This is a genomic window from Paraburkholderia metrosideri, assembly GCF_904848625.1.
GTDB classification, from domain to species: domain Bacteria; phylum Pseudomonadota; class Gammaproteobacteria; order Burkholderiales; family Burkholderiaceae; genus Paraburkholderia; species Paraburkholderia metrosideri.
This window is the reverse complement of sequence record NZ_CAJHCP010000006.1, coordinates 57,672-173,014: the sequence shown is the minus strand read 5'-3', so window position 1 is coordinate 173,014 and position 115,343 is coordinate 57,672. Positions and strand designations below refer to the sequence as shown.

The 115,343-nt window shown below is 61.8% G+C and carries 102 protein-coding genes, 2 pseudogenes and 1 riboswitch (2 of these 105 cut by a window edge); of the genes and pseudogenes, 69 read left to right on the top strand and 35 right to left on the bottom strand.

Annotation, left to right across the window (positions count from 1 at the left end):
* The 8 genes from bamA to LMG28727_RS14470 form a co-directional block, all read left to right on the top strand.
* Positions 1–2,299 carry the 3' portion of an outer membrane protein assembly factor BamA gene (gene bamA, locus LMG28727_RS14505; protein ID WP_201643036.1) on the top strand. It extends 14 nt beyond the left edge of the window, so the window shows 2,299 of its 2,313 coding nt (coding positions 15–2,313); its start codon lies off the left edge, out of view; the stop codon is at positions 2,297–2,299.
* 53 nt (positions 2,300–2,352) lie between these two features.
* Positions 2,353–2,874, top strand: coding sequence for an OmpH family outer membrane protein (locus tag LMG28727_RS14500; protein ID WP_201643309.1), 522 nt, complete (start codon positions 2,353–2,355; stop codon positions 2,872–2,874).
* Between the two features lie 84 nt (positions 2,875–2,958).
* On the top strand, positions 2,959–4,071 hold the full coding sequence (gene lpxD, locus LMG28727_RS14495; protein WP_201643035.1) for a UDP-3-O-(3-hydroxymyristoyl)glucosamine N-acyltransferase: 1,113 nt from the start codon (positions 2,959–2,961) through the stop codon (positions 4,069–4,071).
* Between the two features lie 259 nt (positions 4,072–4,330).
* Complete coding sequence (gene fabZ / locus LMG28727_RS14490; RefSeq protein WP_006048683.1) at positions 4,331–4,795, top strand: 3-hydroxyacyl-ACP dehydratase FabZ; 465 nt, start codon at positions 4,331–4,333, stop codon at positions 4,793–4,795.
* 115 nt (positions 4,796–4,910) lie between these two features.
* A complete protein-coding gene (gene lpxA, locus LMG28727_RS14485) occupies positions 4,911–5,699 on the top strand; it encodes an acyl-ACP--UDP-N-acetylglucosamine O-acyltransferase (RefSeq protein ID WP_201643034.1) in 789 nt (262 codons plus the stop codon).
* Between the two features lie 3 nt (positions 5,700–5,702).
* Complete coding sequence (gene lpxB / locus LMG28727_RS14480; protein WP_201643033.1) at positions 5,703–6,872, top strand: lipid-A-disaccharide synthase; 1,170 nt, start codon at positions 5,703–5,705, stop codon at positions 6,870–6,872.
* The gene (rnhB, locus tag LMG28727_RS14475) at positions 6,869–7,618 is read left to right on the top strand and encodes a ribonuclease HII (protein WP_201643032.1); all 750 of its coding nucleotides are present in this window, start codon (positions 6,869–6,871) and stop codon (positions 7,616–7,618) included. Before lpxB ends, rnhB begins: the two co-directional genes overlap by 4 nt.
* Positions 7,619–7,695: 77 nt before the next feature.
* Entirely contained in the window at positions 7,696–8,481 is a 786-nt protein-coding gene (locus LMG28727_RS14470; protein WP_201643031.1) for a TrmH family RNA methyltransferase, read from the top strand.
* A 145-nt stretch (positions 8,482–8,626) separates the two neighbouring features.
* Here the strand turns inward: LMG28727_RS14470 and ppsR are convergent, their stop codons facing one another.
* Positions 8,627–9,442, bottom strand: coding sequence for a posphoenolpyruvate synthetase regulatory kinase/phosphorylase PpsR (gene ppsR, locus LMG28727_RS14465; protein ID WP_201643030.1), 816 nt, complete (start codon positions 9,440–9,442; stop codon positions 8,627–8,629).
* Between the two features lie 537 nt (positions 9,443–9,979).
* Between ppsR and ppsA the strand changes: the two genes are divergently transcribed.
* From ppsA to LMG28727_RS14450, 3 genes are all read left to right on the top strand, one after another.
* Entirely contained in the window at positions 9,980–12,385 is a 2,406-nt protein-coding gene (gene ppsA, locus LMG28727_RS14460; protein WP_201643029.1) for a phosphoenolpyruvate synthase, read from the top strand.
* Between the two features lie 161 nt (positions 12,386–12,546).
* On the top strand, positions 12,547–13,002 hold the full coding sequence (locus tag LMG28727_RS14455; protein ID WP_201643028.1) for an NfeD family protein: 456 nt from the start codon (positions 12,547–12,549) through the stop codon (positions 13,000–13,002).
* A gap of 59 nt (positions 13,003–13,061) precedes the next feature.
* Positions 13,062–13,994, top strand: coding sequence for an SPFH domain-containing protein (locus LMG28727_RS14450; RefSeq protein ID WP_201643027.1), 933 nt, complete (start codon positions 13,062–13,064; stop codon positions 13,992–13,994).
* Between the two features lie 241 nt (positions 13,995–14,235).
* On the opposite strand, the gene smpB is transcribed toward LMG28727_RS14450, so the two are convergent.
* Positions 14,236–14,682, bottom strand: a complete 447-nt coding sequence (smpB, locus tag LMG28727_RS14445; RefSeq protein WP_074764227.1) for an SsrA-binding protein SmpB — start codon at positions 14,680–14,682, stop codon at positions 14,236–14,238.
* Positions 14,683–14,794: 112 nt separating this feature from the next.
* Here smpB and LMG28727_RS14440 point away from each other — a divergent pair, with 112 nt between their 5' ends.
* Together LMG28727_RS14440 and LMG28727_RS14435 are read left to right on the top strand one after the other, a co-directional pair.
* Positions 14,795–15,232 carry a type II toxin-antitoxin system RatA family toxin gene (locus tag LMG28727_RS14440; protein ID WP_201643026.1) on the top strand — a complete coding sequence of 146 codons (438 nt, stop codon included), beginning with the start codon at positions 14,795–14,797 and terminating at the stop codon, positions 15,230–15,232.
* Positions 15,229–15,561 carry an RnfH family protein gene (locus LMG28727_RS14435; RefSeq protein WP_201643025.1) on the top strand — a complete coding sequence of 111 codons (333 nt, stop codon included), beginning with the start codon at positions 15,229–15,231 and terminating at the stop codon, positions 15,559–15,561. Before LMG28727_RS14440 ends, LMG28727_RS14435 begins: the two co-directional genes overlap by 4 nt.
* A 126-nt stretch (positions 15,562–15,687) precedes the next feature.
* Here the strand turns inward: LMG28727_RS14435 and LMG28727_RS14430 are convergent, their stop codons facing one another.
* Positions 15,688–16,665, bottom strand: a complete 978-nt coding sequence (locus LMG28727_RS14430; RefSeq protein WP_201643024.1) for a DMT family transporter — start codon at positions 16,663–16,665, stop codon at positions 15,688–15,690.
* Positions 16,666–17,090: 425 nt separating this feature from the next.
* Between LMG28727_RS14430 and guaB the strand changes: the two genes are divergently transcribed.
* From guaB to LMG28727_RS14405, 5 genes are all read left to right on the top strand, one after another.
* Positions 17,091–18,551, top strand: a complete 1,461-nt coding sequence (gene guaB / locus LMG28727_RS14425; protein WP_201643023.1) for an IMP dehydrogenase — start codon at positions 17,091–17,093, stop codon at positions 18,549–18,551.
* A 6-nt stretch (positions 18,552–18,557) separates the two neighbouring features.
* Positions 18,558–19,316, top strand: a complete 759-nt coding sequence (locus tag LMG28727_RS14420; protein WP_201643022.1) for a hypothetical protein — start codon at positions 18,558–18,560, stop codon at positions 19,314–19,316.
* Positions 19,317–19,522: 206 nt separating this feature from the next.
* Positions 19,523–21,106 carry a glutamine-hydrolyzing GMP synthase gene (guaA, locus tag LMG28727_RS14415; RefSeq protein WP_201643021.1) on the top strand — a complete coding sequence of 528 codons (1,584 nt, stop codon included), beginning with the start codon at positions 19,523–19,525 and terminating at the stop codon, positions 21,104–21,106.
* 679 nt (positions 21,107–21,785) lie between these two features.
* On the top strand, positions 21,786–22,175 hold the full coding sequence (locus LMG28727_RS14410) for a hypothetical protein (protein ID WP_201643020.1): 390 nt from the start codon (positions 21,786–21,788) through the stop codon (positions 22,173–22,175).
* Positions 22,172–22,579, top strand: coding sequence for a restriction endonuclease (locus LMG28727_RS14405; RefSeq protein WP_201643308.1), 408 nt, complete (start codon positions 22,172–22,174; stop codon positions 22,577–22,579). The genes LMG28727_RS14410 and LMG28727_RS14405 overlap by 4 nt, the downstream gene beginning before the upstream one ends.
* A gap of 385 nt (positions 22,580–22,964) precedes the next feature.
* Here the strand turns inward: LMG28727_RS14405 and LMG28727_RS14400 are convergent.
* A pseudogene (locus LMG28727_RS14400) lies at positions 22,965–23,297 on the bottom strand (addiction module antidote protein); the annotation flags it as partial.
* A gap of 1 nt (position 23,298) precedes the next feature.
* Complete coding sequence (locus LMG28727_RS14395; protein ID WP_201643018.1) at positions 23,299–23,595, bottom strand: type II toxin-antitoxin system RelE/ParE family toxin; 297 nt, start codon at positions 23,593–23,595, stop codon at positions 23,299–23,301.
* 122 nt (positions 23,596–23,717) lie between these two features.
* Between LMG28727_RS14395 and LMG28727_RS14390 the strand changes: the two genes are divergently transcribed.
* The 8 genes and pseudogenes from LMG28727_RS14390 to atzF form a co-directional block, all read left to right on the top strand.
* The gene (locus LMG28727_RS14390; protein ID WP_201643017.1) at positions 23,718–23,873 is read left to right on the top strand and encodes a hypothetical protein; all 156 of its coding nucleotides are present in this window, start codon (positions 23,718–23,720) and stop codon (positions 23,871–23,873) included.
* Positions 23,874–24,199: 326 nt separating this feature from the next.
* Positions 24,200–24,299, top strand: a riboswitch (guanidine-I (ykkC/yxkD leader).
* 59 nt (positions 24,300–24,358) lie between these two features.
* Positions 24,359–25,429: a putative urea ABC transporter substrate-binding protein gene (locus tag LMG28727_RS14385; protein WP_201643016.1), complete on the top strand. Its 1,071-nt coding sequence runs from the start codon at positions 24,359–24,361 to the stop codon at positions 25,427–25,429.
* A gap of 40 nt (positions 25,430–25,469) precedes the next feature.
* Complete coding sequence (locus tag LMG28727_RS14380; RefSeq protein WP_201643015.1) at positions 25,470–26,285, top strand: ABC transporter permease; 816 nt, start codon at positions 25,470–25,472, stop codon at positions 26,283–26,285.
* Positions 26,282–27,073, top strand: coding sequence for an ABC transporter ATP-binding protein (locus tag LMG28727_RS14375; RefSeq protein ID WP_201643014.1), 792 nt, complete (start codon positions 26,282–26,284; stop codon positions 27,071–27,073). The genes LMG28727_RS14380 and LMG28727_RS14375 overlap by 4 nt, the downstream gene beginning before the upstream one ends.
* A 33-nt stretch (positions 27,074–27,106) precedes the next feature.
* Entirely contained in the window at positions 27,107–27,811 is a 705-nt protein-coding gene (locus tag LMG28727_RS14370) for an urea amidolyase associated protein UAAP1 (RefSeq protein ID WP_201643013.1), read from the top strand.
* A 15-nt stretch (positions 27,812–27,826) separates the two neighbouring features.
* Positions 27,827–28,468 (top strand): urea amidolyase associated protein UAAP2, encoded by a 642-nt coding sequence (locus LMG28727_RS14365; protein ID WP_201643012.1) that lies wholly within the window; start codon positions 27,827–27,829, stop codon positions 28,466–28,468.
* A 188-nt stretch (positions 28,469–28,656) separates the two neighbouring features.
* Positions 28,657–32,265, top strand: a complete 3,609-nt coding sequence (gene uca, locus LMG28727_RS14360; protein ID WP_201643011.1) for an urea carboxylase — start codon at positions 28,657–28,659, stop codon at positions 32,263–32,265.
* 25 nt (positions 32,266–32,290) lie between these two features.
* Positions 32,291–33,658: pseudogene (atzF, locus tag LMG28727_RS14355) on the top strand (allophanate hydrolase); the annotation flags it as partial.
* Between the two features lie 107 nt (positions 33,659–33,765).
* Here the strand turns inward: atzF and LMG28727_RS14350 are convergent.
* Together LMG28727_RS14350 and LMG28727_RS14345 are read right to left on the bottom strand one after the other, a co-directional pair.
* Complete coding sequence (locus tag LMG28727_RS14350; RefSeq protein ID WP_201643009.1) at positions 33,766–33,975, bottom strand: hypothetical protein; 210 nt, start codon at positions 33,973–33,975, stop codon at positions 33,766–33,768.
* A 14-nt stretch (positions 33,976–33,989) separates the two neighbouring features.
* The gene (locus tag LMG28727_RS14345; protein ID WP_201643008.1) at positions 33,990–34,337 is read right to left on the bottom strand and encodes a hypothetical protein; all 348 of its coding nucleotides are present in this window, start codon (positions 34,335–34,337) and stop codon (positions 33,990–33,992) included.
* Here LMG28727_RS14345 and LMG28727_RS14340 point away from each other — a divergent pair.
* Together LMG28727_RS14340 and LMG28727_RS14335 are read left to right on the top strand one after the other, a co-directional pair.
* Positions 34,330–34,641, top strand: coding sequence for a hypothetical protein (locus LMG28727_RS14340; RefSeq protein ID WP_201643007.1), 312 nt, complete (start codon positions 34,330–34,332; stop codon positions 34,639–34,641). The genes LMG28727_RS14345 and LMG28727_RS14340 overlap by 8 nt on opposite strands.
* A gap of 125 nt (positions 34,642–34,766) precedes the next feature.
* Entirely contained in the window at positions 34,767–35,021 is a 255-nt protein-coding gene (locus tag LMG28727_RS14335) for a DUF4148 domain-containing protein (protein WP_201643006.1), read from the top strand.
* 403 nt (positions 35,022–35,424) lie between these two features.
* Here LMG28727_RS14335 and LMG28727_RS14330 read toward each other — a convergent pair whose 3' ends face one another.
* Positions 35,425–36,420 carry a porin gene (locus tag LMG28727_RS14330; RefSeq protein WP_201643005.1) on the bottom strand — a complete coding sequence of 332 codons (996 nt, stop codon included), beginning with the start codon at positions 36,418–36,420 and terminating at the stop codon, positions 35,425–35,427.
* Between the two features lie 292 nt (positions 36,421–36,712).
* Entirely contained in the window at positions 36,713–38,479 is a 1,767-nt protein-coding gene (locus LMG28727_RS14325) for an SMP-30/gluconolactonase/LRE family protein (protein WP_236591894.1), read from the bottom strand.
* A gap of 277 nt (positions 38,480–38,756) precedes the next feature.
* Between LMG28727_RS14325 and LMG28727_RS14320 the strand changes: the two genes are divergently transcribed.
* From LMG28727_RS14320 to LMG28727_RS14285, 8 genes are all read left to right on the top strand, one after another.
* Positions 38,757–39,932, top strand: a complete 1,176-nt coding sequence (locus LMG28727_RS14320) for an extracellular solute-binding protein (protein ID WP_201643004.1) — start codon at positions 38,757–38,759, stop codon at positions 39,930–39,932.
* 87 nt (positions 39,933–40,019) lie between these two features.
* The gene (locus LMG28727_RS14315) at positions 40,020–40,955 is read left to right on the top strand and encodes a carbohydrate ABC transporter permease (RefSeq protein ID WP_201643003.1); all 936 of its coding nucleotides are present in this window, start codon (positions 40,020–40,022) and stop codon (positions 40,953–40,955) included.
* A 2-nt stretch (positions 40,956–40,957) separates the two neighbouring features.
* On the top strand, positions 40,958–41,797 hold the full coding sequence (locus LMG28727_RS14310; protein ID WP_201643002.1) for a carbohydrate ABC transporter permease: 840 nt from the start codon (positions 40,958–40,960) through the stop codon (positions 41,795–41,797).
* The gene (locus tag LMG28727_RS14305; RefSeq protein ID WP_201643001.1) at positions 41,794–42,612 is read left to right on the top strand and encodes an SDR family NAD(P)-dependent oxidoreductase; all 819 of its coding nucleotides are present in this window, start codon (positions 41,794–41,796) and stop codon (positions 42,610–42,612) included. The genes LMG28727_RS14310 and LMG28727_RS14305 overlap by 4 nt, the downstream gene beginning before the upstream one ends.
* Positions 42,609–43,568 (top strand): dihydrodipicolinate synthase family protein, encoded by a 960-nt coding sequence (locus LMG28727_RS14300; protein ID WP_201643000.1) that lies wholly within the window; start codon positions 42,609–42,611, stop codon positions 43,566–43,568. Before LMG28727_RS14305 ends, LMG28727_RS14300 begins: the two co-directional genes overlap by 4 nt.
* Complete coding sequence (locus tag LMG28727_RS14295; RefSeq protein ID WP_201642999.1) at positions 43,555–44,631, top strand: ABC transporter ATP-binding protein; 1,077 nt, start codon at positions 43,555–43,557, stop codon at positions 44,629–44,631. The genes LMG28727_RS14300 and LMG28727_RS14295 overlap by 14 nt, the downstream gene beginning before the upstream one ends.
* Positions 44,632–44,651: 20 nt before the next feature.
* Complete coding sequence (locus tag LMG28727_RS14290) at positions 44,652–45,836, top strand: mandelate racemase/muconate lactonizing enzyme family protein (protein WP_201642998.1); 1,185 nt, start codon at positions 44,652–44,654, stop codon at positions 45,834–45,836.
* Positions 45,837–45,927: 91 nt separating this feature from the next.
* Positions 45,928–46,851, top strand: a complete 924-nt coding sequence (locus tag LMG28727_RS14285) for a 2-dehydro-3-deoxygalactonokinase (protein ID WP_201642997.1) — start codon at positions 45,928–45,930, stop codon at positions 46,849–46,851.
* Positions 46,852–46,864: 13 nt separating this feature from the next.
* Here LMG28727_RS14285 and LMG28727_RS14280 read toward each other — a convergent pair whose 3' ends face one another.
* The 3 genes from LMG28727_RS14280 to LMG28727_RS14270 form a co-directional block, all read right to left on the bottom strand.
* Complete coding sequence (locus tag LMG28727_RS14280; protein WP_201642996.1) at positions 46,865–47,626, bottom strand: helix-turn-helix transcriptional regulator; 762 nt, start codon at positions 47,624–47,626, stop codon at positions 46,865–46,867.
* 695 nt (positions 47,627–48,321) lie between these two features.
* Positions 48,322–49,821 carry a UdgX family uracil-DNA binding protein gene (locus LMG28727_RS14275; RefSeq protein WP_201642995.1) on the bottom strand — a complete coding sequence of 500 codons (1,500 nt, stop codon included), beginning with the start codon at positions 49,819–49,821 and terminating at the stop codon, positions 48,322–48,324.
* Between the two features lie 10 nt (positions 49,822–49,831).
* Positions 49,832–51,043: a putative DNA modification/repair radical SAM protein gene (locus LMG28727_RS14270; RefSeq protein WP_201642994.1), complete on the bottom strand. Its 1,212-nt coding sequence runs from the start codon at positions 51,041–51,043 to the stop codon at positions 49,832–49,834.
* 161 nt (positions 51,044–51,204) lie between these two features.
* On the opposite strand from LMG28727_RS14270, the gene LMG28727_RS14265 reads away from it, so the two are divergent.
* The 11 genes from LMG28727_RS14265 to LMG28727_RS14215 all read left to right on the top strand — a co-directional run bounded on the left by LMG28727_RS14265 (position 51,205) and on the right by LMG28727_RS14215 (position 61,769).
* Positions 51,205–51,807, top strand: a complete 603-nt coding sequence (locus tag LMG28727_RS14265; RefSeq protein ID WP_201642993.1) for a 2'-5' RNA ligase family protein — start codon at positions 51,205–51,207, stop codon at positions 51,805–51,807.
* Positions 51,808–52,391: 584 nt separating this feature from the next.
* A complete protein-coding gene (locus tag LMG28727_RS14260) occupies positions 52,392–52,796 on the top strand; it encodes a DnaJ family domain-containing protein (protein WP_201642992.1) in 405 nt (134 codons plus the stop codon).
* An 85-nt stretch (positions 52,797–52,881) separates the two neighbouring features.
* Positions 52,882–53,514 carry a tRNA adenosine(34) deaminase TadA gene (gene tadA, locus LMG28727_RS14255; RefSeq protein ID WP_236591892.1) on the top strand — a complete coding sequence of 211 codons (633 nt, stop codon included), beginning with the start codon at positions 52,882–52,884 and terminating at the stop codon, positions 53,512–53,514.
* 51 nt (positions 53,515–53,565) lie between these two features.
* Positions 53,566–54,492: a muramoyltetrapeptide carboxypeptidase gene (gene ldcA / locus LMG28727_RS14250; RefSeq protein WP_201642990.1), complete on the top strand. Its 927-nt coding sequence runs from the start codon at positions 53,566–53,568 to the stop codon at positions 54,490–54,492.
* A 322-nt stretch (positions 54,493–54,814) separates the two neighbouring features.
* The gene (locus LMG28727_RS14245; protein WP_201642989.1) at positions 54,815–55,555 is read left to right on the top strand and encodes a GntR family transcriptional regulator; all 741 of its coding nucleotides are present in this window, start codon (positions 54,815–54,817) and stop codon (positions 55,553–55,555) included.
* Between the two features lie 367 nt (positions 55,556–55,922).
* Positions 55,923–57,416 carry an NCS1 family nucleobase:cation symporter-1 gene (locus tag LMG28727_RS14240; protein ID WP_201642988.1) on the top strand — a complete coding sequence of 498 codons (1,494 nt, stop codon included), beginning with the start codon at positions 55,923–55,925 and terminating at the stop codon, positions 57,414–57,416.
* Between the two features lie 70 nt (positions 57,417–57,486).
* Complete coding sequence (locus LMG28727_RS14235; protein ID WP_201642987.1) at positions 57,487–58,413, top strand: aspartate/glutamate racemase family protein; 927 nt, start codon at positions 57,487–57,489, stop codon at positions 58,411–58,413.
* Between the two features lie 255 nt (positions 58,414–58,668).
* The gene (gene puuE, locus LMG28727_RS14230) at positions 58,669–59,619 is read left to right on the top strand and encodes an allantoinase PuuE (RefSeq protein ID WP_201642986.1); all 951 of its coding nucleotides are present in this window, start codon (positions 58,669–58,671) and stop codon (positions 59,617–59,619) included.
* Complete coding sequence (gene uraD / locus LMG28727_RS14225; protein WP_201642985.1) at positions 59,616–60,137, top strand: 2-oxo-4-hydroxy-4-carboxy-5-ureidoimidazoline decarboxylase; 522 nt, start codon at positions 59,616–59,618, stop codon at positions 60,135–60,137. The genes puuE and uraD overlap by 4 nt, the downstream gene beginning before the upstream one ends.
* A gap of 109 nt (positions 60,138–60,246) precedes the next feature.
* A complete protein-coding gene (alc, locus tag LMG28727_RS14220; RefSeq protein WP_201642984.1) occupies positions 60,247–61,260 on the top strand; it encodes an allantoicase in 1,014 nt (337 codons plus the stop codon).
* Complete coding sequence (locus LMG28727_RS14215; protein WP_201642983.1) at positions 61,257–61,769, top strand: ureidoglycolate lyase; 513 nt, start codon at positions 61,257–61,259, stop codon at positions 61,767–61,769. Before alc ends, LMG28727_RS14215 begins: the two co-directional genes overlap by 4 nt.
* A 113-nt stretch (positions 61,770–61,882) precedes the next feature.
* Here LMG28727_RS14215 and LMG28727_RS14210 read toward each other — a convergent pair whose 3' ends face one another.
* The 4 genes from LMG28727_RS14210 to uraH all read right to left on the bottom strand — a co-directional run bounded on the left by LMG28727_RS14210 (position 61,883) and on the right by uraH (position 65,678).
* Entirely contained in the window at positions 61,883–63,229 is a 1,347-nt protein-coding gene (locus tag LMG28727_RS14210; RefSeq protein ID WP_201642982.1) for a type II toxin-antitoxin system HipA family toxin, read from the bottom strand.
* Complete coding sequence (locus LMG28727_RS14205; protein ID WP_201643306.1) at positions 63,226–63,492, bottom strand: helix-turn-helix domain-containing protein; 267 nt, start codon at positions 63,490–63,492, stop codon at positions 63,226–63,228. Before LMG28727_RS14205 ends, LMG28727_RS14210 begins: the two co-directional genes overlap by 4 nt.
* A 310-nt stretch (positions 63,493–63,802) precedes the next feature.
* Entirely contained in the window at positions 63,803–64,996 is a 1,194-nt protein-coding gene (locus LMG28727_RS14200; protein WP_201642981.1) for a urate hydroxylase PuuD, read from the bottom strand.
* Positions 64,997–65,324: 328 nt separating this feature from the next.
* The gene (gene uraH, locus LMG28727_RS14195) at positions 65,325–65,678 is read right to left on the bottom strand and encodes a hydroxyisourate hydrolase (RefSeq protein WP_201642980.1); all 354 of its coding nucleotides are present in this window, start codon (positions 65,676–65,678) and stop codon (positions 65,325–65,327) included.
* Between the two features lie 538 nt (positions 65,679–66,216).
* On the opposite strand from uraH, the gene LMG28727_RS14190 reads away from it, so the two are divergent.
* Positions 66,217–67,605 (top strand): 8-oxoguanine deaminase, encoded by a 1,389-nt coding sequence (locus tag LMG28727_RS14190; RefSeq protein ID WP_201642979.1) that lies wholly within the window; start codon positions 66,217–66,219, stop codon positions 67,603–67,605.
* A gap of 175 nt (positions 67,606–67,780) precedes the next feature.
* Here the strand turns inward: LMG28727_RS14190 and LMG28727_RS14185 are convergent, their stop codons facing one another.
* A complete protein-coding gene (locus LMG28727_RS14185; RefSeq protein ID WP_035545966.1) occupies positions 67,781–68,713 on the bottom strand; it encodes a LysR substrate-binding domain-containing protein in 933 nt (310 codons plus the stop codon).
* Positions 68,714–68,963: 250 nt separating this feature from the next.
* On the opposite strand from LMG28727_RS14185, the gene LMG28727_RS14180 reads away from it, so the two are divergent.
* The 4 genes from LMG28727_RS14180 to LMG28727_RS14165 all read left to right on the top strand — a co-directional run bounded on the left by LMG28727_RS14180 (position 68,964) and on the right by LMG28727_RS14165 (position 73,889).
* Positions 68,964–70,565: an ABC transporter ATP-binding protein gene (locus tag LMG28727_RS14180; RefSeq protein ID WP_201642978.1), complete on the top strand. Its 1,602-nt coding sequence runs from the start codon at positions 68,964–68,966 to the stop codon at positions 70,563–70,565.
* Between the two features lie 87 nt (positions 70,566–70,652).
* Complete coding sequence (locus LMG28727_RS14175) at positions 70,653–71,759, top strand: ABC transporter permease (RefSeq protein ID WP_201643305.1); 1,107 nt, start codon at positions 70,653–70,655, stop codon at positions 71,757–71,759.
* Positions 71,760–71,789: 30 nt separating this feature from the next.
* Positions 71,790–72,719, top strand: coding sequence for an ABC transporter permease (locus LMG28727_RS14170; protein ID WP_201642977.1), 930 nt, complete (start codon positions 71,790–71,792; stop codon positions 72,717–72,719).
* Positions 72,720–72,794: 75 nt separating this feature from the next.
* Complete coding sequence (locus LMG28727_RS14165) at positions 72,795–73,889, top strand: BMP family ABC transporter substrate-binding protein (protein WP_201642976.1); 1,095 nt, start codon at positions 72,795–72,797, stop codon at positions 73,887–73,889.
* Between the two features lie 128 nt (positions 73,890–74,017).
* On the opposite strand, the gene LMG28727_RS14160 is transcribed toward LMG28727_RS14165, so the two are convergent.
* The gene (locus LMG28727_RS14160) at positions 74,018–74,224 is read right to left on the bottom strand and encodes a dodecin (protein WP_201642975.1); all 207 of its coding nucleotides are present in this window, start codon (positions 74,222–74,224) and stop codon (positions 74,018–74,020) included.
* Between the two features lie 260 nt (positions 74,225–74,484).
* Between LMG28727_RS14160 and LMG28727_RS14155 the strand changes: the two genes are divergently transcribed.
* The 3 genes from LMG28727_RS14155 to LMG28727_RS14145 all read left to right on the top strand — a co-directional run bounded on the left by LMG28727_RS14155 (position 74,485) and on the right by LMG28727_RS14145 (position 78,279).
* Positions 74,485–76,077 carry an ABC-F family ATPase gene (locus LMG28727_RS14155; RefSeq protein WP_201642974.1) on the top strand — a complete coding sequence of 531 codons (1,593 nt, stop codon included), beginning with the start codon at positions 74,485–74,487 and terminating at the stop codon, positions 76,075–76,077.
* Positions 76,078–76,351: 274 nt separating this feature from the next.
* The gene (locus LMG28727_RS14150) at positions 76,352–77,542 is read left to right on the top strand and encodes an NAD(P)H-dependent flavin oxidoreductase (protein ID WP_201642973.1); all 1,191 of its coding nucleotides are present in this window, start codon (positions 76,352–76,354) and stop codon (positions 77,540–77,542) included.
* 74 nt (positions 77,543–77,616) lie between these two features.
* The gene (locus LMG28727_RS14145) at positions 77,617–78,279 is read left to right on the top strand and encodes an OmpW/AlkL family protein (protein WP_201642972.1); all 663 of its coding nucleotides are present in this window, start codon (positions 77,617–77,619) and stop codon (positions 78,277–78,279) included.
* A gap of 114 nt (positions 78,280–78,393) precedes the next feature.
* On the opposite strand, the gene LMG28727_RS14140 is transcribed toward LMG28727_RS14145, so the two are convergent.
* Both LMG28727_RS14140 and LMG28727_RS14135 read right to left on the bottom strand, forming a co-directional pair.
* A complete protein-coding gene (locus LMG28727_RS14140) occupies positions 78,394–78,597 on the bottom strand; it encodes a DUF1289 domain-containing protein (RefSeq protein ID WP_201642971.1) in 204 nt (67 codons plus the stop codon).
* Between the two features lie 144 nt (positions 78,598–78,741).
* A complete protein-coding gene (locus LMG28727_RS14135) occupies positions 78,742–80,046 on the bottom strand; it encodes an Nramp family divalent metal transporter (RefSeq protein ID WP_201642970.1) in 1,305 nt (434 codons plus the stop codon).
* A gap of 547 nt (positions 80,047–80,593) precedes the next feature.
* Here LMG28727_RS14135 and LMG28727_RS14130 point away from each other — a divergent pair.
* The 5 genes from LMG28727_RS14130 to LMG28727_RS34545 all read left to right on the top strand — a co-directional run bounded on the left by LMG28727_RS14130 (position 80,594) and on the right by LMG28727_RS34545 (position 84,950).
* A complete protein-coding gene (locus tag LMG28727_RS14130; protein ID WP_201642969.1) occupies positions 80,594–81,694 on the top strand; it encodes a polyamine ABC transporter substrate-binding protein in 1,101 nt (366 codons plus the stop codon).
* Positions 81,695–81,785: 91 nt separating this feature from the next.
* Positions 81,786–82,976 (top strand): ABC transporter ATP-binding protein, encoded by a 1,191-nt coding sequence (locus tag LMG28727_RS14125; RefSeq protein ID WP_201642968.1) that lies wholly within the window; start codon positions 81,786–81,788, stop codon positions 82,974–82,976.
* The gene (locus LMG28727_RS14120; RefSeq protein WP_201642967.1) at positions 82,973–83,902 is read left to right on the top strand and encodes an ABC transporter permease subunit; all 930 of its coding nucleotides are present in this window, start codon (positions 82,973–82,975) and stop codon (positions 83,900–83,902) included. The genes LMG28727_RS14125 and LMG28727_RS14120 overlap by 4 nt, the downstream gene beginning before the upstream one ends.
* The gene (locus tag LMG28727_RS14115) at positions 83,902–84,720 is read left to right on the top strand and encodes an ABC transporter permease subunit (RefSeq protein ID WP_201642966.1); all 819 of its coding nucleotides are present in this window, start codon (positions 83,902–83,904) and stop codon (positions 84,718–84,720) included. The genes LMG28727_RS14120 and LMG28727_RS14115 overlap by 1 nt, the downstream gene beginning before the upstream one ends.
* A 101-nt stretch (positions 84,721–84,821) precedes the next feature.
* The gene (locus LMG28727_RS34545) at positions 84,822–84,950 is read left to right on the top strand and encodes a hypothetical protein (protein ID WP_268960481.1); all 129 of its coding nucleotides are present in this window, start codon (positions 84,822–84,824) and stop codon (positions 84,948–84,950) included.
* 3 nt (positions 84,951–84,953) lie between these two features.
* Here the strand turns inward: LMG28727_RS34545 and LMG28727_RS14110 are convergent, their stop codons facing one another.
* The gene (locus tag LMG28727_RS14110) at positions 84,954–85,961 is read right to left on the bottom strand and encodes an alpha/beta fold hydrolase (protein ID WP_201642965.1); all 1,008 of its coding nucleotides are present in this window, start codon (positions 85,959–85,961) and stop codon (positions 84,954–84,956) included.
* A 131-nt stretch (positions 85,962–86,092) separates the two neighbouring features.
* Positions 86,093–87,595 (bottom strand): flavin-containing monooxygenase, encoded by a 1,503-nt coding sequence (locus LMG28727_RS14105; protein ID WP_201642964.1) that lies wholly within the window; start codon positions 87,593–87,595, stop codon positions 86,093–86,095.
* Between the two features lie 147 nt (positions 87,596–87,742).
* Between LMG28727_RS14105 and LMG28727_RS14100 the strand changes: the two genes are divergently transcribed.
* The gene (locus LMG28727_RS14100; protein WP_201642963.1) at positions 87,743–88,426 is read left to right on the top strand and encodes a TetR family transcriptional regulator; all 684 of its coding nucleotides are present in this window, start codon (positions 87,743–87,745) and stop codon (positions 88,424–88,426) included.
* Positions 88,427–88,549: 123 nt separating this feature from the next.
* Here the strand turns inward: LMG28727_RS14100 and LMG28727_RS14095 are convergent, their stop codons facing one another.
* The 3 genes from LMG28727_RS14095 to LMG28727_RS14085 all read right to left on the bottom strand — a co-directional run bounded on the left by LMG28727_RS14095 (position 88,550) and on the right by LMG28727_RS14085 (position 91,805).
* On the bottom strand, positions 88,550–89,749 hold the full coding sequence (locus LMG28727_RS14095) for a tetratricopeptide repeat protein (protein WP_201642962.1): 1,200 nt from the start codon (positions 89,747–89,749) through the stop codon (positions 88,550–88,552).
* 113 nt (positions 89,750–89,862) lie between these two features.
* On the bottom strand, positions 89,863–90,543 hold the full coding sequence (locus LMG28727_RS14090; RefSeq protein WP_201642961.1) for a PspA/IM30 family protein: 681 nt from the start codon (positions 90,541–90,543) through the stop codon (positions 89,863–89,865).
* Positions 90,544–91,097: 554 nt separating this feature from the next.
* Positions 91,098–91,805 carry a hypothetical protein gene (locus LMG28727_RS14085; protein WP_201642960.1) on the bottom strand — a complete coding sequence of 236 codons (708 nt, stop codon included), beginning with the start codon at positions 91,803–91,805 and terminating at the stop codon, positions 91,098–91,100.
* A gap of 493 nt (positions 91,806–92,298) precedes the next feature.
* Here LMG28727_RS14085 and LMG28727_RS14080 point away from each other — a divergent pair, with 493 nt between their 5' ends.
* Positions 92,299–94,800, top strand: a complete 2,502-nt coding sequence (locus LMG28727_RS14080; protein WP_201643304.1) for a penicillin-binding protein 1A — start codon at positions 92,299–92,301, stop codon at positions 94,798–94,800.
* Positions 94,801–95,184: 384 nt separating this feature from the next.
* A complete protein-coding gene (locus tag LMG28727_RS14075; protein ID WP_201642959.1) occupies positions 95,185–96,063 on the top strand; it encodes a lipid A biosynthesis lauroyl acyltransferase in 879 nt (292 codons plus the stop codon).
* 459 nt (positions 96,064–96,522) lie between these two features.
* On the opposite strand, the gene LMG28727_RS14070 is transcribed toward LMG28727_RS14075, so the two are convergent.
* The 3 genes from LMG28727_RS14070 to LMG28727_RS14060 are packed head-to-tail and all read right to left on the bottom strand — an operon-like array spanning position 96,523 to position 102,310.
* Positions 96,523–98,040 carry an efflux transporter outer membrane subunit gene (locus LMG28727_RS14070; protein WP_201642958.1) on the bottom strand — a complete coding sequence of 506 codons (1,518 nt, stop codon included), beginning with the start codon at positions 98,038–98,040 and terminating at the stop codon, positions 96,523–96,525.
* 2 nt (positions 98,041–98,042) lie between these two features.
* Positions 98,043–101,174 (bottom strand): efflux RND transporter permease subunit, encoded by a 3,132-nt coding sequence (locus LMG28727_RS14065; RefSeq protein WP_201642957.1) that lies wholly within the window; start codon positions 101,172–101,174, stop codon positions 98,043–98,045.
* Positions 101,171–102,310, bottom strand: coding sequence for an efflux RND transporter periplasmic adaptor subunit (locus LMG28727_RS14060; protein WP_201642956.1), 1,140 nt, complete (start codon positions 102,308–102,310; stop codon positions 101,171–101,173). The genes LMG28727_RS14065 and LMG28727_RS14060 overlap by 4 nt, the downstream gene beginning before the upstream one ends.
* Before the next feature lie 218 nt (positions 102,311–102,528).
* On the opposite strand from LMG28727_RS14060, the gene LMG28727_RS14055 reads away from it, so the two are divergent.
* Positions 102,529–103,146 (top strand): TetR/AcrR family transcriptional regulator, encoded by a 618-nt coding sequence (locus LMG28727_RS14055; protein ID WP_201642955.1) that lies wholly within the window; start codon positions 102,529–102,531, stop codon positions 103,144–103,146.
* 40 nt (positions 103,147–103,186) lie between these two features.
* Here LMG28727_RS14055 and LMG28727_RS14050 read toward each other — a convergent pair whose 3' ends face one another.
* Complete coding sequence (locus LMG28727_RS14050) at positions 103,187–103,399, bottom strand: hypothetical protein (RefSeq protein WP_201642954.1); 213 nt, start codon at positions 103,397–103,399, stop codon at positions 103,187–103,189.
* 263 nt (positions 103,400–103,662) lie between these two features.
* Here LMG28727_RS14050 and LMG28727_RS14045 point away from each other — a divergent pair, with 263 nt between their 5' ends.
* Positions 103,663–104,730, top strand: a complete 1,068-nt coding sequence (locus tag LMG28727_RS14045; protein ID WP_201642953.1) for a LysR family transcriptional regulator — start codon at positions 103,663–103,665, stop codon at positions 104,728–104,730.
* A gap of 80 nt (positions 104,731–104,810) precedes the next feature.
* Here LMG28727_RS14045 and LMG28727_RS14040 read toward each other — a convergent pair whose 3' ends face one another.
* The 6 genes from LMG28727_RS14040 to LMG28727_RS14015 all read right to left on the bottom strand — a co-directional run bounded on the left by LMG28727_RS14040 (position 104,811) and on the right by LMG28727_RS14015 (position 111,402).
* Positions 104,811–105,041 carry a DUF2795 domain-containing protein gene (locus LMG28727_RS14040; RefSeq protein WP_201642952.1) on the bottom strand — a complete coding sequence of 77 codons (231 nt, stop codon included), beginning with the start codon at positions 105,039–105,041 and terminating at the stop codon, positions 104,811–104,813.
* A 299-nt stretch (positions 105,042–105,340) separates the two neighbouring features.
* The gene (locus LMG28727_RS14035; protein WP_201642951.1) at positions 105,341–105,595 is read right to left on the bottom strand and encodes a hypothetical protein; all 255 of its coding nucleotides are present in this window, start codon (positions 105,593–105,595) and stop codon (positions 105,341–105,343) included.
* A 297-nt stretch (positions 105,596–105,892) separates the two neighbouring features.
* On the bottom strand, positions 105,893–107,230 hold the full coding sequence (locus LMG28727_RS14030; protein WP_201642950.1) for a C45 family autoproteolytic acyltransferase/hydolase: 1,338 nt from the start codon (positions 107,228–107,230) through the stop codon (positions 105,893–105,895).
* Between the two features lie 355 nt (positions 107,231–107,585).
* Positions 107,586–109,319: a ClcB-like voltage-gated chloride channel protein gene (locus LMG28727_RS14025; protein WP_201642949.1), complete on the bottom strand. Its 1,734-nt coding sequence runs from the start codon at positions 109,317–109,319 to the stop codon at positions 107,586–107,588.
* A gap of 43 nt (positions 109,320–109,362) precedes the next feature.
* On the bottom strand, positions 109,363–110,100 hold the full coding sequence (locus LMG28727_RS14020; protein ID WP_201642948.1) for a glutathione S-transferase: 738 nt from the start codon (positions 110,098–110,100) through the stop codon (positions 109,363–109,365).
* Positions 110,101–110,310: 210 nt separating this feature from the next.
* A complete protein-coding gene (locus LMG28727_RS14015; RefSeq protein ID WP_201642947.1) occupies positions 110,311–111,402 on the bottom strand; it encodes a YeiH family protein in 1,092 nt (363 codons plus the stop codon).
* A 117-nt stretch (positions 111,403–111,519) separates the two neighbouring features.
* On the opposite strand from LMG28727_RS14015, the gene LMG28727_RS14010 reads away from it, so the two are divergent.
* From LMG28727_RS14010 to LMG28727_RS13995, 4 genes are all read left to right on the top strand, one after another.
* Complete coding sequence (locus tag LMG28727_RS14010) at positions 111,520–112,419, top strand: LysR substrate-binding domain-containing protein (protein ID WP_201642946.1); 900 nt, start codon at positions 111,520–111,522, stop codon at positions 112,417–112,419.
* Positions 112,420–112,584: 165 nt separating this feature from the next.
* On the top strand, positions 112,585–113,367 hold the full coding sequence (locus tag LMG28727_RS14005) for a TIM barrel protein (RefSeq protein ID WP_201642945.1): 783 nt from the start codon (positions 112,585–112,587) through the stop codon (positions 113,365–113,367).
* A gap of 161 nt (positions 113,368–113,528) precedes the next feature.
* Positions 113,529–114,521, top strand: coding sequence for a sugar kinase (locus LMG28727_RS14000; RefSeq protein ID WP_201642944.1), 993 nt, complete (start codon positions 113,529–113,531; stop codon positions 114,519–114,521).
* Between the two features lie 128 nt (positions 114,522–114,649).
* On the top strand, positions 114,650–115,343 hold the 5' portion of the coding sequence (locus LMG28727_RS13995) for an MFS transporter (protein ID WP_201642943.1). The gene runs 602 nt beyond the window's last position; 694 of the gene's 1,296 nt are visible here — the first part of the coding sequence; the start codon lies at positions 114,650–114,652; its stop codon lies off the right edge, out of view.

Here is a 115,343-nt window from a genome sequence, read left to right as displayed (position 1 = left end):
TCGCTTTGTTCCAAAGACGGTTATAGCCGCGGCATTCGCCGCGCATGGGCTGGTTGCTCACGCAACGACGCCCTTCGTGGTGCAAGACATCCGCATTGAGGGATTGCAACGCGTCGAACCCGGTACCGTGTTCGCGTACCTGCCTATCAAGCAGGGCGACACGTTTAGCGACGACAAGGCATCCGAAGCGATTCGCGCGCTGTATGCGACGGGCTTCTTCAACGACGTCAAGATCGCAACTGAAGGCAATGTCGTCATCGTGCAGGTGCAGGAGCGTCCGGCCATCGGCGCAATCGACTTCGCCGGCATTCATGAATTCGACAAGGACAACCTGACCAAGGCGCTGCGCGCCGTGGGTCTGTCGCAAGGCCGTTACTACGACAAGGCGCTGGTCGACAAGGCCGAGCAGGAATTGAAGCGTCAATACCTGACGCGCGGTTACTACGCCGCTGAAGTCACGACCACGATCACGCCGATCGACCGCAATCGCGTGTCGGTGCTGTTCTCGGTGGAAGAAGGTCCGAGCGCGAAGATTCGCCAGATCAACTTCATCGGCAATAAGGCGTTCAGCACGGGTACGCTGCGCGACGAAATGCAGCTGTCCACGCCGAACTGGTTCTCGTGGTACACGAAGAACGACCTGTACGCGAAAGACAAGCTCACCGGCGACCTCGAAAACGTCCGCTCGTATTACCTGAATCGCGGTTACCTCGAGTTCAACATCGAGTCGACCCAGGTGTCGATCACGCCGGACAAGAAGGACATGTACCTGACGGTCACGCTGCATGAAGGCGAGCCGTACACGATCTCGAACATCAAGCTGGCCGGCAATCTGCTCGATCGCGAAGCCGAGCTGACCAAGCTCATCAAGATCAAACCGGGTGACCGCTTCTCGGCTGAAAAGCTGCAAGCCACCACCAAGGCAATCGTCGACAAGCTGGGCGAATACGGTTACGCATTCGCGACCGTCAACGCGCAGCCGCAAATCGATCAGCAACACCATACGGTGGACCTGACGCTGCAAGTCGACCCGAGCCGCCGCGTCTATGTGCGCCGGATCAACGTGGTCGGCAACACACGTACCCGCGACGAAGTAGTGCGCCGCGAAATGCGTCAGCTCGAAAGCTCGTGGTTCGATTCGAACCGGCTCGCGCTGTCGAAAGACCGGATCAACCGCCTTGGCTACTTCACTGACGTGGATGTGACCACGGTGCCGGTCGAAGGCACGCCGGACCAGGTGGACGTCGACGTCAAGGTCGCTGAAAAGCCGACCGGCGCGATTACGCTGGGCGCGGGCTTCTCGTCGACCGACAAGGTGGTGCTGTCGGCAGGCGTGTCGCAAGATAACGTGTTCGGTTCGGGCACGAGTCTGTCGGTGAACGTGAACACCGCGAAGACGTACCGTACGTTGACGGTGACGCAGGTCGATCCGTACTTCACGGTCGACGGCATCAAGCGTATTACCGACGTCTACTATCGTACGTACCAGCCGCTGTATTACTCGACAGATTCGAGCTTCAAGATCGTTACGATCGGTGGCGACCTGAAGTTCGGCATCCCGTTCTCGGAAGTCGACACGGTCTACTTCGGCGCGGGTCTCGAGCAGAACCAGCTGGACGTCGACTCCACCACACCGGCTTCGTACAGGCAGTATGTGGACGATTTCGGTCGCGTGTCGAACAACGTGCCGATCACGGTGGGCTGGTCGCGCGACGCGCGAGACAGCGCGCTGGTGCCGAGTCGCGGTTACTTCGCGCAGGCCAATGCCGAATACGGTACGCCGATCGGCAGCACGCAGTACTACAAGGCCGACATCAACGCGCAGTACTATTACTCGTTCTCGCGTGGCTTCGTGCTGGGCTTCAACTTCCAGGGCGGCTACGGTAACGGTTTGGACGGCAAGCCTTACCCGATTTTCAAGAACTACTACGCTGGCGGTATCGGGTCGGTGCGAGGCTACGAGCCGAGCTCGCTGGGTCCGCGCGACAGGACCACGGGCGACCCGATTGGCGGCTCGAAGCTGCTGGTCGGCAATATCGAATTGACGTTCCCGTTGCCAGGCACGGGTTATGACCGCACGCTGCGCGTGTTCACGTTCCTTGACGCTGGTAACGTCTGGGCTGACGCAAGCAGTGCCGCAACCTCGACCGGCGCAAACGGTCTGCGTTACGGTTACGGTGTGGGTCTGGCGTGGATTTCGCCGATCGGTCCGCTCAAGCTCAGCCTGGGCTTCCCGCTCGTGAAGCACACTGGCGACCAGTATCAGAAATTCCAGTTCCAGATCGGGACGGCGTTCTGATCGGGCGGTCGGCTGCGGCGGGCCAGCCAAACTACAGTATCGAGAGGATGACTTTGCTAACCGGTATGTTTTCGAAACGTGTAGCGTGCGCATTGGCGCTGGCAATGACCTTGGGCGTCGGCGTGGCGCATGGGCAGGAGGCGCGTATCGCCGCGGTGAATTCCGACCGTATCCTGCGCGAATCGGCGGCGGCGAAGGCCGCCCAGGTCAAGCTCGAAGCCGAGTTCGCCAAGCGTGACAAAGATCTTGCCGACATGGCGCAGAAGCTGAAGTCGATGTCCGATTCGCTCGACAAAAGCGGCGCGTCGATGTCGCCGGCTGATCGCGCACAGAAGCAGCGTGACCTGTCGCAAATGGACACGGACTTCCAGCGCAAACAACGCGAGTTTCGTGAAGATCTGAATCAGCGCCGCAACGAGGAACTCGCGGCGGTGCTCGATCGCGCGAACAAAGTCATCAAGCAGATTGCCGAGCAGCAGCACTACGATCTGATCGTGCAGGAAGCGGTGTATGTAAGTCCGCGTATCGACATCACCGACCAGGTGCTGAAGGCGCTTGCGGCGTCGGGTAACTAATCGAGGCGCCGGGTCGTTCACCGGCGCGCCGCACGGCGTTTTTGCACCAGCAGGTTGGACTGAATTGCAGGAGACAGGATAGGCATGGCATTTACGCTCGAGGACATCGTCCAGCGGTTTGGCGGTGAAGTAGTCGGAGACGGTTCGCAGCGCGTTGGCAGTCTCGCGCCGCTTGACCAGGCAGGCCCGGACCAGCTGGCGTTCCTCGCCAATCCGAAGTATCTGTCGCAGGTCGAGACGACCCGTGCGGGTGCGGTGCTGATCAGCGCTAACGACCTTACCAGGCTGGCTACGCGTGAAGGCCGTAACTTCATCGTCACGCCGAACCCTTACGCTTACTTCGCGCGCGTCGCGCAAACCTTCATCGATCTCGCCATGCCCAAGGCGGCGCCCGGAGTGCATCCGAGCGCCACGATCGACCCGTCGGCGCAAATCGCCGCGACTGCGGTCATTGGTCCGCATGTCACGGTGGAAGCGGGCGCGGTGATCGGCGAGAACGTCCGGCTCGACGCTAACGTGGTGATTGGCCGCGGTACGCGCATCGGCGCCGGTTCGCACCTTTATCCGAATGTCGCGGTGTACTACGGCTGCAAGCTCGGCGAGCGCGTGATCGTGCATGCCGGTGCGGTGATCGGCTCGGACGGTTTCGGCTTCGCGCCGGATTTCGTCGGCGAGGGTGACGCGCGGACCGGCAGCTGGGTCAAAATTCCGCAGGTCGGCGGCGTGTCGATTGCGGCGGACGTTGAGATCGGCGCGAACACCACGATCGATCGCGGCGCAATGGCCGACACGATCATCGAAGAGTGCGTGAAGATCGACAACCTCGTGCAGATCGGCCATAACTGCAAGGTTGGCGCATATACGGTGATCGCCGGTTGCGCGGGCATTGCAGGCAGCACGACGATTGGTCGTCATTGCATGATTGGCGGGGCAGTCGGCATTGCCGGGCACGTGACGCTGGCCGATTATGTGATCGTCACGGCAAAGTCGGGCGTGTCGAAGTCGTTGCTGAAGCCTGGCATGTACACCAGTGCGTTCCCTGCTGTGAATCATGCGGACTGGAACAAGAGTGCGGCGCTGCTGCGCAATATCGACAAACTCCGCGATCGTATCAAGGCTCTCGAAAGCGCCGCAGGCGGCACGTCTGCCAACGCCTCGGCTAACGCGGCAAGCCATTCCGCCAGCGACAAAGTCTGAAACCAGTCTGAAACCAGTCTGAATTGAGGCTGAAAAAAGCTTGAAACAGGCGTGAAGCGAGCGTGAATCCGGCCTGAGATATCAGGACCGTTTGCCGGCACGCGTAAAATGGCGGCCGGGCTTCACGAAACAAAGTCGGCGATTGTGTCGCGTGGCACGCTCGCCGGATCATGGCGGGCGCTGGCGGCACACGTTTTCAACCTACCTGCACCAGCATCCGCAGTCATCATCGCGCAGTCAGTGCGTGAGCAGAAACACCATGAGCACCGAAAAAATCAATCTCGACATTCATAAGATTCTCACGCTGCTGCCGCATCGTTACCCGATCCTGCTGGTCGACCGGGTGCTCGAACTCGAGCCGCACAAGAGCATCAAAGCGTTGAAGAACGTGTCGATCAATGAGCCGTATTTTCAGGGGCACTTCCCGACACGCCCGGTCATGCCTGGCGTGCTCATTCTCGAGGCGCTCGCGCAAACCGCGGCTTTGCTGACGTTTTCGGAAGAGCCGAGTGATCCGTCGAACACGCTGTATCTGTTCGTCGGCATCGACAATGCGCGCTTCAAGCGGGTGGTGGAACCGGGCGATCAGCTGATCCTGAATTGCACGTTCGAGCGTCACATGCGCGGCATCTGGAAGTTCAAGGCGCGTGCCGAAGTGGATGGCGTCGTGGCGGCGGAAGCCGATCTGATGTGCGCAGTGCGGCACACGGACAAAGACGCCTAAGTCAGCGGCCCGGCGGTCAGCGCGCTGATCGCAGCGTCACCGCGGTTAGCGATAGCGCTGACAGGCCGGGCAGCGACCCATCCAGACAACGCAACAGAATCAGAAGCGAGGACGCATGAGCAGGATTCATCCCACTGCGATCATCGAAGCGGGCGCACAACTCGACGAAACCGTCGAAGTGGGGCCGTATGCGGTGATCGGCGCGAACGTCACGATCGGTGCGCGAAGCACGGTCGGTTCGCACAGCGTGATCGAAGGCCACACCACGATCGGCGAAGACAACAAGATCGGCCACTATGCGTCGGTTGGCGGTCGTCCGCAGGACATGAAGTACAAGGAAGAGCCGACCCGTCTCGTGATCGGCGATCGCAACACGATCCGTGAGTTCACCACGATCCACACCGGCACGGTGCAGGACGCGGGCGTCACCACGCTGGGCGACGACAACTGGATCATGGCGTACGTGCACATCGGGCACGACTGTCACCTCGGTAATAACATCATTCTGTCGAGCAACGCGCAGATGGCTGGCCACGTCACGATCGGCGACCATGCGATCGTCGGCGGCATGTCGGGCGTGCATCAGTTCGTGCGCATCGGCGCGCACTCGATGCTCGGCGGTGCGTCGGCGCTGGTGCAGGACATTCCGCCGTTTGTGATCGCGGCCGGTAACAAGGCCGAACCGCATGGCATCAACGTCGAAGGCTTGCGTCGCCGGGGCTTCTCGCCGGATGCGATTTCGGCGCTGCGCGCGGCTTATCGCGTTCTGTACAAGAACGGTTTGTCGCTCGAAGAGGCCAAGGTGCAATTGCGCGAACTCGCGACGGCCGGTGGCGACGGCGATGCGCCGGTACAGACGCTGCTCGCGTTCGTCGAAGCGTCGCAACGCGGCATCATCCGCTAAGCGATGGCATTGAATCCCAGTCCGCTACGCGTCGCCATGGTGGCCGGTGAGCCGTCCGGCGACCTGCTGGCGGCGTCGCTGCTCGACGGTCTCGCAAGCCGTTTGCCCGCCGGCACCCAGTACTACGGAATCGGCGGCCCACGCATGATCGCCACGGGCTTCGACGCCCACTGGCCGATGGAAAAGCTGACGGTGCGCGGCTATGTCGAGGCACTGCGGCACATTCCCGAAATTCTCAGTATCCGCAACGAGCTGAAGCGGCAATTGCTGGCCGAGCCGCCGTCGGTGTTCGTCGGCGTGGACGCGCCCGATTTCAACTTCGGGCTGGAGCATGCGCTGCGCGACGCGGGCATTCCGACCGTTCACTTCGTGTGCCCGTCCATCTGGGCATGGCGCGGCGGACGCATCAAGAAGATCGCGAAAGCGGTTGACCACATGCTGTGCGTGTTTCCATTCGAAACGGCGCTACTGGAAAAGGCGGGCGTGGCGGCGACGTACGTGGGCCATCCGCTGGCCGACGAGATTCCTCTCGAACCCGACACGCTTGGCGCGCGCCGTGCATTGGGCCTAGCGGAAGACGGCCCGATCATTGCGGTGCTGCCGGGCAGCCGGCGCTCGGAGATCGATCTGATCGGCCCAACGTTCTTCGCTGCAATGGAAATGATGCAGCACCAGGAGCCGGGCTTGCGCTTCGTCATGCCGGCAGCAACGCCAACCTTGCGCGAAATGCTGCGGCCACTGGTTGATTCGCATCCGGGCCTTGCGCTCACGATCACCGACGGCCAGTCGCAACTCGCGATGACCGCGGCCGACGCGATCCTCGTCAAAAGCGGCACGGTAACGCTCGAAGCCGCGCTGCTGAAAAAGCCCATGGTGATCTCGTACAAGGTGCCCTGGCTGACTGGCCAGATCATGCGCCGTCAAGGCTATCTGCCGTACGTGGGTCTGCCGAACATTCTGGCTGGCCGTTTCGTCGTGCCGGAAATCCTGCAGCATTTTGCGACGCCTCAGGCGCTGGCCGAAGCCACGCTGAAACAGTTGCGCGACGAAGCCAACCGGCGCACGCTGACGGAAATCTTCACGGAGATGCATCACGTGCTGAAGCAGAATACCGCGCAGCGTGCAGCGGAAGTCGTGGCGAGCGTCGTCGAGAAGCGCAGGGCGCAGCCGTGACCGCTGCACGTACATCTCGCAGCAAGGCTGTCGGCGCGGCGTCGCAGACCGGCCTGAACTTCGAGACGCCGGACGACATCGTCTGCGGCGTCGACGAAGCAGGGCGTGGCCCGCTGGCTGGGCCGGTGGTCGCGGCCGCCGTTATCTTCGATCCGTCGAAACCGATGATTCGCGGCCTCGACGATTCGAAAGTGCTCACCGCCAAAAAGCGCGACGAGCTATACGACAAAATCGTCGAGCGGGCGCTGGCTTATTGCATCGCGTCAGCCACTGTCGAAGAAATCGATTCGCTGAATATCCTTCACGCCACGATGCTGGCGATGAAACGCGCGGTGGAAGGTCTGTCGGTCGTGCCGACGCTGGTGAAAATCGACGGTAATCGCTGTCCGACGCTGAGCATTCGCAGCGAAGCGGTGATTGGCGGCGATGCGCTGGTGAAGAGCATTTCGGCGGCGTCGATTCTGGCAAAGGTCACGCGCGACCGGATGCTGCTCGAATTGCATCAGACTTATCCGGTGTACGGCTTCAACGCGCATGCCGGCTACGGTACGCCGCAGCATCTCGCCGCGTTGCGTGAGCATGGGCCTTGTGAGCATCATCGGCGCTCGTTTGCGCCGGTGCGCGAAGCGCATGTGCGGTTCGGCACGGGCGTGTCTCTGCCGGCCGCCGGGCTTATCGTTGCACCTGCTGCGCTGACCGACGCGATGCTTGACGACGACGCGTTCGGCGAGCGCGGTAACGCCTGACATCTATTCAAGCGCTACGGGCGGCAATACGCCGTTCGTAGCTGTTTCTTTTCCCATTCTCACTGTCTTCGCTGCCTGTGAAAGCCATCACCTCGCGGGACAATCCGCTCTACAAACGCCTGAAGGCATTGGCCGGTTCGACGCATCAACAGCGTCGCAGCGGTCACGCGTTGCTCGAAGGGTTTCATCTCGCGAGTACCTATCTCGACGTCGCCGGGCAGCCGGAAATGTGCATCGTCACCGACGGTGCGCTCCGTCACGACGAAGCACAGGCGATCGTTTCGCGCATTGAAGATCATCGCATCGTGACGCTGCCGGACGCGCTGTTCGGGCAATTGTCGAATGTCGTGCATGGTGTCGGCATCTTGCTGCTGGTCGAGAAACTCGATACGCCGCTTCCTGAGAAGGTGGCGCAAACCTGTCTCGTGCTCGACGGGGTTCAGGACGCGGGCAACGTCGGTTCGATTCTCCGCAGCGCGGCCGCTGCCGGAATTCAGCAGGTTTTTTGCGCACCGGGTACGGCGTACGCGTGGTCGTCGAAGGTGTTGCGCTCGGGCATGGGCGCCCACTTTCTGTTGCAGATTCACGAAGATGTCGACGCTCACGCGTTGATCGAACGCATGGCGGTGCCGATCGTCATTACGGATTCGCACGGTGCCGAAGCGATTTACGATTGCGATCTCGGCAGGCCGCTCGCGTGGGTGTTCGGCAACGAAGGGGCGGGCGTTTCGCAGACGTGGCGCGACGCGGTGTCATTGCGTGTGACGATTCCACAGCCAGGCGGAATGGAGTCGCTGAATGTAGCGGCGGCTGCGGCGGTTTGCGTGTTCGAGCAGTGCCGGCAGCAACGCGGGCGGGGCTGAGCGGATCACGTCGTGGCGCGCGCTGCGTAGCGAGTGGCCGAAAAGCCGCTTGATCCGTTACCACGCTGCGCCAACGTCATAGGGCCATCACTGACGAGGGCCGCGTACCACACGCGGCCCTCGTCTATCCAACCTCAGGCCAGCCTCAATAAGCCGGCCGATCCAGTTTGATCTCCTGCAGAATCGTCGTTGCGATCTCCTCGATCGACTTATGCGTCGACGACAACCACTTGATCCCCTCACGCCGCATCATCGCTTCGGCTTCGTTGATTTCATAACGGCAATTCTCCGGCGCGGCATATTTGCTGCCCGGCCGACGCTCGTTACGGATTTCCGACAGGCGCTGCGGATCGATCGACAACCCAAACATTTTCTGACGATGCGCCAGCAGCGGCGTAGGCAGCTTGCCGCGCTCGAAGTCTTCCGGAATCAGCGGATAGTTTGCTGCTTTCACGCCGTACTGCATCGCCAGATAAAGGCTGGTCGGCGTCTTGCCGCTACGGGACACGCCGACCAGAATCACATCGGCGTCCGCGAGATTGCGGTTTGACTGACCGTCGTCATGAGCGAGCGAAAAATTGATCGCCTCGATCCGGTTCTTGTACTCCTCGGTGTCCGCGTTCTGATGGCCGCGGCCCATTGCGTGGCTCGACTTCAGCTCCAGTTCCTGTTCCAGCGGCTCGACGAAGGTCTGGAACATGTCCAGCACGAGTGCGTTCGAGCCCTTGACGATCTGGTTTGATGCGCTGTCGACCAGCGTGGTGAAAACGATCGGTCGTCGGCCGTCCTGCTGGATCGCCTCGTTGATTTTTTCGAGCGTGGCGTACGCCTTTTCCGTCGAGTCGACGAAGGGCACACGAACCAGGCGGAATTTCTGGTCGAACTGGGAAAGGATCGAATGCGCGAAGGTTTCGGCAGTGATCCCGGTACCGTCGGAGACGATGAATACGGTGGGCGGCATCAGTGGGGCTGGGAACGTGAGCGGCAAAAAACGCTCGAATAAAACATCGCTGCGTTGAGCTCGCTGCCCGGTGGCTAACCGAAGACGGCAGCGGCGTCGGTACAGCGCGCCGTGGGCACCGCAATTGCGCCCGGAGGGCGGTTAGGCCTCGCAAAAGCCCGTCTGCCGGTCCGGGGCGCGATTCGAGGCGCAATTCTCGTCCGACTGCCACATTTTAGGAGTCGGCACGGTAGAATAGCGGCAACCTGTTGGATAAGCAATTGCAGGCGATTGGCGTCTAACTTACCGGGAACGGTCGTTCAACGCCTCGCTATCAGCCGGTAACTTGCGGTGAACGTGGTGAATCGATCGGTAAATTCGTCCATTCGCATCCTTCATCGCACATCCCGTTTGTTGCCCGGCGTCGCGCGCGTCGGTCGTGCGTCGCGATTGCTTCTCCAACAGGTTGTGCAAGACACGGGGTCACGCTTCCAACGGGCGTCCCGTGTTCAAGCCCACTTGCACAACCGTGAATTTCTTTCACACTTAGGGGCTTGTATGACTAACGCAGTTACCGTCGCAAAGGACAAGGCTTATGTAGTTCCGTTTGAGCAGTTGCGGATGACCGACGTGGAAATCGTCGGTGGCAAGAACGCGTCGTTGGGCGAGATGATCAGTCAGCTCGCCGAAGCCGGCGTGCGCGTGCCGACCGGTTTCGCCACTACGGCGCTGGCTTTCCGCGACTTCCTGCATCACAACAATCTGACCGAACGCATCGCCAAACGTCTCGAGACGCTCGACGTCGACGACGTGAAGGCGCTCGCCGAAGCGGGCAAGGAGATCCGTCAATGGATCGTCGACGCTCCTATGCAGCCGCAACTCGAAGCCGATATTCGCGCAGGCTTCGACACGCTTCAAAACAGCTCGCCTGAAGAACTGTCGTTTGCCGTTCGTTCGTCGGCCACGGCGGAAGACTTGCCGGACGCATCGTTCGCAGGTCAGCAGGAAAGCTATCTCAACGTGGTCGGTGTTGAAGACGTGCTCGATCGCATGAAGCACGTGTTCGCGTCGCTGTATAACGACCGCGCTATCTCCTATCGTGTCCACAAGGGCTTCACTCACGCTGAAGTCGCGTTGTCGGCGGGCGTGCAGCGCATGGTGCGCTCGGACGTCGGCGCAGCGGGCGTGATGTTCACGCTGGACACCGAATCGGGCTTCAAGGACGCCGTGTTCATCACGTCGAGCTATGGTCTGGGCGAAACCGTCGTGCAAGGCGCGGTGAATCCGGACGAGTTCTACGTCTTCAAGACCACGCTGGCGCAAGGCAAGTATCCGATCATCCGCCGCTCGATCGGCTCGAAGCTGATCAAGATGGAATTCACGAAGGCCGGCGAGCAGGGCCGTGTGAAGACCGTCGACGTGTCGCACGAGCAGCGCAACCGCTTCTCGATTACCGACGAAGACGTGATCGAACTGGCGAAGTACGCGGTCATCATCGAAAAGCACTACGAGCGTCCGATGGACATCGAGTGGGGCAAGGACGGCCGCGACGGCAAGATCTTCATCTTGCAGGCGCGCCCGGAAACGGTGAAGAGCCAGGCTGCGGGCAAAGCCGAGCAGCGCTTCAAGCTGAAGGGTCAATCGAACGTGCTGGCTACGGGCCGCGCAATCGGTCAGAAGATCGGCGCAGGTCCGGTTCGCGTGATTAACGACCCGTCGGAAATGGACCGTGTGCAGCCGGGCGACGTGCTGGTCGCCGACATGACCGACCCGAACTGGGAGCCGGTCATGAAGCGCGCGTCGGCAATCGTCACGAACCGTGGCGGCCGCACCTGCCACGCGGCGATTATCGCGCGTGAGCTGGGCGTGCCGGCGGTGGTCGGCTGCGGCGACGCAACCGACATGCTGAAAGAAGGCGCACTCGTCACCGTGTCGTGCGCGGAAGGCGACGAAGGCAAGATTTACGACGGCCTCCTTGAAACCGAAATCACCGAAGTCCAGCGTGGCGAACTGCCGCCGATTCCGGTGAAGATCATGATGAACGTCGGCAACCCGCAACTCGCGTTCGACTTCTCGCAACTGCCGAACGGCGGCGTGGGTCTGGCGCGGCTCGAGTTCATCATCAACAACAACATCGGCGTTCACCCGAAGGCGATTCTCGAGTACCCGAACATCGATCAGGACCTGAAGAAGGCGGTGGAAAGCGTCGCTCGCGGGCACGCATCGCCGCGCGCGTTCTACGTCGACAAGCTAACCGAAGGTATCGCGACGATCGCTGCGGCGTTCTATCCGAAGCCCGTGATCGTGCGTCTGTCGGACTTCAAGTCGAACGAGTACAAGAAGCTGATCGGCGGTTCGCGTTACGAGCCGGACGAAGAAAACCCGATGCTGGGCTTCCGTGGCGCATCGCGTTACATCGCCGACGACTTCGCGGAAGCATTCCAGATGGAATGCGTCGCGCTGAAGAAGGTGCGTGAAGAGATGGGCCTCGACAACGTCGAGATCATGGTGCCGTTCGTGCGTACGCTGAAGCAGGCGGAGCGCGTGGTCGGGCTGCTGGAGAAGTTCGGCCTGAAGCGCGGCGAAAAGGGCCTGCGCCTGATCATGATGTGCGAAGTGCCGTCGAACGCGATTCTCGCTGAAGAGTTCCTGCAATTCTTCGACGGTTTCTCGATCGGTTCGAACGATCTGACGCAGCTCACGCTGGGTCTGGACCGTGACTCAGGCATGGAACTGCTGGCTGTCGATTTCGACGAACGCGATCCGGCCGTCAAGTTCCTGCTGCAGCGCGCGATCGGAACTTGCCTGCGTCTGAACAAGTACGTGGGTATCTGCGGGCAAGGTCCGTCGGACCATCCGGACTTCGCGCAATGGCTGACCGATGAAGGTATCGCTTCGATTTCGCTGAACCCGGACTCGATCATCGAGACGTGGCAACAGTTGGCAAAGTCGTCGAAGAAGTAATGCAATACGTGCCGTTCTAATGCGGCACGCATAACGTGCGGTGCGATATGTCAAAAGCGGTCAAAAGCGGTTGAGACATCACGCACCGCCCGTTAAATGCACCAGCTTCGTGCTATAAACACCCCGGTAGATCCGGGGTGTTTTGCTTTGTGGAGGTCAACGTGGCGCCAGGTGGATTGTTCTGGTGGATCGGGGCGGGTGTGCTGGTCGCGCTGGAGTTGATCAGCGGCACCTTCTATCTGCTAATGATCGCATTGGGTTGCGTCGCGGCCGCCATCGCGCGCATCGCGGGCGCGGGTGCCGACGTGCAATTCGCGGTGGCGGCCGGCGTAGCGCTGGCGGCGGTCGTGGCACTCAGACGTTCACGGTTCGGACGGCGCAAGCGCAAAGAGGCGTCACGTAATCCGGACGTCAATCTCGACATCGGCCAGACGCTGAATGTACCGGTGTGGAGCGAGCGGCGAGCACGCGTCAATTATCGGGGTGCTGCGTGGGATGTCGAACTCGCTACGGGCGAGCCTGAAGATGCACAGGTCTACGAAATCACAGAGTTGCGCGGAAGTTGCCTCATCGTTGTCGCGAGCCGGCATGCGTCGGCGAAAGCGGGCGCGCTGTAAGCGTTTGCGCCCGGGCAATACCCGCACAACTATTCGAACTAACGGACCGGAGGGCAGTTATGGATTCGACCATCGTCGGGGTGGTGCTCCTGATCATCGTGATCGTGCTGGCGGCGCAGACCATCAAGATCGTGCCGCAGCAACACGCGTGGGTGCTGGAGCGGCTGGGCCGCTATCACAGCACGCTGACGCCTGGATTGAGCTTCGCGTTTCCGTTTGTCGACCGGATTGCGTACAAGCACATTCTTAAGGAAATTCCGCTCGAGGTGCCAAGCCAGGTCTGTATCACGCGTGACAACACGCAGTTGCAGGTCGACGGCGTGCTGTATTTTCAGGTTACCGATCCGATGAAAGCGTCGTACGGGTCGAGCAATTTCGTGTTCGCGATCACGCAGTTGTCGCAGACCACGCTGCGTTCGGTGATCGGCAAGCTTGAACTCGACAAGACCTTCGAAGAGCGCGATTTCATCAATCACAGCATTGTGTCGTCGCTCGACGAGGCCGCTGCGAACTGGGGCGTGAAGGTACTGCGCTATGAGATCAAGGACCTGACGCCGCCCAAGGAAATCCTCCACGCAATGCAGGCGCAGATCACCGCCGAGCGCGAGAAGCGCGCGCTGATCGCGGCGTCGGAAGGGCGTAAGCAGGAACAGATCAATATTGCGTCCGGCGGCCGCGAAGCGGCGATCCAGAAGTCTGAGGGTGAACGTCAGGCGGCGATCAATCAGGCGCAGGGGCAGGCGTCAGCGATTCTGGCGGTGGCTGAAGCCAATTCGCAGGCGATTCAGAAGATTGCGGCGGCCATCCAGTCGAATGGTGGAATGGAAGCGGTGAATCTCAAGGTGGCCGAACAATATGTGACTGCGTTCGGCAATCTGGCGAAGCAGGGCACCACGCTGATCGTGCCGGGAAATCTGGCGGATATGAGTTCGATGATTGCGTCGGCGTTGACGATTGTGAACAAAGGCAAGGGCGTGCCGGAAGTGAAGTAAGCGTGCGTGTTTGCCGGTTGCAAAAAAATGGCCCGCAGACGAATTGCGGGCCATTTTGTATGGAGCGGCTGTCACGAACGCGTTGCTGCTAGCTCGGAGCGGTGTGGCGGCCTGTCAGGCGCATAACGCGCGGTGTGGGGGCGCTCGGCGCATCGACCGGCAATCAGCGTGCGAACGGATCAACGCCAGATAGCCCCAATCTTCCGGCTGCGACCAGGGTCACCCAACCAGATGCTTCCGGTCAACCCCGTGAGCGCATCAACTGCGCCTTCTCCCGCTCCCAATCCCGCTTCTTCTCGCTCTCGCGCTTGTCGTGCAGTTTCTTACCCTTGGCCAGACCGATTTCGCATTTGACACGGCCGCCCTTGTAATGGAAATTCAGCGGAACAAGCGTGTAACCGCGCTGCTCGACCTTGCCGATCAGTTTGCTGATCTGTTCGGCATGCAGCAGCAGCTTGCGCGTGCGGACCGGGTCGGGATTGATGTGGGTCGAGGCTTCGGGCAGCGGGCTGATGTGCGTGCCGATCAGGAACAGTTCGTTGTTTTTGATCACAACGTAACCTTCCTTGATCTGGCCGCGCCCGGCGCGCAGCGCCTTGACCTCCCATCCTTCGAGCACGAGCCCTGCTTCATAGCGTTCTTCGACCGAGTAGTCGTAGAAGGCTTTTCTGTTGTCGATGATGCTCATGAATGGAAAGTGCCCAACTCGTTTAAAATCACGATTTTAGCAAAGCGGGGCAAGGAAAGCCCGCGGCGCTTTTTAACCCGCTTGTCCACCCGTGCCACGCGCTGTTCAATTTATGGCAGATGTCCAGAAAACCGTGTTGATCCGCCATTCGGCGGAACAGATGTTCGACCTCGTCACCGACGTCGCCGACTACCCCAATTTCCTGCCCTGGTGTGGCGGAGTCGAAATCCGCCGCCAGGATGAAAGCGGCATGGAGGCGAAGATCGATATCAACTTCAAGGGCATCAAGCAGCATTTCGCCACGCGTAACAGCATGGAGCGGCCCACGCGCATCGACATGGAATTCGCCGATGGACCGTTTCGCAAATTCACCGGCTTCTGGCGTTTTACGCCATTGCGCGCGGATGCGTGCAAGATCGAATTTGCGTTGCACTACGAATTCACCAACATCATTCTCGAGAAAATCATTGGGCCGGTGTTCAACCACATCGCCAATACTTTCGTCGAATCATTCGTGAAGCGCGCCGATCAGCGCTACGGTAAGGCATGAGCGCGCGTCTGTCGATTGAAGTCTGCTACGCAGCAGCCGATGGGCAAACGCTGATCGCGGTGGATTTGCCTGATGGCGCGACGCTGCAGCAGGCGCTCGACGCGAGCGGCATCCTGCAGCGCTATCCGGCCATCGATCTGAATACGCAGAAGGTCGGTGTGTTTGGCAAGCTCAAGCCGCTTGACGCGGTGCTGGCCGATCATGATCGCGTCGAAATTTATCGGCCTCTGCTGGTGGATCCCAAGCTGTCGCGTCAACGTCGAGTGGAGAAGACGCGCAAGGCGGGGTCGATCGAAGGACGTCGCTGGCAGAACCGGGATACGCGATAGGCGCAGTGGGCGCGAACTTGTGAAGCGGGGGTTCCACAAGAATTGCTGGCTTGCACGAACCGTTGCAAGTCGTTGCGGCCGGTTCGTTGTCCGCCTGGGCTCTCTGAAGTCCGCCTGAAGTCCGCTTCAGGGCACCGAAATTTGTGCCTTCTCCTTGATCCGTGTCACTCCCGACGAATCGTCGTCCGCATGCTGGCGGACTGACCAGCACACTCCGGCCACCAGCAGCAGAATCGCCGCCAACTCGAGCGGCCGCGGCAGGCGCTGGTCGTAAATGAACGCATAAAGCAGCGCGAAAAGCGTCTCGAATACGATCATCTGGCCGGAAAGCGTCAACGGCAGCCGTTTCGACGCGGCGTTCCACAGGCCGTTGCCGAGCCACGATGCGCCAATCGCGAGGCCGAGATTCAGCATCCAGAAGGTTTGCCAGCGTGCGTCCGCCAGTTCGCCTTGCGGACCGCCTGACGGCAACGCCGCGATCACCAGCCACAGCGCCGCGCCCAGCGCGCCCGTCACGACACCCCACAGCACGGACCATTCATTGCCGCTGAAATGCGTCTGACGCTGCAGATAGCGGGCGTTCTCGACTGCAAACCACGTCCAGCAGCCCAATGCGCCGACTGCACACGCGATGCCCAACAGCTTGGTGGCGACGCTGACTGGCGTGCTGTCCGCTACCGTGAACACGTCGATATTGATGCAGACAATGCCCGCCATCACCACCGTCAGCGGCCACGCGAGACGGGCAAGCGGCACCGCGCCGTGATCGCGCCGGCCCAGCAGCGTCACCGTGACCGGCAGCACGCCGACGATCAGCGATGCCGGGGCAATGCCGATCAGATGAACGGCCGCCGTCAGCAAAAGGTAATAGATGAGATTGCCGGCCAGCGCCAGCTTCACCAATGCGCCGAGATCCTCGCGGGTCAGGCGCTTGATGAGCGAGCGCGCCATAGGCAGCGCGGCGGCCAGCGAGACGATCCCGTACATCGAGTAGCGGCCTGCGCTCAGCAGCAGCGGCGAAAAATCGGGCAGCACGCGCGGCACCAGAAAAACCATGCCCCACAAGGCCCCGGCCATTACTCCATATGCCACACCGCGCTGCATCGACTGCCCCTGCAAGAAAACTGGAATGGTCGGCAGGATAGCGGTTTGACGGCCCCGGCGTCTTGTTCGATTCTGCATTCGGGTGGAAGTCATGTGGATTGCGAGCGGTTTTTGTCCGGTGTTTTTCCCGGCCAGGCGGCATTCGGCACCAACGACAGGCGCCCTCGGCCCTTAGGCGACGCCGCGTATCACACGCCAGCCTTTCGCACGAGCGCAGGTAAATGGCCGCCGATCACAGCGCTCGACCCACCGTTGCGCCCGAACGCGCAAACGAAACCCGATCGAACCCGAGCCGAACCGATAAGCGAAATCGAAGCGCCCAAAGTCGCGAAAAAAATCGCCCGAAATTCGCTAAGCTGCTGTTAGTGCAGTGAAAACCGGGGAGGTATCGCGTATAATTCGCTTTTGCGCCTATAGGATTTGCCATGCGTCTGATCCAAACAGCACTCACGTTCGATGACGTGCTCCTCGTCCCGGCTTTCTCCGATGTTTTGCCGCGCGACACCAGCCTCAAGACCCGGCTGACCCGCAACATCTCCCTGAATATGCCGCTCGTGTCCGCCGCCATGGACACCGTCACCGAAGCACGCCTTGCAATTGCAATGGCGCAAATGGGTGGCGTGGGCATCATCCACAAAAACCTCACGCCGGCCGAACAGGCGCGTGAAGTCGCGAAGGTCAAGCGTTTCGAGTCAGGCGTCGTGCGTGATCCGATCACGGTTCCGCCGCAAATGAAGGTGCGCGACGTCATCGCGCTGTCGCAGCAGCATGGCATTTCGGGTTTCCCGGTTGTCGAAGGCGCGCAACTGATCGGTATCGTCACGAATCGCGATCTGCGTTTCGAAGAGCGTCTGGACGAACCGGTGCGCAGCATCATGACGCCGCGCGAACGCCTCGTCACGGTCAAGGAAGGCACGCCGCTCGCCGAAGCGAAAGCGCTGATGCACAGCCACCGCCTTGAGCGCGTGCTGGTGATCAACGACTCGTTCGAACTGCGCGGCCTGATGACCGTCAAGGACATCACCAAGCAAACCGAACACCCGGACGCGTGTAAAGACGAACACGGCAAGCTGCGTGCAGGCGCGGCGGTCGGTGTCGGCGAAGACAATGAAGAGCGCGTCGAACTGCTGGTGCAGGCAGGCGTCGACGTGATCGTCGTCGATACTGCCCACGGTCACAGCAAGGGCGTGCTCGAGCGCGTCAAGTGGGTCAAGCAGCGCTTCCCGCACGTCGAAGTGATCGGCGGCAATATCGCTACCGCGGCGGCCGCCAAGGCGCTCGTCGAATACGGTGCAGATGGCGTGAAGGTCGGTATCGGCCCGGGCTCGATCTGCACGACACGTATCGTCGCAGGGGTCGGCGTTCCGCAAGTTACCGCGATCTCCAACGTTTCTGAAGCGCTGAAGGGCACAGGCGTGCCGGTCATCGCCGACGGCGGCGTGCGTTTCTCGGGCGACGTCAGCAAGGCGCTGGCAGCCGGCGCGAACGCCGTGATGATGGGCAGCATGTTCGCCGGCACCGAAGAAGCGCCGGGCGACGTGTTCCTGTATCAGGGCCGTCAGTACAAGTCGTACCGTGGCATGGGTTCGGTCGGCGCGATGAAGGACGGCGCAGCAGACCGCTACTTCCAGGACAACTCCGCGAACATCGACAAGCTGGTGCCGGAAGGTATCGAAGGCCGTGTCGCCTACAAGGGTTCGGTCAACGCGATCCTGTTCCAGTTGATCGGCGGCGTGCGCGCGAGCATGGGTTACTGCGGCTGCCGTACCATCACCGAAATGAACGACAAGGCCGAGTTCGTCCAGATCACCGGCGCGGGCCTGCGCGAGTCGCATGTGCATGATGTGCAAATCACGAAGGAAGCCCCCAACTACCACGTGGACTAAACGCCAATGAAGCCACTGCTGCGTTTTGTACTTATCGTCGATGCCTTGTTGTTGCTTGCGTTCGGTCTGCTGTTTCTGCTGACGCCCTGGACTTCGCTGTACAACGCGCTGCAGTTGGTGCAAACCGAGCCGGCTCTGGTCGGCCAGGGGTTTGGCGTGGCGCTGATCGGACTCGCGTGGCTGGCATTGCACGCGTCGTTCGATGGAGCGCTGACGTCCACGGTCGCGAAGGTTGTGGGCCATGTGAACTGGCTGACCGGTGTGCTGATGCTGGTTTGGCTGCTCGGTCTGCGGACCCCGTCGCTGACTGGTTTTGGGCAGGTGGCCGCGGTGCTGGCCGGTGTGGTGCTGGTGGTCATCGGTCTTGGCGGCGTGCGGCTGTCGGGCGCGGTGCGACGGCGCGAGAAGGGCATTGTGGTCAAAGGCTCTTCCACTCGTGCTGAAAAGCGCGCTGCGAAAGAAGCTGGGATTCAGGCTGAAAAAGATGCCGCGAGGCGGCGCGAGCTGGAGCGTGAAGCTGCTCGTGAGCCGGCTCGTGTCACCGCCGGGTTCCCCGTGTATCACGCGGAGCCAGTGGTCGAGCCGGTCATTCCCGTGACGCGGCCCATCAGTCCAGTTTCAGCCTCACCGCTTCATCCGGTGGTCGATGAAGCCAGCCTTACCGAGTCGGAACGTGCTGCGCGCGCAGCAGCAGCCTCTCGCGACGAAACCCGCAACGCGACCGCCGACGCATCTGGCGCACCCCGGCCTCCGCTTCATGGCTGACGCGTTACGCGCCAGGCCGTCCGCCGAAGCTACCGGATTCCGTTCGTGCATGCCGCAGGCAGGTGGCTGCGGCGCCGAACGCATCAGCAGGCTTCATCGTGACGTTTCATGCCTGATTGTCCCCACGTGGACTGTTTTGAATTCAACGCCGCGCGCTTCGGTGCGCGGTATTCCGTATCCGCTCACTATTGACTCCGTCCGCTGCCATGCATGACAAGATCCTGATCCTCGACTTCGGTTCGCAAGTCACCCAACTGATTGCACGTCGCGTCCGCGAAGCCAACGTGTATTCGGAAATCCATCCGTACGACGTCGATGCGTCGTTCATTCGCGATTTCGCGCCGAAGGGCGTGATCCTCTCCGGCGGCCCGAGCTCCGTCACCGAAACGGACACGCCGCGCGTGCCGCAAGCGGTGTTCGAACTCGGCGTGCCCGTCCTCGGCATCTGCTACGGCATGCAGGCGATGGCCGAGCAGCTCGGCGGCAAGGTCGACAACGGCCATCTGCGCGAATTCGGTTATGCCGAAGTGCGCGCGCGCAATCATACGAGCCTGCTCGACGGCATTAGCGACTTCACCACGCCGGAAGGTCACGGCATGTTGAAAGTGTGGATGAGCCACGGCGACAAGGTGCTGGAAATGCCGCCGGGCTTTGCGCTGATGGCATCGACGGAATCGTGCCCGATCGCGGCGATGGCCGACGAAAAGCGCCATTTCTACGGTCTGCAATGGCACCCGGAAGTCACGCACACCGTGCAGGGCCGTGCGATGCTCGAACGCTTCGTGCTGAAGATTTGCGGCGCGCAGCCCGACTGGGAAATGGGCAACTATATCGACGAAGCCGTCGCGAAGATTCGCGAGCAGGTGGGTAACGAGCATGTGATTCTCGGGCTGTCGGGCGGCGTGGATTCGTCGGTGGCGGCCGCGCTGCTGCATCGCGCGATTGGCGACCAGTTGACCTGCGTGTTCGTCGACCACGGCCTGTTGCGCCTGAACGAAGCCGAGCAGGTGATGGCGCTGTTCGCCGATAACCTCGGCGTGAAGGTGATTCACGTCGACGCAAGCGAAGCGTTCCTGAGCAAGCTGGCCGGCGTGACCGATCCGGAAGCGAAGCGCAAGATCATCGGCGCGGAATTCGTTGAAGTGTTCCAGACTGAAGCCGGCAAGCTGACCGACGCCAGGTGGCTCGCTCAGGGCACGATCTACCCGGACGTGATCGAATCGGCGGGCAAGGGCAAGAAGGGCGCGCAGACCATCAAGAGCCATCACAACGTGGGCGGCCTGCCCGAAACGCTGAATCTGAAGCTGCTCGAGCCGTTGCGCGAACTGTTCAAGGACGAAGTGCGCGAACTCGGCGTGAAGCTCGGTTTGCCGCCGTCGATGGTATATCGCCACCCGTTCCCGGGCCCGGGTCTGGGCGTGCGGATTCTCGGCGAAGTGAAGCGCGATTTCGCGGACCTGCTGCGCCGCGCCGACGCGATTTTCATCGAGACGCTGCGTACGTTCATCGACAAGGAAACGGGCAAGTCGTGGTACGACTTGACGAGCCAGGCGTTTGCGGTATTTCTGCCGGTGAAGAGCGTGGGCGTGATGGGCGATGGACGGACGTACGAGTACGTCGTCGCGTTGCGTGCTGTGCAGACGCTGGACTTCATGACCGCGCATTGGGCGCACCTGCCGCATGAATTGCTGGGGCATGTGTCGAACCGGATCATCAATGAAGTGCGCGGGATTAATCGGGTTGTTTATGACATCTCGGGTAAGCCGCCGGCGACGATTGAGTGGGAGTGAGGAAGTAGAGTCTCCCAATCCGCTACTTACATGTCGCACGGATATTGCCCGATATGCCGCGATCTGTAAGCCTTAATTCAAATGCGGCGTTTAGCCATTTGAATTAGCCCGCCGAGGTTTGCCTAACGAAAGGTTGGTTAAACCGGTGTTGTGTCGCCCCCTTATCCGCGGGGGCTCGATACTGCGCCGGCAACACGATTTTCGTGCGACTTGGTATTTCGTTCGGGGACGCTATCTTGCGGCCGGATATTGGGCACCTGGAGATCTCGTGGTTGGTGACGGTGCATGATCGTCCTAACCACGGGAATTCGATAGGTTGTGCACCAAGCGTGCACTTCCAACTTCCAGCTAGAAACAATTCAATCCAACGTTGCCGACCGTGATGGAGTTATGTCACGCCTACCTTCTAGGCGCTATCCCCTTTCTTCTTAGTTATCGCAATCAACGGGCGGTGAGCGGCGATCGCGATCGCCCGCTACATCTATACAGACCTTGTTAGCTTGGCGCGGACAAGTAGCTGATTGCGTGAGTGTGCACTTATGAGCAAATTTCTATGGGCACGGCAAGACAGCATGTTCAATCAAGTATTCCGCCCTCGCTGATACGTTGCGATCTTCCAACGTGGAGGTGGCGCATCGAGGACGAGGATGAGGTCCTTTGTGTTTATTGCGGCCAAGCAATGGACGATCACTATGACCTTGACCATTGGAGCGTACCGTTCGAGGACTTTGCATCTATTCATGAAGAGGCCATAAGAGATCCAGAATTTCCTGGTCCGCCCCCTGAGCATCCTCATGCAGTGCTACGCGGTGACATTGTTGAGAGAAAAGTGTGTCTGCACATTTGCCCGTGCTGCGGTTGGTGGATCGCCGAAGATCGAGCAGTCCGACCCGCGATGCAGTGGCAGCATTGGGTGGTGGCCTTGGCCTCGATGCCGGTTTTGCAGGACATGGCGCTCAATGACATCAACTTGCCTCTTCAAGAAGTGCGGCGTTATTTGATGCGCAAATTCGAAGCCAGAACGTCTATCCATCCGCGACTCTTTGAGTTGACCGTCGCAAGTGTCTGAGCGATTTTGGTTACAAGGCGGCTGCAACGGCTTATTCAAACGACGGAGGAGTTGACGTGGTGTTAGATGATGGTTCTGGGGGAAGGATAGGTGTCCAAGTAAAAAGACAAAGAAGATCAGTTGAAGTTGAGCAAATCAGGGCATTCCTGGGGGCGTTGATATTGGGAAATTTCACGAGCGGTATATTTGTATCGTCTTCTCGCTTTCGTAGGGGTGCAATTCGTGCAGCACAAAAAAGTTCTGAAGGCATTAAGCCGATCGAACTTGTTGATGCAAATCGCTTCCTTGATATGCTTGGCTCAGTCCAGTTGAAACATGCGCCAATGCCGGAAGACTGCGGTATCACTCGGGCCGAGCCTTTGAAATTTCATTGCGTCAACTACAGTCATTTAAACGCGCTCTGACAATTGACAACCGCGGTGGGTCCACTTAAAGCCGACGGCATTTTACGGCTAAGCGTAACCGTGGGCGCCAGCCTACTTCTATGAGTTGACGGCGTTGCTCCAGCGATTGCAGGAGCAGTCACAGGCGACAGATGGCCCGTAAGTTGAGGATGGCCATGGCCGTATGTGAACTAGCCTTTGAGGCCTTGGTGTTTGTGAAGAAGGGTAAGGAATATAGATTCTGCGCGGTCTATCTGTAGCAACGCCGGCCCGTGAGATCCGTTCCTCGGTTCATGAGTTGCTAACGGATTGGGCGTCAGGCGTGTGCCGCACTGCCAGGACGAGTACGCCCCCTTGAGGCGCTTCCTGCGCGCTTCGCGACTGGCCGCGCTTTCTTTGCCACCGCCGCTTTCGGCGCAGTTTTGGCTTTTGCTGCCGCCTTTGGCGCTGCTTCGGGCTTTACCAACGTGAGATGCAGTCCCATCGCGACGATCACCTTCATGATCGTTGCGAATTCGGCATTGCCTTTGTTGGAGAGGGCGCGGTACAACGCTTCACGCGCGATACCAGACTCGCGTGCGAGTGCCGTCATACCACGTGCCTTGGCAACGTCACCAAGTGCTGCCTGAATCTCAACCGGATCCCCGCCTTCAAACGCTTGGGCGAGATACAGCCGGTAGTCGTTTTCATCTTTCAGGTACTTCGACCCATCGAACTCCATCAACTCGCTGACTTTCATGTCAAAACTCCAAATCTTTTGCGATGACCTTGGCGCGCTTGATATCTGCGGACTGCGTGGACTTGTCGCCACCGCATAAGATGATCACCAGAACGTCGCCACGCTGCGTGAAATAGACACGGTAGCCCTTGCCTACATCGATCTTCATCTCCGAGATGCCGCCGCCTACGGCACGCCAAAGTCCGAGGTTGCCTAACCGTGCCCGGCTGAGCCGACCGATGATCGCCGTCGCCGCCTGGCGGTCCCGAATGCGGGATAGCCAAGTGTCAAATTCGGGCGTAATGATCAGCTTCGTCATGTTCGGATTGTAATCCATGGGTTACGGATTATCAAACGCTCGCGCCGACAGGTAAAACGCTGTTAATCGTTAGGTAAGGGGGCGATCGTCCAAACGAGAATCGCATTGGACGGAGCCTGACGGTGTCGACACTGCTGCTCAGCCGCGGCTGCGGTGCAAACGGCGATCCACGAAAGGAATTGGCCAGCTTATCGGCCTATTCCATCAAAAACCCGCCCGAGCAGCCGGGAGGGTCTGGACGGGGCAGTGCACCGCCCGCCATTCTGACCATCAAGTGATCATCCTCGTGCGAGCTGGCCTCTGCGCAACACCCTGCATCTGAGCGAAGGCTATCGCTTGATCGCAAGAAAAGCCCGCGCCGCGTGCAGCGCAAGCCGCCCAAGTGGCCCCCGCCTGAACTAGCAACGACGCACCGGCAAATACCCCACCTCGCCACTCCCCACGCACGAAATTGGTGCCACCCAGCCACAACCCGGTGCGCGCCAACACCGCGGCAGCACGAAAACCGCCCCCCACACGTCCCAACACGGCCAATTCCGTTTGGCACGCTTCTCGCTTAGATAACGTTGCAAGGAGCCGGTGCATCATCTGGCTACACAATCTGGAAATGGACGGCTAGGGTTCCGGTCTGCATCACGCAGGCGCTGGTCCGAGAGCTGTCGACCTCAGGCGAGGTTACACGGCGGGATAAAAGCCCGGGAGAGAACGCGATGTTTGCGCTGCTCCCTGCCCGTCGCTAACCGTCCCTTCCGAGGTCAACCTCATGCGCAAGCTTGTCCGCTTTCTCGGCGTCGCCGCCATCTCTCTCGCCGCTTTCGCCTCGACTCCCTCGTTCGCTGCCGGACGCACCGACTTCAAGGTGTGCTGGACCATTTACGCGGGCTGGATGCCGTGGGGGCAGGCAAAAACTCAAGGCATCGTTTCCAAATGGGCCAAAAAGTACGGCATCGACATCGATGTCGTGCAACTGAACGACTACGTTGAATCCATCAACCAGTACACCGCAGGCAAGTTCGACGGCTGCGCGATGACCAACATGGATGCGCTGACCATTCCCGCTGCGGGCGGCGTGGACTCGACGGCGCTGATCGTCAGTGATTATTCCAACGGCAACGACGGTGTGCTCATCAAGGGCAAGGGCAAGCAGATCGCCGACCTGAAAGGCCAGCAGATCAATCTGGTCCAGTTTTCGGTGTCGCATTACCTGCTGGCCCGCGCGCTGGAAAGCGCCCATATGAGCGAGCGCGACCTCAAGGTCGTGAATACTTCGGATGCCGATATTTCCGGCGCGTTCGCCACGCCCGCCGTTCACAACGCCGTGACGTGGAACCCGATGCTGTCCGACCTGAAGGCGCAGCCGAACGTCAGCGAAGTATTCGATTCGAGCAAAATCCCCGGCGAAATCATGGACATGATGGTCGTCAACACCAGGACCTTGCACGACAACCCGGCGCTCGGCAAGGCACTGACCGGCGCATGGTTCGAAATGGTCGCCTTGATGAAGGCCAATAGCGCCGACAGCACGACGGCGCTCACCGCCATGGCGAAGGCCTCGGGCACCGATCTCGCGGGCTTCAGGGGGCAACTGTCGACCACCGCGCTGTTCTACACGCCGAAGGCCGCGCTCGATTTCGTCACCGCCGCCGACATGCCGAAGATCATGACGCGGGTCGCGCAATTCTCGTTCGATCACGGCCTGCTCGGACAGGACGCGAAGAGCGCGGACGTGGTAGGGATGGCTTTCGACAAGGGTGTCGTGGTGGGCAACAAGAACAACGTCAAGCTGCGCTTCGATCCGACCTACGTGGAAATGGCTGCCGACGGCAAGCTCTGAGCCGGCCCGACTATCCGTATTTTTCAAAAGGCCAGCGTCCATGCGACTCATCAACCGACATCCCAGCCGTACCACCGGCTTGATGCTGCTCCTGCTGCCGTTCATCGTGCTGATGGCGGTTTACTTCACCGCTTCGTCGATGCGGCTCGCGGCGAATCCGGATGACAAATTGCTGCCGGGCGCCACGCAAATGAGCGATGCGATCAGGGAGGTCGCCTTCACCGAGGACAAGCGCACAGGCGAATATCTGCTGTGGGCCGACACGGTCTCGAGCTTGCGGCGGCTCGGCATCGGCCTCGTGGTGAGCGCGGTCATCGCGCTGGTGGCGGCGATCGCAACGGGTTCCTTGCCGTTCGTCAGCGCGACCTTGTCGCCGTTCATCACCGTGGTTTCGATGATTCCGCCGCTGGCCGTGCTGCCGATCCTGTTCATCGTGTTCGGGCTCGACGAGTTGTCGAAGGTGGTGCTGATCGTGGTGGGCATCACGCCGATGATCATTCGCGATCTGCACGCGAGGGCTCGCGAGATTCCGGCTGAGTTGTGGGTCAAGGCGCAGACATTGGGCGCAACCAGCTGGACCCTGATTCTGCGTCTGGTGCTGCCGCAACTGCTGCCGCGTCTGCTGGTGGCGATGCGGCTGTCGCTCGGTGCGGCGTGGCTGTTCCTGATCGCCGCCGAAGCGATCGCGTCGACCGACGGTCTCGGCTATCGCATCTTTCTCGTGCGCCGCTATCTGTCGATGGACGTCATCCTGCCCTACGTCGCGTGGATCACGCTGCTTGCGTGGCTCACCGACGAACTGTTGCGCCGTCTCACGCAATGGGCATTCCCCTGGTACGGCGGAGGCGCCCGATGATCGAAGTTCGCAACGTCTGGAAAGAATACGGCGACCAGGTCGTGCTGGAACGCGTGAACCTGCGCATCGAAGAGGGCGAGTTCTGTTCGATGATCGGCGCATCGGGCTGTGGCAAGTCGACATTTCTGCGTCTGTTGCTAGGCCAGGAAGCCGCGACGCGCGGCGAGATCCTGCTCGACGGCAAGCCGTTGCCCCGTGAACCGGACGCGCATCGCGGCGTGGTGTTCCAGCGCTACTCGGTGTTCGAGCATCTGAGCGTGGTCCGCAACGTGATGCTGGGGCTCGAACTGCCGCACGCGAAGTTCACTGGCCGCCTGTTCGGTGCGCGGCGGCGTGCGGCGCGTGACGAGGCCGTCGCGATGCTCGAGCGCGTGGGCCTCGGCGCGGCCCTCGACAAGTATCCGCAGCAGTTGTCGGGCGGCATGCAGCAACGTCTTGCGATTGCCCAGGCGCTGATGATGAAGCCGCGCGTATTGCTGCTCGACGAACCGTTCGGCGCGCTGGACCCCGGCATTCGCAAGGATATGCACGAGCTGCTGCTCGGCCTGTGGCGCGAGTCGAATCTGACCATCTTCATGGTCACGCATGACCTGAAGGAAGGCTTCACGCTAGGCAGCCGCGTGCTGGTGTTCGACAAGGTCCGCGTCGATCCGCAAGCGCCGGGCGCTTATGGCGCGCGCATTACGTACAACATTCCGCTCGACCGGAGCCGCGCTTCGGCATCGTCGCTTCACCTGGCTCAGGCCGTGGTGGAACATGCGTCGCGTAGCGCAGCGGCTCTGATCTGAACGATCGAGCCGATCTAACAGGAATCCGACAAGATGGATCTGCTACTTAAAGAAACCATTCCCGGCGGCGGCCATGCGTCGCTGATCGTCAAGCGTGGCCAGTCGTTGCGGATCACCGATCTGCATGGCGGCGCGAACGTCAGCGTGATGCTCGTCAATGCCGCTGAAAAAAGCGAGCGGCTCAACCTGCCCGATTCGCTCAAGTGTCAGCACACCGCGAAACTCACGGCCGGTCATTGCCTGTATTCCGACATGGGCCGCGTATTGGCCGCGATCGTCGCGGACACCTGTGGCTGGCATGACAGCATCGGCGGTGTATCGAATGCGCAAGAAGTCTACGAGCGCTATGGCGCAGGCCGCTATCAGGAATTGCGTAACGCGTTCTATCGCAACGGTACGGACAATCTGCTCGTCGAAATGAGCAAGTGGGGGCTCGATATCTCCGACCTGCTGATGACGCTCAACCTCTTCAGCCGCGTCGACGTGAGCGATGCCGGCGCGCTGACCTACGTGCCCGGCAATTCGACGGCAGGCGACTACGTCGAACTGTATGCGCCGATGAACACGCTCGTGGTGCTGACCGCGATCCAGCATCCGCTCGACCCGCATCCGGAATACGCGCCCAGGCCGGTGACGCTCGCGTTGAGCGAGGCAGAGCGCGAGATCGCCGAATTGTGCCGGACCTCATGCGAGGAAAACGTACGCGGCTTTATCAACACCGATCGTTTCTTTCTCTGAACGGAGCCGGACATCATGACAACAACGCTGACGATCAGCGAAAAACGCCCGGAAAACGCAGTGTTTCGCGAGACGCTCGCAGCCGGTGAGCCTTGGCTGCACGAACTGAAAGCAGGGCAGACCTTGCGCATTCTCGACCTGGAGGGCAACCAGGCGATCGATACGCTGTTCTACAGTCTGGCCAATCCGCGTGAACGTTTCGATCCGCAACGCACGCTGCGTCGGCAGAAAAGCCTCTATCTGACCACGGGCTCGGTGTTGTATTCGAATCTCGGCAATCCGCTGCTGACGATCGTCGCCGACACGTGCGGCCGGCACGATACGTTAGGCGGCGCGTGCGCGCAGGAGAGCAATACGGTGCGATACGCGCTGGAAAAGCGCTATATGCATAGCTGCCGCGATAATTATCTGCGCGCCTGTGCGCATGACGGACGTTTGTCGAAGCGCGATATCGGCGCAAACATCAACTTTTTCATGAACGTGCCCGTGACCCCGGAAGGTGGCCTGACGTTCGAAGACGGCATTTCGGCGCCAGGCAAATACGTCGAATTGCGCGCGGAAATGGATGTCATCGTGCTGATCTCCAACTGTCCGCAGTTGAACAATCCGTGCAACGCCTATAACCCGACGCCAGCGGAGTTGATGATATGGAACTGAAGCGGATTCGCCACTGGCTCTACTACGTCATGCTGGTTCGCGCGGGCCGCTGTTGCACCTGCACGCGCGCACAACTGGCTCACGCACAGCGCTGACGCCAGATTGCTGACACGGCCCTCTGCCGCGGACGACCGCGGCATGCAATTCCTACGTGCGGGACGGCCCGCCGATGATTTCAGTCCCCACTCATGTTCAAGAAAATCCTGATCGCCAATCGCGGCGCTATCGCGTGCCGTATTCTTCGAACGCTGCGTGAACTCCAGATAAACGGTGTCGCCGTCTATGCCGAAGCCGATCGCGCCAGTCTGCATGTGAGTCAGGCGTCCATCGCGCATTGCCTGGGCGATGGTCCTGCGTCCGCTACGTATCTCGACACGAACAAGATTCTCGACATCGCCCGCCGTGAAAACGTGCACGCAATCCATCCGGGCTACGGTTTCCTGTCGGAGAACGCGGCTTTCGGTGAAGCGTGCGAGGCGGCGGGTATCGCGTTCATCGGACCCACACCCGAACAGTTGCGCGCGTTTGGTCTGAAGCACACGGCGCGCGCCATCGCCGCGGAACAGAACGTGCCGATGCTCGAAGGCACGGGGCTGCTCGACGATCTGCCGGCTGCGTTAGGTGCTGCTGCGTCGATCGGCTATCCGGTGATGCTGAAAAGCACGGCGGGCGGCGGCGGAATCGGCATGCGGGTGTGCTGGAATGCGGATGAACTGGGCGCGCATTTCGACGTGGTCAAGCGGCTCGGCCAGAACAACTTCAGCGATGCGGGCGTGTTTCTGGAGAAGTACATCGAGCGCGCCCGGCATCTGGAAGTACAGGTGTTCGGCGACGGCCGGGGAGACGCCATTGCGCTCGGCGTGCGCGATTGTTCGGTGCAACGGCGTAATCAGAAAGTACTGGAAGAAACGCCCGCGCCGAATTTGCCCGACGGGATGGCGCAAGCGTTGTGCGACGCCGCGGTGAAACTGGCGAAAGCGGTGAATTACCGTTCTGCGGGCACGGTGGAATTCGTCTACGACAGCGCCGCGCAGCAATTCTATTTCCTCGAAGTGAATACGCGTTTGCAGGTCGAGCACGGCGTCACTGAACAGGTTTGGGGTGTGGACCTGGTGCGCTGGATGATCGAGCTGGCAGCGGGCACGCTCGCGCCGTTACACGAACTCGCGGCGCGTTTGAAGCCGCAGGGTCACGCGATTCAGGCGCGCCTCTATGCCGAAGATCCAGGCCGCGATTTCAAGCCGAGCCCGGGCCTTCTGACCGATGTCGCGTTTCCGCAGGCCGATGGCCGCGCACTGCGCATCGACACGTGGATCGAAGCAGGTTGCGAAGTCCCGCCTTATTTCGACCCGATGCTGGCGAAGCTGATCGCCTGGTCGCCCACGCGCGATGAAGCGCGTCACGCGCTCACGAAGGCGCTGCAAAGCACGCGCATTTACGGCGTGGAAACGAACCGCGACTATCTACGCCAGATTCTCGACGATCAGCCGTTTGCGTCTGGCGAGCCCTGGACGCGTTGCCTCGAACGACTCAGCTATCGGGCGAACACGCTCGAAGTCGTGAGCGGCGGCACGCAGACGACCGTGCAGGATCATCCGGGCCGCCTCGGTTATTGGGCCGTGGGGATTCCCCCTTCGGGTCCGATGGACGACCGCGCGCTGCGCGTCGCCAATCGCCTGCTCGGCAACGACACGAATGCCGCCGGGCTCGAAATCACGATGAGCGGGCCGACCTTGCGCTTTAACACCGACGCGGTGATCGCCGTGACTGGCGCAAATCTGCCCGTGCTGCTTGACGATGTCGAACAGCCAATGAACACCACGCTGTTCGTCGCCGCGGGATCGATACTCGCGCTCGGCACGATTCGCGGTGCGGGTGCGCGCGCTTATCTGTGCGTGCGCGGCGGTTTCGACGTGGCGATGTATCTCGGCAGTCGCAGCACATTCACGCTCGGCCAGTTCGGGGGACATGGCGGACGCGCGCTGCGTGCGGGCGATGTGCTGCATCTTCAGCCGCTGCATGACGGGCAGGCGGGGGCGAAGCTCGCCAAGGTGCCTGAGTTGGAAGCCGTGCGCACGGTGCGCGTGATCTACGGTCCGCACGGTGCGCCGGAGTATTTCAGTGCGCGTTATGTCGAGCAGTTTTTCGACACCGAGTGGGAGATTCATTTCAATTCGAGCCGCACCGGGGTGCGCCTGATCGGACCGAAGCCCGAGTGGTCGCGCGAGGATGGCGGCGAGGCAGGGCTGCATCCCTCGAACATTCACGACAATCCCTATGCAGTGGGGGCCGTCGATTTCACTGGCGACATGCCGGTGATTCTCGGCCCCGACGGTCCGAGCCTGGGTGGCTTTGTCTGCCCGGTGACGATCATCGAGGCGGACCTGTGGCAGATCGGCCAGCTCAAGGCGGGCGACAAGCTGCGCTTCGTGCCGGTGACTATCGATACAGCGCGCGAAGCGGCGGCTCGACGTCGGCGAGAACTCGAGACGCTCGAGTTCTACGACGACGCAGAACCGTCGCTCGCTGCCAGAGCGGCGCTGCTTCAATCGCCGGTCGTACTCGATACCGGAGCGGATCGTGAAAGGCTCGTCGCGCGCGTATCTGGCGATACGCACCTGCTGCTCGAAATCGGCCCGACGGAGCTCGATCTCGTGCTGCGTTTCAGAGGCCATGCGCTGATGCAGTCGCTCGAAGCGATGGCGCTGCCGGGCGTGATCGATCTCACACCCGGCATCCGTTCGCTGCAGATTCACTATCGGCCTGAAAGCCTGCCGCTCGCACACCTGCTTGAGATCGTCGAGCACGCGTGGCGAGACGTGCTGTTGCAAAAGGACTTGCGCGCGCCATCGCGTATCGTGCATCTGCCGTTGTCCTGGGACGACCCGGCGTGCCAGCTCGCGATCGACAAGTACATGACCACGGTGCGCAAAGATGCCCCCTGGTGTCCGAGCAATCTGGAGTTTATCCGCCGCATCAACGACCTCGATTCGATCGACGCCGTCAAACGGATTGTCTTCGATGCGAGCTATCTCGTGATGGGTCTCGGCGATGTCTATCTCGGCGCCCCGGTGGCAACGCCGCTCGATCCGCGCCATCGGCTCGTGACCACCAAATACAACCCGGCGCGCACGTGGACAGCGGAGAACTCGGTCGGTATCGGCGGCGCGTATCTGTGCGTGTATGGGATGGAAGGGCCGGGCGGCTATCAATTCGTCGGCCGCACTTTGCAGATGTGGAACCGCTATCGCGAAGTCGCTGATTTCGCAGGAAAGCCATACCTGTTGCGCTTTTTCGATCAGATCCGTTTCTACGAAGTGGAGGCCGACGAACTGCTGCGCATTCGGGCGGACTTTCCGCTCGGACGCTATCCGTTGAAGATAGAAGAGACCGAGTTGTCGCTGGCGGACTACCAGGCGTTCCTGACGCGCGAAGCCGATGGCATCCAGCAGTTCAGGACGCAACAGCAAGCCGCGTTTCAGGCCGAACGCGAGCGTTGGCGCGAAGCCTGCACAACGGAAGAAAGTTTCGACGCACCGGTTGCGGAGGATGCCGGGCTATTGCCGCTGAACGATGACGAGGTCGCCGTGGACAGCGAGATCGCCGGCAGTTTGTGGCAGGTGCGAGCGACGCGCGGCGATCAGGTCGCGGCCGGCGACGTGCTGCTCGTCATCGAGTCGATGAAGATGGAAATCTCCGTGTGCGCACCGTGTGCGGGGATCGTCAGCGAGATTCACGTCGCGCCGGGCTCGCCGGTTCGTGCGGGGCAGCGGATTGCCGTTATCGAACGTCATTGAATCTAACTGGACCGGAACCACACTCATGTCTTCATTCGATCTGCGTCTCTCCGTCCTGCGCGCCGCGTATCGTGCGGGAACCCTCACACCGCGCAAGCTGATCGGCGATTTGCTGGCGAAGGCCGCTGCGCTGAACCCCGAGTTTCATCTGTTCATCCACCTGCTTAGCGACGCGGAAATCGCGCCTTACCTCGAGCGGCTGGAAAGGCAGGATGTCGAAGCATTGCCGCTCTACGGCATTCCATTCGCGATCAAGGACAACATCGACCTGGAGGGTATTCCCACCACCGCGGCATGCCCGGCCTACGCTTATACGCCGGAGCAATCGGCCACGCTCGTCGCGCGTCTGATCGCGTTGGGCGCGGTGCCGATCGGCAAGACCAATCTGGATCAGTTTGCCACCGGTCTGAACGGCACGCGGTCGCCGTACGGCAAGTGCCGCAACAGCGTGCATCCTGACTTTCCGTCGGGTGGTTCGAGCGCCGGTTCGTCGCTCGCGGTGGCGCTGGGTGTCGCGAGCTTTTCGCTTGGCACCGACACGGCAGGGTCCGGCCGCGTGCCCGCTGGCTTGAATAACCTCGTCGGGTTGAAGCCGAGCAAAGGTCTGCTGTCGACGGCGGGTGTCGTGCCTGCGTGCCGTACGCTCGATTGCGTCACCTACTTCACGTCAACCGCGTCCGAAGCCAGCGAACTGCTCGCGTTGACCGCGCACGCTGATCCGCTCGACGCGTATAGCCGCAGGAACCCGCCGTCGAATGATAGAAGCGCGTTCGGCACGCTCGCGTCGTTCCGCTTTGGCGTGCCGTCGCAACTCGAATTCGCGGGCTGTGCCGAAAGTCCCGCGTTGTTCGCCAAGGCGCGCGCGTTGCTCGAAGCAGCGGGCGGCGAGGCCGTCGAGATCGACTTCGCGCCGTTCGTCGAAGCGGCCCGGCTGCTCTACGAAGGACCGTGGGTGGCGGAGCGGTATAGCGTGGTCGGCGAACTCGTCGAGACTCACCCGCAGGCCGTGTTGCCGGTGATTCGCGACGTGCTGGCGAAAGCGCCGGCAGCGACGGCAGTCGAACTATTTCGCGCGCAATACCGGTTGCAGGCGTTGAAGGTCATCTGCGATGCGCAGGTCGACGCGCTCGACTTCATTCTCACGCCGACCTATCCGCGTCCCGTCACGCTGGCAGAACTGGAGCGGGATCCGATTGGCCCGAACTCGCTGCTGGGCTACTACACCAACTTCATGAATCTGCTCGACTATGCAGCGGTCGCCACGCCGACTGGGTTCATGGCGAATGGTCTGCCGTGGGGGGTGACTGTATTTGGCCGCGCGTTCACGGATCAGTCGTTGTTGGGCGTCGCCGCTACGTTGCAGCGACTGAGCGGTGTCGAACGGGTCGGGGAGCGGCAGTCCCAGCTTGAGCAGGCGACCTGAGGCAGCCGGTGAACGCGGGGGACTGCCGGCGACTGCGGGTGACTGCGGGTGACTGCGGGTGATCGGGCCGCGCTTCGTCAGGAGCGCACCCGTCGCGAGCGCGTCAAATGATATCCCGCGATCAGACCCATGTCGTACGCGTTTTCCAGTGCACGGACGATATCGGCCGGCCGCACTGGAACGCGCAGATCGGGCAATTCAGGGTTCAACGCGTACGTATCGACATCGAAACAATCGGTCGCGATCTGGCTCAGGGTGCTCAGGCGTTCGTCGGTTATCACACTCATGGTGTTCTCCTCCGCTACTCAAATGCGCCGACGAAAGCCTTGGCGGTGGTCCAGTCGGGCCAGGTCAATTCCCACAGGCGATGGATCTTCTCATCGACATACGTGGCGATCAGCACGACCTCGTATTCCACCGGATTTTCGTTGGGCCGTTGTGTCCTGATCCATACGCGCGCGGCAACGCGCGTCGCGCTTTCAATCCATGTCGCTTCGTCGTATCGGACTTCGTAGGTAATCGGCGTTGCGTAGACTTTTTCGTGGCCTCTCGCGAACGACTCGTAGCTCTGCGTCTGGCCATTGGTTTCGAGCAGGAAATCGGCATGGTAGTAGTGCGGAATCAGCGAAGCGTCCTTCTTGATGACCATTTCGCTGAACATGCTCTGCAAAAGTTTTCTGGTTGAAGCAATCGATGTCATGGCGCACCTGCGGCAAAAAGACGAAGTAGGCGAATCGTCGATTCGCATGACCATGTTCTGCGAAGAGAATGAGCTGAGAATTAGCGCAAGGGATGCGCGGGCTGTCAGAGCGACTCGCCCGTCGCCGGCGTGGGTCTTGCCGCTCCCTGGCGGATTGCCCGAACTTGAGCTTGAGACTGGCGTCATCAATGAGTTGCGTGCGCCCAGTCGCGGCGTCAACGACGTGTGGTCGAATGCGATCCATCGGCCATAGCTGTTCCTGACCTGAAGGCGCATCCGGCAAGTCAGGGCCAGCTTGACTACAATCGATTGACCGGCCGTCGGTGCTTCGCCGATGTGGCCGGGGGCGACGTCTCCTATCCTCGGAGGATAGTCATCGTGAAACTCCTTCTCTATGCGTTAGCGACACTCTCTGTATCAGCCATTCCGGCTATTTCTATCGCGCAGTCAAGCCAACCTTTGACCCGCGCTCAAGTCATTGCCGAACTCATCGAACTCGAGCATGCGGGCTTCCATCCCGGATCGATCGATTACGTTGAGTACCCCGGCAATCTTCAGGCAGCAGAAGCACGTATCGCAGCAAAGCAGGCCAAAAACACCCCGACGCCGACAGCCAACGGGTCATCGCAGTAGGGTTGACATCAGGACGACGGTGCCGGAAAGCGAATCCATGGAAGGCGATGCAACGATTGGCAATCTGCTGTAGAGAGCAGATTCCCGGTCAGCCTGCCATCTCTCCCGAGGTGAACTGCGTTGAGGCCAACGCCCATGCAAACACGCTTCGCAAAACAGGCACACGATAAAGTCCAAAGCAGTACGTAGGTCAAGTCTCGCCCAACCGGCGAAAAAGACCGGCCCGCTCCCCCGGGCCGGCAAAACGGGCAGCAAACGAAGCTCTCCAACCAGGCGCTCGCAGGGTGAAAGCGGCTGGGCCGGAAGCTTGCCTGTTGACCTCTCTCCTCTCAGCACTCGTTAGCCCACCTCCTTTTTGTCCGCCTCATGTTGTGTGCGTGACCGGCCATCGCGCCGGTGTGTTTCAGAACAGATGCCGCAGACCCACCGTATAGCCTGTGCCGCTAGTCGACGTGCCCGTCATCTGCCATCCGGTACTTCCGTACGCGAATCGGCCTGACTGGGGGTCGTAGACGACATCCGCATAGACGCTCGTCGCTTTGGACAGGAAGTAGAAATAGCCCAATACGCTGCGGCATTGAATCGTTTGTCCGTTGGAGGTCGTGTGACTGAAGGTCGTCATCACCGCCTGGGCTGGGCCAATGGGGATGTTGAGGCCGATCATCTGGTTGTGAATCGACTGACTAAACGTGTTCTGGCCAAAGCCATAGCCGGCATATAGCCGCGCAAAACCGAAGTCGTATTGACCAGCCGTATAGGCCCAGTGAGCGTGGTCCCCCTGCGGACGGATGAATGACGCGGCGAGCTTGAGATTCGGATCCTGATAAACGACCGACGCGGAATAGGGAATGTTGTCGCCCTTAACCGCTGAGTCGCGTGAGGCGACCTGCGCGCGAACAGTCACCGGACCCAGCGTGTACGCATAATTTGCCGAATTGTTCGTGCGCACGGTGTCGATCTGCCCCGGGCCGCCGTTGGCCTGCGAAATGCCGCCGCGCGCCGCGTATCCCGCCACCAGACCGTTCTGACCAAATGGGTCGGCCGACACTTCGGCGTAGTGGCTCGCATTGACATCCCGGCCTAACGCGAGGTGACCGAACCAGCCCTCGAGCCCGACGGTCGAGCGACCACTGAAGAACGAACTCGAGTTATAGAACGTGCCGTTGTTCGGATTGAACTGCTGTTCCAACTGGAAGATTGCCTTGTATCCGCCGCCCAGGTCCTCGACTCCTTTCAGCCCCCAGAAGCTGGTCGCCCCGGTATTCATCCGAATCGCACGACTGCCGTCGTATTTGCCGACCTCGAGGTCGACCAGCCCATATAGCGTCACCGACGACTGCGCCATCGCAGCATTTGCACCCAGTGCGGTCAAGGCGGCGACGAACAACTTCCTTTTCATATTTTTAGTCTCCTCGTTTAGTTCCGTTAGTTGGAACTGATGAGACGAGTTTAGCATTCAGTGGAACTGATGCAAGTTGTTTTAGAGACTCTTCGGGATAGCCCTAGGGTTCGCGTTGTTACGACGCGTCAAGGTCGGTGGGTGAATGGCCAGGCGCGCGGAAAAGGCGGGGCGTGCGCAGGCTCCCGCGCGCACTTGGCGGGAGCGCGAAGGAGGAGGGGCGGCAGGGAGGGTTGGGCGACATCGCCGGGCGCGATGCCGGCGATGTCAGGCGCGAACGCGCAGAGGAGGCTTATCCGGCGAAGGTCGTCTCTGGGAGACCGCGCACGCCAGGAATGTTGACCGCGAAAAGCGATCCGGAAAGCGGGGCGCTGTTGAGCATGTCTTCGGTCAGCCTGACCCGCGCGCTCGTCACATAGAGCACGTCGAGGTTCTGGCCGCCGAAGCAGCAACTGGTGGGGCGCGGCACGGGCATGCGGATGCGCGTCATTTCGCGGCCCTCCGGATCGAAGCGCACGACGCACCAGTCGTCCCACATCGAGACCCACAGGCAGCCGTCCGCGTCGACGGTCAGGCCGTCGGGCGAACCCGCTGACGAGTCGAGCGTGATCAGCGGCCGGCGGTTGGCGAGCGTGCCGTTGAACAGGTCGAAATCATACTGATAGATGGTCTTGCGATGCGAATCCGTGAAATACATCCGCGTATTGTCCGGGCTCCAGCCGAGGCCGTTCGCGACCGTGAAGCCCGTATCCATCTTCTTCCACGAGCCGTCGGCGTCGACCCGGAACAGATTGCCGCGATTGGCCGCCGCGCCCATATCCATCGTGCCGACCCACAGGCGACCCATGCGGTCGCATTTGCCGTCGTTGTAGCGGTTGCTCGGCCGGTCGAACTCCGGGTGAGAGAAGCGCGTCAGATTGCCGACGTCGTCGACGGTCATCAGGCCGCCTGGCGTCGCGATGAGCAGGCCGCCAGTGGCTTTGGGAATCACCAGACTCAGCATCGAGCCGAGTTTGGTTTCCGTGCTGGAGCGGCTCGTTGCGTCGAAACGGTGGATGGTTGGCGTGAGGATGTCGACCCAGTAGAGCGCGTCGTCGCGCGGCGACCACATCGGCGCCTCGCCCAGCAGCGCGGGCACCTGGCTCACGCAGTGAACGTCCGCGTTCGCGAGGGCGGGCGGCTGACTCTTGGCCGCCAGCGACATCGATTGGCCGCCCGAGTTGTGTGAGATCTTGCGCGCAGCGCCCATCACCGCCGCGGACAGGTTGTGCGCGCGCGCCATGTCGAGCCGGTTGGCATTGCCGGAGATGGCCACCGCGCCGATCGGCCGCCCCTCGAAGTCGAACACCGGGGCCGCCAGCGCGACCGTGTCGTCGGAGCTTTCCTGATTGGCGAGCGCATAGCCGCGCGAGCGTGTCAGGTCGAGCTCGCTGCGCAGCGCGTCGATCGAGGTGATGGTGCGCGGACCGAGCGGCTGCAACGTGATCGTGTTCAGCAAGTCCTGCTGCTGGAGCGGGTCGAGATAGGCTGCGATGGCTTTGCCGACCGCGCTCGCATGAAGCGGCAGGCGCATGCCGACGCCGAGCGAAATGCGCCCGGCCTGGCGCGCGTCTTCGCTGGCGATAACCACCGCGCTGCTGCCGTCCAGAATCGCCAGATGCACCGATTCGCCGACGAGATCGCGCAGCAGGACCAGTTCGTCCTGCGCGGCGACCCGCAAGTCGAAGTCGCTCCACACCTCGTGTGCGAGTTCGAGAAAGCGCAGCCCGAGGCGGAAGGTCTTGCTGTACGCATCGTGGCGCAGCAGGCCTTCGCGCTGCAGCGTGGTCAGAATCCGGTGCAGCGTGCCCTTGGGCAGCCCGCAAGCCCTCAGCAGCTGGGTGAACGTCATGGGCGCGGGTGCCTGCGAAACGATATTCAACAGGTACATCGCCTTTTCGAGCACGCCGACGCCGGCTGGGCCTTTGTCTTCCGTCACGGCGAGCGTTGCCGTCCCCTCACTCTCCAGTTCCGGATTCAGCGGATTCGCGGAGGTGGTTTCTACTATTTTTCGTTTCACTTTGGTCAAGTCTTTCGCCCTGGATGGAAATGGCGGGTCGGCGTCGCTGTGGAACGCGTCTCTTGGGCCGCATTGTACGCCCAAAACCGTGACAGCCCGATTGTTGTTCTATTGAATGGAACTTTGCAAAAAACCGTGTTAGGATGGCATCACAAGTTCCAATTATAGAAACAAGGAGACAAGTGTGCTCACACGACGCAAATTCATTTCTGTTGTGGCTGCCTCATCCGTTTTGGCGCCGTCACTGTTAAGAGCGGCTACGAACGGTTTTACGTACGTGGGTTGGTCGCAGGACGAAGCGGCCAGCAAGGCCACCCTCGGCAAGATTTTCGACCAGTTTCAGCAAAGCGATCCTGGTGCGGCGGTCAAGGTGGTGGGATTCCCTTATGCGCAGATGCAGCAAAATCTTTTTCTGCGGCTGCGTGCACATCAGCCAGTCGACGCCGCCCAGCTCAACCTGCAATGGCTGCCGCAGTTCGGCGCGACCGGCAAGATGGTCGACTTCAACGATATTTACGGCAAAGCCGCGCTCGCCAAGGTCATCGATCCGTCCATCCTGCGGCTTGGCGAATTCAGGGGCAAGCAACTGGGCATGCCGTGGACCGCGGGCTCGATCGGCATGGTCGCCAACGCGGCGGTCCTGAAGGAAGCCGGGGTTCGCGAGGCGCCCGTCACGATTGACGCATTCATCGAATCGCTCAAGGCAATCAAGGCCAAATTCCCTGAAACCGTGCCGTATGGGATGTCGACTAAAGACAATGCGTCGATGGCGGCGGACTTTCAGACCTGGCTGTGGACTTTCGGCGGCCGCATTTTCAACGAGCAGGGACAGGTGGTGGTCAACAGCCCCGCCGGCGTGCGTGCTCTCGGGTTGATGAGCGACCTCGTGAAAGACCGTCTGGCCGCAAAAGACACGGACCGCTACGACGCCCGCCGCCTGTTCGCGCAGAACCGCTGTGCCTTCTATCAGGATGCACCGCTGGCGCGCGGTTTCGCCCGCGACAATTCGGGTAAAGGCACCGCCTTCGACGTGAACGTTGTATCTATCGCGACACCGGTCGTGAAGAAAGGCGATGTGCCGCGCTCGTTTGCGTGGGGGCACCTGCTCGGCAGTTTCGCGCAAGACAAGCAAAGTTTCGATGTGAAGTCGGCGCCGGGCCGCTTCGTTTCGTATCTCAGCATGACTGACGAGCCGCAACTCGAGTATTTCCAGAAGATCGGTCTGTTCCCCGTCACCCGTAGCGCGCTCGCCAAACTGTCCGGCGACCCGTATGTGGCGAACTGGACCAGCAACGCAAAGAACGCCACCCGTGACGAACTGGCGTTCTACCCGAACGTCGCGGACCTGACGGTGATTGTCGGCGAGCAGGTGCAGGCTGCCGTGCTGGGGCAAAAGACGGTTGCCGAAGCCATCGACAACATGAGCAAACGGCTGAGTGCCGCCATCGTATAAGCGGGTGGCGATGCCTGAGCAGCCCGTCAGGCGTCGCCGCGAATCAACGCGTGCCCGCGCGTTAATCCTTTACTCGAACCGGTTCCTATGAACAAGGCTAGCCTACTCTCGACGCAGTCCGATCTACGGGAAGCAAAGCAGCGTGGATCACTGAAGTCGCACGAAAGAAGAATTGGATTTGCTTTCGCGCTGCCTTCGCTGATTGCATTCTTCATCGTCATTCTGATTCCGTTTCTTCAGTCGTTGAAACTCTCCTTCTATCGCTACACGATAGACATGGATACGCCCCGCTTTGTCGGTCTGAGTAACTTCAGGAAACTGCTCAGCAACCCCGACACGCTGTCGATCTGGTTAAACACACTGACGTTCGTGGTGTTGACCACCAGCATCACACTCGTGCTGGGTCTCGCATGGGCGGTCGTGCTCAATCAGTCGTTCAGGGGCAAGGCATTCTTGCGCGCGCTTTCGCTGTTGCCCTGGGTTCTTCCTTCAACCGTGACCGCATTTCTTGCCGCGTGGATCTTCAATGGTCAGTACGGCATCCTCAACGCGATTCTGCTGCAGCTGGGCGTGATTAGCGAACCTGTGCCGTGGCTGGCCGAAGCGCATTCGGCGATGGCGAGCGTGGTCCTCACACGGGTCTGGGTATCGGTGCCGCTCTTCATGGCGTTTTTTCTGGCAGGTCTGCAGGGCGTGTCGCAGGATCAGATGGACGCCGCGCGAGTCGACGGTTGCGAAAACATCGGCGTGTTCCGATACGTCGTGTTACCCCATCTCGCACCGACCATCATCATCGTGACCATACTCGGCGCCATGAGCAATCTGCAGGCGTTCGACGTGATCTATGCGCTCACTCAGGGCGGCCCGGTCAAGGCCACCACGATGCTGTCCATCGAAGTCTACAAGCAGGCGTTTCAGAACTGGGACGTCGGCAGCGCCTGCACGATCGGCGTGCTGTGGTTTCTGACCATTGCGATCCCGTCGATCTTCTATCTGCGCATTCTGTTCAAGCGGGAGAATTAAAGATGCTGCTTCTCAATAACTGGCGAGCCAGAACCGGGTTCATGACGCTGTTGCTCGTGATTGGCGGCTTTCTGTTTCTGCCGATCGTCTGGATGCTGTTGACCTCGATCAAGCCCGAAGGCGAAGTGTTCGTGCGCATTCCGACAATATTGCCGCACGTCCCGACGCTGGAAAACTATCGCGCGCTGTTCAGTCACAGCGAGACTGCGATGCAGCTGCGCAACAGCCTGATCACGGCGGGCGGTGGCGCGCTTCTCACCGTCATGCTGTCGACCTACGCGGCGTATAGCTTCGCCAAGTTCCGCTACGTCGGCCGCAAGCCGCTGATGTTCCTGATGCTGTCGGCGCAGATGTTCCCGTTTGCGATGCTGCTGGTCAGCGTCTACCCGATGTTGCAGTGGGCCGACCTGCTCAATACCCGCGTCGGGTTGATCGTCGCCTACATCATCCTCGCGCTGCCGAGCGGCACGTACATGCTGTACAGCTACTTCATCAACATTCCGAACGAAATCATCGAGGCGGCTCGTGTGGATGGGGCGAGCGAGGTCTACATCCTGCATCGCATCGTATTGCCGCTCGCGATTCCCGCGATGGTCACCGTCGGCCTGTATTCGTTCATGTGGGCCTGGAATGACCTGCTGTTTTCGCTCACGCTCGTGAGCTCCCCGGAGTTGCGCACGGTCGGTCCTGGCCTGCTGCTGAGCTATCTCGGCGAGGGCCGCGCGAACTGGGGCGGCGCGATGGCCGAATCGATCGTCATCTCGCTGCCGGTCGTGCTGGGGTTTGCTTTCCTGCAGCGCTACTTCATCAAGGGGCTTACCGCCGGAGCGGTCAAATCATGAGACTTGAAAACAAGGTTGCGATCGTCACCGGCGCCGGTCAAGGCATCGGCCGTGCGATTCTCGAGCGGTTCGTCGGCGAGGGCGCGCGGGTGGTCGCGATTGAACTGTCGGAGACGAGCGCTGCGCGCGCGATCGCCGGGCTGCCATCTGGGCGCGTCGAAATGCTATGCCTCGACGCGCACCGGCAAGCGACCGTGGATGAAGCAGTCCGCCTCGCCAGAGTGCGTTTCGGCGGACTCGATGTGCTCGTCAACAACGCCGTTCAGTATGCGGCGGCGAGCCTCACGAACGAGACCGACGAAGGCTGGGCAAGCACGATCGATTCGGCGCTCGGCGCGACGTTTCGTTTCTGCCGCGCCGCGATGCCTGAAATGATCGCCCGTGGCGGCGGATCGATTATCAACGTTGCGTCGATCAACCAGATCGTCGCGAATCCGGGGCTGGCCGCGTACACCGCCGCGAAGGGCGGGGTACGGGCGCTGACGAAGCAGATCGCCGTCGAATTCGGCATGCAGCGGGTGCGCTGCAACTCGGTCTCGCCGGCCTTCATCGCAACCGAGCGCACGGTCCAGGGACTCACGCCGGCGGAGCTTGCGGCTGTCGCGCAAAGCTACCCGATCGGTCGCATCGGCGAGCCGGCCGACGTGGCCAATGCGGCGCTGTTCCTCGCCAGCGATGAGTCGTCGTTCATCACGGGCGTGGATCTGCCGCTCGACGGCGGCTTGACGTCGCTCGCCGCCAGCGCACTGCTGTCGAACCATATTCGTACCTCGTGGGGACTTCCTGCCCTGCACATCGCGGAGAACAACAAATGACGATAACGAACGCCCACAAGCCGCTTGTCGGCGTGTTTCCGGTGCTGCCGACGCCGTTCGAGGAGAACGGCAATCCTGACGTGGCCAGCCTGCGCCATCTGGTGCGCTACCTGATCAAGGCCGGGGTCGACGGCATCACTTATCCGGGCGTCGCCAGCGAGTTCGGGCAATTGAGCGTCGACGAACGGCTCATGCTGACTCACATCGTGCTCGATGAAATCGACGGCCGTGTCCCACTGGTTGCCGGCGTGTCGAGTACGGATGCCGAAGTGACCATCCGGCTCGCGCAGGCGACCTCTCGTGGCGGCGCGGCGGCGCTGATGATTGCGGTCCCGCCGGACCGGTTGACCGCCCAGGCGCAGATCGAATTCTTCAGCCGCGTTGCGGCGGCCGTGCCGGACACCCCCGTCATGCTGCAGAACGTCCCGGCACCGGTGGGTGCGGGTCTCGATCCCGAGGTCCTGCTAGAGATCCTGAATGCGGTGCCGGCCATCCGGTACATCAAGGAGGAAACCCTGCCGAGCGGACAGCGGCTCTCGATCCTCAAGGGCCGGGCCCCGAACACGCTGCTGGGCGTGTTCGGCGGCGCGGGCGGCCGTTACATCACGGACGAACTACGGCGCGGCGCATGCGGAACGATGCCGGCGATCGAACTGGCGGAGATTCACGTTGCGCTGTTCAACGCGCATAGCGCAGGGCACAGCGAACAGGTGCGGGCGCTGTTCACGCGCATGCTGCCGATCCTGAACGTTCAGGCCGTGTTTCGCTGGTCATTGACGAAATACATCCTGCATCGGCGCGGGCTGATCAAATGCCGGTTGCAGCGCGCGTCGGGTCCTTTGCTCGACGCGGCCGATACCTCTGACGTCGACGATTTCCTGCGCGACATCGACGATCTTCTGATTCCTCAGCAAGTCCTGTCCACCATCGGAGGCGAGCGACATGGCACAGCTTGAATTGCGGCAGATCAATAAATCATTCGGCGACGCATCCGTCATTCAGAACATTGACCTGCATGTTGCCGATGGCGAATTTTGCGTGTTCGTCGGACCATCGGGCTGCGGAAAGTCCACGTTGCTCAGATTGATTGCGGGGCTCGAAGAAAGCACGTCGGGCACGATTTCAATCGGCGGCACCGATGTCACGGCGTTGCAGCCGGCCAAGCGCGGCATCGCGATGGTGTTTCAGTCATATGCGCTTTATCCGCATATGAACGTGGCGGAAAATATGGGATTTGGCCTGAAGATGGCGAATCTGCAGAAAGAGCGTATCGAAGCAAAGGTTCAGGAAAGCGCGCGTATTCTGCAAATCGAGCATCTGTTGGCAAGAAAGCCAAAAGATCTCTCCGGTGGTCAACGTCAGCGCGTCGCGATTGGCCGCGCAATTGTGCGCGAGCCGTCACTATTTCTATTCGACGAGCCGCTCTCCAATCTTGACGCCGCGTTGCGCGTCGAAATGCGGCTTGAGCTTGCCCGCATCAAGGAAGAACTTGGCACGACGTTCGTCTATGTGACGCACGACCAGGTCGAAGCGATGACCCTCGCGGACAAGATCGTCGTGCTGCGTGACGGAAAAATCGAACAGGTGGGGCGTCCGCTCGACCTGTACCACCGTCCGGCAAACCGCTTTGTCGCGGGCTTTATCGGCTCGCCGAAAATGAACTTCATCGAGGTGTCGGCAACGCCGGTGGATTCGACCTCGGTCAAACTCGACTTGCCGGCCGGTCACGTCTGCCTTCCGGTGACCAAAAGGATAAGCAGCCAGACCCTGACCCTGGGTGTGCGCCCTGAACATATGCGCATTGTCGATCAGCGTGACGCGGCGCTGATTGGCGAAGTCAACCTCGCCGAACGGCTCGGCAGCGAAACGTTCGTCTACGTGAAGACGGTGATGGGAATGATCATGGTGAAAGTCGACGGCGCTGCGACCTGCGCGAGAGGCGACCTGATCGGGCTCGCCTTCACCGATGACGCACTGCATCTTTTCGCGGACGACGGCTCGCGCATTTCCGTATCCTGATCCATTACGACTCGTTCGATATGACTATCTCACCCAGAATAGCGTCGGTCGAAACCTTCATCGTTTCGATTCCCCGTGATGTGCCTTACCTGGGCGGCCTCGGCCAGGATGAACAGGTCAATAGCCGCGGCTACCTGATTCGCAAGGGCAACAGAACGATCTATCCGGCGACTGACATGTCGGTGCTCATCAAGCTGACCGCGGACGACGGCACGGTCGGCTGGGGCGAAACCTACGGGATCGTCGCGCCCGAGGCCGTGACGGCGATCATCGACGACGTGCTCGGGCCGGCTGTCATCGGGCGCGATCCGCGAGACGCTGTCGTGATTCAGGAAGATCTGTACGACATGATGCGGGTGCGCGGTTTCTTCGGCGGCTTTTATGTCGATTCCATTGCTGGCGTGGACATCGCCATCTGGGATCTGTTCGGGAAGCTGGTCGGACAGCCGGTGGTCAAGCTCATCGGCGGGCAGCGTCGGAGCTCGATTCCGGCCTATGTATCGGGCCTTCCGGGCCGCTCGCTCGACGAGCGTGTCGCGCTGGCGCACTCATTCGTCGCCAGGGGATTCAGCGCGTTCAAGTATCACGCGGCGGTGTCGTTCGACGGCATCATCGACGAAATGCGTGCACTCCGGGAAGGACTCGGGGAGAGCGTACAACTGATGGTCGATCTGCACTGGAAATTCACGGCTCAGGAAGCGATCCAACTCATCGACCAACTCACGCCATACCGTCCCTGCTTCGTCGAAGCGCCGTGTCAACCAGAGGACATTGAAGGGCAGACGCAGGTTGGTGCGCAGATCCGTGTGCCGCTCGCGCTGGGCGAGGAATGGCGCACGGTCTACGAATACCGGCCGCGGCTGGAACGACGCGCAATGTCGATTATTCAGCCTGAAATGGGACATATCGGCATCAGCCAGTTCATGCAGATTGCGCGGATGGCCAACGCGTTTCACATGAAGGTGATTCCGCACGCGAGCATCGGCATCGGCATCTTCCAGGCGGCGAGCCTGCATGCAGCTGCCGCGCTTCCCAACGTACCGATGCACGAATACCAGCACTCGGTTTTCGATCGCAATCTGCAGTACGTGGAAACGACCATGCGTTGCGTCGATGGCGCGTTCCAGCTGCCCGAAGGCCCTGGACTCGGTATCGAGCCCAGCGAGAAAGTGTGGCAGCACATTCGAAAGAAGCCCACCGTGTAGAAGCGGAACACGCGCAGTGCGCGTGGTCGTTTCGCGCTGCGCGGAAAATATCTCCAGGTTTATCCAATTATATTGATAAGGATCACATAGTATGAATCCATCATTCGTCAGTCTCGACTGGGGAACGTCGAGCTTGCGCGCCACACTCGTGTCGACCGAGGGCGGAATCATCGAGGCGAGAAGTGCGGCGGGCGGCGTGATGTCCGTGAAAGACCGCCAGTTCGAAGCGTCATTGAATGCGATCTGTCGCGACTGGATCGATCAGTTCGGTTGTCCGATCGTGGCGAGCGGCATGATCGGCAGTCGTCAGGGCTGGGTGGAGGCGCCTTACCTGGACTGTCCTGCGACGCCAGCCGCCGCGGCTGGCGCATTTACGACGCTATCAATCTCGAACAAGGTCGACATGCATATCATTCCGGGGCTGCGTTGCGGCTCCGGAGCGTCGATGTACGACGTGATGCGTGGAGAAGAAACCCAGATCTGGGGCGCCGACGTGGAACCCGACACGCTGTGCGTTCTGCCCGGTACGCACAGCAAATGGGCGTTCGTCGGTGAGCAGTCGAGGATCACCCGGTTCGCCACCTATATGACGGGGGAGTTGTATGGTTTGCTCACCAGACACGGCATTCTTGGCCGGCTGATGGAGTTTGGCGGCAGCGATAGCGAAGCCTTTGCTCGCGGTGCAACGCTCGGTTTGAATCATTCGTCGCAAGCCACGCACGTGCTCTTTGCCGCGCGCACGGCGGGGCTGATGGGTGAAGAGCAGCCGGCTGCATTGCCCGACTACCTGTCGGGCATCCTGATCGGCCTGGAAGTCGCGAGTGCGATGGCGGGAGAAACCGTGAATGGCAAGCAGCCCATCGTCCTGATCGGCGACGATGATCTGTGCGCTCGTTATGAAGCTGCTCTGCAGCTTGCCGGCTTGCAGTCAGTGCGGGCGCGAGACGGCGCCACCGTTCAGGGCCATGTGCGGGTCGCCAGAGAGGCGGGCATCGTGGTGTGTGAGCCGGTCTGAAACCCCAGCGGCGCTAGCGGAGCAACACGGTCAGCGCAACGAGCTCAGCTTGACGCGTAATGCCGAGCTTGGTGAACGCGCGTTTTTTGTAAGTCGTGACGGTCGTCGGTGACAGTTCGAGGGTGGCGGCGACCGCGTTGACAGTCTCGCCACGCCCCAACAGCATCGCGACCGACCTTTCCCGTCCAGAAAGCGCATGGTGCCACTTGTGTAGAAATTCAGGCGGAGGGGCAGGCGCGCTCAATAGTCGAATATGCATCTCGGCGAGTGTGGCGAGGAACTCGCCCACGGAGGCAATCAGGATCTTATCGTGGCTATTGAACGGCCCGATCCTCGCGGTCCTATACAAGCTGAGGAATGAGATGGTGTCGCCGCCGGGCATCGCGATCGACAGCGTGTCAATGATCGCCGGTCGCGCAAAGAAACGGTTCACGCATTCGACATGGGCGAGCGGGTCGACCACGACGGAACGGGCATCGGCACCGTTTCGCTGCCGTGCGCTCGAGGACGCGAGTTCACGCACGAGAGGCGCGAGGCGGCCGTAGCCGGCGACGTATTCGTCCAGTGGCGCGACGGCAAGATCCTGCGAGTGCCGGCTCGCGGTGCCGACCATGGATGCCCGGCCGCAGCATACGCGGACAAGCGTGCAGTGATCCACTGCGACAGCCGTATTCAGCGCCGCCAGCAAGGCGCCCGCGAATCTGCCTGAGCCGGCCGTCCGAAGACTGTCGGCAAATAGTCCGGCACCAAGGAGATGGCGCGAATCGTTCATCATGCCCTCGAAATTTGCTATCGATCACCGTCTTTCAGAGAGCGGGAGCCTCTCTGCTTTACGGCAAGCTGATTCTGGCAAAGAAGAATGAGTACAGAATGATGACTGAAGCGTGGTTGCAGGGAAGGGAGGGCGGCGAAGCGCTAGATCACTAGACCGGTGCGTCGCTCGCGGCAGTGGGTATTTTCTTGGCAGGGCATCGGGTTGTGCTTGCGGCGCTCAACCCGGAGGGTCGTCAGCGGCTGGCAAGAGACGGATGGGCGGAGTGACCTTTGCCGGTCAGTGATTCAATGTGAGCGCAGACGCCTTGCGAGGCGCCAGAAAATGAGGGCCTCAAAGGAAAGTCGTCGTTGTCGTTGTCGTTGTCGTTGTCGCCGGCAAGACCGAGTGGGGAAACTCAAATGGGTGACCACCGGATGGCGGGGAAAGGACATTTGCCAATGCTGCCGGCCTAGTTTTCACCGCCGCGGAAACCCGGGGGACTACTTATGGCCAGGGCGAAGCTGCAGGTTGACCAGTGTCAACGTCACTCTGCTCGATTGCTTAGTGGTGAGTACGTCCGCGGACAGAGATCGCATTGGCAACGGCTTCGCCATGCTGAGCTTTCACTGCTCGCTGTACTTCGTCATGGGCAACGCTCCAGAATTGGTTCTGGTGTCCAACTTTTGGAGTGCGGTTCGCTGCTGCGCCCTTTTTATTTATTGCCGTTCTTTCTTCGATGTTTTGTTCGGTGTTCCAGAGGTCGCGGCTATTCCAGCCAAGCCGGATTCGGCCAGTTCGCGCGCTTGCGCAAGCGCGTTGCTGATCTCGCCAAGGACCTTATCGCGCGCCGCTTCGTTCGGCTGCCTCAGCGCGAACGAAGGGTGATAAGTCGCGACGCCCCAACCGCCGTTCAACTCAAATGGCGCATCGACATAGTCGCGCAAGCTGGCTTTCTTGTGCAGCAAAGCGTTCAGCGCCGTTGCGCCTAATGTGACGATTACGGCAGGGCGCACCGTGTGTAATTCCCGTTCAAGCCAGTAAGAACACGCTTCGACCTCACGCTGCGCCGGCGTTTTGTGTAGCCGGCGCTTGCCGCGTAACTCCCATTTGAAGTGCTTTACCGCGTTAGTCAGATAGAGACGTTCGCGCGACAATCCAGCATGCCGGATCGCGATGTCCAGTAATTGCCCTGCAGGCCCGACAAACGGTTGCCCGCTCAGATCTTCCAGATCTCCCGGCTGTTCGCCGATCAGCATGATTCGCGCGTCGCGAGGTCCGGCACTGCCGACCGCTTGCGTCGCGTCGCGCCACAAATCGCACCGCCGGCAGGTATCGAGCGATGACGGGCTTTCTCGCGCGGGCTGGGCGAGCGCCGCCTCAACAGCGATCGACTTGCCAGCGAGCGCACCAACTTCACTTGCTTGCGCCACACGACGCGCGCCGCTTTTCGCTTCACTGATCATTGCGGGAATCAGGCGCCCCTCGGGCAGGCCTTTCCAGAAACGTACCGGCATGTGCTGTTCGAGAGCCGCCTCATTCAGACGTGCCGGGTTGAACGTGCTGCGGTAATACGCGAGCCAAAGCGCCTCGGCTTCGTCAGCGGTGTCGACACGACACTCGCCGGGCAGCACGTGCCGGCGTTCGAGGTGCAGTTGCTGACCGTCCCAGAAAGCCGCGCCGCGCGGCGTTGCGATCATCCACGACGAGCGCCCCATTCGTTGAGAAAAATGCTCGGCGGCCCATGCGAGGACATCGTGGTCTGGTTCGTACCACGCGATGTACTCCGGCGGCGAAGCCGTTTGCGCTTGCTGGCGAAATCGCACGTACGCGATCATGTCGTGCTTCGCGCGCCGCACGCTTTTGGCCATGCGATAAAGCTGTGCGCCATCTGCGTCGGCTGGCGAGGCGACCGCGCGATCGCCTTGCTGCCAGCGCCATAGCACTTTGTACAAAAATGCCCAACGTTGTGGCTCGCAGTGAAGGGCGCAGTCGTGCATCAGCGCGGCCAGTTCTTTCGATACATGCACGGCCACGGCGGGCGTTGCCACGACACCTTCCTGCAATTTTCCATAGTCGAATAAAGTTTGACCTTGCTGTAATCCCGCGGGCTGTTCAATGCGCCATTCGATCGCCTCCGGCGCGACGCGCTCGGCTAACGCTCTGAGAGAAGCGGTGCGCCATGCGGCGAAATGGTCATCGATAACGATGGAACGCATGACGGTGCTTTCACAACAGCGCCAGTTGCACTGGCGCTGGCGTCAACACCCGACGCAACTGAACCGACGACGCGTCATGCCCGGCCGCGCGATAGTCCTGGGTGACAACAAACGGTTTGATCTTCTCCAGCGGACAGCGCAACCGAACGAGATCCTCATAACGTACACGACGCGTTCGCCGTAACTCCACCAGCCGTTTGGCGTTGCGCATACCGATGCCTGGCACGCGCGCGATCATTCGCAACGGAGCACGGTTGAGATCGACAGGAAACTGTTCGCGATGATCCAATGCCCAAGCCAGCTTGGGATCAATCTCAAGCGAGAGATTGCCCGGCTTCTCGAACAGTTCCTTGACGCTGAAGCCGTAGCCGCGCAGCAGAAAATCGGCCTGATACAACCGATGTTCGCGCAACAACGGCGGCGCCTGCGCGGGTAACGCCGACGGGCTGTCGGGAATCGGGCTGAAGCCGGAGTAATACACGCGCTTCAGCTTGTAGGCACCGTAGAGCGTCTCGGCGGTTTGCAGGATTGTGCTGTCGTCGGTCTGATCGGCGCCGACGATCATCTGCGTGCTTTGCCCCGCTGGCGTGAACTTCGGCGCTTTCGCGTCGCTCTGCGCTTCTTCCTGCGCGAGACGGATCGAGCCCATCGCCAGCTTGATGGTACGCACGTCCTTCTCCGGCGCGAGGCGCGCGAGACTGCCGCCAGTAGGCAATTCGATATTCACGCTCAAACGGTCGGCGTAACGCCCTGCCAGCGCGATTAACTGCGGGTCGGCGTCGGGGATCGTCTTCAGATGAAGGTAGCCGCGAAACTGGTGCTCTTCACGTAGCGACCGCGCCACTTGCACGAGTTGTTCCATCGTGTAGCTCGACGACTGAATGATTCCGGAACTCAGAAACAGCCCGTCGATATAGTTGCGCCGATAAAAATCCAGCGTGAGATTGACTACCTCCTCAGGCGTGAAGCGCGCACGCGGCACGTTGCTCGAACGCCGGTTGACACAGTATTGGCAGTCGTAAAGACAAAAATTGGTGAGCAGTATTTTTAGTAGCGATACACAGCGCCCGTCGGGTGTGAAGCTATGGCAAATGCCTGCGCCGGTGCTTGCGCCCAGCCCGTCTACGCCGCGCGAGCCCCGCTTGGGCGCGCCACTGCTGGCGCACGACGCGTCGTACTTCGCGGCGTCCGCCAATACCTCAAGTTTTTTGAGCAGTTCCATGTTGCCGCCAATACTGTATGGATGTACAGTATTGTACGTAGGCAGAGCGAAGGTGCAAGCGGTTTCTGAAGTGATTGAAACGACCTGGGCGCAGCCGCGCTCGCACAACACATGGAGGTCCGTTTACATGCAGATGGCAGCTTCCGCTGGTCAGGAGCGACATGCCTGAACAACTCTGGTTGCCTGGGCTCGAGGCGCCACCAACGCTAACAGACGGCCTGTTTTTTGCCGTTTTCCCCGACACCAAAACTGCGGCCGGCATTGCGAAGCTCGCGCAGCAGCTTTGCGGGGAGGCCCGCACCCGTAGCAAGCCGCTTGCGGCTGGCCGTTTGCACACTACGCTGCTTCACCTTGGAAATTTCGCAGGAGGTTTGCCGCAGCATAAGGTCGATGCGGCAAAACGGGCGGCGTCGTCCATCAGCATGGCGCCATTTACTGTCGAATTCGACGCGGTCGCGAACTTTGGAAAGAAGCCTCGGCCGGGGCCGATGGTGTTGACGGGAGACGAAGGCGTCGTTGGACTTCATGCGCTCCACGATGCGCTGGAACGGGCACTGACACACGTCGGGTTTTGGGAGAGTCCTGTTACCGCCAGGAGTTATGAGCCGCACGTTACGCTGGCATATGGGATGCCGCCGGCCGACAAACGTCCTGTTGAACCGGTGTGCTGGAACGTGCGTGAGTTTGGGTTAATACACAGTTTGATAGGGCGTACCCGGCATATCGCATTGGAGCGTTGGCCGCTGTCGGGCGGCGAGTCGTGACATGCATGCGTATGCAGGGGGCAGGAAGCGGATGGGGGAGATGGCAACCGGTAACGATAGCTTCGAGGCTCCGGAGTCGAAGCGTGTCGTACCTAGAACCGCACACCGGCCGCGCAGCCGCCTGCGAAGCCACCACCGCTTCCTCCTGCGCCACCACAGAATACGCCGCAGCCAGATAGCGCGATCGACACAGCGACGACTGCCAAAGTTGTGCTAAAGCCTTGTCCGAATGTGCGTTTGCGTCCACGCGCGGGACGGGAGTGGTGCGCGCCGAGAGTTGGCAAACTGCGGGGAATGGATGGAGCCGAAGCGATACAGGAACGTGGGTTGATCATTACAGATTGCATTACGTCTATGACCTCGAAGAGCAAGAAGCAACGCGCGTGTTGCGTCGAATGATGGGAGGTTGGTGGCGGTTTTGTTGTGCAGAAACCGCGCGGCGGCAGGGCTTTCAACTCTAGTTCACGTCTATGCGTATCGCAAATAAGTAGTATCTGAAAACAAGCGCGGTTTGTTCGTCACACGCGCGAAGCCGCTGTGCGCTCCCTGATAGAATGCTTGGGCCGCAACGTAGTGGATAGCAGATGAAATTGCTTGATGCGCTTGTCGAACAGCGTATTGCCGCCGCAGCCGCGCGCGGCGAGTTCGAAGACTTGCCGGGTACAGGCACGCCGCAGCTCCTGGACGAAGATGCACGGGTTCCGGAAGAAGTGCGTGTCGCTAACCAGATTTTAAAAAATGCCGGCTTCATGCCGCCCGCAATCGAACAGTTGCGCGCATTGTGCGACCTGCAAACGGAGTTGAGCGCCGTGAGCGACAGAACCACGCTTTGCCGTATCCGCGCGCGCATGCTGGCGCTCGACATGGCGCTCGAATCGCTGCGCGGCGGTCCGCTGGTTTTGCCGCGCGAGTACTGCCGGCGTATTGCCGAGCGGCAATCGGAGCGGGTGGGCAAACTCATATGGCAGACGTGGGTTTGCGGTGAGTGACTCGTCTACCTGCTTGGCTCGGTCTGGTTCGATGTCTGTCGAAGGTGGTGAAGCGTTGAATAGGCCTGTTCCCCCCATTGGGACCGTGACAGCTGAAGTCGTCGACACGTCGCTGACCGATTTCGGCGCGGCTGCCGCACCTGAAATCAGCGTGGCGATAACGCCTGCTGATTTGCCTGTTCCTCCTGTCGTTTCCGAACGCGATCGCCGGTTTATGGCACTTGCGCAAGCTGCGGCCGAAGAGGCCCGGGCAGCAGGCGAAGTGCCGGTCGGAGCGGTGCTCGTGCGTGGCGACGAAGTCATTGCCCGAGGCTTCAATCATCCAATCGGAGCGCATGACCCATCGGCCCATGCAGAGATGGTCGCGTTGCGCGCTGCCGCTCAGGCCGTCGAAAATTACCGGCTGCCCGGCTGCGAACTCTATGTAACGCTCGAGCCGTGCCTGATGTGCGCGGGCGCGATCATGCATGCGCGTATTGCGCGAGTGGTGTTTGGCGCCCGCGATCCAAAAACGGGCGCGTGTGGCAGCGTGGTCGATGCATTTGCAAATCCGCAATTGAATCACCACACTACCGTGAGCGGCGGTGTGCTCGAAGCGGAATGCGGCGCGGCGCTCAAAGCGTTTTTTGCCGAACGGCGGCGCGCCAGCCGCGAAGCACGCGCGGCGGCACGTGCCGCTGAAGCGGATGACGATCTGTCGTCGGCCGAGCCGCTGTAAGACCGCTTTGAAGTCGCTGTAACACACAACAACATCTAACAGGTCTTGCCAATGACCGCTCATCGCACCATCGAACTGATTGCGCCGTCCGGATATCCGCATGATCCTGAAGTGCTGCATCGCGCGTTGCATCGTCTGCACGCGCAGGGGCATCGGGTCGACGGCGAGGAAGCGACGAAGCGCCGCTATCAGCGCTTTGCCGGCACTGACGGCGAGCGCGCGGCCGATCTGAACCGGCTTGCCGATCCGTCGCGTCAGTTGCCCGATGTCGTTCTGGCCGTGCGCGGTGGCTATGGTGCGGTGCGTATTCTGCACGGGCTTGACTATGAGGGGTTGCAACGGCGACTGGCCGATCAGCCAGTCGCATTGGTCGGCCATAGCGACTTCACCGCGATCCAGCTCGCGTTGCTGGCGCGTTCTGGCGTGAAGACGTTCGGCGGCCCGATGCTGATGAGCGATTTCGGCGCGGAGGAAGTCAGCGAGTTCACAATGCAGCACTTCTGGTCAGCATTGACGAAGCCGACCATGACTGTGACGGGCAACACGCCGCAGGCGCAATCGGTCGACGTGTCGGGCACGTTGTGGGGCGGCAATCTGGCGGTGTTGACATCGCTGATCGGCACGCCGTACATGCCACCGGTGCAAGGCGGCATCCTGTTCGTCGAGGACGTCAACGAGCAGCCGTTCCGTATCGAGCGGATGCTTTATCAGTTGCATTTGTCGGGCATTCTCGCGCAGCAGCAGGCGCTCGTGCTGGGCGATTTCTCCGGTGGCAAACCGTACGATTACGACAACGGCTACGATCTGCACGCGATGGTCGAGCAGGTGAGGGCGTCGATTGGTATCCCGATCGTCACGGGACTACAGTTCGGCCATATCCACAACATGCTGACATTACCGGTCGGCGCGGACGGCCATCTTGTCGCGAACGCACATGGGTTTAAATTGACTTTGTCAGGCTACCCGGTCCTTGCCTGACATTCCAGTCGATCCAGACGAAACAGAAAGCGGGCGTGAGCCCGTTTTCTTCACGTCAAAATAGCAACTAACGGTCAAATTTTGATGCCGTCTCCCTGCGCAACCGCCCAGAACGACCCGACGATTTTGTTGACAAAATTCATCAGTAATCAGCGTGTCGTGCACCGATTTCCCACGTTCTCACCCTCGCCAAACCTCGGAAGGGCCTGACGCTCCACGCCGTCATCAGTAGTCCGCTCGAAAAATTGTCAAAATCTAACGCAAAAATTGTTGACAATCTTTATGTCCATCCTAAGATGACCAACATACCGAGACAAACATCATGTCCGACACAGACTCCGCCGCCGTGAACAGTTCGAAACCCGAAGCGATTGCCGAGCGCATCCGCGCCGCGATCCTCGAGCATCGGCTGGCTCCTGGCGCCAAGCTGACGGAAGCGCAGTTATGCGAAGTATTCAACGTGAAGCGTGGCCCGATCCGGCAGGCGCTTGCGCAACTCGCGACCGACCACCTCGTCGACCTCGAACCGAATCGGGGGGCATTCGTCGCGAGTCCGTCGCTGCAGGAAGTGCACGAAGTATTTGAAATGCGCCGGATCATCGAACTCGCCGTAGTCGAAAAAATTTGCAGCGGTCACGGCGTGCGCCGGTTAAAGAGTATCGGCAGCATGATCGGCCGTGAACGTAAGGCGTTCGAAACACGTGATTTTCCGGCGTGGATCCGTCTATCGGGCGAGTTCCACACCGAACTGGCAGGACTCACCGGCAACACCGTGTTGTGCGATTGCCTGAATGGGCTGGTCGCGCGCTCCACGCTGATTTCGGCGCTGTACGAGTCGCTCGGTCGCAGCCCTTGCTCGTTCGAAGACCATGAAGCCATTCTCGCCGCGCTCGACGCCGGCGATGCTAAGCAGGCGGCAGCTTTGATGGCGCGCCATCTGCAAAGCGTCGAGTTGAAGATGCTGGACCGCCCCGCACGTGGCGCGGCCGATCTGCATGAGGTGTTCGGCACGCTGGGTGCGTCGTCGAAAGATACCTTGAAGGCCAGTTCCACAGCAGGCTGACGCAAGCAGTCAGTGCGAGCAGGTTTGAGCAAAGGCGCCCGCAAACGGTGCGCGCCGCACTGAATTGAATCGAACTGAATCAGGCGTTGCAAGGCGGCTCGGCGTGAGCGCTGCCGGCTTGCGCACGCGTGTCCGTCGCCGGGCGGCGGACCATGAGCAGCAACGTATCGACGGGAATCCGCGGCAGCCGGCGATGCGATAACCACCAGTACTTCAAGTACGGAGACACCCGCGGCACGGCCCCGACAGACAGCGCCGGCTTCCTTGTCCGAACGCGAAAGCGAAAGCGGGCGGGGAGGGCGCACCTGGCACGGCCGGTGCAACGTCCTTCGATGCGCTATCGACGGTCCCTATCCAAGGAGGAATCATGGCTCAGTTCAGTGCAGCGCCCGGCAGTCCCGACCTTCCCACCGACCTTCCCACTTACGCAGACGGCAAAACGTCGGCCGAATCGTCAATGCCCGCGGGCTACAGCGAGCGGCTCTACAACGAGGATCTTGCGCCATTGCGCGAACAGACCTGGGGCGCGTACAACATCTTCGCGTTCTGGATGTCGGACGTGCACAGCGTCGGCGGCTACGTGTTCGCGGGCAGTCTGTTTGCGCTCGGCCTGACCAGTTGGCAGGTGCTGATCGCGCTGCTGGTCGGCATCACGATCGTCAATCTGCTGTGCAATATGATTGCCAAGCCGAGCCAGATGAACGGCGTGCCGTATCCGGTTGCGTGCCGCGCGACGTTTGGCGTGCTCGGCGCAAATATTCCCGCCGTCATTCGCGGGCTGATCGCGGTGGCCTGGTACGGCATTCAGACTTATCTGGCGTCGAGTGCGCTGGTGATCGTGGTGCTCAAGTTCGTCCCGCAATGGCTGCCTTATGCCGATGTTCACCACCACGGTTTCATGGGCCTCTCGATGCTTGGCTGGGGCGGTTTCATGCTGCTGTGGCTGTTGCAGGCGCTGGTGTTCTGGCACGGTATGGAGACCATCAAGAAGTTCATCGACTTCGCCGGTCCTGCGGTCTATGTCGTGATGTTCATTCTCGCGGGCTACATGGTGTATCGCGCGGGTTGGCGCAACATCGGCATCAACCTGGGCGGCGTCAAATATCACGGCATGGAGGTCGTGCCGGTGATGATTACCGCCACCTCGCTGGTCGTATCGTATTTCTCGGGTCCAATGCTGAATTTCGGCGATTTCTCGCGCTACGGTAAGAGTTTTCGCAGCGTGAAGCGCGGCAATTTCTGGGGACTGCCGGTTAACTTCCTCGCGTTCTCACTGGTCACCGTGGTGACGACGGCGGCTACGCTGCCGGTCTTCGGAGAACTGATCACCGATCCGGTTGAAACGGTGGGCCGCATCGACTATCCGACCGCTGTGATTCTCGGCGCGTTGACTTTCACGATCGCGACGATCGGTATCAATATCGTGGCCAACTTCGTGTCGCCGGCTTTCGACTTCTCGAATGTTGCGCCGCGTCTGATCAGCTGGCGGATGGGCGGCATGCTCGCGGCGGTGGCGTCGATTTTCATCACGCCGTGGAATCTGTTCAATAACCCGGCCGTGATTCACTACACGCTCGACATTCTCGGCAGCTTCATCGGACCTTTGTACGGCGTCCTGATCGTCGACTATTATCTGGTCAAGCGTCAGAAGATTGTGCTCGATGATCTGTACACGGTGGAACCGACCGGCTCGTACTGGTATCGCAACGGCGTCAACTATCGGGCTGTGGCTGCGCTGCTGCCGGCCGCCTTGATTACCGTGGTCTGCGTGATGACCCCGGCGCTCGACACGGTGGCGAATTTCTCGTGGTTCCTCGGCGCAGGGTTGGCGGCGCTGTTTTATCGCGTTCTTGCACGCTGAATTTTGCTCGTCAATTGTCAATTCGCCGCACTGATTGAGCGGCCGCACGTGAGTTGCAACAGGAGTCGAGATGCGCATCAAACTGATCAACCCGAATACGACCCAGCGCATGACGGACGCCATGGGCCGTTGTGCACGCGAGGTCGCCGCGCCCGGCACCGAAGTGATCGCGGTGAATCCGACCATGGGGCCGCCGTCGATCGAGGGCTATTACGACGAGGCGCTTGCCACGCCTGGATTGCTCGCGGAGGTCGCCGCGGGTGAGCGTGAGGGCTGCGACGCTTACGTGATCGCGTGCTTTGGCGACCCCGGTCTATACGCGGCCCGCGAGGTGGCGCGCGGCCCGGTGATCGGCATCGCGGAAGCGGCGATGCATGCAGCGAGCGTGCTGGCGCCAGGCTTCTCAGTCGTGACGACGCTTGCGCGCACCTGCGGCATGGCGTGGCATCTCGCCGAGCGCTATGGAATGAAGCGCTTTTGCCGCAACGTCCGCGCGACCGATGTCGCGGTGCTCGATCTCGACAAGCCCGGCTCGGCGGCGCGCCGTATCATCCTCGACGAATGCCGGCGCGCGTTGGCCGAGGACGGCTCGGACGCGATCGTGCTGGGCTGCGCGGGCATGGCCGAACTGTGCAGGGAGATCGAGGACGCGCTGGGCGCGCCGGTGATCGAAGGCGTGACGGCGGCGGTGAAATGGAGTGAGGCGCTGGTCGCGCTGCGGCTTTCGACAGCCAAACGAGGCGACTACGCGCGGCCGCTGGCCAAGCGCTATGACGGCGCGCTGGAATCGTTCAGCCCGGGTGGCGCCGGCTCGAATCTCCCGCCGTTGCGTCATGCGGCCGGCGTGGGTGGGGCGAACTCGCACACAGACGCGCAATCCGTCACGAATGAAGACTCGCCAGAAAATTCGTCAAAAAACCTTCAAGAATCCGCAAAAGTCCCTGATTCGGCACGGGTAAACACCAGCAATCCGGGGCAGCACATACATTCAGTCTGACACGCACTATCTGCCCGGGTGTATGGGCGCACCCGGGTGTTTTCGCTACACTGGTTCAACTCGGCGCGGGTCGTAAAACGCTGGCTTTGCCGCTGATTCAGCGGTGTTTTCAGCCTCGCGCCGGCGAGACGCTCATACAGGCAGGTAGCACTTTCACGGCACACGCGGGCTCGCGCAAAGCCCACTTGTCCGCCTTGTGACAGCCCCGTGAGCGTCGCGCGACTATTTCATACCGTCACCACGCATTGTCAAACCATGCCACTCGACTCGAACTACCCACGTGATCTGATCGGCTACGGCCGCCACCCGGTACAGGCAAACTGGCCGGGTCGAGCGCGCGTTGCGGTGCAATTCGTCCTGAATTACGAAGAGGGCGGTGAAAACTGCGTGTTGCATGGCGACCCCGGCTCGGAGCAGTTTTTGTCGGAGATCGTCGGCGCTGCGGCGTATCCGTCGCGCCACATGAGCATGGAGTCGATTTACGAATACGGCTCGCGGGCAGGCGTCTGGCGCATCTTGCGCGAGTTCGAAAAGCGTCACTTGCCGCTGACGGTGTTTGGGGTCGGCATGGCAATCGAACGGCATCCGGATCTGGCGCGCGCCTTTGTCGAACTGGGTCATGAGATCGCGTGCCACGGCTATCGGTGGATTCATTACCAGGACGTATCGCCGGAGAAAGAGGCGGAGCACATGCGCCTGGGCATGGAAGCGATCGAGCGCGTGACCGGCGAGCGTCCGCTCGGCTGGTACACCGGCCGCGACAGCCCGAATACGCACCGTCTGGTCGCCGAGTACGGCGGCTTTCTGTACGACTCGGATTACTACGGCGACGATCTGCCGTTCTGGATGGACGTCGAGGTCAAGGGCGGCAAAACGGAGCCGCAACTGATCGTGCCGTACACGCTCGACACCAACGACATGCGCTTCGCGAGCCCGCAAGGTTTCAACACGGCAGACCACTTCTTCACCTATCTGCGCGATGCATTCGACGTGCTCTACGAAGAAGGCGACGAAGCACCGAAGATGCTGTCCATCGGCATGCACTGCCGGTTGCTCGGCCGTCCGGGACGTTTCCGCGCGTTGCAACGTTTTCTCGACCATATCGAACAGCATGATCGTGTGTGGGTGACGCGGCGCGTCGATATCGCGCGTCACTGGCGCGAACATCATCCTTATCAGCAAACCAACCGCGGGGCAGCGGCATGAAGGCGATGCAATACACTCTCGACCAACTCAACAGCGTTCCGGCCGATGCGTTTGTCACCGCGCTTTCGGGCATCTTCGAGCACTCGCCGTGGGTCGCGGAAATCGCCGCGCCACAGCGGCCGTTCGCCAGCATCGACGAGTTGCATCGCAAGATGTCGGGAATCGTCGAAGCCGCTGGTGAAGAGCAACAACTGGCGCTGATCAACGCTCACCCGGAGCTGGCCGGCAAGGCCGCGGTGCGCGGTGAGCTCACCGCCGAATCGACCCGCGAGCAGAGCGGCGCGGGCCTCGCGCAATGCACGCAGCAAGAGTTCGACAAACTGCTCGCGCTGAACAGCGCGTACCGCGAGAAGTTCGGCTTTCCGTTCATTCTGGCGGTGCGCGGCTACGACCGTCACGGCATCATCGCGAACTTCGAGGCGCGCGTGAACAACAGCCGTGCCGACGAATTGCGCGCGAGCCTCGACCAGATCTACCGCATCGCACGTTTGCGGCTCGACGATCTGATCGACGCGTAACGGTTCAGGCGTGGTGTCGGCGCGGTGCCGATCACGCCTTCAACCGCACACGCGTCGCAATCCTCGAATCGAAACGTTTTTTCAGCACCCACAATCAAGGAAGACAAAGATGGCACTCCCGATTCTCGACCCCAACGCACCGGAATTCACGCGCCGCTATGTGAATCTGGCGGACCCGCGTCTGGGCGCGCAGGCGCTCGAGTCCAGCGACGATTTCTTCGCACCGAAGGAACGCATGCTGAATCCGGAACCGGCCGTCTTCATTCCGGGCAAGTACGACGACAACGGCAAGTGGATGGACGGCTGGGAAACACGCCGCAAGCGCGTGTCGGGCTACGACTGGTGCATCGTCAAGCTCGCGCGGCCGGGCGTGATCAAGGGCCTCGACCTCGATACCAGCCACTTCACGGGTAACTTCCCGCCGGCGGCGTCGGTGGAAGCGGCGCGCGTGGTGGACGGCGCGCCGAATCAATCGACGAAGTGGACGGAGATCGTGCCGTCGTCGACCTTGCAGGGCAATAGCCACCACTATCACGAAGTCAGCGACACGAATGCGTACACGCATCTGCGCGTGAACATCTATCCGGACGGCGGCATTGCGCGTCTGCGCGTGTACGGTCAGCCGCAGGTCGACTGGGCTGGGGCGAGCCGCACCGACCAGTTCGATCTGGCCGCGATGGAAAACGGCGCGTATCTGGTCGGCGCGAACAACCAGCACTTCGGCGCAGCGTCCACGTTGCTGATGCCGGGCCGTGGTGTGAACATGGGCGACGGCTGGGAAACGCGCCGTCGTCGTGAGCCCGGCAACGACTGGGCGATCATCGCGCTGGCGCAACCCGGCGTGATCAAAAAGATCGAAGTCGACACGGCCCACTTCAAGGGCAACTATCCGGACCGCTGCTCGATTCAGGCCGCGTACGTGACGGGCGGCACCGACAGCTCGCTGGTCACGCAGGCCATGTTCTGGCCGGTGCTGCTCGGCGAACAGAAGCTGCAAATGGACAAGCAGCATTTCTTCGAAAGTGAGATCGCGGCGCTGGGTCCGGTCACGCACGTTCGCTTTAACATCATTCCGGACGGCGGCGTATCGCGTCTGCGTCTGTGGGGCACGCTCGCATCATGAAAACGCTCGCCATCGAACCGTTGACGAAAGAGGGGTTCGCCGCGTTCGGCGACGTGATCGAACTGGAAGGCGCGAAACAGATTCCGATCAACCTCGGCACGACGATCCGTTTTCACGATCTCGCGAAAGTGGATGTCACCGACGAGAATGGCCGCACGCTGGTGAATCTGTTTCGCGGTCAACCGCGCGTGTTGCCGTTCGAAGTGAAGATGCTCGAGCGTCATCCGCTGGGCAGTCAGGCGTTCGTGCCGCTGAATGACAAGCCGTATCTGGTCGTGGTGGCGCCGGCGGGCGATCTCGACGCGTCGAAGATTCGCGCGTTCGTCACGAGCGGCTGGCAGGGCGTCAATTATGCGAAGGGCGTCTGGCACCATCCGCTGATTGCGCTGGGCGACGTGAGCGACTTTATCGTCGTCGATCGTGGCGGGGATGGGCTCAATCTGAACGAACTGGATCTGGCCGAGTCGCTGTGGCTCACGGAAGATGCGCTGAGCGCAGTGGCGGTTTAGGTTTTCTGTTGCGCCCGCTTCGGGTTGCACGCAGCTTCTAAAAAAGACTCGCGGCATGCAGGTGCCGCGAGTCTTTTTTCATCCGCCACAGACCCGACTGTGCGACCGGTCATTCACCGTTTGCCAAGCAAAGGCGATCGCCCGATCACCTCGCGCGTCTTTTCAGCAGGTTCGGGCGCGGAAAATCCCGCCGCTTCGATCGCAGGTTTAAGCCCTTTGAATTGCAGGCTCTTCTTCGGCGAGCGCAACGACGCCATACCGTCGTCCCACGCGTGCAGCATCTGTTTGGCGACGGTGTGCCACTGCGGTTCATTGCGTGCCGCTTCGATCAGCTCATGACCCACGCTGACCGCCGAATCGCATAACGCTTCGACCATCTGCGCGTAGTGCCGCGGCGCGATTCCCATCCGCGTATTGAAGAATCGCTCCAGCGACTTGCCGGCCGCCCATGTCTTGCGACCGTCGATCGGCAGCCCTGGCGGATTGGCCGCAAAGCGCGGGTAAGCCTGCGTCGTGACGATATCGTAGACAGGCGTGAACGCTACGTCGTCGACCGACGTGTAGAACAGCGCGACGTTCTTCGTATGACAGTCCGCATTGCGCACCACGTAGTTCGACAGCAGATGCCACGCCAGTTGTTCCAGTTCAAGCCGCACGCTGTCGCGATCGAGCAGGTAGGCCCGCGCCGCATTCAGCATTTTCTCGGTAGTCGAGTTGTATTTTTCGTGCGGCGGCAAACCCAGCAGACCACACATGTCTTCGACGCCATAGGCCGGCAGTCCGTCGGCATCGACATCGAAGCGCTCGACAATCAGTGCGCGGCCATCGTCCGACATCTGCGTGCGCGCCACCTTGGCAACGCCGAGCCGTTCCAGCACGCGCATTGAATAGAACTCGTTGAAGCCGAGAAACGGCGTGCTGTCGTCCGAACCTTTGACGATGTGACGGCTCGTGCGGATGGTCGGCTTGCCGAGCGGCATCGCCATCGTTTCACTGTCCGCTTGACGATCCGGCGCGATGAACTTCGGCACCGCGCCCGAGATAGCCGCGCGCGCATATTCGCGCACGAGTTGCGAGAAATGTTCGGCGGTGTTGTCGCCGTGCAGAATGTGCTGCACGTCGAGCGCTTCCAGTTCGGTGCCGGGCGCGACGCCTTCAGGCGTGACGGTGACCCGTCCAATTCCCATCGCGCCGACCACCGCGAGCAGCGACAGGTCGGTGCCGTCGAGCAACGGCCCGAATTGTTCGCGGATCAGATTCAGCAGATAACCCTCCGGCAGGTTCTGCCGGAAAAACGGATGCAGGTCGCGTGGCCAGCGCCATGCCTCGTCGCGCACCGGCATGGTGAGGCTGACGAAATCGGCGGCATTCGCATGGGCGTTGTATTTGAGGACGTAGTCGTCGCGCTCGCGATAAAGCGCGGCGACGTTTTTGCCCAGTACCTGAACGTCGAGCCTCATTGGTTCGGGTCCACACTGCGCTGTTCAGCGAGGATATCTTCGAGCGTGCGCCCGTGCCCATGCTCGACGAATTTGAGGTCGTAGCCGGCAGCTTCGAGCAGGCGCACGAGCACCGACACGCTCATATCGCTTTTGGCGAGCGTTTCCATGCGCGCGACGGTGGTGCGCGCAACGCCTGCGCGGCGCGCCAGTTCTTCCTGCGACAGCTTGCTTTCGCGTCGCACGTTTTTGAGCATGTCGGATACGTCGGCCAGATTGGTCATATGTAGCCCCAAGGCATCAATTTTCGCCATTACCGATCTTATTGTAGCCCATAAGGCACAAAAATTAAACTTTGCTTTGTGTCCCAAGGGCCACAATTTAATGAGAATGTCTTATTTTTGTAGCCCGTGGGCTACATGGCTCAATGAGATGCGCTAATGCTAATGCCTCCACGGGGAGGGGATAAAAAAAGCGGGCTTCCCGCTCACGCGAAAAGCCCGCTTCATGTTACCGACTGTCTACCTGGACGCCTGCCTGGACACCAGCCTGGCTACCGGACCCCAGGCCCGGCATTCAATCCGCGCAGAAAGCTCACTTCACCGCACCACCTTCAAACCACGCGGCGATTTTCATCCGTTCATCGTCGGTCATGTGCGTGACGTTGCCCAGCGGCATGGCCTTCAACGTCACCGCCTGCTGATAGATCCGCTGCGCGTTTTGCGAGATTTCATCCGGCGTATCGAGCAATACGCCAGCAGGTGCGCTGCCCATCATCGTCGGATGCGCGGAGTGGCAAGCCACGCAACGCTGTTGCAACACCGGCGCGATATCGGCCACCTTCACCGACGGCGCGTTTGCCGCTTGCGCCTGCGGCACGATCGGCTTCGGCATGGTCCAGACCAATGCGCAGAACATCAGTGCGATGCCGACCAGCGGCAGATACCACAGCACCTGGCCCCGATGACGCATCACGAAGAACTGACGGATCAGCGCACCGGCCAGCATGATGACCAGCAGCACCGCCCAGTTGTACGGATGCGTGTAGGTCATCGCGTAGTGGTTCGACAGCATCGCGAACACCACCGGCAACGTGAAATACGTGTTGTGCACCGAGCGTTGCTTGCCGCGCTTGCCGTAGATCGGGTTCGGCGTATCGCCCTTGAGCATCGCGGCCACCATCTTGCGCTGGCCCGGAATGATCACGAAGAACACGTTGGCCGACATGATGGTCGCCAGCATCGCGCCCATGATCAGGTAAGCGGCGCGGCCCGCGAAAATGTGGCAAGCGAGCCACGCGGCGATGAACACATACACGCCGACGCAGATGCCGAGCACCTTGTCTTTGGTGCCGAGCAGTCGGCACAGCGAGTCATAGACGATCCAACCCGCGGCGAGAAAGCCGATGGCCGACGCCACCGCGACCACCGGGCCCATATCGAGCACGTTCTTGTCGATCAGGTACGTGGATGGCGAGAACAGATACAGCACGGTGAACAGACCGAAGCCCGACAGCCACGTGGTGTACGACGGCCACTTCGACCAGTGCAGGTCGTCCGGCATTTCCGGCGGCGCGACGGTGTACTTCTGCATGTTGTAGAAGCCGCCGCCGTGCACGTGCCACAGTTCGCCGAACACGCCGCGCCGGCGCTGATTCGGGTCCGTTGGCGGTTTCAGGCTGTTGTCGAGCGCGACGAAATAGAACGATTCGCCGATCCATGCAATCGCGGCGATGACGTGGAACCAGCGGATCGCCAGGTTCAGCCAGTCGGTGATAAAGCCTTCCATGAAACTCCTCCACTTCTGATCTGATTCGTTATATGCGCGCTGACGTTCGGCCTTGGGTGGACCCGCCAGACGGGTCCCGGGCACCTATCACATCATTGCGCCGACTGCGGGGTGAAAGACGCGCTGCGCTCAGTTCGCACCGCGCCATTGTTTAACAGCGCTTCGAGCCGGATCGCCGGTCGCCGGATCGCCGGATCGCCGGATCGCCGGATCGCCGGTCGCCGGCCGCCGGATCGAGCCGCACGCGGTCGATTGCGTTTCGCGGAAAGGTCACCGTGTCGGGCGACCCTCTGCGCAATGCAATCGAGCGAGCGTCCACGTCAGCCTCCTAGCTGCCGCGATACGTGCTGTATGACCACGGCGACACCAGCAGCGGCACGTGATAGTGCGCACCGGCATCGGCGACGCCAAAGCGCAGCACGACACGATCGACGAACCGCGGCTCCGGCACCTTCGTGCCGATCGACGCGAAATAGTCGCCCGCGCCGAACACGAGTTCGTATTCGCCGGCGACTAGCGCGTCGCCTTCGAGCAACGGCTGGTCGCAGCGGCCATCGTCATTGGTGGTGGTGGTTTTGAGCGCGCGGCGGGTGTCACCCGCGAGCGCGAAGAGTTCGACCTTGATGCCCGCGCCGGGACGGCCGTTCGCGGTGTCGAGCACATGGGTTGTGAGCTTTCCCATTCGCAATTTTCCTTGTGTGTTTGCGAGGTTTCGGCGGCGGCCCGATCCAGATACGTTTGCGGCGGATCGAGGCTCCACGTCAGTGGCTACATACCCGTCGGCGAATTGAAGCGAGCGCCGTGGCAGCCATTGTAGAAAGGATGTTCCGTTCAGCGCGCGCGAGATAGGAAAGATAAGCCCCGGCGCATGACAGACAGCCTGTTGAAAGCCTCAGCATACCGATTCGTGCGACTTTTACGTTGCATTGAATCTACCGGCGGATCGTACCGGCGCCAAAAAAGGCCCACTATATCGGCAGCGTGAAGGTGGGTATCTCAGTGGCGTGAGTTGTCAGCGTTTTTTTGGCCGTCGAAGGTTATGGCTGTGTGCCGCAGCAAACAGGAGCCCGAAGCGTTCGGGCGCGGCGCACACCCCGAAGACGGCGGAATACGCTGGGTAACCGGGCCAACGGCGTTCGACGGGACGCGGCGGCACGGTGAGCGTGCGCCACATCGCGTTCGAACGACTTTGCACGGAAGCATTGAAGCGGAGAAAACGAATGACGATGGAGCAGACGGCTAATAAGCCTAAGAAAACGATGCTGGTCAAGCACGCGGACGTGCTGGTCACGATGGACGGCGCCCGGCGCGAATTGCGCGACGGCGGCCTGTATATCGAGGACAACCGGATCGTCGCGGTCGGACCCACGGCGGACTTGCCGCAAACGGCCGACGAAGTGCTGGACATGCGCGGCCACCTGGTGATCCCGGGTCTCGTGAATACGCATCACCATATGTACCAGAGCCTGACGCGTGCGATACCCGCCGCGCAGAACGCCGAGTTGTTCGGCTGGCTCACCAGTCTCTACAAGGTGTGGGCAAACCTCACGCCGGAGATGATCGAAGTCTCGACGCTGACGGCGATGGCCGAGCTGCTGCTGTCCGGCTGCACGACGTCGAGCGATCATCTGTATATCTATCCGAACGGCAGCCGACTCGACGACAGCATCGCCGCCGCGCAGCGGATCGGCATGCGTTTTCACGCGGCGCGCGGCAGTATGAGCGTCGGGCAGAAGGACGGCGGTTTGCCGCCGGATTCAGTGGTCGAACGCGAGCCGGAGATTTTGAAGGACACCCAGCGTCTGATCGAGACGTACCACGACGAAGGCCGTTACGCGATGCTGCGTGTCGTCGTCGCGCCGTGCTCGCCATTCTCCGTGAGCCGCGATCTGATGCGCGAGTCGGCGGTGATGGCGCGGCAGTATGGTGTGTCGCTGCATACGCACCTGGCGGAGAACGTCAACGATATTGCGTACAGCCGCGAGAAGTTCGGCATGACGCCCGCGGAGTATGCGGAAGATCTCGGTTGGGTCGGTCACGATGTCTGGCATGCGCATTGTGTGCAACTCGACGATGCGGGTATCGAATTGTTCGCTCGTACGGGTACTGGTGTTGCGCATTGCCCCTGTTCGAATATGCGGCTTGCGTCGGGTATTGCGCCGGTCAGGCGGATGCGGCTGGCCGGCGTGCCGGTTGGCCTGGGCGTGGACGGATCGGCGTCGAACGATGGCGCGCAGATGGTCGCGGAAGTGCGGCAGGCGTTGCTGCTGCAGCGGGTCGGTTTCGGGCCCGACGCGATGACCGCGCGAGAGGCATTGGAAATCGCGACGCTAGGCGGCGCGAAGGTGCTCAACCGCGACGATATCGGCGCTTTGGCACCGGGCATGGCGGCGGACTTCGTGTCATTCGATCTGCGTCAGCCGCTGTTTGCCGGGGCCTTGCATGACCCGGTTGCGGCGCTGGTGTTTTGCGCGCCGTCGCAGGTGAGCTATAGCGTGATCGGCGGCAAGGTGGTGGTGAAGGACGGACAGTTGGCGACGCTGGAGCTGGGACCGGTCATTGAGCAGCACAACCGGCTGGCGAAGACGCTTTACGAAGCGGCAGCGTAACGGAGGCAGACAGCGGCGCGAACTGCGGAAGCAGCTTGCGGAAAGTAGGCGCAGACGCTGACATAGGCGTTGCCTGGGAATTGCCTAGGCGCAAAGAAAGCGCCGCAGGCCAATCAACGAGTTGGCCGCCGCCACCGGGCCACAAAGGCGGCGGCCAACTCGCAGCAGGAAGGCTTTAAGGCTTGTCGATCAACGTCCTGGTCGCCTCGGCAACCAGACTGCGCAACCAGCGCACTTCGTCGGAGTAATGCACGCGCTCGTGCCACAACTGGTAGTACTGCATCGGCGGGAAATCGAGCGGCGCGGGCACCACGGTGAGCGGCAAAAACTTCGCGTAGTAGTCGGCAAAGAGGCGCGTGGTCGTGAAGATCAGATCGGACTTGATCAGCACGTACGGCGCCAGATTGAAGTACGGCAACGTGACGACCACATGACGCTTCAGGCGCTCGCGCGCGAGGTGCACGTCGATCGCGCCGCGCTGGCCCACCGAATAGGGAGTAGGCGCAAGATGCGGCGCATTCAGGTACTGGTCGAGCGTGAGCCCGCCGCGTTTGGCGAACGGATGCGTGTTGCTCATCAGGCAGACGATCTGGTCGACAAACAGGTTCGACAGATGCAGTTGCTCCGGCGGCTCCGGCCAGTTGCCGACCACGGTGTCGAGCTTGCCGTCCTCGAGCGCGAGTTCGTAGTCGAAGGCGGGTCCGAGCGAGTGAAATTCGAGCGTCGCGTTCGGCGCGGCCTGGCGAAACCGTTCGACCACGGTCGGCACGAACAGCACGTTCAGGTAGTCGGGACAACCGATCCGGTAGCAACGGATCGATGTCGCCGGATCGAAGTTGTGCTGCTGGAACTTGATGCGTTCGATTTCGCGCAGCGCGTTCTGCACCGGTTCGAGCAGGCGCAGGCCGTACTCGGTCGGCACCATGCCGGATTTGCCGCGCACTAGCAGCGGGTCGCCGGTGATGTCGCGCAGGCGGCGCAGCGCCGCGCTGATGGCAGGTTGTGACTGATTCAGTTTGACGGCTGCGCGCGTGACGCTGCGCTCCATCAACAAGGTATGCAAGACGCGTAGAAGGTACGTATCGATCGCCTCGCGTTGCTGACTCATGACTTCTCCGAAATATATGTTCTGGCTGATCGAACGGGCGTTGGGGTATATGCTTTTTAATATGAACGAAAAACCGCGTCAAGAGAGGCATACCCGCAGAGCTTGCTACGACGCGGGTTTGCGGGAATTTTGGCGGCTCGACTGACTGGGTCGAATTAGGTATTGTCACCCGGTTGTGGTGACGGATCGTCTGCCGGCAAGGTGGACGGACACGCTGTAACCGGCAGTCTCTGACGTACTACGGAATCACATGAGCGACTCTTCTTATAGCAACGGCGCCGCCGCGCAGCCGGCAAACAGGCCGGAACAGGCGACGCCCAGGCTGGTGCTCTCGGGCATCACCAAACAATATCCGGCCGTGCGCGCCAACGACGACGTCACGTTGATCGTGCAGCCGGGTGAAATCCATGCGGTGCTCGGCGAAAATGGCGCCGGTAAAAGCACGCTGATGAAGATCATTTACGGCGCGGTGCGGCCCGATGCCGGCGAGATTCGCTGGGAAGGCCAGCCGGTCGAGATCGCGAGTCCGGCGGCGGCGCGCAAGCTCGGCGTCGGCATGGTGTTCCAGCATTTTTCGCTGTTCGAGACGCTCACGGTCGGCGAAAACATTGCGCTCGCACTCGACGAACCGTTCGATCTGAAGACGCTGTCCAAACGGATCCGCGAAGTGTCGGCCGACTACGGCCTCGACATCGACCCGCAGCGTCACGTGCATAGCCTGACGGTGGGTGAGCGGCAACGCGTCGAGATCGTGCGCTGCCTGCTGCAGAACCCGCGTCTGCTGATCATGGACGAACCGACTTCGGTGCTGACGCCCCAAGCGGTGCGCAAGCTGTTCGCGACGCTGCGCCGGCTCGCGGCCGAAGGCTGCAGCATTCTCTACATCAGCCACAAGCTCGACGAAATCCAGGAACTGTGCGACACCGCGACGGTGATGCGCGGCGGCCGCGTGACCGGTCATGTGAAGCCGAAGGGCGAAACGCATGCGTCGCTCGCGCAATTGATGGTCGGCCACTCGCTGCCCGATTACACACGGCGCGAGCACAACCCCGGCGCGGTGCTGCTCGACGTGAAGGAGTTGTCGGTGCAAAGCGACGACCCGTTCGGCACGTCGCTGAACAACGTGTCGTTCGGCGTGCATGCCGGCGAGATCTTTGGCATCGCCGGTGTGTCGGGCAACGGGCAGGCGGAATTGCTGTCGGCGCTGTCGGGCGAGAAACGTGGCGGGCGCGCCGACGCGGTGACGATTTGCGGTAAAGCGGCAGCGCGCATGGGCGCGGGTGGCCGTCGCTCGCTCGGCTTCGGCTTCGTGCCCGAAGAGCGGCTTGGACGCGGTGCGGTGCCGGCGATGTCGCTGTCGGAAAACGCATTGCTGACCGCGCATCGTCAGCAGATGGTGAAGTCGGGCTGGATCAAGGCGGGCGCGATGCGCGCATTCGCGAAGCGCTGCATCGAAGCGTTCGACGTGCGCTGCGGCGGTTCGGAAGCACTCGCGCAAAGTCTGTCGGGCGGCAATCTGCAGAAATACATCATGGGACGCGAGATCCTGCAGGCGCCCAAGGTGCTGGTGGTCGCGCAACCCACGTGGGGTGTCGACGTCGGCGCGGCGGCATTCATTCGCCAGCAGTTGCTCGATCTGTCCGCGCGCGGTGTAGCGATCCTGGTGATCTCGGAAGAACTGGAGGAGTTGTTCGATATCTGCGACCGCATCGCGGTGCTGGCCGGTGGCCGACTGTCGCCGGTGCGTGCCACGGGCGCGACCAATGCCGAGGAGATCGGCCGCTGGATGGCGGGCCTGTTCGGCGGACGCGAAGGCGCGGCGCCGTCGGCGGAGCAGCCGGCGCATGCGTAACGCAACGCCGGCTTGCCGGGCCAACCGGTGCGGCCCGACAACTTCGACCACTTCGACAACAACAACGCGCTCAATCACACGCTACCCATGACCTTTCCTTACCGACTCGAAGCACGCACGACGCCCTCGCGGACGATGCAACTCGCCGTGCCGCTGATCGCCGCGCTGCTCACGCTGGTGATCGGCTTCCTGATTTTCAGCCTGGTGGGCCGCGATCCGCTGGAGGCGATGCACGCTTTCTTTATCGAACCGCTATCCAGCGTGAACGGCTGGTCCGAACTGCTGCTGAAGGCGTCGCCGTTGTGCCTGATCGGCCTCGGTCTGGCAGTCGGCTATCGCGCGAACGTCTGGAATATCGGCGCTGAAGGGCAGATGCTGCTCGGCGGGATTGCCGCGAGCGGTGTCGCGATCTATTTCGATCAGGCTACCGGCTGGTGGATTCTGGTCACCATGATGATCGCCGGGGTGGTCGGCGGCATGGTGTGGGCGGCGATTCCCGCGCTGCTGAAAAGCCGCTTCAACACCAACGAGATTCTCGTCAGCCTGATGCTCACGTACGTGGCCACGCAGTTGCTGATCTATCTGGTCAGCGGCCCGTGGCGCGATCCGCAGGGGATGAATTTCCCGCTGTCGGAGATGTTCAGCGGCGACGCGCTTTACCCAACGCTGTATGGCGACTGGCACTGGAAATGGCTGCGCGGCACGCGGCTGAACGCGTCGGTGTTCGTCACGCTGGTCGCGATTCCGCTGGTGTGGATTTTCATGCGCAAGAGCTTCGCGGGCTACAAGATGAACGTCGGCGGTCTTGCGCCGCTCGCCGCGCGCTACGCGGGTTTCTCCGACAAGAAAACCATCTGGACCTCGCTGCTGATCAGCGGCGGCCTCGCAGGCCTCGCCGGCATGGGCGAGATCGCCGGTCCGATCGGCCAGTTGCAGGCGACCTGGTCGCCGGGTTATGGCTTCACCGCGATCATCGTCGTGTTCGTCGGCCGGCTGCATCCCGTCGGCATCGTGCTCGCGAGTCTGCTGATGGCGCTGTTGTATCTCGGCGGCGAAGCCGTGCAGACCTCGATGCAATTGCCGCAGGCGCTTTCCGGTGTGTTCCAGGGGCTGCTGCTGTTCTGCCTGCTGGGTGCCGACCTGTTCGTGAACTACCGTGTGCGCCGCCGTTCGCTGGCCGCTCCCGCTCACTGATCCGTTCACCGCTTTTTTTCAGCCGATCTCATGGATATCCAACAAGCTAGCGCGCTCACTTCGAGCGCCGTCACCGCCGCGATTCCGCTGATGTTCGCGGGTGCAGGCGAACTCGTCACCGAAAAATCCGGTGTTCTGAACCTCGGCGTCGAAGGAATGATGCTGATGGGCGCCGTGAGCGGTTACGCGGTCACGGCAATTACCGGCAACCCTTGGCTCGGCGTGCTCGCCGCGATTGGCGCCGGTCTCGCGATGTCGCTGCTGTTCGCGTTCCTCACGCTGACCATGCTCGCCAACCAGGTCGCCACCGGTTTGTCGCTGACGATCTTCGGCATTGGGCTGTCCGCCTATGTCGGCAAGCCGTACACGTCGGCAGCGGTGCGCGCGACCATCGACACGTGGACCATTCCCGGGCTCTCGAAGATTCCCGTGCTCGGTCCTGCGTTTTTCAGCCTCACGCCGCTCGATTACCTCGCGTTCCTGATGTTCGCGGTGATCGGCTGGTTCCTGTACCGCACCCGTGCGGGCCTCGTGCTGCGCTCGGTCGGCGAATCGCCGCAAGTGGCGCATTCGGTCGGCTTTCCGGTGGTCGGCGTGCGCTACGGCGCGGTGGCTTTCGGCGGCGGCATGGCAGGACTCGCGGGTGGCTACTACTCGATCGTCAATCTGCACCTGTGGCAGGAAAACCTGACGTCGGGCCGTGGCTGGATCGCGCTCGCGCTGGTCGTATTCGCGACGTGGCGCCCTGGGCGTCTGCTGATCGGCGCGCTGCTGTTCGGCGCGGTAACCGGTCTGCAGTTCTACGCACAGGCAATCGGCGTGCCGGTCCCGACGCAATTCCTCGCGATGCTGCCGTATATCGCGACGGTCGTCGTGCTGGTCGTGATCTCGCGCAATCCGAACACGATCCGTCTGAATGCGCCCGCTTCACTGGGCAAGCCGTTTTTCTCGGCGGGTTGATGGGGCAGCCCGTCCAAATGTTTTGCATCACCTGATAAACACAACCGCACACTATTGAACACGACAGGAGAGAACATGAAGAGAAGAAATCTGCTGACCGCCTTTGCGTGGGGCGCGGCCTCGCTCGCGCTTGCCGCACCGTTCGCGCAAAGCGCGCAAGCTGCCGACGCACCCGGCGTTGCATTCGTCTACCTCGGCAATCCGGGCGATGCTGGCTGGACCTTTGCGCACGACGCGGGCTCGAAGCAGGCCGAAGCGAAGTTCGGCAACAAGATCAAGATCACGCGGGTCGAGAACGTGCCGGAATCGGCCGACTCGGAACGCGTGTTCCGCGATCTCGCGAACAAGGGCAACAAGATCATCATCGGCACGAGCTTCGGCTATCAGGATTTCATGCTGAAGGTCGCGAAGGATTTCCCGGACACCGTGTTCCTGCACGCCACCGGCTATAAAAAGGCGCCGAACTTCGGTACCTACGACGTGCGTATGTATCAGGGCGCGTACCTGGCCGGCGTCGCAGCGGGCAAGGTGACGAAGACGAACACGCTCGGTTTCGTCGCGTCGGTGCCGATTCCGGAAGTGATCCGCAACATCAACGCGTACACACTCGGCGCGCGCTCGGTGAATCCGAACGTGCATACGAAGGTCATCTGGATCAACAGCTGGTTCGATCCGGGCAAGGAAAAGCAGGCGGCTGAAACGCTGATCGGCCAGGGCGCAGACGTGCTGCTGCAGAACACCGATTCGAGCGCGACACTGGCGACCGCATCGGAGAAACACGTACACGCGTTCGGCTGGGATTCGGACATGAAAAAGTTCGGTCCTGACGCGCACCTGGGCTCGGTGGTCGGGAATTGGGGCGTCTACTACAACGCAGCGATCCAGCAGGTGCTCGACGGTAAGTGGAAGAACGATCCGGTGTGGTGGGGCATTCCGCAAAAAGCGGTGTCGCTCGACGACGTGAACACCTCGGCGATCCCGGCTGACGGGCTCAAGCAGGTCGCCGCGAAGCGCGACGAACTGGCGAGCGGCAAGTGGGACGTGTTCACTGGCCCGATCAAGGATCAGTCGGGTGCGGTCAAGGTGCCCGCTGGCAAGACGCTCGGCGACGCCGATCTGCAACGTATCAACTGGTATGTGGAAGGCGTGGACGGTGCGTTGCCGAAGTAAGGGCTCGAGCCGGGCTTGATCCGGCAATCGCGGCATCGAAAAAGCTGCGTCCCGCACGGACGCAGCTTTTTTTCGCTTGGGCGTTGGCTCTGGCTAGCTGTGGCGACAGGAATGCCTCCGGCTGCGCGTCACTCGATGCGCAAACCGACCTTGATCGTCACCTGCCAGTACGCCACCTTGTCATCCTCGATCTGACCCCGCGTTTCGATGACTTCGAACCAGTGCAGGTTGCGTAACGTCTTCGACGCTTTGGCAATCGCGGTGCTGACGGCGTCGTCGATCGATTTTTTCGACGAGCCGGTCAGTTCGATCTGTTTGTACACGTGTTCCGACATGAACTTCCTCCTTTGATCTTCGTTGGTGTTCAAAAAGTATAGGCAACCGGACCTGTGGCGCACGGTCATTGGGTGAGCGAGTGATGTCGCACGTCGCGTGCCCGGCGGTGTCCAGACAGGCACGCGCGGTTTTATCCGGTGTCTGATGCCGGTTACATCACTGATGCGTGACAGGCGCCCGACGTGCGCGTGGGTTGATTTCGCGATAACCTGCTAAAATATTGGGTTTTTCGCCGATATCACATTCAAAGGGACGCGCCGTGCTGTCTACCGCCAATATCACCATGCAATTCGGGCCCAAGCCCCTCTTCGAGAACATCTCGGTCAAATTCGGGGGAGGCAACCGCTATGGCCTGATCGGTGCGAATGGCTGCGGTAAATCCACCTTCATGAAGATTCTGGGTTCCGATCTGGAGCCGAGTTCGGGCAACGTGATGCTCGAACCGAACATTCGCCTCGGTAAATTGCGCCAGGACCAGTTCGCGTACGAAGACGTGCGCGTGCTCGACGTCGTGATGATGGGCCACGCTGAAATGTGGGCCGCGATGACCGAGCGCGACGCGATCTACGCGAACCCCGACGCGACCGACGACGACTACATGCACGCGGCCGAACTCGAAGCGAAGTTCGCCGAGTACGACGGCTACACGGCAGAAGCGCGCGCGGGCGAACTGCTGCTGGGCATCGGCATCGCAATCGAAGACCACAACGGTCCGATGAGCAATGTTGCGCCGGGCTGGAAACTGCGCGTGCTGCTCGCGCAGGCGCTGTTCTCGAAGCCGGACGTGCTGCTGCTCGACGAGCCGACCAACAACCTGGACATCAACTCGATCCGCTGGCTGGAAGACGTGCTCAACCAGTACAACTCGACGATGATCATCATCTCGCACGATCGACACTTCCTGAACCAGGTCTGCACGCACATGGCCGACATGGACTTCGGCACGCTGAAGGTCTATCCGGGCAACTACGACGATTACATGCTGGCCAGCACGCAGGCGCGCGAGCGTCAGCAGAACGCCAACGCGAAGGCCAAGGAACGCGTGGCCGACCTGCAGGACTTCGTGCGCCGCTTCTCGGCGAACAAGTCGAAGGCACGTCAGGCAACCAGTCGTCTGAAGATGATCGACAAGATCAAGATCGAGGAATTCAAGCCGTCGTCGCGTCAGAACCCGTTCATCCGCTTCGAGTTTGAAAAGAAGCTGCACAACATCGCGGTGGTGGCCGAGAAGATTTCGAAGAAGTACGAACGGACCATCTTCAACGACTTCAGTGTCAGCGTGCAGCCGGGCGAGCGTATCGCGATCATCGGCGAGAACGGCGCGGGCAAGACCACGCTGCTGCGTTCGCTGCTGGGCAAGCTGGAACTCGATCACGGCAACGTGAAGTGGGCGGAAAACGCGAACATCGGCTACATGCCGCAAGACACGTACGAAGAGTTTCCGCAAGACATCACGCTGATGGACTGGATCGACGGCTACCGTCAGGAAGGCGACGACGAGCAGATGGTGCGTGGCACGCTGGGCCGCCTGCTGTTCAATGCCGACGACATCCGCAAGTCGGTGAAGGTGCTCTCCGGTGGCGAGAAGGGCCGCATGATCTGGGGCAAGCTGATGCTGGGCCGCCACAACGTGCTGCTGATGGACGAGCCGACCAACCACATGGACATGGAATCGATCGAGTCGCTGCAGATCGCGCTCGACAAGTTCGAAGGCACGCTGATTTTCGTGTCGCACGACCGCGAGTTTGTCAGCGGCCTGGCGAACCGGATCATCGAAGTGAAAACCGATGGCACGTTGAACGACTTCGGTGGCAACTACGAAGAGTTCCTGACGAGCCAGGGCGTGCAGTAAGGGTTGTCAATCTAAACGCCTTTTGCTTCACGTAGCATCGCCAAGCCCGCTTCTTCGAAGCGGGCTTTTTTATTGCGCATGCGGTGCGCTAAAACGCATGCCGTGACGTAGCGCATACGAGATCGCAGCGGCAATTAAAGCCCGCTCCAGATGACCCGCGTCAACGCATCGCCACTCGTTCTGCGATCATTCGCCGTCCGGTTGACCTGAAGCAAAGCACGCCGCGCGCGACAGCCGATCATCAGCGGTTCGATCCTTCACCATCGGGCCCGTCATGCTCAACTCTCATTGTTTTCCGCCGCTGGTCATCCGCGGCCGCTCGTTGCTGCCGATCGTACAGGGCGGCATGGGCGTCGGCATTTCCGCGCACCGGCTGGCCGGCAGCGTCGCTCGCGAAGGGGCGCTTGGCACGATCGCCAGTATCGATCTGCGACATCATCATCGTGACCTGATCGAGTTATGCCGCCAGTCGCCCGACACGACGACGTTAGAACACGCCAACCTTACCGCGCTGAAGCGTGAAATCCACGCAGCCAAAGCCCTCGGCGAAGGCCACGGCATGATCGCCGTCAACGTAATGAAGGCGCTCAACGCGCAGGCCGACTACGTGCGCGTGGCCTGCGAAAACGCTGCCGACGCGATCGTGATGGGCGCGGGCCTGCCGCTCGATTTGCCGGAGATGACCCACGGGCATGACATCGCGTTGATCCCGATTCTGTCGGACAGTCGCGGCGTCGCGCTCGTGCTCAAGCGCTGGATGAAGAAAGGCCGCTTGCCTGACGCTGTGGTGATCGAACACCCGGCGCACGCGGGCGGACATCTCGGCGTCGGCAACCTCGCGGACATGCACGATGGGCGCTTTGAATTCGAGCGCGTGCTCGAAGAACTCGACACGACGTTCAAGTCGCTCGGCCTCAGCCGGCAGGATGTGCCGTTGATCGTCGCGGGTGGCATCAATAGTCACGAGGCCGTGCGTACGCTGCTCGACGCGGGCGCGAACGGCGTGCAACTCGGCACGCCGTTCGCCGTCACCGAAGAAGGCGACGCGCATCCGAACTTCAAACGTGTGCTGGCCGAAGCGACCCCGGACGACATCGTCGAATTCGTCAGCGTGACGGGTTTGCCCGCGCGCGCCGTGAAAACCCCGTGGCTCACGCGCTATTTGCGGCACGAAACGAAAATCCGCGACAAGCTCGGCGCACTCCGGCACGCGTGTCCAACCGCACTCGAATGCCTGAGTAGGTGCGGCTGGCGCGACGGCATCGAGAAATTCGGTCACTTCTGCATCGACACACGGCTCGCGGCGGCGTTGCGCGGTGACGTCGCCAACGGTCTGTTTTTCCGGGGACGTGAAGCGTTGCCGTTCGGTTCGGCAATTCGCAGCGTCCATGATCTGATCGAACTGCTGCTGACCGGCAACACGCGACCCGCTGTCGCAGCGCGCTGGTCGTTCTCGCTGGGTTGATACGGGTCAACCCGCACGCTGACGCGAACTTCGACAATTCCCTGACGACATCAATCAATGACACGGGGAAGCCTATGAAGTACTCGCTCAGCAAGAAGATCAGGACCGCCGCCGTTGTATCGGGCCTGCTATGCGCAGCGTTGATCACGCAGCAGGCACGCGCGCAATCAACGGGTGACGATCCAATCAGCGGCATTCACGCCGGCGACGTGCTGGTGCGTTTGCGCGCGATCAGCATCATGCCGGACGTGCGCACCAGCAACACGCTGTCGGCGCTCAAGGTGGGCGTCAACAATGCGATCGTGCCGGAACTCGATTTCACCTACATGATCCGCGATGACCTGGGCGTCGAACTGATTCTCGGCACGTCGCGGCATCAACTCACCTCGAGCCTCGGCAATCTCGGCGGCGTGAACGTGCTGCCGCCGACGCTGCTATTGCAATACCACTTCAACCATGCGGGGCGCATCCGTCCGTACGTCGGCGCGGGTCTCAATTACACACTGTTTTATAACAATGGTCTGAGTGCAGGGGGCGAGTCGATCGGCATCAACAATCACAGCTTCGGGCCCGCGTTGCAGGCCGGTGTCGACGTGCAGGTCACGCGCAAGCTGTTCGTCAATGCGGATATCAAGAAAATCTGGATGCATACCGACGCGACGCTCGGCGGCGCGCCGATTGGCCGCCTGAATATCGATCCGCTGATCGTCGGACTGGGTGTCGGTATGAAGTTCTGACCGTGTGAGCCAGCGTGCCCGTTTCAAAGGGCACGGCGGCAGGGAGGGCACGGCGGGCGGAGTGGGCGGAGTGGGCGAAGTGGGCGTGGCGGGCGTGGCGGGCGTGGCGAAAAACTACAGTTTGTCGTTCCTGAAGCGCATCGCCGTGCCTTCGTGCTCGATGCGCGTCCAGATGGCGCGCTTTTCTTGGTCGCTGAGGAAAACCCAGTTGGACACTTCGCCGGCGGTGCGGCCGCAGCCCTTGCACACATCGTCGAACAGGGTGGAGCAGACGCCGATGCACGGGCTGTCGGGAAGATCGTGGAGATTCGAAGCCATCGGAAACCTTGGGGCGGGAAAGCAAAGTTCCGCTATGTTAGCCGATGCGGCGTGCGCGGTTCGGCGAGGCAGCCGGGACGCAGCGCGAAGCACCCGGCGGATGCGCAAGTTGGGACGCACCTTACCGCGCGCATGCCGGCAACGCTACCCACCCGTCGCCAACTGCCACAGCAGCGCGCCATTCAGCACAACGATAAACGCCGCCGACAGCCACGCCAGCGCCAGCGGCACGCCGCGCACCCGCCATCCGCGCATGAGCCCGGCATCCGACGTGAAGCGGATCAGCGGCACCACGGCTAACGGCAATTGCAGGCTCAAGACCACCTGGCTTGCTACCAGCAACTGATTCGAGCCGTGCTGGCCAAACAGTGCGACGGCCAGCAGCGCGGGCCCGATCGCGAGCGCGCGCGTCAGCAGCGCGCGTTTCCAGCGCGGCAGCTTCAGCCGTAGAAAACCCTCCATCACCGCCTGACCCGCCAGCGTGCCCGTAACGGTCGCGCTCAGCCCGCAGGCCAGCAACGCGGCCGCAAACAGGATGCTGGCCCAACGCGAGCCGACCAGCGGCGCAATCAGGCGATGAGCATCGGCGAGATCGGTCACGTCGCGGTGGCCGCTCGCATAGAACACGGCGGCGGCCACGATCAGCAGCGCCGCGTTGATGACGAACGCAAACGTCAGCGAGCCGAACGTATCGATATTGACGACGTGCAGCGCGGCCTTGATCTGCGCGTCGCTGCTATCGAGCGCATGGTGTTTGACGAGCGCCGAATGCAGATACAGGTTATGCGGCATCACCGTCGCGCCGACGATGCCCGCCGCCAGCCACACCATGCCCGCGTTCCTCAGCAATTCGGCGCTCGGCACGGTGCCGGCCAGCGCGGCGTGCCAGTCGGGTTTCGCGAGCGCTAGCTGGACCACGAAGCACAGGCCGACGAAGCCGATCAGCGCGGCGATCACCGCTTCGAGCTTGCGGCCGCCTTTCTGCTGGAGCGCGAGCAGCGCGAACGTGCAGACCGCCGACATCAGCACGCCGACCGTCAGCGACACGCCCAGCAGCAATTGCAAGGCGACGGCGCTGCCGACCACCTCGGCGACGTCGCACGCGATGATCGCGACCTCGCTGGTCAGCCACAGAAAGAGGGTGGCGCGGCGGCTGGTGCGCTCGCGGCAGATTTGTGCGAGATCGCGTCCGGTCACGACGCCCAGCCGTGACGACAGCCATTGCATCAGCACGCCCATCAGGCTTGACAGCAACACGATGCCGAGCAGCCGGTAGCCGTAACCGGCGCCCGCGCCGAGCGCGGTGGCCCAGTTGCCGGGATCGATGTAGCCGACGGCGATCAGCGCGCCCGCGCCGACGAATGAAAACCAGTGCGCCGGGCGTGCCGCGCCATCGCCGGGTACGCGCCGGCGTCGATTCGATCGCCACGTGGATGGGTTGGTGTTCATCGATGCCTGAGTTTGAGACTGCATCCGGGGCAAGCCACGTGCCCGCTGTCCGCTGCGTCGACACCGGTGCGCGGCAAAGGCGCAAAGGTGCACAGGTGTAGAGGTGCAGAGGTGCAGAGGTGCAGAGGCGGGCGCATGCGGATAGACGAGACAGGCGGCACGACGCAGTCCGGTAAAGCGCCTCGCGAATTCGCGTCGCGCGGTTCCGGGCCGGCCCCGCCTCGTCCCCATAGACTCATTGTGCACCGTGAAACGCGCTACCGCTCATGCCCTTGCTGCCGGCACGGCCAGCGGAACTTGACAACGAGATAACAGCGCCTGGCCGCCCGGCGTTTTTTTCGGGTAGACACGCGCCGATAACCCGATAAAATTGCGCCCATTTTCCAATGGTGCGGCGTGCGCTGTACCCTTTGCGCGACACCTCGGCGTTTTTTTTGGTCCGCGCAATAATTGGTGGTAGTTTTCGGGTTTTTCAGGGGAGCCGCGGGCGCGATGCCGCGGCTGAATGACGGCGACCGGCTTGGGCCGGCCAGGATCGGAGAACGGGATGAAAAGACGGGTAGTGGGTCATGTGGCAGCGCTGGTTTTGTGCGCCGCGCCCTGGTTGGCGGCCGCTGCGAAGGATACGCAGCTCAACGTGTATAACTGGTCCGATTACATCGCCAAAGACACGATCCCGAATTTCACCAAGCAGACCGGCGTCAAGGTCAAGTACGACAACTACGACAGTGACGACACGCTGCAGGCCAAGCTCCTTACTGGCAGCTCCGGCTACGACATCGTCGTGCCGACCAGCAATTACGCGGGCAAGCAGATTGCCGCCGGCATCTTCGCGCCGCTCGACAAGTCGAAGCTGCCGAACCTGAAATACCTCGATCCGTCGCTGATGGCGCTGGTGGCAGGCGCCGATCCGGGCAACCAGTACGTGGTGCCCTGGGCCTACGGCACGACCGGTCTTGGCTACAACGTCACCAAAGTCCAGCAGATTCTCGGCAAGAACGTGCCGCTCGATAACTGGGACATCCTGTTCAAGCCGGAAAACATTTCGAAGCTGAAAGCCTGCGGCGTGTCCGTGCTCGACGCACCGGACCAGATGTTCGCCGCCGCACTGCACTACATCGGCAAAGACCCGATGAGCACGAACCCGGCCGACTACCACGCCGCGCTCGACATGCTGAAGAAGATCCGCCCGTATATCACGCAGTTCAACTCGTCGGGCTACATCAACGACCTGGTCGGCGGCGACGTGTGCTTCGCATACGGCTGGTCGGGCGACGTCGTGATCGCCAAGCATCGCGCGGCTGAAGCGAAAAAGCCGTACAAGATCGAGTACTACGTGCCGAAGGGCGGTGCGCCGGTCTGGTTCGACGTGATGGCGATTCCGAAAGATGCGAAGAACAAGGAAGCCGCGCTCGAGTGGATCAACTACATCGAAACGCCGCAGGTCCACGCCGCGATCACCAACGAAGTCTATTACCCGAGCGCCAACACAGAGGCGCGCAAGTACGTGAGCAAGGACGTGGCGAACGACCCGGCGGTGTACCCGTCACCGGAAACCATCAAGACCCTGTTCCTGCTGAAGCCGTTGCCGCCGGAAATCCAGCGGCTGCAAACGCGGCTGTGGACTGAGTTCAAGTCTGGCCGATGAGTGCCGTAAGACTGAACGGGTAAGTATCATCATGAAGCCCTCGGTGTCCACCGGGGGCTTTGTACGTCAAACGCCGGAGTAAAGCATTGTGATGAGTAGTGACCAGCCGGGCGCAGGGGCAGCAGCGCCCGCGTCGTCCCAGGGCCCGAATGCGGGGATGAGCGGCGGCGCGAACGCGGCCAACAGCGACGCCGCGGACCAGTTCATCCAGATCGTCGATGTCGTCAAGAAGTTCGGCGACACGGTCGCGGTCAAGGGCGTCAACCTGTCGGTGAAGAAAGGCGAACTGTTCGCGCTGCTCGGCAGTTCCGGCTGCGGCAAGTCGACCTTGCTGCGGATGATGGCCGGTCTCGAAACCGTGAGCTCCGGCAGGATCCTGATCGACGGCGAAGACCTCGCGCAACTGCCGCCGTATCGACGGCCGGTCAACATGATGTTCCAGTCGTACGCGCTGTTTCCGCACATGACGGTGGAGTCGAACGTCGCGTTCGGCCTGAAGCAGGAAGGCGTGCCGAAAGCCGAACTGAACGAGCGCGTGCAGAGCGCGCTCGAACTCGTGCAGATGGGCCGCTTCGCGAAGCGCAAGCCGCATCAGCTTTCCGGTGGTCAGCAGCAACGCGTGGCGCTCGCGCGTTCACTGGTCAAGCGGCCCAAGCTGCTGCTGCTCGACGAGCCGATGTCCGCGCTCGACAAGCAGATTCGCCAGCGTACGCAGATCGAGCTGGTCAATATTCTCGATCAGGTCGGCGTGACCTGCGTGATGGTCACGCACGATCAGGAAGAGGCGATGACCATGGCGGACCGCCTCGCCGTGATGAGCGAGGGCGAGATCATTCAGCTCGGCACGCCGCATGAGGTCTATGAGTATCCGAACAGCCGCTTTTCAGCCGGCTTTATCGGCTCGACCAATCTGTTCGAAGGCCACACGGTCGAAGACGAACCCGACTACGTGTTTATCGAAACGCCCGACCTGCCGTGCCGCCTGTACGTGAGCCACGGCATTACCGGCCCGCTCGGCATGCCGGTGACCATCTCGGTGCGCCCCGAACGTATCGCGCTCACGCGCAAGCCGCCTGAAGGCGCGTACAACTGGGGCAAGGGCGTCGTCACGAATATCGCGTACATGGGCGGCTATTCGCTGTATCACGTGAAGCTGGAGGGCGGCAAAACGGTGATCGCGAACGTGACGAGCCTCGCGCTGACCGAGATCGATCCGCCCACGTGGGGCGACGAGGTCTACGTGCGCTGGAGCGCGTCGGCCGGCGTGGTGCTGACGTCATGACGCGCCTGTTCCATTCGTTGGCCACGTGGCCGGTGCGGCGCTTCAATCTCACGAGCCGCACCGCCGTGGTGGCGGGGCCGTTCATCTGGCTGCTGCTGTTTTTCCTCGTGCCGTTCCTGCTGGTCGTGAAGATCAGTTTCGCCGATCTGCAACTCGGTATTCCGCCGTACACGCAACTCACCACCTTTGCCGACGGCGCGCTTCACATCACGCTCGACCTGTCGCACTACGCGTTTCTGCTGACCGACAGTCTGTATTTCGCGACCTATGTGAGTTCGGTGGTGATCGCGGCGATCTCGACATTCCTGTGTCTGCTGATCGGTTATCCGATGGCGTATTACATTGCGCGCTCGAACCCGAAGAACCGCAATCTGCTGATGATGGCCGTGATGCTGCCGTTCTGGACCTCGTTCCTGATGCGCGTGTATGCGTGGATCGGGATTCTGAAGAACAACGGCTTGCTGAACAATTTCCTGATGTCGATCGGGCTAATTCATTCACCGATCGAGTTGTATCACACGACCATCGCGGTCTATATCGGCATGGTGTATTCGTACCTGCCGTTCCTTGTGATGCCGCTGTACGCGCATCTGGTGAAGATGGACATGACCTTGCTCGAAGCCGCGTACGACCTCGGCGCGAAGCCGTGGAAGGCGTTCTGGCAGATCACCTTTCCGCTGTCGAAGAACGGCATCATCGCCGGCTGCCTGCTGGTGTTCATCCCGGCGGTGGGCGAGTACGTGATTCCGGAACTGCTCGGCGGCGCGGATACGCTGATGATCGGCCGCGTGATGTGGAATGAGTTCTTCGACAATGCGGACTGGCCGATGGCCTCCGCGGTGACGTGTGCAATGGTGTTGCTGTTACTGGTGCCGATGGCGTTTTTCCAGCGCGCGCAGGCGAAGGCGATGGAGGAAAGGCGCTGATGAAGCCGAATCGTTTCTGGCAGTTTCTGGCGCTCGGTATCGGGTTTCTGTTCCTGTACATCCCGATCGTGAGCCTCGTCGTGTATTCGTTCAACGAGTCGCAACTGGTCACCGTATGGACGCGTTTCTCGACGCGCTGGTACGCCGCGTTGCTACAGGACGACGAGTTGATCGCCGCCGCGTGGTTGTCGTTGCGCATCGGCTTGTTGACGGCGTTCGCGTCGGTGTTCATCGGCACGTGGGCGGGTTTCGTGCTCGCGCGCATGGGGCGCTTTCGCGGCCTCACGCTGTACACCGGCATGATCAACGCGCCGCTCGTGATTCCCGAAGTGATTCAGGGCATCTCGCTGCTGCTGCTGTTCATCGAACTGGGCAAGCTGCTTGGCTGGCCCGCCGGACGTGGCATCTTCACGATCTGGATCGGTCACGTGATGCTGTGCATGTCGTATGTCGCGATCATCGTGCAGTCGCGTGTGAAGGAGTTGAATCCGTCGCTTGAAGAAGCTGCGCTCGATCTGGGTGCAACCCCCGTGCGCGTATTTTTCTTCATTACATTGCCGCTGATTTCACAGGCGCTTGTGTCAGGATGGCTGCTGTCTTTCACGTTGTCGATCGACGATCTGGTATTGTCGGCGTTCCTGTCCGGCCCCGGTTCGACGACATTGCCGCTGGTGGTGTTCTCGCGCGTGCGGCTCGGCTTGAATCCCGAGATGAACGCGCTGGCCACGCTGTTTATCGCCGTGGTCACGGTTGGCGTAGTGGCAGCCAACTTCTTCATGCAGCGGGCGGAGCGCAGGCGGGCAGTGCTGGCGGTCTAGTTTTTCGATGCCTCGCGCGATGCAGATCGTGCATCACGCGAGGGGTCGCCGGTTGATTCCAGACTGCTCTGAATGCCTCTTCCATCCTCCCCTCGGCGACCATGATTGATTGCTTTGCAAGCGCGTTTGCTCGCGTCTCCGGCTGGGACCAGCTGTATTACCTGTGGGAACTGCTGGTCATGCTCTGGAAGCTCTTTCTGGGGCTTTTGCGCATGCTCGGCGGCGGTTAGATTTCAAGCCGGCGCGCGGCGAGTGGGTTGGTCCGCCGCGTCGGCGGCATTCAGCGCAGCCGCATGCGCATCCGGCGTGCCGAGAAACGTGCGCAGATCGGCCATCACGCGCTCGGGCGCTTCTTCCATTGGAACGTGGCCGAGCCCCGCATACATCACCGACTTCGCGCCCGGTATGCGGCTCGCAAATTCTTCCGCGTGCGCAGGCGGAATCCAGCGATCTTTCGCGCCCCACAACACCAGCGTCGGCACGTTCAGCGTTCTCAGCACGTTGGTGTCGACTTCGTTGAAATCGAGCGTGGGCACCATCTTGCCGATCGCTGCGCGGGTGCCTTCTGCATGGAAAAATTCGACGTAGCGCCGCAGTGTAAGCGCGTCGATCTTGCGCGGATCGCCATAGACATTGCGGACTGCGCTTTTGATGATGGCTTCCGGCAGCCACCACGGCGAACTCATCCGCACCAGCGCGCTATTGAACAGGCCGATGTAGATCGGCAGCTTCATCGGAAAGCCGGCCGAGTCGATCAGCACCAGCTTGTTGACCGCCTCGCGATGACGTATCGCGTAGTCCCATGCGATCAGGCCGCCGAGCGAGTTGCCGATGAACGTCGCAGGCGCAATATTGAGCGCTTGCAGGAAGGTGTCGATGAAGCGCCGGTAAGTCGGCAGATTCATCGTTTCGATGTCACCGGTGCTCGAGCGCAGCGGTCCCGTTACGCCGAACGGCGGCAGATCGACGCGGATCACACGATGCGTACGCTTGAGTTCATCGGCCACGCGATTCCACGTATGCAGCGACGATGCAAAGCCGTGAATCATCACGATCGGCTTGCCTTGGCCCTCGTCGACGTAGTGGACGTCGGCGCCCATGATCTTCACGAAGTTCGAGCCGCTTTGCGTATAGCGTCGACGTAGATCTTCGCGCGATACGCTGGTGATGCCAAGCCGCGCGGCGATCGAACGCGAAGGCAGCGCGGTGGATGAGGACGTGCTGGAGTCGATGCGGGTCATGTTTTTGTCTCCCTTTTTAATCCCTTCAGTCCATTGCCGCTTCGCTTGCGCCGCGCAACGGCCGCGGTCTTGCGCGAGCGCGACGGTCTCCCAATCCGACACGCGCCGGAGCGCTCACAGCATTGAAGGCTTTATCGTCCGAAGCGGTAATCGTGCGGCCGCACGCGCCGCGTGCGATGGCGAAAGCTGAACGTGAACCCCGGCCACAGCGCTGTCACTTTGCCGCTTTGCGTCTGATACCAGCTGTGGCATCCGCTGGTCCACACAGAATGCTGCATGTGCTGTTGCAAACGCGCGTTGAATTTCTGCTGCACGTCGGGCCGCAAGTTCATCGTGCGTGCATTGCGCTTGCGCAGCACGCGCAGACAATCGGCGATGTATTGCACCTGCGACTCGATCATGTAGATCATCGAGTTGTGACCGAGACCGGTATTCGGGCCGACGATCATGAAGAAGTTCGGGAAGTTCGCGATGCTGGTGCCGAGGTACGCCTGCGGTCCGTCACGCAACCACATCGCGCCGAGATCTGCGCCTTCGAGGCCGGTTACGTCGAACGGAGCGCCGACATCGTTGACCTGAAAACCCGTGCCGCAGATGATCGCATCGGCGCCATGATGCACGCCGTCATCGGTCACGATGCCGTTTGCGACGATCTCGCGGATGCCGGTCGTCACCACGTCGACATTGGGCTGGCTGATGGCGGGGAAGTAATCGCTCGACAACAGCACGCGCTTGCAGCCTAGCCGGTAGTTCGGCGTCAGCTTTGCGCGCAGCGCCGGGTCTTTCACGCGGCGTTCCAGGTAGCTCAGGCCGAATTTCATCGGCAGCTTCATCAGCTTGGGATTGACCACGAACGCGAGCGCGCGCGATTCGAGTTGCCAGTAGATCGCGTTGCGCACGAAGCGCTGCGTGAACGGCAAATGGCGGAACAGCCACTGCGCGCGCGGACCGACCGGCTTGTCCGGCTTCGGCATGATCCACGGCGCGGTGCGCTGGAACAGATCGATGTGCGCGGCCCGCCGCTGGACGTGCGGCACGAACTGAATCGCGCTCGCGCCGGTGCCGATCACCGCGACACGCTTGCCATCGAGCGGATACGCGTGGTCCCAGCGCGCCGAGTGAAACAGCTTGCCTTCAAAGCGATCGAGCCCGGCGATCTTCGGCATCGCGGGACGTGACAACGGCCCGCTTGCGGCGATCACGATATCGGCTTCAATCGTTTCGCGGATGCCGTTCACATCGACTTCGACGTGCCACACCTGGCGGCTTTCGTCAAAACGCGTCGACGCCACGCGCGCATGGCAGCGCACGTAACGCTCGACGCCGTACTTGCGCGCGCAATGCTTCAGATACGCGAAGATTTCTGCCTGACCGCCAAACGCTCTCGACCACGCCGGATTCGGCTCGAACGAAAAGGAATAGAGATGCGAGGGGACGTCGCAGGCCGCGCCGGGATACGTGTTGTCACGCCATGTCCCGCCGATGTCCGCCGCCGCCTCGTAAATCGTGAACGACGTGATGCCCATCTGCTGCAGACGGATCGCCATGCCGATGCCGGCAAAGCCGCTGCCGACAATGGCAATGCGTGGCGCAACCGGATTGGAAGGGGCAGGTCTCACAACGGTCTCCGGCATGGGACAAAATTCACGGGTTCACGCATTTGCGGTGTGTACATGTGTCTACTGCAGCATAACGCGCAGGGTAGACAACTGTACACTTCGCGTCAAGATCGTTTAGAGTGCTGCTATTAAACGCGTTTGCCGCACGGTGATTGAAAGCCCATGAAATCCGCACCCGACCCGGCGTCTGCCGCTGATCGACGCGCTGCCGCCAGCCATCAATTGCCGGCGGGCAAGCGCAAACTGATCGAAGCCGCGTTGCGGCTGACAGCGGGCGGCCGCAGTTTCGCAAGCCTCGGCCTGCGCGAACTCGCGCGCGAGGCGGGGCTGAATCCCAACACGTTCTATCGTCATTTCAGTGCGCTCGACGAACTCGCGCGCGAGGCGGTCGAATCGGTCAGCCGGCGTTTGCGGCCCATGCTGCGGCGCGAACGCTGGCTCGCCGCGCACGACGAGCCGCATAGCGTGCCGCGTCGCGCGTGCGTTGCGTTTTTTGCGTTTACGCTGGAGAACCGCGCGGCGTTCCAGAGTGCGCTGGTCGAATATCACGGCACGTCGCCGGCGCTGCGTGAGGCAGTGCGGGCGAATCTGCATGAGGTGTCGGCGGAAATGGCGGACGACGTCGTGCAACTGGAATTAATGCCGACGCTGGCACGCGACACGGTCGACGAAGTCTGCACGCAGATCGTGTTGCAGTTGTTCCACCTGTCGGCCGAATACATCGACGCGGATACCGCGCGGCGCGATGCGCTGATCGCTTACGCGGAGCGCTTTATCGTCAGGCTGTTTGCGGGGTCGATACTGCTTGCGCAGCATGACGGGGGCAGGGCGTTTGCGTCCGGATGAATGCGCGAATGAATGGGCCAATGAGTCGGCCGATGAATACGCCAATGAGTGCGCATAAAAAAACAGGCTCCCTGAATTAAAGGAGCCTGTTTTTCATTCGACGCTAGAGGGTTGCAACGTTACTCAGGTGTCCGACCACCCGCCCGAATCGTCGTTGCTACCCATATCGACTCCGCCACCGCCGTCGTTCCAGTCGTTCGAACCCTGACCGAAGTCGACCCCACCGTCGTTGCCGCCATCGTTGCCGCGGCGGCGCGATTCATCGTCGACGATGACATCGCGTTCCACCACGCGTTCGCGCCCGGAGTTCAGCGCTTCACCCAGCAGCACGCCTGTCAACAGACCACCCATGCCGCCGCCAAAGCCGCCACCGCCTTGCTGCACGATGACCTGCGGCGGCTGTTGCTGATACGGACCTTGCTGCGGATAAGGTGCTTGCGGAGGATTGCCGAAACGCTCGGCTTCCTGCGCATAAGACGACTGTTGTGTGCCGGCTGGCGCCGCATACGGATCGGGCTTGCCGTCCGCGCGCGCGCGCAAGCTGCCGACGCGTTGTTCCAGTTCATCGAGCTGGTACGGCGGCAACGGATTCTTGCCGTTCGACAAGCCCTCGACAACGCCGCGCAATTGATCTTCCGTTGCTTCGACCTCTTTTTCCAGCGCCTCATGACCCGCCAAGGTGGAAAGCTTCACGTCGAGCTTCAGCGAACGCACGGTGTTCAGCAAGTCCGTTGCGCGCTTCAGTTGCACGCGACGGTCGTCGTCCGCACGCGTGTCTTCCTGCGAGCGGGCACGACGCAGCGTCCAGCGTAGCACCAGCGCGATCAAGCCAATCAGAATAATGATGCCGATCCACATACCGACCCCCGGACCATGCCGTGGTTGCGCTTGCGATGCCATCGCCGATTGTTGCTGCACAGCAGGCGCATTCTGCTGCGCGAACGGATTCGCGGCGCGGCCGATGGTGTTGCCGTTGTTGCTACTGAGATTACCTGCGCGTTCCGCGTCGCGGCGGATGCGTGCTTCGGTTTGGGCGAAACGGGTGGGATCGGTGAAGCGGATTTGCGGGTCGAGCGTTTTGGCCTGTTGAACCTGAGCCAGCGCGTCCGCATAACGGCCTTCGCGATCGAGTACCTGGCTATACAGATAGTGCGCGTGCGCATTGTTCGGATGGGCCTGCAGCACTTCGCTCAAACCGGCATCGGCCTGTTGCCAGTTGCCTTGTGACATTGCCGATTCGATCTGCTGCGCCGTGGGCAACGCGAACGCGGCAGCCGAGACAAACAGTGCTGAAGCGAACGCGGTGGCGAGAAGTTTTTTCATATGCGGGCCGGGCGCATGGCACCCGTCTCCTTCAGTCGTTTCGGTGGCCGTGCAGCGCATCGGCCGGCGTACCGTCGCCGCACAGGCGACGCCGGTACGTAGTGCAAACGCAATTACTGGGCCGGCGTGTTGATCTGTTTCTTCAACGCTTCGAGACGGTCTTCGACGGACGGGCCGCGATTCAGATCGGCGAGCTTGTCGTCGAGCGCCTTGCCGCTTTTCTGGTCGGCGGAATTCAGGCGTGCGTCAGAACGTGCATTCGACAACGCAACCTTGTCTTCGAGCTTCTGAAAATCTTCGGACAGATTCTTTCCGCCGATGCCACCCAGCGCGGTGGCCGCGGTGTCTTTGGCCTGTGCAATCTGCTGCTTGGCCTGCAGGATGTTCGAGCGTGCGTTCAGTTCGTTACGACGGCTGCGCATGTCGTCGATCTGGCTCTTCAACTGCGCGACCGACGGTTCCAGCGTGGTGAGTTCTTTCGTCAGCGCATCGCGTTCGGCTTCAGCCGTGGCTTGCGCGCCGAGTGCTTCGCGAGCGAGTGTTTCATCGCCGGATTGCAGCGCGCGCTTCGCGCCGTCTTCGTATTTCTTCGCCTTGTCTGCGGCAACGTCGCGCTTGCTCTGTTGCGTGGCCACCTGCGCCTGAATCTCGATCAACGAATTTTCGGCTTTGCCGATGCTGTCGTCGAGTTCGCGCACGATTTGCCGCGAGTCGCGCGACGGATCTTGCACGGAGTCGGCTGCGTCGTTCAGAAGACCTTTGAGCGTGCGCGAAATGCTGTCAAAAAGCGACATGAAAAACCTCCAGAGAATGGTGTCGGCGCTGAATATCTCACGCGCTCAACTACTTTCAACTGCTACTTTACGCCGCCGCGCCGGAAGCTGCGCAACGTTCGGACCGGAGTTCGGGGCGTACTCTTCAATTGCAATAGCCAAACGATAAATTGTTCGATTTGAATTGCGAGTGGCAGACAGTTGTCGTGTTAAAACGCGTGACCGTCATCAAGCGGCTGGCGGATATTACACCATTGCCTTTCTTAAATTTGGCTTAAAGGGCGCGATGACGGAGCCCTTTACTTTGCACATCGCAGGTGTCGGTAGCATGACCGCGGGAGGGGCGCTTTTCCGTCAATCGACGCCACGGTATTCGGAATTGCCGGTTTCAGGACGCGCCATAAATGTCGCCGTGAACGAAGCTGAACGATCGATAACGCCCAGCCATTTTTCATCGCTTCAGCTTGCAATATCGAAAGCCAATTCGACGATCGAATAAGGACCGCGGCGGCACGTGCGCGGGTGCATCGCGACATACCGGTTTCGCATTGCGACGAACGTGCGGTGACCTCGCGTCAGGCGAAGCGGCCGCCTTCGGTGCTCGGGTCGCTGCATGGATCGTCGTCGTCGCGCGCGGTGTCGAGGCGAGGGCGCTTCAGCACGCTGCGCAACGGCGAGTCGGTATCGACCTGCGGCGGCGCGGAGCCTTCAGTTGCTGCTTTCGCCGCGGCCACGCGGGCGACCGCCTCGGCTGTCGCGGCGGCTTCCTCGTCGGCCTCCGCGGCAAGGGCGGCGGCAATGCCGGCCGGTAGCAGAGGCGCGGGTTCCGCCGCTGTTAGCGTAGGCGGCAATACTTTTGGGGTGGAGGCAGCGCGTGATGAGCCGGCGGACCTGATTGCGGCAGTTGAAGCGCTGGTCGAAGCGCCAGTTGAAGCCGCTGCCGTTGCCGCGGCGTCCTCCGCGGCACTCGTGGACAGGGACGCGGAAGCGTCCAGTTCGCTGTCATCGCGTGCCTGCAATGCGGCGGGCAACGCCGCGCGGGCATGCCGGGTGCCGCGCGCGACCCGTTGTAACGCCGCGTTGAGCGCGTCGGGTGCGCGCGGCGCGCGCAACCGGTCGACAATGCTCGCCGCCTTCACCTGTTCGCTGGTGGCGCCAAAGCTCAGCACCGCGCGCCTCATCAGTTCGCTGACGCTGATGCCCAGATTCTCGGCAGTGACGGTGATCGCGCGTTTCTGAGCGGTCGTGACGAAGACGACGATACGCTCACTGGGCTTGTTCATGATCGGCTCGCATACTTGTTGGCATTGGCGGGTCAAGGCGCGTATCTGGCATACGCCGTGGCGTTCGGGTGTCTTTTGCACGCATCGAACCCATCATATGACGAGTTGCGCCGATGCGAAACGGGCGCGACGTGAAAATCCCGTGACATCAACGAGTTGTAGCGCTTCCGGACGGTTTGTCCACAGCCCTGCGCACAGTTTCTGTTGATAAGTCCCACGCGCCGCATGGGGCGGGTTTGTGCGTACCAGGAAATACAGGCGCGAGCGCCGCGAAGGGAATTCTTACAAAAAAACTGCGTTGCCCAGCGCTTGATTTCTTTAAAATGCGCTGTTACGTTGCGCCGGGCAAGGTCCCTCGCGTGCCGTGCGGCTGGCCGGGGGCTGAGGGCCGCGCGGTGGTTTACGCCTCAGGCTACGATGCTCGATCACGACCCATGCGCGCGCCATGAGCGCGGGCAGAAAGGCGTTCAGTTATGCGCCCACTATTCCAGTCATGCCAATCATCAAACGACCGCATTCCTCCCATTCTCCGGCCGGTGAAGACCGGGATTCCTACCAACGCACTCCAGGTCGCAACGCCGCCTCGCGCGAGCCCGAACCCGTGCGCCGTTCGATCGGCGCCACGCTCGTCATCTGGTCTGTCAGCCTCGTCGCGACGCTCGCGGTGGTGGGCGCGCTGATCGTCGGCTATGCGCTGGTGGTGATGGGGCCGCAACTGCCGTCGCTCGACGCGTTGACCGACTATCGCCCGAAAGTGCCGCTGCGCGTCTATACCGCAGACCACGTGCTGATCGGCGAATTCGGCGATGAACGGCGCAGCCTGGTGCGCTTCGAAGACATTCCCGACCAGATGAAGAAGGCCGTGCTCGCGATCGAAGACTATCGCTTCTACGAGCACGGCGGCGTCGACTTCCTCGGCATTCTGCGCGCCGGTTTCGCCGACCTCGCGCATGGTGGTGCGTCGCAGGGCGCGAGCACGATCACGATGCAAGTGGCGCGCAACTTCTTCCTGTCGAGCGAAAAGACCTATACGCGCAAGATCTATGAAATGCTGCTCGCATACAAGATCGAGCGCGCGCTGACCAAAGACCAGATTCTCGAGCTGTACATGAACCAGATCTATCTGGGCGAGCGCGCTTATGGTTTTGCATCGGCCGCGCGCGTGTACTTCGGCAAGGATCTGAAAGACATCACGCTGGCCGAAGCCGCGATGCTCGCAGGCTTGCCGAAAGCGCCGTCCGCATATAACCCGGTGGTCAATCCGAAGCGCGCGAAGATCCGTCAGGAGTACATTCTGCGGCGCATGCTGGAGCTGAAATACATCAGCCAGGAGCAGTACGACCAGGCCGTGAAGGAAGAGATCCACACGCGCAATCCGGGCAACGAATACAGCGTGCACGCGGAGTACATCGCCGAAATGGTCCGGCAGATGATGTACGCGCAATACAAGGACGAGACCTATACGCGCGGTCTGAACGTGACGACCACGATCGATTCCGCCGATCAGAACGCGGCCTATCAGGCCGTGCGTAAAGGCGTGATGGACTACGAGCGCCGGCACGGTTATCGCGGGCCGGAAGGCTTCGTGCAATTGCCCGCGCCGGGCGACGACCGCGATCAGACCATCGACGACGCGCTCACCGATCACCCCGATAACGGCGAGATCATCGCTGCCGTGGTGACGGACGTGAGTCCGAAGCAGGTGAAAGCGCAACTGGTGGACGGCACCGAGGTGACGATCGGCGGCGACGGTCTGCGCTTTGTCGCGGGCGCGCTGAGCGCGCGTGCGTCGGCGGCGACGAAGATCAAGGAAGGCTCGATCGTGCGCGTAGTCGCCGACGACAAAGGCAACTGGCAGATCACCCAGCTGCCGCAGGTGGAAGGCGCGCTGGTGTCGCTTACGCCGCAGGACGGGGCGATCCGCGCGCTGGTCGGCGGCTTCGACTTCAACAAGAACAAGTTCAATCACGTGACCCAGGCATGGCGTCAGCCGGGTTCGAGCTTCAAACCGTTCATCTACTCAGCCGCGCTCGACAAGGGTCTCGGACCGGCCACGATCATCAACGACGCGCCGCTGTACTTCCCGCCGAGCACGCCGGGCGGCGACGCGTGGGAGCCGAAGGACGACGACCAGCCAGAAGGTCCGATGACGATGCGCCTCGCGTTGCAGAAGTCGAAGAACCTGGTGTCGATCCGCATCCTGTCGTTCATCGGTACCAAGTACGCGCAGGACTTCGTCACGCAGCGTTTCGGTTTCGACGCCGACAAGACTCCGCCGTATCTGCCGATGGCGCTCGGCGCGGGCCTCGTCACGCCGCTCCAGTCGGCGGGCGCGTATTCGGTGTTTGCGAACGGCGGCTACCGGATCAACCCGTATCTGATCAGCGAAGTGACGGACGCACGCGGTCAGCCGCTGTCCAAAGCGCAGCCGCTGACGGCGGGCCGCGACGCACCGCGCACGCTCGAACCGCGTAACGCTTACGTGATGAACAGCCTGCTGCATTCGGTGGCGACGGCCGGTACGGGGGCGGGCACCAACGTGCTGCATCGCTCGGACCTGCAGGGCAAGACCGGTACGACCAACGACGCGAAAGACGGCTGGTTCGCGGGCTATCAGCAGTCGCTGGTGGCGGTGGCGTGGATGGGCTACGACCAGCCGAAGAGCTTGGGCAGTCGCGAGTTCGGCGCCCAGCTGGCATTGCCGATCTGGGTCGAGTACATGCAGCGCGCGCTGCGCGGCGTGCCGCAAGCCGAGATGGCGCAACCGGACGGCGTGACCCCGGTCGACGGCGAACTGTTCTTCACGAACATGACGCCGGGCAATGGTTTCGTCGCGAGCATCGGCCTCGATTCGGCGAATCCGACCGCGGGCGCGAGCGATGCAATGGGGGGGGTAGGCCCGGCGGGCATGACGCCGCCGGTGGTGCCGCCGCCCAGCGTTTCGTCCAATGAAAAGAAAGAGATCATGGACCTGTTCGAGTCGAACAAGCCCTGACGGTAGTCGCGCAGACGTGCTCCGCTTCCGGCGGAGCGCGCCTGCAAGTTTCTGAAATCCGCGCTGAACACCGCCCAGTAAGGCTTTCAGCGCGTAGCGCCAGCGCCGTTTCAGCAGTTTTTGTGCCCGGCACTCGCAGTGTGTTTTAATCACGCCTGCGGTGCTTCATCTTGGGTCCCTGACAGGACGCCCGATTCCTAAACGGGGTCGGCTTCTGCACCTCACCGTCCCGTCGCAAGCAGGACGTCTCTCTTTAGAACGCGCAGCGCAAAAACCCGGTTTGACGCGCGCACGGTTCACCTCGCTCGTCACTTCGCTCGCTGGCAATGCCGACATTGCCGTGGCCGGTGTGTTCATCACCAGCATCCACCGGGTTTCCGTTCCGTGAAAAGTCGAATTCTCATCTGTTTGATGACAGGTCTGCTGCGCGCGTTTGCTTTCCTGCCGTACGGCGTTGTCGCACGAATCGGCACGGGCATCGGGGCGCTGCTGTACCGCATTCCCAGCACGCGTCGGCGCGTCGTGCACACCAATCTGAAACTGTGTTTTCCCGACATGAGCGACGACGCACGCGAGCGTCTGGCGCGGGCGCACTTTTGCCACGTGATCCGCAGTTATGTCGAGCGCGGGCCGCAATGGTTCGGCAATGCGCAGGCGCTCGCTCGACTGGTCGAGGTTGAGAGCGCGATCGATCTCGACGACGTGCAGGCGCAGCCGACGATTTTCGTGGGCTTCCACTTCGTCGGCATCGAGGCGGGCTGCATGATGTATTCGACCCGTCATCCGGTTGCGTCGCTCTACACGCCGATGTCGAATCTGCTGCTCGATGCGATGGCGAAGCGGCAACGCGGCCGTTTCGGCACCGAGATGATTCCGCGTAGCGACAGTGTGCGGCGTGCGTTGCGCGCGCTGCGCGAGGGCACGCCGGTGATGCTTGCCGCCGATATGGACTTCGGTATGCGCGATTCCGTGTTCGTGCCGTTTTTCGGCGTGCCTGCGTGCACGTTGACATCGGTGTCGCGCATGGCGCGGGCGGGCAATGCGCGCGTGGTGCCGTTCGTGACGGAAGTGCTGCCGGACTATCGCGGCTACAAGCTGACCATTTTCGACGCGCTAACCAATTTTCCTTCCGACGATGTATCGGTGGACGCCCGCCGGATTACCGAGTTTCTGGAAACGCAGGTGAGACGGATTCCTGACCAATATTACTGGGTGCACAAGCGGTTCAAAAATCGTCCGGCGGGCGAGGCAGGGGTTTACTGACGCGGCCGGGGGTGTGGCAGCAAGCGCGTCTGAAGCGGAATTCAGAACGCGCTCAAGCACTTAGGGCGAATCTCCAGGCGTTATCAACAGGCCTGTCAACAAAAACTGTGGATAAGCGATCCACGTGATTGCGGGCATTTTCCGCTACTGCGGCCCGCGCAACTGCTCGCGATTATTTCCACCAGCTCTTTGTCCGACAAAACGAATCGCATCAAGCACTTACATGGCTCGCTGTCGAGTTATCAACAGATCTGTCAACAAAATCTGGGGATAACGTTGAGGCATCCCTGGCTTTCGACTCAGTGAAAAATAGCCTGGCAGCACCAACTGGTTCATTCTGAGCCGCTCTCACAAATTCCCTTGCGCTCAATGTGTTAGGACGGTTGTCAGAAAGTTGTCAACAGCTTCTTCAACACAAACTGGGGATAACTCGAACAACGTTTCTATGGAATCCCAGGTTTAGTTGCTGATCCCCGTGCTCGAAACCGGCACCGCTGCAGCGGCTGCAGCAGGTTGAGCGGCGTCGACTGGTGGATTGCCCATTGCCTGAAACAACGCCGCCGTGTCTGTCAGACGCGCGCTCGTGTAGCGAATCTCATCGAGCTGCGCGTTGCGGAATTGCTGTTCGCTGGAACGTGCGGACGACACCGGCAGCGCACCCAGCCGATAGCGTCCCGAGGTTTCGACGAAGATGCCTTCAGCGGAGCGTGCAGCGAGGTTCGCAGCATCCAGCGCTTGCGCATCGTGCTCAAGCGAGCCGAGGGTATCGGCGACATTCTGGAACGCGGCCAGCACCGTTTGCCGGTACTGCGAGACGGTCGCGTCATACGTGTCCAGCGCCGCACGACGCTGCGCAAACAGCGCGCCGCCATGAAATAGCGGTTGCGACAACGACGCGCCGAGACTCCAGATCGCCCCTGCACCCGAGAGCGCCACCGGCCAGCTAAAGCCGCCTTGACCCATCGCCGCGCTCAGCGACAGGCTAGGGAACATCTGTGCTGTCGCCACGCCGACGTCGGCTGCTGCGGCCTTCAGCGCGGCGTCGGCGGCCTGGATGTCGGGCCGCGAGCGCAACAATTCCGACGGCACCACGACCGGCACCTGCTCCGGCACATGCAACTGCGCGAGGTCGAGGTCGTCCGGTGCGGCGTCCGGCGTACGGCCGAGCAGGACCGCCAGTGCGTGACGCGTGGTCAGCCATTGCTGCTTGAGACCCGGCAGGCTCGCGGACAGACTTGCCGCGCTTTGCTCCGCATTCAACTGATCGCTATGCGACACCGCGCCCAATGCGTAGCGGCGTTGCGTGTCGCGTGCCTGTTCGTTGGCGAGGGTGACGAGCCGCTCGGTGGTCTCGATCTGCGCGTGCAGCGCGGCGCTGGTGATCGCTGCTGTGACGATGTTCGCCGCGAGCGCCCGTCGCGCTGCATCGAATTGATAGGCCTGCACGTTCACGCGTGCAGCGAGCGCGGCGTCAGCCAGACGCGCGGCGCCGAACAGGTCGAACGTGTAGTGCACCTGCAACTGGCCGACAAACACGTTGTAGAGCAGCGTGCTAGGGCCGAGATCGGGAATCGTCAGTGCGCGATTGCGGGTGGCCTGGCCGCCTGCGTCGATGGTCGGCAACATCGAACTGCCGACCTGCGCGCGCAATTGCTCGCGTGCGGCGGCGAGGCTTTTATCGGTTGCGGCGAGCGTCGGGCTATGGCGCAAGCCTTCGTCGACCAGCGTGTTCAGCGGGTCCGACTGATAGAGCTTCCACCATTGCGGCACCGCCTTTGCGCCGACCACGAACTGCTGGGTGATCCCTTGTGCGGGCACGGTTTGCGTCGGTTGCGCTTCGGCGCCGTAGTGCGCGGGCTGCGGCATGGCGGGCGGCTCGCCGCTGGGTCCGAACGAACACGCGGCGAGTGTGCAGGCCGCAGCGAGCACGGAAAGCTTGACGACGTGCGGCTGCCGGAGGATTGCTGAAGTCACCATGCTCAATTCCCCGTATGCGTCGCGCCGGGTGGCGTCGGCGGCTCACGCTCATCGCCACGCACCCTGAACGACGCGGCGTACAACGCGGGCAGATAGAACAGCGTCAGAACCGTCGCGCTCGTGATGCCGCCCATCAGCGCGGTCGCCATCGGGCCGAAGAAGTTCGAACTCAGTAGTGGAATCAGCGCGAGCACGGCGGCGGCCGCGGTCAGTGTGATGGGCCGGAAACGCCGCACGGTCGCGCCGACTATCGCGTCGAAACGCTGGTGCCCCGACGCGATGTCCTGCTCGATCTGATCGACCAGAATCACCGAATTGCGCATGATGATGCCGAACATCGCAATCACGCCGAGCATCGCGACGAAGCCAAATGGCTGGCCGAACAGCAGCAGCGTGATCACGACCCCGATCAGCCCGAGCGGCGCGGTCAGCACGACCATCAGCACCCGCGCGAAGCTCTGCAACTGGATCATCAGCAAGGTCAGCACGGCGATCACCATGATCGGGATCTGCGCATTGATCGACGTCTGGCCCTTGCCGCTTTCCTCGACCGAGCCGCCCACTTCGATCCGGTAGCCGACCGGCAACGTGCCGCGGATCTGGCTCAACGCGCGATCCACCGCATGCGTGACGTCGATGCCCTGCGCGCCGCCCGTAACGTCGGATTGCACGGTAATGGTCGGCTGGCGGTCGCGTTCCCAGATCACGCCGTATTCGAGGTCGTTACGAATATGGCCGAGCGTGCCGAGCGGCACCGGGCCATTGGGCGTGGGCATCGCGAGCGTGACGAGTCTGGACGGGTCGACGCGCTCCGCTCGCGGCGCGCGCAGATCGACGCTGATCAGCTTGTCGCGTTCCCGGTATTGCGTGACCGTGTAGCCGGACAGCGTCATGGCGAGAAAGCTCGAAATGTCTTCGGAACTCACGCCGAGTTCGCGCGCTTTCTTCTGATCGACTTCGAAGCGCACCGAACGCTCGGCCGGTTCGTCCCAGTCGAACTGCACGTTGGCCGTGCCGCGGGTGGCGCGCATCGTGGTCGCGACGCGTTCGGCGATCGAGCGCACGGTAGCAATGTCGTCGCCGCTCACGCGGAACTGCACCGGATAGCCGACCGGCGGCCCATTCTCCAGCCGCGACAGACGTGTGCGAATCGCCGGAAAGTTATCGCGCAGTTGCGGTTCGAGCCACTGTGCGAGCTTCTCGCGATCTTTCACCGACTTCGCCGTGATCACGAACTGCGCGAAATTGGGCTGCTGCAATTGCTGATCGAGCGGCAGATAAAAACGGGGTGCGCCGGTGCCGACAAAATTCACCGTATGATCGATTTCAGGCCTTCCTGCAAGGGCTTTTTCTAACCGCTGCGCCTGGCGCAACGTGGCGTCGAACGAAGCGCCTTCGGGCAGCCGCACATCGACCAGCAACTCGGGGCGGTCCGAACTCGGGAAGAATTGCTGTGGCACGAGCGTAAAGCCCGCCATGGCCAGCAAGAACAGCGCGACCGTGACGGCGAGCACGATGAAGCGCCGCTCGATACACCAGCCGATCCAGCCACGCAGGCGTTGATAGAACCGCGTGTCGTAGATGTCGTGTTCGTGGTCGTCGGCGAGATGCGCTTCATGTGCGTCGCGTTTGCGCTCGGGCAGCAGGTGATAGCCGAGTAGCGGAATCAGCACCACCGCGGCGAACCACGACGCAATCAGCGCAATCGCGGACACCTCGAAAATCGAGCGCGTGTATTCGCCGGTGCTCGACTTGGCCAGCGCGATCGGCAGGAAGCCGGCGACGGTGACGAGCGTGCCGGTCAACATCGGAAACGCTGTGCTCGTGTACGCAAATGCGGCCGCGCGCGTGCGGTTCCAGCCTTGCTCCAGTTTCACCGACATCATTTCGACGGCGATGATCGCGTCGTCGACGAGCAGCCCGAGCGCGAGCACCAGCGTGCCGAGCGACACCTTGTGCAGTCCGATATCGAACAGATACATGCACAGCGCGGTGACGGCGAGCACGACCGGAATCGAGATCACGACCACCATGCCGGTGCGCACGCCGAGCGACACCAGGCTCACGATCAGCACGATCGCGACGGCTTCGGCCACGGCTTCGAGAAAGTCGTCGACCGAACGCGCGACCGCATGCGGCATGCTCGACACTTCGACCAGATGCAAGCCGGCCGGCAACGCCGCACGCAATTGCACCATCTGCTGATCGAGCGCCTTGCCGAGGCGGATCACGTCGCCGCCGGTCTGCATCGTCACGCCGATGCCGAGCACGGCCTTGCCGCCAAAGCGCATCTGCGTGACGGTCGGGTCGTCGTAACCGCGTTTGATGGTCGCGATATCGCCGAGCCGGAACGAACGGTTGTTGATGCGGATCAGCGTGTCGGCAAGCGCGTTGACGTCGTTGAACTGGCCGGTGGGACGCACGAACACCCGGTCGTCGGTCGTGGTCAACGTGCCGGACGGCGCGATGCTGTTCTGCGAGTTGATCGCCTGGCCGAGTTGTTGCGGCGAGATGCCCAGACGCGTGAGCTGCGTGTTGGCGATCTCGATGTAGATGTGCTGGTCGGGGTCGCCGAAGTAATCGACCTTGCCGACGCCCGGCACGCGCAACAGCACGGTGCGCAACTGGTCCGCATAGTCGTGCAGTTGCGCGGGCGAAAAGCCGTCGCCTTCGAGCGTGTAGATGTTGGTATAGACGTCGCCGAATTCGTCGTTGAAGAACGGACCTTGAATGCCTTGCGGCAACGTGGAGGCAATATCGCCGACTTTCTTGCGCACCTGGTACCAGGTTTCGGGCACGTCCTTGACCGGTGCCGAGTCTTTCATCGAGAAGAACATCAGCGATTCGCCGGGGCGCGAATAGCTGCGCACGAAGTCGACGGCGGGGGTTTCCTGCAGCGTGCGGCCGATGCGGTCGGTCACCTGTTCCTGCACCTGCCGCGCGGTCGCGCCGGGCCAGAAGGTGCGGATCACCATCACGCGGAAGGTGAAGGGCGGGTCTTCGGATTGCGCGAGCCGCGTGTACGCGAGGATGCCGAACGCGGTGGCGAGTGCGATCAGGAAAACGACCAGTGCCTGGTGACGCAACGCCCACGCGGACAGGTTGAAGCGTCCCTCTTCATGGGGCGTGCTCATGAAGCGAAGTCCTCGGGATGCAGCGGTGCGATCACGCGGACCTGTTCGCCGGCGCTGACGGTGTGCACGCCTTGCAGAACGACGCGCTCGCCGTCGTTGAGGCCCTGGCTGACCACGATGGTGCGCTCGTTATAGCGCGCGACCGTGACGCGGCGCAGTTCGAGCGCGTTGTCGCTGGCGCGCACGATCCACACGGCCGGTTGCTGGCCCTGGTGGAACAGCGCGGTGACGGGCAGCGTGAACGAGCCGTGCTGATCGGCCGGGCCGTTCGATGCTGCCGATGCGGGCGCGATATCCGCGGTCATGCCGAGGCGCACGTCCGGGGTGGGATGTTCGAGAGTCAGCCGCGCACGATAGGTGCGGCTTTGCGGATCGGCGGCCGGCGACAGTTCACGCACGCGCGCCGTGAACGTGCGACCCGGCAGTGCCGCGAGCGTCACCCTGGCGGTCTGCCCGATCGCGAACGCCGAGAGCGTGCTTTCCGGCACGTCGCAGATCACGTCGACGTCGCCGCTCCACGCGAGGTTGTAGACGGCCTGGCCCGCGGACACGTTCTGCCCAGTGTCGGCCTGCTCGCCGGTAATCACGCCGTCATGACCGACGATCAGCGACGTGTACTGCAACTGGTTCTTCGTCAACGCGACCTGTTGCGCGGCCTGATCGCGCTGTGCGAGCGCGGAAGCGTATGCATTGGTGGTCTGTTCGAGTTGCGCCTGCGAGATCAGATTCTCTTTCGCCTGCGCCTGGTCGCGATCGAGTTGCTGCTTCGCGAACACGAGCCCGTGCTGGGCGGCGTCGAGTTGCGCTTGCGAACTGGCGGCATTCTTCTGCGCGTCAGCGGGATCGAGTTGGGCGACTGCCTCGCCGGCTTTCACGACGTCGCCAAGACGCACCCGCCGCTCGATGATCTTGCCGTTGACACGAAACGACAGCGGCGTCGAATAGCGCGCCTGTATTTCACCGGGCAACGACGCGGCCTGCATCGCGTTGCCGTCTGCATGCACGGCAACGGCGACCACGGGGCGCGGCGCGGGTGCCGCCGCTTCCTGCTTCGAACACGCGCTTAGCGCGATGGCGCCGGACAGAACCAGCGCGATAGCCGCGCCTCGCAGAACGCCGTGGGACTGCTGGCGCATCGGCGACGATGCGGGAGAACCGGGACGCTTCACAATTACCCCAACTGGAGACAGCGAACGAACACGGCAAGCCGCAGCGGCCCGCCAGCAAAGGCTTGTATGCAGGTTATGCGATTCGCATACAGGTCTGACTTCGAATGAAGATTTGCATTCTAATACACATCTGTATTTGAATTTGGAGGTGAATGGTATTTCTTTTCGGTGCTAGACTGGCGCCCATGAAACGGCAACGACTGACCCGCGAGCAGAGCAAGGACCAGACGCGCGAGCGCCTGCTCGATGCTGCGCAAGCGATTTTTATGAAGAAGGGCTTTGTCGCGGCGAGTGTCGAAGATATCGCCGGGGCGGCAGGTTATACGCGCGGTGCGTTCTATTCGAACTTCCGCAGCAAGAACGAGCTGTTTCTTGAACTGTTAAAGCGCGATCACGAGAAGATGCAGGCGGGCTTGCACGCGATCTTCGAGAGCGCGGCGTCGCGTGAGGAAATGGAAGCGCGCGTGCTGCACTACTACAGCGGCCTGTGCCGCGAAAATAAGTGTTTTTTGCTATGGGTTGAAGCGAAATTGCTCGCGGTGCGCGACGGCCGCTTCCGGCTTCGTTTTAACGCGTTCATGCACGAAAAGCTGGAGCAGATGGGGGCCTACGTTCGCGAATTTTCGGCGCGCGTCGGCACACCGATGCTGATCGAGCCGGATCAACTGGCAATTGGCTTGATGGGGCTATGCGACGGCGTGCAGTTTTTCCATACTATCGATCCGCAGAATGTGCCCGCGGAGATGGCAGAAAAAGTGCTGGCGGGATTTTTCGCGCGTGTGGTGTTTGGGCGCGATGCGTGAACCGGGCGGCCCACGCCTGAAGAGCCGCTAGTCAGACAGCTCAGTTGACCGGCAACTGCCCGCAAACCTCGGTAGCCGGTGTCGCGCAGGCGAGCGAGTATTCGCCGCTGTAGCGCAGCACCTCTTTGCCGGCATGCAGGACCACCTTGATATCCGGGCATCGCTCATACGCGATGAAGGCTGAACACGCGGCGGCAGACCAGCAAACCAGCGAGAACGCGATTTTTTCGATAAGTTGAAAACGAGGTGTCATAGCGATTGATTTCCTTTCGGACGCTATGTTACCAGCAGCTAAGGGTTTATACCTAGTCGAAAAAGCCGAAATGTTGCTTTGCAACAAATGGATGAAACAAGCGCGTTATCAACCTGACCGGAATGTCATCTTCGGGTCAGGGTTGGGACATGATCGGATCGATACAATCGGAACGTTGGGCAAATCCGCGCGCGCCTTGCCGCACGGGTCGACACAGGCGGCAGCGTTGCGCCGGCCCGGCGTTACCGAGGCAGGAGCGGTCCATGAATCAACTTCAGTCGATGCGCGTATTCGTCAAGGTCGCTGACCTTGGCAGTTTCGTTGGCGCGGCCACTGCGCTGGATCTGTCCACGGCGGTCATTACGCGGCATGTGGCCGACCTCGAAACGCGCCTGGGTACCCGATTGCTCAATCGCACTACGCGTCGTCTGTCGCTGACCGAAGCGGGCCGCACCTACCTGGAACGCGTGCGGCACATTCTCGACGACCTCGAAGGGGTCGAACAGATGGTGGTTGCGCGCAATCATGAACCGGTCGGCACGTTGCGGATCGTCGCGCCGGTCGTGTTCGGGCTGCATACGCTCGCGCCGGTGGTGCAGTCTTACGCGGCCCGTTATCCGGACGTCGTGCCCGATGTCACGCTGGCAGACCGGCAAGTCGATCTGGTCGAAGAAGGGTTCGACGTCGGCATTCTGGCCACGCGGCATATGCGCAGCGGCAGCATTGTTACGCGGCGTCTGACGACCGGCTACATGACGGTCTGCGCGACCCCCGCTTATCTCGCCCAGCATGGGACGCCGACGCGCCCTGAAGATCTGCTGAATCATCCGTGTCTTGCGCGTTCGTCGGAACACGGTGGTGAGGAAAAAGTATTCGCGACACCGGAGGGCGGTGAGGTTCGTGTACGGCCCGGCAATGCGATCGGCGCGAACAACACGGAAATGCTGCGGCAATTCGCGCTGCTGGGCATGGGCGTGGCGATCCTGCCGAGTTATCTGATCGGGCGCGATCTGGCGTCAGGCCGGCTGGTACCGTTACTCACCGATTACCGGTTGCCGCAGGTCGAAATCACGATTGCGTATCCGAGCCGCCTTCATTTGCCGGCCAAGGTGCGCACCTTTATCGATCATCTCGTCGAGCATTTTCAGCAGACCAGTCCGCCCGCGCGTGCCCCTCGCGTCATCGTGCCTGCGCGTAGCGTGCCCGAGCCGATGGCGAATGTGGAGGTCCGGCCGACAGTCGCTGCTGCGGCGGTCGCGTTGCCCGCCGGCGCGGTGCGTCGCTTGCCGAAGGTGCCGCGTGCGCGGATCGTGGCGTCGTCGTCTGTCTGAAGAGTTTGACGGCTCTGGCAGCCGTCGGACCCACATGAACGCGACATGAGCGAGGAATCCCCTCGCTCATGTGCTTCTGGTTATGAGCCCAGACCCGGCCCGTAATTGCCCGCGACCAGGCGCGTGACCGAGTCGAGGTCCGCGTAATCCTGCTCGGGCATGCCATCGAGCATCGACAGCAGTTCGTTACTCGCGCCGGCTTCGCGCGCGGCATCGACCAGCGCATCCTTGTTGGCCGGAAAATGGACTTCGCTCAAAAGATCGGCGATCTGCAGATCAATCGATTCGCCGGGAAAAGCCGAGGCAGTCATGCAAGTACTCCAGGTTGAGTCAGCGAGGGCGGCATTGATTTGCCGTTCAGAAAGTTCAAGGCGAAGGTAGGCCGCAGAGGGAGGTCCACTTGGAATCGTCGACACTGATGATTCTCACTATGCCGCCTGTCCGCGAACGAGACGGAAGTGGCCCGCCACATGGGGAAATGGCCCGCCACATGCGGAAGTGGCCACGCCACATGAGCCGCGGAAAACCACTCACAAATGCCTGCCACGCCTGCCGCCGCAATTCGCGCTGGCGCTTTCCAGGCGGGCGAGCGAAACAGTGGCGCTCCCTGTCAAGTCTGCAAATGCTCGTTTTGGCCGGTGAAGCTGCGATCGAGATGTCGCGACTTCGGCAAAGCGATGTGTTCCCATTGTTGCGGACTGATGTCGCCCGTCGCGGCGACACCGGGTGCGGCGGGCGCGACCGGTGCGGCGTTCGCGCGTTCGGCAAGGCTACTCGCGGTCGGGCCGTCCGGTGCGGTGTGAACCGGCGCGGCAAAACACGAGGCTGACAGCGTCACCATGGTCAACAGTGTCGAGGTTTTCATCGCCCGACCTCCTAAGCTCATGCGGCGCAGACAGTTGAGCAATCGCTGTGCCGTCCCGCGTCGAAAGGAGGGCGCAAGCTACACACGGCATGGCGCCATGCCGCATACGCGTATCTTCCATCTTAGTTGGCAAATACTGCAATGCGGGCACATTTGCGGCAAAACCGTATTGTAGTTTTCAAATGATGGCGGCGATGAGGCAGCGGGAGCGTTATCCGGACGATGTGCGTCGTGGCCGGGGTGGTGGTGCGGTGCGCAAAAGAGCACACCCTCTCCCCCAGCCCCCAATCCACCGCGCTAACGCACCGCCTCAAACCGCGTCCACGGCCACGAAGGCCGGTCGCGCATATAGCCGTTCAACCAGTTCCACTGCGGGTGCCGCTTCATGAACGCCTGTGCGTCGAACGGCCTTCCGCACGGGTGCCCCCAGCGCGCAGAAAAGGCCATCGCGCGGGCCATTTCGCTGTCGATCACCTTGCCGTCGTTCGCCCCCCACGGATTGAACGGTCCGTGATCGGTTCCGCCGAAACGCGCGTCATCCAGTTCGAGGTGGCCGCAAATAGTCCGCGAGCACGGGTTGTCGTTGCGATCGAGATAGACGTCGTGATGATCGGCGATCATCTCCTTGGCCAGCTCGACGTCGATCTTGCCGCGATGCATCTCTTCCAGCTGCATGAACCGCAAGCGCCGCGCGCCGTTCTTGCGCACGTCCGTATAGTCCTCGCCTTCGCCGATACATTCCTGGTTGCGGATTTTCAGGTCCGTCGCGGTGTTGTAGCCGCTGTAAAAACCGCTCTTGGTGGTCTCGAAACCGGAATAGTGCAACCCGAGTTCGTAGCGCGCGATCTCGCCGGTCTTGGTGTCGCCGAGCAGCCAGCTATTCGCGTAGCCGCCGTTATTGGCGAGCGCAAACATCTCGCACCATTCGCCGATGTTGTTCGCGTACTGCGACGCCCGTCGCGAGCGATAAAACTCGGGCGCGCCGGCCGCGTTGTAGCCGACGAAGTTCGAGATCGTGGTCTCCGTCACCATCAGTCCGGCGGCCGTGACCCAGAAGTCGGTGAGGCTCGAGATGCAGCCGGGCAGGCCTTGCATCAGAATGCGGTTGCCGCGGTCCGGGACGATGTCGAAGATCACGTTGAATGCGTCGCCCGCGGCGTAGCGGTCCCATGAGTTGTGCGCCATCACGATGCGGCCGTCGCGCGTCGCGTCGCCGGTCGCGATGAACGCGCTGCAATGATGGCCGCGCCGGCCGCGCCAGAGCTTGGGACCCAGCTCCGGCTTCTGCTGCGCTGCGTGGCTGGGCCACCAGCTTTGCAGCAGGTCCATGTAGCCGTTCCACGCCAGCACTTCGGCGAACGGCAGCTTCGCGCCGTCGGCGATGCCCTGGATTTCGTCGGCGAATTCGGTGTCGAGCTGGTTCGCGAACTGGGCGACCGCAGCTTCGACGAAGGTGTCGAAGTCTTCGCCCGTATCCCACTTCGCGAGATAGCGCGCGGTGTGGATCGCATGGCGGATTTCGGTGGCCAGCAACTGCCCGTGCTGTTCGCCACGGTCGTAGGGCTCGCCTTCGACGTGCACGAAAATCCAGCCCGCCTGGTCGCGGCGCAGGGCATCGGGGGACGGTTCGCTCATGATCGCTCCGATCGGACGGCGGGCGTCTCGGTGCGCCCGTCTTTGGCGTAACGCGCGTGGCGGGCGAAAAATGCTGGTTCGTGCCGATTCGCCGCAGCGGTCTCCTCATTGTAGAAAATCTGCGCTGCTTTGCACGGGGCCGTGGCGGTCTGCGTAGTGCGGCGGTCGTGCGGCCCCGTTGCGGGACGTTTATGTAGCCGTCAGGTTAACGGTTAGCCAGCGGGGAAGCGGGCCGACTGCGCGGACGCTGCAGTGTCCGCGCGTCGATGCGCCCATACACCGCTGCATCGATCCGCTTAAACCCAAGCTGCCGTCGACGCACCGCCCCCGCGTCAAGTCACCGTCACCCTCAGCATTAGCGATTCGGATTCATCCGGAAATAGGCGTCGAGCAACGAGGTCTTATAGACCACGCCCGCCAGCGTCGGATGCGCGGCGCTTTCCACCACCGGCAGACGCTCGCCCTGAAACGCGAGAAAGTGCTGCAACGCGACGCTGAGCGACATATCCGGCGTGAGCACGTCGAAATGCGGCTGCAGATAATCGGCGGCGGTTTTGGTCGACGTGTCGCGTTTGTCGAGCAGGTCGGACGTGATGTCCTTCAACGCGACCACCCCGAGAAACGCGCGGGACGCGTTCGCCACGTACAGATACTTGACCGGATATTCGAGGAACACGCGCGTCATGTCCTGCACGGAGGCGTTCGGCAGCACGACGGTTTCGGCGGGACGGATCAGCTCGCGCATCTGCGTGGCGCGCAAACGCGAGCGCTCCTGTTCTTCCTGATTACGGCGCAGCGTAATCTCATACATCGACGTCTTGCCGATCGCGCGCGACATGAAATAGGCGACCACGCAAGACAGCATCAGCGGCAGCACCACCTGGTAGCTGAGCGTCATTTCGAAGATCATCAGGATCGCCATCAGCGGCGCCTGGGTGGCGCCCGCGAGGAACGCGCCCATGCCGACCATCGTGTACGCATACGGCGCCGACGTCGCGTGCGGCCACAGCGCATGCATGCCCTGGCCGAACAGCGCGCCGACCGCCGCGCCGACGAACAGCGTCGGCGTGAAGACCCCGCCGACCGCGCCGGAACCCGCGGTCGCCGCCGTCGCAATGAGTTTGAACACCAGCACGGCGACCAGCGCGGTCCACGTCCACGGTGAATGGAGGATCGAGTTGACGACGCTATAGCCGTTGCCCCACACCTCGGGTGTCCAGATCGAAATGATGCCGACCACCAGGCCGCCGAGCGCGAGCCTCAACGGCAACGGCAACGGCAGCTTGCGAAAAGCCGCTTTCGATACGTCGAGCAGCCGCAGGAACTGCGGCGCGGACGCGCCGCACAACGCGCCGAGCGCGACGAACAGCAGCACTTCGATGCCAGCCACCGGCGGAAATACCGGCATCTCATACGGCGGTTTGTAGCCGGCGAATTCGCGCATCGTGATGTTGGCGACCACCGCCGACACCACCACGGGCCCGAAACTCTCCATCACGATCGATCCCAACACGATTTCGGTGACGAAGAACGCGCCCGCGATCGGCGCGCTGTACGCGGACGTAATCCCGGCCGCCGCGCCGCAGGCGACCAGCAGGCGCAAGCGCGACGGCTCGAGATGCACCCAGCGGCCGATCAGCGATGCCGCCAGCGCCGCCAGTTGCACCATCGGCCCTTCGCGGCCGATCGAGCCGCCGCTGGCAATCGTGAACAGCGACGACACGCTGCGCCACAAACTCAGCTTGACCGGCACCACGCCATCGCCGATGGCGACCGCCTCCATGTAATCGACGTGATGACATTTGTCCGCGTAACGCTGCGCGATCAGCAGGATCAGGCCGGCGACCAGGCCGCCCGCTGCGGGCAGCCAGATACGCTCGGTCCACGGCATGTCGCGCGCCATCTCGACGAAGCTGCCGGATTTGCCGGCCACCGCCCATTGCAGCAGCGCGATGGCCTTGCGAAACGCAATCGTCGCCAAGGCTCCCGCGACGCCGACGACCACCGACCAGACCAGCATCGTGTGGGCGTCGGACAGACGGAAAAGATGTTGGGCGCGGGTGCGCAGCTTCAGCAGGAATGAAAGCACGTGGGTCGTACGGGGTGAGGGGTTGGGATTGGCGCGGCGCGAATCAACTCGCCGCCTTATCGAGTTCCGGGTAATGCCGGAAGATGCACGACTCGTTATGTTCGATGCGCCGCGCCGATTGCAGATAGGCGGCGATCTTCGGCCGAGCGATCACGCTGTCGTGCAACGCGGCGAGCCGCGGGTAGTGTTCGCCGAAGCGCTTGAGCGCCCGCGGAAAGGCGTACAGCAGGCCGTCGATCAACTGGAACATCGACAGGTCGACATAGGTGAGCGCGTCGCCGACCAGGAAGGTGTCACCGGCCGGATTCTGTTTCAGCACCCGCTCGAAATACGACATGAACTTCGGAATCCGGTTGTCGATGAAGTCGTGCGCACGCACTTTCGCCGCGTCTTTCTGATCTTCGTAGTAGAGGCCGCTCGCCAGCGGATGATGCGTGTCGTGCGCCTCGGTGACGACGTCGGCGATGGTCAGTTGCAGGCCGTTAGCCACATAACGCAGGCTTTCCACCTGCGGCGCGAGATTCAGCTTCGGCCCAAGGTAGAACAGGATGTTGGCGGTCTGCGAGATCAGCAGATCGCCGTCTTTCAGAAACGGCGGCGCATAGGGCGGATACGGCTCGTCGCGGTCTTTCATCACCGACAGCATCGCGCCGGTGCCCAGGCCTTTCGACTCCTTGCCGCGTGCGACTTCCACGTAGTCGGCGCCCGCTTCCTCCAGCGCCAGCCGCACGAATTCGCCTCGGCCTTGCAGGCCATCCCAGTAGTAAAGTTCCAGGCTCATCGATCGATCCTCATTCCGGTCGCTCATTCAGTACGCATCGCACGTGCATGAGCGGGTTGCAGGAGAAGGTGATGCCAGCAACCAGTATGCCGCGCGAGCGGCCCCGATGGGGCTTTCGATGTTGAAGCGGAGCCTGAGCGACGTGTGCCGGAACGCGCAAAACCCCGCACGCGGCGGGGTGGGTTGGCAGGCGCAAACTGCGCGAAGGGTTTAACCGAACAGATGCTGGACAGCCCATGTAATCCCCAGGCCACCGGCAACCAGCCATACATACAGGATCAGCCCGGTGGTCAGTGCGCGCGGGCCGGCCTGACGGATCTGCGAAATGCGGGTTTCGATGCCGAGCGCGGTCATGGCCATGGTCAACGCGAAGGTGTCGAGCGTATTCAGCGTGCTGGTCGCGGTTTCCGGCAACACATGCAGCGAGTTGATCACGACGAAGCCGAGAAAGCCGAGCGCGAACCACGGAATGGCCAGCTTGCGCGGTGCGTTGCTCTGCGAACCTGGCGACGCCGGATTGGCAGCCGCTTCCCGACGAGCCGAGCGGTTCACCCACACGCCGACCACCAGCAGCACCGGCACCAGCAACATCACGCGAGTCATCTTGACGATGGTGGCGATGTGGGTCGCCTCCGGGCTCACATTGCTGGCCGCACCGACCACCTGGGCCACTTCGTGGATCGTGCCGCCGAAGAACAGCCCCGCGCCGACCGTGTCGAGATGCAGCCAGCCCGCGTTGAACAGAACCGGGTAGAGGAACATCGACAACGTGCCGAACAGCACCACGCTGCCTACCGCCATCGCGCTCTTGTGCGGTTTGGACTGCAACGTCGATTCGAACGCGAGCACTGCGGCGGCGCCGCAGATCGCGCTGCCCGCTGCGGTCAGCAACGCGGTGTCGCGATCGAGCTTCATGATTTTCATGCCGGCCCAGGTGCCGATGACCAGCGTGCTGACCACGATCAGCACCGATTCCGCGAGACCCGGCAAACCTACCTGAGCGATTTCCTGCAAGCTGACCCGCAGTCCGAAGAACGCAACGGCGATGCGTAACAGCTTGCGCGCCGAAAAATTGACGCCCGCCGCCCAACTCGCAGGCATGCCGTCGCGCAACACGTTGCCGTAAATCGCACCGGCCACGATGCCGACGATCAGCGGGCTCAGGCCCAGCCCGGCAATCGCCGGAATGGCCGCGATGCGGGTCACGGCGGCGGCGAACAGCGCAACGAACAGGACGCCGTTGACCTGTCCGCGGGTGAACGACCCGTCGGATGGCGCAGCGGTGAGGGGAGCAGTAGACATGGCGCAGTCCTTTAATACCTGGCTGAATTCGATGGCCTAATCCTAATTTAGATATATCGATATGAAAAATCATGATTTAGGATGTGAAGTATCGGCCAATCTGATACTTTGTGCACCATGACCGCAGACCAGCTTATAACTTTCGCCTCTGTCGCTGAGCATCTCAATATCAGCCGCGCGGCGCTGGCGCTGCACCTGTCGCAACCGGCGGTGTCCGGGCAACTGCGGCAGTTGCAGGACGAATTCGGCGAGCCGCTTTATCTGCGCGATGGCCGGGGCATCCGCCTCACGCCCGCCGGCGAACAGCTTGCGGGCTATGCCACGCGGTTGCGCGACACCTGGCGGCAGGCGCATGCCTATCGCGACGCGTTGCGCGGACTGGAGCAAGGCACGCTGCGGATCGGCGCGAGTACGACGCCGGCGAGCTACCTGCTGCCGTATCTGATCGCGGACTTCCATCGGCGGCATCCGGAGGTGAGCGTGCATACCGCCGACGGCAATACCGCCGAGATCGTCGGTGCGCTCGGCTCGGTCGATATCGCGATGATCGAAGGGCCAGCCGGCGCCGATCTGCCGCCGGATACCGCTGTGCATGCGTGGCGCGAGGACGAGATCGTCGCGATCATGCCGCGTTCGCATCCGCTGGCAGAAGGGGCGTCTGCTGATGGCACGGGCCGCGTCGAACTGGCCGCTTTCGGCGCGTATCCGCTGGTCGTGCGCGAGGCGGGGTCGGGCGTGCGGCAGATCGTCGAGCGCGCGTTCGCACGGGCGGGCGTCCCGATGCGCGTCGCGCTCGAAATTGCCGGTGTCGAAGGCGTCAAGGAGGCGGTGCGGGCGGGAATGGGCATCGGCTTTGTATCGGCAATGTCGATGCGGCACGAGAACGGCGCGTTGAGTCTCTTCTCGCTGAGTCCCGAGCCGCTGACACGGCGGTTATCCATCCTGGTGCCGCACGCGAGCACCCCGGCGCGCGTCGTGGAACAGTTTCTGGCGCTATGTCTGGCGGACGGCGGCTAGACGTGCGCAGCCGTGTGCCGGTGCGCCTGGGGATTTCCACTATGGTGCATGACGCCGTCCCTGGCCACTATCTGGGCAGTGCAAGCGCTTCGGCGCTTTTTTTCGATTTTCATTTGGAACCGGTTCCAAACCGACCGGCGACACAGAATCAGGTGGATTATCGACATGGCTGATGCAGTAGACGTGGTGATCGTCGCCAGCGCGTTCGGGATGGATGCGGTGCGCTCGGGCGGCCATCTGAAGTGGGCGCAGGCGAGCCGGCGTGCCGGCGCGGCGGGTTTTGAAGTGCGCCGCGAGCTTTTCGCCGACGCAGCCGATACCGAGCCGCAGCGTTTGCGCGCGCTCGGGGGATCGATCGCCGAACTGGGTTTGTGGTCGGTGTTCTCGACGCCCGCTTCGCTGTACACGTCCGCTGGGCAACTCGACGCGGCCGCGCTGCAACTCGCGCTTGAAGAAGCGGCGGCGCTCGGCGCGCGTTTCGTCAAGCTGCAACTCGGTGGCTTCGTGCGCGACGCGCACGGCGCGGCGATTGCTGATCAGATGCAGCGGCTGCAGCGCACGAACCTGCGGCTCGTCGTGGAAAACGGGCAGTTGGAGGAAGGCGGCTCGCTGGCGCAATTCACCGGCCTGTTCGACGCGCTGTCACGCGAAGGTTTCGCCGACGTGCTCGGCATGACCTTCGATATCGGCAACTGGGCATGGCGCGATGTCGAGCCGCTCGGCGCGGCCGACTTGCTGGCGGCGCACGTCGACTATGTCCATTGCAAGACAACGGTTGGCGAAGGCGCACGGCGTTTTCCCGCCGCCCCGGCTGCGGACGACGCGCACTTCGCGGCCGTGCTCGACAGGTTGCCGCGCAACGTGCCGCGCGGCATCGAGTTTCCGTTCGACGCGAGCCGGATCGACGTGGACGCGGCGCGTTACGTCGAGTGGCTGGGCCACGCATAGGTGGCATGGACAGTGTGGGTAGCGTGGGTTGAGTGCAGAACCTGAGAGCGCGGTAGCCAACCACAACACACACCGCAAAGAAGCGACAAACGCACCCCGGACACGCAACGAAAAGCCACCCCCAGCATTCCGTAGCGAATAGCAACACGCAGGAGCACAGCATGAGTCTCACCAGACACGCAGCACTCGACGTCATCACCTATGGCGAAGCCATGGCCATGTTCGTGGCCGCCGAGACGGGCCCGCTTGCCGGTGTCGGGCAATTCACGAAGCGCGTGGCAGGCGCCGATCTGAACGTCGCGATCGGCCTGTCGCGGCTCGGCTTCAAGGTCGGGTGGATGAGCCGCGTCGGCAACGATTCGTTCGGCCAGTATGTGCGCGACACGTTGACGAAAGAGGGCATCGACCAGCGTTGCGTGAGCACCGACGATCGCTTTCCGACCGGCTTCCAGTTGAAATCGAAAAATGACGACGGCAGCGATCCTGCAATCGAATACTTTCGCAAGGGCTCGGCGGCGAGCCATCTGTCGCTGGACGACTACGCGGCGGATTACGTGCTGTCCGCGCGTCATCTGCATCTGACCGGTGTCGCTCCCGCCATCTCGGCAAGCTCGCGCGAACTCGCGTTCCACCTCGCCCGCGAAATGCGTGCCGCCGGCAAGACGATTTCCTTCGATCCAAACCTTCGCCCGACGCTCTGGCCGTCGCGTGCCGCGATGGTCGAAGGGTTGAACTCGCTGGCCGCGCTGGCCGACTGGGTATTGCCCGGCATCGGCGAGGGCGAGATCCTGACCGGCTATACGCAACCTGAAGATATTGCAGGCTTCTACCTGGATCGAGGCGCGCGCGGCGTCATCATCAAGCTTGGCGCGCAGGGCGCGTACTACCGCACCGCCGACGACGCCGCGATGATCGCCGGCCAACCGGTCGCCAATGTCGTCGATACGGTCGGCGCAGGTGACGGATTCGCGGTCGGCGTGGTCAGCGCGTTGCTCGAAGGCAGGACGCTGCCGCAAGCCGTCGCGCGCGGCAACCGGATCGGCGCGCTGGCGATCCAGGTGATCGGCGATTCGGAAGGGTTGCCAGGCCGTGCCGAGCTGGACGCGCTCGAACTGGCCGACGTGCCGCCTGCCGGGATGAACGTACCCGCGTGACTCGCTGCAACCGGAAGCCGACGGTGCCCCCGCCACTTCCATCGACGTCGACCGCGATAACAGCAAGAGCGCGTATTACGCGCCCATCACTTCCCATCACTGTTCCGGGACGCCGTAAGGAGACTCTCATGACAACCTCGCCGACTTCATCGCTCGCGGTTCGCCGCTGGTGGACGATCATGCCGATCGTCTTCATCACCTATAGCCTCGCTTATCTGGATCGGGCGAACTTCGGCTTCGCTTCGGCGGCCGGGATCAATCAGGATCTGGGCATCAGCAAAGGGCTGGCTTCGCTGATCGGCGCGCTATTCTTTCTCGGCTATTTCTTCTTTCAGATTCCCGGCGCGATCTACGCGGAACGCCGCAGCGTCAAGAAGCTCGTGTTCTGGAGCCTGATCCTGTGGGGCGGCTGCGCGGCGTTGACCGGCATGGTCGACAATATTCCGTCGTTGATGGTGATCCGCTTCCTGCTCGGTGTCGTCGAAGCCGCAGTGATGCCCGCGATGCTGATCTTCATCAGCAACTGGTTCACCCGAAGCGAGCGCTCGCGCGCCAACACCTTCCTGATTCTCGGTAATCCGGTCACCGTGCTGTGGATGTCGGTGGTATCCGGCTATCTGGTGCATTCGTTCGGCTGGCGCCACATGTTCATCGCCGAAGGGGCGCCCGCGATCATCTGGGCCGTGTGCTGGTGGTTCATCGTGAAGGACAAGCCCCGGCAGGTGTCGTGGCTCACCCAGCAGCAGAAGAACGATCTGGAGCAGACGCTGCGCGCTGAACAGGCGGCGATCAAGCCGGTGCGCAATTATGGCGAAGCGTTCC

Bases quoted from the DNA above. Each gene is read 5' to 3' on its own strand.
- lpxD (WP_201643035.1), top strand. From the start codon at position 2,959: ATGGCATTTACGCTCGAGGACATCGTCCAGCGGTTTGGCGGTGAAGTA.
- fabZ (WP_006048683.1), top strand. From the start codon at position 4,331: ATGAGCACCGAAAAAATCAATCTCGACATTCATAAGATTCTCACGCTG.
- lpxA (WP_201643034.1), top strand. From the start codon at position 4,911: ATGAGCAGGATTCATCCCACTGCGATCATCGAAGCGGGCGCACAACTC.
- lpxB (WP_201643033.1), top strand. From the start codon at position 5,703: ATGGCATTGAATCCCAGTCCGCTACGCGTCGCCATGGTGGCCGGTGAG.
- ppsR (WP_201643030.1), bottom strand. From the start codon at position 9,442: ATGCCGCCCACCGTATTCATCGTCTCCGACGGTACCGGGATCACTGCC.
- ppsA (WP_201643029.1), top strand. From the start codon at position 9,980: ATGACTAACGCAGTTACCGTCGCAAAGGACAAGGCTTATGTAGTTCCG.
- LMG28727_RS14450 (WP_201643027.1), top strand. From the start codon at position 13,062: ATGGATTCGACCATCGTCGGGGTGGTGCTCCTGATCATCGTGATCGTG.
- smpB (WP_074764227.1), bottom strand. From the start codon at position 14,682: ATGAGCATCATCGACAACAGAAAAGCCTTCTACGACTACTCGGTCGAA.
- LMG28727_RS14440 (WP_201643026.1), top strand. From the start codon at position 14,795: ATGGCAGATGTCCAGAAAACCGTGTTGATCCGCCATTCGGCGGAACAG.
- LMG28727_RS14435 (WP_201643025.1), top strand. From the start codon at position 15,229: ATGAGCGCGCGTCTGTCGATTGAAGTCTGCTACGCAGCAGCCGATGGG.
- LMG28727_RS14430 (WP_201643024.1), bottom strand. From the start codon at position 16,665: ATGCAGCGCGGTGTGGCATATGGAGTAATGGCCGGGGCCTTGTGGGGC.
- guaB (WP_201643023.1), top strand. From the start codon at position 17,091: ATGCGTCTGATCCAAACAGCACTCACGTTCGATGACGTGCTCCTCGTC.
- LMG28727_RS14420 (WP_201643022.1), top strand. From the start codon at position 18,558: ATGAAGCCACTGCTGCGTTTTGTACTTATCGTCGATGCCTTGTTGTTG.
- guaA (WP_201643021.1), top strand. From the start codon at position 19,523: ATGCATGACAAGATCCTGATCCTCGACTTCGGTTCGCAAGTCACCCAA.
- LMG28727_RS14410 (WP_201643020.1), top strand. From the start codon at position 21,786: ATGGACGATCACTATGACCTTGACCATTGGAGCGTACCGTTCGAGGAC.
- LMG28727_RS14395 (WP_201643018.1), bottom strand. From the start codon at position 23,595: ATGACGAAGCTGATCATTACGCCCGAATTTGACACTTGGCTATCCCGC.
- LMG28727_RS14385 (WP_201643016.1), top strand. From the start codon at position 24,359: ATGCGCAAGCTTGTCCGCTTTCTCGGCGTCGCCGCCATCTCTCTCGCC.
- LMG28727_RS14380 (WP_201643015.1), top strand. From the start codon at position 25,470: ATGCGACTCATCAACCGACATCCCAGCCGTACCACCGGCTTGATGCTG.
- LMG28727_RS14375 (WP_201643014.1), top strand. From the start codon at position 26,282: ATGATCGAAGTTCGCAACGTCTGGAAAGAATACGGCGACCAGGTCGTG.
- LMG28727_RS14370 (WP_201643013.1), top strand. From the start codon at position 27,107: ATGGATCTGCTACTTAAAGAAACCATTCCCGGCGGCGGCCATGCGTCG.
- LMG28727_RS14365 (WP_201643012.1), top strand. From the start codon at position 27,827: ATGACAACAACGCTGACGATCAGCGAAAAACGCCCGGAAAACGCAGTG.
- uca (WP_201643011.1), top strand. From the start codon at position 28,657: ATGTTCAAGAAAATCCTGATCGCCAATCGCGGCGCTATCGCGTGCCGT.
- LMG28727_RS14350 (WP_201643009.1), bottom strand. From the start codon at position 33,975: ATGAGTGTGATAACCGACGAACGCCTGAGCACCCTGAGCCAGATCGCG.
- LMG28727_RS14340 (WP_201643007.1), top strand. From the start codon at position 34,330: ATGACCATTTCGCTGAACATGCTCTGCAAAAGTTTTCTGGTTGAAGCA.
- LMG28727_RS14345 (WP_201643008.1), bottom strand. From the start codon at position 34,337: ATGGTCATCAAGAAGGACGCTTCGCTGATTCCGCACTACTACCATGCC.
- LMG28727_RS14330 (WP_201643005.1), bottom strand. From the start codon at position 36,420: ATGAAAAGGAAGTTGTTCGTCGCCGCCTTGACCGCACTGGGTGCAAAT.
- LMG28727_RS14315 (WP_201643003.1), top strand. From the start codon at position 40,020: ATGAACAAGGCTAGCCTACTCTCGACGCAGTCCGATCTACGGGAAGCA.
- LMG28727_RS14310 (WP_201643002.1), top strand. From the start codon at position 40,958: ATGCTGCTTCTCAATAACTGGCGAGCCAGAACCGGGTTCATGACGCTG.
- LMG28727_RS14305 (WP_201643001.1), top strand. From the start codon at position 41,794: ATGAGACTTGAAAACAAGGTTGCGATCGTCACCGGCGCCGGTCAAGGC.
- LMG28727_RS14300 (WP_201643000.1), top strand. From the start codon at position 42,609: ATGACGATAACGAACGCCCACAAGCCGCTTGTCGGCGTGTTTCCGGTG.
- LMG28727_RS14295 (WP_201642999.1), top strand. From the start codon at position 43,555: ATGGCACAGCTTGAATTGCGGCAGATCAATAAATCATTCGGCGACGCA.
- LMG28727_RS14290 (WP_201642998.1), top strand. From the start codon at position 44,652: ATGACTATCTCACCCAGAATAGCGTCGGTCGAAACCTTCATCGTTTCG.
- LMG28727_RS14285 (WP_201642997.1), top strand. From the start codon at position 45,928: ATGAATCCATCATTCGTCAGTCTCGACTGGGGAACGTCGAGCTTGCGC.
- LMG28727_RS14280 (WP_201642996.1), bottom strand. From the start codon at position 47,626: ATGATGAACGATTCGCGCCATCTCCTTGGTGCCGGACTATTTGCCGAC.
- LMG28727_RS14275 (WP_201642995.1), bottom strand. From the start codon at position 49,821: ATGCGTTCCATCGTTATCGATGACCATTTCGCCGCATGGCGCACCGCT.
- LMG28727_RS14270 (WP_201642994.1), bottom strand. From the start codon at position 51,043: ATGGAACTGCTCAAAAAACTTGAGGTATTGGCGGACGCCGCGAAGTAC.
- LMG28727_RS14265 (WP_201642993.1), top strand. From the start codon at position 51,205: ATGCCTGAACAACTCTGGTTGCCTGGGCTCGAGGCGCCACCAACGCTA.
- LMG28727_RS14260 (WP_201642992.1), top strand. From the start codon at position 52,392: ATGAAATTGCTTGATGCGCTTGTCGAACAGCGTATTGCCGCCGCAGCC.
- ldcA (WP_201642990.1), top strand. From the start codon at position 53,566: ATGACCGCTCATCGCACCATCGAACTGATTGCGCCGTCCGGATATCCG.
- LMG28727_RS14245 (WP_201642989.1), top strand. From the start codon at position 54,815: ATGTCCGACACAGACTCCGCCGCCGTGAACAGTTCGAAACCCGAAGCG.
- LMG28727_RS14240 (WP_201642988.1), top strand. From the start codon at position 55,923: ATGGCTCAGTTCAGTGCAGCGCCCGGCAGTCCCGACCTTCCCACCGAC.
- LMG28727_RS14235 (WP_201642987.1), top strand. From the start codon at position 57,487: ATGCGCATCAAACTGATCAACCCGAATACGACCCAGCGCATGACGGAC.
- puuE (WP_201642986.1), top strand. From the start codon at position 58,669: ATGCCACTCGACTCGAACTACCCACGTGATCTGATCGGCTACGGCCGC.
- uraD (WP_201642985.1), top strand. From the start codon at position 59,616: ATGAAGGCGATGCAATACACTCTCGACCAACTCAACAGCGTTCCGGCC.
- alc (WP_201642984.1), top strand. From the start codon at position 60,247: ATGGCACTCCCGATTCTCGACCCCAACGCACCGGAATTCACGCGCCGC.
- LMG28727_RS14215 (WP_201642983.1), top strand. From the start codon at position 61,257: ATGAAAACGCTCGCCATCGAACCGTTGACGAAAGAGGGGTTCGCCGCG.
- LMG28727_RS14210 (WP_201642982.1), bottom strand. From the start codon at position 63,229: ATGAGGCTCGACGTTCAGGTACTGGGCAAAAACGTCGCCGCGCTTTAT.
- LMG28727_RS14205 (WP_201643306.1), bottom strand. From the start codon at position 63,492: ATGACCAATCTGGCCGACGTATCCGACATGCTCAAAAACGTGCGACGC.
- LMG28727_RS14200 (WP_201642981.1), bottom strand. From the start codon at position 64,996: ATGGAAGGCTTTATCACCGACTGGCTGAACCTGGCGATCCGCTGGTTC.
- uraH (WP_201642980.1), bottom strand. From the start codon at position 65,678: ATGGGAAAGCTCACAACCCATGTGCTCGACACCGCGAACGGCCGTCCC.
- LMG28727_RS14190 (WP_201642979.1), top strand. From the start codon at position 66,217: ATGACGATGGAGCAGACGGCTAATAAGCCTAAGAAAACGATGCTGGTC.
- LMG28727_RS14185 (WP_035545966.1), bottom strand. From the start codon at position 68,713: ATGAGTCAGCAACGCGAGGCGATCGATACGTACCTTCTACGCGTCTTG.
- LMG28727_RS14180 (WP_201642978.1), top strand. From the start codon at position 68,964: ATGAGCGACTCTTCTTATAGCAACGGCGCCGCCGCGCAGCCGGCAAAC.
- LMG28727_RS14175 (WP_201643305.1), top strand. From the start codon at position 70,653: ATGACCTTTCCTTACCGACTCGAAGCACGCACGACGCCCTCGCGGACG.
- LMG28727_RS14170 (WP_201642977.1), top strand. From the start codon at position 71,790: ATGGATATCCAACAAGCTAGCGCGCTCACTTCGAGCGCCGTCACCGCC.
- LMG28727_RS14165 (WP_201642976.1), top strand. From the start codon at position 72,795: ATGAAGAGAAGAAATCTGCTGACCGCCTTTGCGTGGGGCGCGGCCTCG.
- LMG28727_RS14160 (WP_201642975.1), bottom strand. From the start codon at position 74,224: ATGTCGGAACACGTGTACAAACAGATCGAACTGACCGGCTCGTCGAAA.
- LMG28727_RS14150 (WP_201642973.1), top strand. From the start codon at position 76,352: ATGCTCAACTCTCATTGTTTTCCGCCGCTGGTCATCCGCGGCCGCTCG.
- LMG28727_RS14145 (WP_201642972.1), top strand. From the start codon at position 77,617: ATGAAGTACTCGCTCAGCAAGAAGATCAGGACCGCCGCCGTTGTATCG.
- LMG28727_RS14140 (WP_201642971.1), bottom strand. From the start codon at position 78,597: ATGGCTTCGAATCTCCACGATCTTCCCGACAGCCCGTGCATCGGCGTC.
- LMG28727_RS14135 (WP_201642970.1), bottom strand. From the start codon at position 80,046: ATGAACACCAACCCATCCACGTGGCGATCGAATCGACGCCGGCGCGTA.
- LMG28727_RS14130 (WP_201642969.1), top strand. From the start codon at position 80,594: ATGAAAAGACGGGTAGTGGGTCATGTGGCAGCGCTGGTTTTGTGCGCC.
- LMG28727_RS14125 (WP_201642968.1), top strand. From the start codon at position 81,786: ATGAGTAGTGACCAGCCGGGCGCAGGGGCAGCAGCGCCCGCGTCGTCC.
- LMG28727_RS14120 (WP_201642967.1), top strand. From the start codon at position 82,973: ATGACGCGCCTGTTCCATTCGTTGGCCACGTGGCCGGTGCGGCGCTTC.
- LMG28727_RS14115 (WP_201642966.1), top strand. From the start codon at position 83,902: ATGAAGCCGAATCGTTTCTGGCAGTTTCTGGCGCTCGGTATCGGGTTT.
- LMG28727_RS34545 (WP_268960481.1), top strand. From the start codon at position 84,822: ATGATTGATTGCTTTGCAAGCGCGTTTGCTCGCGTCTCCGGCTGGGAC.
- LMG28727_RS14110 (WP_201642965.1), bottom strand. From the start codon at position 85,961: ATGACCCGCATCGACTCCAGCACGTCCTCATCCACCGCGCTGCCTTCG.
- LMG28727_RS14105 (WP_201642964.1), bottom strand. From the start codon at position 87,595: ATGCCGGAGACCGTTGTGAGACCTGCCCCTTCCAATCCGGTTGCGCCA.
- LMG28727_RS14100 (WP_201642963.1), top strand. From the start codon at position 87,743: ATGAAATCCGCACCCGACCCGGCGTCTGCCGCTGATCGACGCGCTGCC.
- LMG28727_RS14095 (WP_201642962.1), bottom strand. From the start codon at position 89,749: ATGAAAAAACTTCTCGCCACCGCGTTCGCTTCAGCACTGTTTGTCTCG.
- LMG28727_RS14090 (WP_201642961.1), bottom strand. From the start codon at position 90,543: ATGTCGCTTTTTGACAGCATTTCGCGCACGCTCAAAGGTCTTCTGAAC.
- LMG28727_RS14085 (WP_201642960.1), bottom strand. From the start codon at position 91,805: ATGAACAAGCCCAGTGAGCGTATCGTCGTCTTCGTCACGACCGCTCAG.
- LMG28727_RS14080 (WP_201643304.1), top strand. From the start codon at position 92,299: ATGCCAATCATCAAACGACCGCATTCCTCCCATTCTCCGGCCGGTGAA.
- LMG28727_RS14070 (WP_201642958.1), bottom strand. From the start codon at position 98,040: ATGGTGACTTCAGCAATCCTCCGGCAGCCGCACGTCGTCAAGCTTTCC.
- LMG28727_RS14065 (WP_201642957.1), bottom strand. From the start codon at position 101,174: ATGAGCACGCCCCATGAAGAGGGACGCTTCAACCTGTCCGCGTGGGCG.
- LMG28727_RS14060 (WP_201642956.1), bottom strand. From the start codon at position 102,310: ATGCGCCAGCAGTCCCACGGCGTTCTGCGAGGCGCGGCTATCGCGCTG.
- LMG28727_RS14055 (WP_201642955.1), top strand. From the start codon at position 102,529: ATGAAACGGCAACGACTGACCCGCGAGCAGAGCAAGGACCAGACGCGC.
- LMG28727_RS14050 (WP_201642954.1), bottom strand. From the start codon at position 103,399: ATGACACCTCGTTTTCAACTTATCGAAAAAATCGCGTTCTCGCTGGTT.
- LMG28727_RS14045 (WP_201642953.1), top strand. From the start codon at position 103,663: ATGAATCAACTTCAGTCGATGCGCGTATTCGTCAAGGTCGCTGACCTT.
- LMG28727_RS14040 (WP_201642952.1), bottom strand. From the start codon at position 105,041: ATGACTGCCTCGGCTTTTCCCGGCGAATCGATTGATCTGCAGATCGCC.
- LMG28727_RS14035 (WP_201642951.1), bottom strand. From the start codon at position 105,595: ATGAAAACCTCGACACTGTTGACCATGGTGACGCTGTCAGCCTCGTGT.
- LMG28727_RS14030 (WP_201642950.1), bottom strand. From the start codon at position 107,230: ATGAGCGAACCGTCCCCCGATGCCCTGCGCCGCGACCAGGCGGGCTGG.
- LMG28727_RS14020 (WP_201642948.1), bottom strand. From the start codon at position 110,100: ATGAGCCTGGAACTTTACTACTGGGATGGCCTGCAAGGCCGAGGCGAA.
- LMG28727_RS14015 (WP_201642947.1), bottom strand. From the start codon at position 111,402: ATGTCTACTGCTCCCCTCACCGCTGCGCCATCCGACGGGTCGTTCACC.
- LMG28727_RS14010 (WP_201642946.1), top strand. From the start codon at position 111,520: ATGACCGCAGACCAGCTTATAACTTTCGCCTCTGTCGCTGAGCATCTC.
- LMG28727_RS14005 (WP_201642945.1), top strand. From the start codon at position 112,585: ATGGCTGATGCAGTAGACGTGGTGATCGTCGCCAGCGCGTTCGGGATG.
- LMG28727_RS14000 (WP_201642944.1), top strand. From the start codon at position 113,529: ATGAGTCTCACCAGACACGCAGCACTCGACGTCATCACCTATGGCGAA.